This is a genomic window from Pandoraea commovens (genome assembly GCF_024704525.1).
Lineage (GTDB): Bacteria > Pseudomonadota > Gammaproteobacteria > Burkholderiales > Burkholderiaceae > Pandoraea > Pandoraea commovens.
Genome location: NZ_CP102780.1, coordinates 2,125,722 through 2,241,064, shown reverse-complemented (window position 1 = coordinate 2,241,064; position 115,343 = coordinate 2,125,722). Strand labels below are relative to the sequence as shown.

At 62.1% G+C, this 115,343-nt stretch carries 100 protein-coding genes and 1 tRNA gene (2 of these 101 cut by a window edge); 28 read left to right on the top strand and 73 right to left on the bottom strand.

What is annotated here, in order from left to right:
- The 4 genes from NTU39_RS10505 to NTU39_RS10490 form a co-directional block, all read right to left on the bottom strand.
- Positions 1-2,057, bottom strand: the 5' portion of a protein-coding gene (locus NTU39_RS10505) for an SPM autocatalytic domain-containing protein (RefSeq protein WP_257959788.1). Its footprint begins 4,726 nt before the window's first position; 2,057 of the gene's 6,783 nt are visible here — the first part of the coding sequence; it begins with the start codon at positions 2,055-2,057; the stop codon falls past the left edge of the window.
- Positions 2,058-2,295: 238 nt separating this feature from the next.
- Positions 2,296-2,739 carry a hypothetical protein gene (locus tag NTU39_RS10500; RefSeq protein WP_257959787.1) on the bottom strand — a complete coding sequence of 148 codons (444 nt, stop codon included), beginning with the start codon at positions 2,737-2,739 and terminating at the stop codon, positions 2,296-2,298.
- Positions 2,740-2,947: 208 nt separating this feature from the next.
- Complete coding sequence (locus NTU39_RS10495) at positions 2,948-4,378, bottom strand: HlyD family type I secretion periplasmic adaptor subunit (protein ID WP_257959786.1); 1,431 nt, start codon at positions 4,376-4,378, stop codon at positions 2,948-2,950.
- Positions 4,378-6,555: a type I secretion system permease/ATPase gene (locus NTU39_RS10490; RefSeq protein WP_257959785.1), complete on the bottom strand. Its 2,178-nt coding sequence runs from the start codon at positions 6,553-6,555 to the stop codon at positions 4,378-4,380. Before NTU39_RS10490 ends, NTU39_RS10495 begins: the two co-directional genes overlap by 1 nt.
- Positions 6,556-6,808: 253 nt before the next feature.
- Between NTU39_RS10490 and NTU39_RS10485 the strand changes: the two genes are divergently transcribed.
- The 3 genes from NTU39_RS10485 to NTU39_RS10475 all read left to right on the top strand — a co-directional run bounded on the left by NTU39_RS10485 (position 6,809) and on the right by NTU39_RS10475 (position 10,232).
- On the top strand, positions 6,809-8,305 hold the full coding sequence (locus NTU39_RS10485) for a DNA-3-methyladenine glycosylase 2 family protein (RefSeq protein WP_257960068.1): 1,497 nt from the start codon (positions 6,809-6,811) through the stop codon (positions 8,303-8,305).
- Complete coding sequence (locus NTU39_RS10480) at positions 8,302-8,889, top strand: methylated-DNA--[protein]-cysteine S-methyltransferase (protein WP_150664861.1); 588 nt, start codon at positions 8,302-8,304, stop codon at positions 8,887-8,889. The genes NTU39_RS10485 and NTU39_RS10480 overlap by 4 nt, the downstream gene beginning before the upstream one ends.
- Positions 8,890-9,053: 164 nt before the next feature.
- On the top strand, positions 9,054-10,232 hold the full coding sequence (locus NTU39_RS10475; RefSeq protein ID WP_150664860.1) for a DUF2863 family protein: 1,179 nt from the start codon (positions 9,054-9,056) through the stop codon (positions 10,230-10,232).
- Between the two features lie 62 nt (positions 10,233-10,294).
- Here NTU39_RS10475 and trmB read toward each other — a convergent pair whose 3' ends face one another.
- Positions 10,295-10,981, bottom strand: coding sequence for a tRNA (guanine(46)-N(7))-methyltransferase TrmB (trmB, locus tag NTU39_RS10470; RefSeq protein ID WP_257959784.1), 687 nt, complete (start codon positions 10,979-10,981; stop codon positions 10,295-10,297).
- A gap of 501 nt (positions 10,982-11,482) precedes the next feature.
- Here trmB and NTU39_RS10465 point away from each other — a divergent pair.
- Positions 11,483-12,115, top strand: coding sequence for a BspC domain-containing protein (locus NTU39_RS10465; protein WP_150664858.1), 633 nt, complete (start codon positions 11,483-11,485; stop codon positions 12,113-12,115).
- Between the two features lie 133 nt (positions 12,116-12,248).
- On the opposite strand, the gene NTU39_RS10460 is transcribed toward NTU39_RS10465, so the two are convergent.
- The 3 genes from NTU39_RS10460 to yaaA form a co-directional block, all read right to left on the bottom strand.
- A complete protein-coding gene (locus NTU39_RS10460; RefSeq protein ID WP_257959783.1) occupies positions 12,249-14,051 on the bottom strand; it encodes a hypothetical protein in 1,803 nt (600 codons plus the stop codon).
- A 118-nt stretch (positions 14,052-14,169) separates the two neighbouring features.
- Positions 14,170-15,318, bottom strand: coding sequence for a M14 family metallopeptidase (locus NTU39_RS10455; protein ID WP_150664856.1), 1,149 nt, complete (start codon positions 15,316-15,318; stop codon positions 14,170-14,172).
- A 65-nt stretch (positions 15,319-15,383) separates the two neighbouring features.
- Positions 15,384-16,163 carry a peroxide stress protein YaaA gene (yaaA, locus tag NTU39_RS10450; RefSeq protein WP_150664855.1) on the bottom strand — a complete coding sequence of 260 codons (780 nt, stop codon included), beginning with the start codon at positions 16,161-16,163 and terminating at the stop codon, positions 15,384-15,386.
- 58 nt (positions 16,164-16,221) lie between these two features.
- Between yaaA and NTU39_RS10445 the strand changes: the two genes are divergently transcribed.
- Together NTU39_RS10445 and NTU39_RS10440 are read left to right on the top strand one after the other, a co-directional pair.
- Positions 16,222-16,734 carry a putative toxin-antitoxin system toxin component, PIN family gene (locus tag NTU39_RS10445; protein ID WP_150664854.1) on the top strand — a complete coding sequence of 171 codons (513 nt, stop codon included), beginning with the start codon at positions 16,222-16,224 and terminating at the stop codon, positions 16,732-16,734.
- 84 nt (positions 16,735-16,818) lie between these two features.
- Positions 16,819-18,006, top strand: a complete 1,188-nt coding sequence (locus NTU39_RS10440; RefSeq protein WP_150664853.1) for a pyridoxal phosphate-dependent aminotransferase — start codon at positions 16,819-16,821, stop codon at positions 18,004-18,006.
- Positions 18,007-18,101: 95 nt separating this feature from the next.
- Here the strand turns inward: NTU39_RS10440 and NTU39_RS10435 are convergent, their stop codons facing one another.
- A complete protein-coding gene (locus NTU39_RS10435; RefSeq protein WP_039399200.1) occupies positions 18,102-18,749 on the bottom strand; it encodes a glutathione S-transferase family protein in 648 nt (215 codons plus the stop codon).
- 408 nt (positions 18,750-19,157) lie between these two features.
- Here NTU39_RS10435 and NTU39_RS10430 point away from each other — a divergent pair, with 408 nt between their 5' ends.
- From NTU39_RS10430 to NTU39_RS10400, 7 genes are all read left to right on the top strand, one after another.
- Positions 19,158-20,723 carry a 3-hydroxyacyl-CoA dehydrogenase gene (locus NTU39_RS10430; RefSeq protein ID WP_257959782.1) on the top strand — a complete coding sequence of 522 codons (1,566 nt, stop codon included), beginning with the start codon at positions 19,158-19,160 and terminating at the stop codon, positions 20,721-20,723.
- 15 nt (positions 20,724-20,738) lie between these two features.
- Positions 20,739-21,518: an oxepin-CoA hydrolase, alternative type gene (locus NTU39_RS10425; protein WP_150664851.1), complete on the top strand. Its 780-nt coding sequence runs from the start codon at positions 20,739-20,741 to the stop codon at positions 21,516-21,518.
- A 170-nt stretch (positions 21,519-21,688) separates the two neighbouring features.
- Entirely contained in the window at positions 21,689-22,405 is a 717-nt protein-coding gene (locus NTU39_RS10420) for a histidine phosphatase family protein (RefSeq protein WP_373275398.1), read from the top strand.
- 136 nt (positions 22,406-22,541) lie between these two features.
- Positions 22,542-23,660: a phosphotransferase gene (locus NTU39_RS10415; RefSeq protein ID WP_150664849.1), complete on the top strand. Its 1,119-nt coding sequence runs from the start codon at positions 22,542-22,544 to the stop codon at positions 23,658-23,660.
- A 51-nt stretch (positions 23,661-23,711) separates the two neighbouring features.
- The gene (locus NTU39_RS10410; RefSeq protein ID WP_150664848.1) at positions 23,712-24,941 is read left to right on the top strand and encodes an acyl-CoA dehydrogenase family protein; all 1,230 of its coding nucleotides are present in this window, start codon (positions 23,712-23,714) and stop codon (positions 24,939-24,941) included.
- 231 nt (positions 24,942-25,172) lie between these two features.
- Entirely contained in the window at positions 25,173-25,865 is a 693-nt protein-coding gene (locus NTU39_RS10405; protein WP_150664847.1) for a glutathione binding-like protein, read from the top strand.
- Between the two features lie 206 nt (positions 25,866-26,071).
- A complete protein-coding gene (locus NTU39_RS10400) occupies positions 26,072-26,407 on the top strand; it encodes a YegP family protein (protein WP_039399211.1) in 336 nt (111 codons plus the stop codon).
- Positions 26,408-26,573: 166 nt separating this feature from the next.
- On the opposite strand, the gene NTU39_RS10395 is transcribed toward NTU39_RS10400, so the two are convergent.
- From NTU39_RS10395 to NTU39_RS10370, 6 genes are all read right to left on the bottom strand, one after another.
- A complete protein-coding gene (locus NTU39_RS10395) occupies positions 26,574-27,581 on the bottom strand; it encodes a hypothetical protein (protein ID WP_257959781.1) in 1,008 nt (335 codons plus the stop codon).
- Between the two features lie 129 nt (positions 27,582-27,710).
- The gene (locus tag NTU39_RS10390; RefSeq protein ID WP_150664845.1) at positions 27,711-28,703 is read right to left on the bottom strand and encodes a hypothetical protein; all 993 of its coding nucleotides are present in this window, start codon (positions 28,701-28,703) and stop codon (positions 27,711-27,713) included.
- Positions 28,704-28,755: 52 nt separating this feature from the next.
- The gene (locus NTU39_RS10385; RefSeq protein ID WP_150664844.1) at positions 28,756-29,862 is read right to left on the bottom strand and encodes a hypothetical protein; all 1,107 of its coding nucleotides are present in this window, start codon (positions 29,860-29,862) and stop codon (positions 28,756-28,758) included.
- A 94-nt stretch (positions 29,863-29,956) separates the two neighbouring features.
- Positions 29,957-34,963, bottom strand: coding sequence for an RHS repeat domain-containing protein (locus NTU39_RS10380; protein ID WP_257959780.1), 5,007 nt, complete (start codon positions 34,961-34,963; stop codon positions 29,957-29,959).
- Between the two features lie 88 nt (positions 34,964-35,051).
- Entirely contained in the window at positions 35,052-36,029 is a 978-nt protein-coding gene (locus tag NTU39_RS10375; RefSeq protein ID WP_257959779.1) for a hypothetical protein, read from the bottom strand.
- A 144-nt stretch (positions 36,030-36,173) separates the two neighbouring features.
- Positions 36,174-36,629 carry a MaoC family dehydratase gene (locus NTU39_RS10370; RefSeq protein ID WP_150664841.1) on the bottom strand — a complete coding sequence of 152 codons (456 nt, stop codon included), beginning with the start codon at positions 36,627-36,629 and terminating at the stop codon, positions 36,174-36,176.
- A 1,266-nt stretch (positions 36,630-37,895) separates the two neighbouring features.
- Between NTU39_RS10370 and NTU39_RS10365 the strand changes: the two genes are divergently transcribed.
- Positions 37,896-41,621: an Mcf1 protease effector domain-containing protein gene (locus NTU39_RS10365; RefSeq protein ID WP_257959778.1), complete on the top strand. Its 3,726-nt coding sequence runs from the start codon at positions 37,896-37,898 to the stop codon at positions 41,619-41,621.
- 45 nt (positions 41,622-41,666) lie between these two features.
- Here NTU39_RS10365 and NTU39_RS10360 read toward each other — a convergent pair whose 3' ends face one another.
- The 23 genes from NTU39_RS10360 to NTU39_RS10250 all read right to left on the bottom strand — a co-directional run bounded on the left by NTU39_RS10360 (position 41,667) and on the right by NTU39_RS10250 (position 63,966).
- Positions 41,667-42,152, bottom strand: a complete 486-nt coding sequence (locus tag NTU39_RS10360) for a DUF1178 family protein (protein WP_150664839.1) — start codon at positions 42,150-42,152, stop codon at positions 41,667-41,669.
- A gap of 80 nt (positions 42,153-42,232) precedes the next feature.
- Entirely contained in the window at positions 42,233-42,823 is a 591-nt protein-coding gene (locus NTU39_RS10355; RefSeq protein WP_150664838.1) for an NUDIX domain-containing protein, read from the bottom strand.
- Positions 42,824-42,902: 79 nt separating this feature from the next.
- On the bottom strand, positions 42,903-43,214 hold the full coding sequence (locus NTU39_RS10350) for a DUF2818 family protein (protein WP_039403639.1): 312 nt from the start codon (positions 43,212-43,214) through the stop codon (positions 42,903-42,905).
- Between the two features lie 110 nt (positions 43,215-43,324).
- The gene (nuoN, locus tag NTU39_RS10345) at positions 43,325-44,794 is read right to left on the bottom strand and encodes an NADH-quinone oxidoreductase subunit NuoN (RefSeq protein ID WP_150664837.1); all 1,470 of its coding nucleotides are present in this window, start codon (positions 44,792-44,794) and stop codon (positions 43,325-43,327) included.
- A gap of 20 nt (positions 44,795-44,814) precedes the next feature.
- Positions 44,815-46,296: an NADH-quinone oxidoreductase subunit M gene (locus tag NTU39_RS10340; protein WP_150664836.1), complete on the bottom strand. Its 1,482-nt coding sequence runs from the start codon at positions 46,294-46,296 to the stop codon at positions 44,815-44,817.
- Between the two features lie 18 nt (positions 46,297-46,314).
- On the bottom strand, positions 46,315-48,366 hold the full coding sequence (gene nuoL / locus NTU39_RS10335; protein ID WP_150664835.1) for an NADH-quinone oxidoreductase subunit L: 2,052 nt from the start codon (positions 48,364-48,366) through the stop codon (positions 46,315-46,317).
- A gap of 13 nt (positions 48,367-48,379) precedes the next feature.
- On the bottom strand, positions 48,380-48,691 hold the full coding sequence (nuoK, locus tag NTU39_RS10330; RefSeq protein WP_023596640.1) for an NADH-quinone oxidoreductase subunit NuoK: 312 nt from the start codon (positions 48,689-48,691) through the stop codon (positions 48,380-48,382).
- A gap of 9 nt (positions 48,692-48,700) precedes the next feature.
- Complete coding sequence (locus NTU39_RS10325) at positions 48,701-49,336, bottom strand: NADH-quinone oxidoreductase subunit J (RefSeq protein ID WP_039399233.1); 636 nt, start codon at positions 49,334-49,336, stop codon at positions 48,701-48,703.
- Positions 49,337-49,416: 80 nt separating this feature from the next.
- Positions 49,417-49,908 (bottom strand): NADH-quinone oxidoreductase subunit NuoI, encoded by a 492-nt coding sequence (gene nuoI / locus NTU39_RS10320; protein WP_039399235.1) that lies wholly within the window; start codon positions 49,906-49,908, stop codon positions 49,417-49,419.
- A 23-nt stretch (positions 49,909-49,931) separates the two neighbouring features.
- The gene (gene nuoH / locus NTU39_RS10315; RefSeq protein WP_039399237.1) at positions 49,932-50,996 is read right to left on the bottom strand and encodes an NADH-quinone oxidoreductase subunit NuoH; all 1,065 of its coding nucleotides are present in this window, start codon (positions 50,994-50,996) and stop codon (positions 49,932-49,934) included.
- Positions 50,997-53,309 carry an NADH-quinone oxidoreductase subunit NuoG gene (gene nuoG / locus NTU39_RS10310; protein WP_150664834.1) on the bottom strand — a complete coding sequence of 771 codons (2,313 nt, stop codon included), beginning with the start codon at positions 53,307-53,309 and terminating at the stop codon, positions 50,997-50,999.
- 29 nt (positions 53,310-53,338) lie between these two features.
- Positions 53,339-54,631 (bottom strand): NADH-quinone oxidoreductase subunit NuoF, encoded by a 1,293-nt coding sequence (gene nuoF, locus NTU39_RS10305; RefSeq protein ID WP_150664833.1) that lies wholly within the window; start codon positions 54,629-54,631, stop codon positions 53,339-53,341.
- Positions 54,628-55,128: an NADH-quinone oxidoreductase subunit NuoE gene (gene nuoE / locus NTU39_RS10300; protein WP_150664832.1), complete on the bottom strand. Its 501-nt coding sequence runs from the start codon at positions 55,126-55,128 to the stop codon at positions 54,628-54,630. Before nuoE ends, nuoF begins: the two co-directional genes overlap by 4 nt.
- Positions 55,129-55,299: 171 nt before the next feature.
- The gene (locus NTU39_RS10295; protein WP_150664831.1) at positions 55,300-56,553 is read right to left on the bottom strand and encodes an NADH-quinone oxidoreductase subunit D; all 1,254 of its coding nucleotides are present in this window, start codon (positions 56,551-56,553) and stop codon (positions 55,300-55,302) included.
- A gap of 9 nt (positions 56,554-56,562) precedes the next feature.
- On the bottom strand, positions 56,563-57,162 hold the full coding sequence (locus NTU39_RS10290; RefSeq protein ID WP_150576757.1) for an NADH-quinone oxidoreductase subunit C: 600 nt from the start codon (positions 57,160-57,162) through the stop codon (positions 56,563-56,565).
- A gap of 12 nt (positions 57,163-57,174) precedes the next feature.
- Entirely contained in the window at positions 57,175-57,654 is a 480-nt protein-coding gene (locus NTU39_RS10285) for a NuoB/complex I 20 kDa subunit family protein (protein ID WP_010807413.1), read from the bottom strand.
- Between the two features lie 48 nt (positions 57,655-57,702).
- Positions 57,703-58,062: an NADH-quinone oxidoreductase subunit A gene (locus tag NTU39_RS10280; protein WP_150576756.1), complete on the bottom strand. Its 360-nt coding sequence runs from the start codon at positions 58,060-58,062 to the stop codon at positions 57,703-57,705.
- Positions 58,063-58,192: 130 nt separating this feature from the next.
- Positions 58,193-58,277: transfer RNA gene (locus tag NTU39_RS10275), tRNA-Leu, on the bottom strand.
- A 142-nt stretch (positions 58,278-58,419) separates the two neighbouring features.
- Positions 58,420-58,788: a preprotein translocase subunit SecG gene (gene secG, locus NTU39_RS10270; protein WP_150664830.1), complete on the bottom strand. Its 369-nt coding sequence runs from the start codon at positions 58,786-58,788 to the stop codon at positions 58,420-58,422.
- A gap of 100 nt (positions 58,789-58,888) precedes the next feature.
- Positions 58,889-59,656, bottom strand: coding sequence for a triose-phosphate isomerase (tpiA, locus tag NTU39_RS10265; protein WP_150660734.1), 768 nt, complete (start codon positions 59,654-59,656; stop codon positions 58,889-58,891).
- 191 nt (positions 59,657-59,847) lie between these two features.
- Positions 59,848-60,861, bottom strand: a complete 1,014-nt coding sequence (locus tag NTU39_RS10260; RefSeq protein WP_150664829.1) for an NAD(P)H-quinone oxidoreductase — start codon at positions 60,859-60,861, stop codon at positions 59,848-59,850.
- Positions 60,862-61,294: 433 nt separating this feature from the next.
- Positions 61,295-61,693: a LuxR C-terminal-related transcriptional regulator gene (locus NTU39_RS10255; RefSeq protein ID WP_257959777.1), complete on the bottom strand. Its 399-nt coding sequence runs from the start codon at positions 61,691-61,693 to the stop codon at positions 61,295-61,297.
- A 299-nt stretch (positions 61,694-61,992) separates the two neighbouring features.
- On the bottom strand, positions 61,993-63,966 hold the full coding sequence (locus tag NTU39_RS10250) for a sensor domain-containing diguanylate cyclase (protein ID WP_150664827.1): 1,974 nt from the start codon (positions 63,964-63,966) through the stop codon (positions 61,993-61,995).
- A gap of 334 nt (positions 63,967-64,300) precedes the next feature.
- Here NTU39_RS10250 and mutS point away from each other — a divergent pair, with 334 nt between their 5' ends.
- Both mutS and NTU39_RS10240 read left to right on the top strand, forming a co-directional pair.
- Positions 64,301-67,015, top strand: a complete 2,715-nt coding sequence (gene mutS, locus NTU39_RS10245; protein ID WP_246184609.1) for a DNA mismatch repair protein MutS — start codon at positions 64,301-64,303, stop codon at positions 67,013-67,015.
- A gap of 22 nt (positions 67,016-67,037) precedes the next feature.
- Positions 67,038-68,498: a hypothetical protein gene (locus NTU39_RS10240; RefSeq protein WP_257959776.1), complete on the top strand. Its 1,461-nt coding sequence runs from the start codon at positions 67,038-67,040 to the stop codon at positions 68,496-68,498.
- Between the two features lie 194 nt (positions 68,499-68,692).
- Here NTU39_RS10240 and NTU39_RS10235 read toward each other — a convergent pair whose 3' ends face one another.
- Positions 68,693-69,220 (bottom strand): FKBP-type peptidyl-prolyl cis-trans isomerase, encoded by a 528-nt coding sequence (locus tag NTU39_RS10235; RefSeq protein ID WP_150664825.1) that lies wholly within the window; start codon positions 69,218-69,220, stop codon positions 68,693-68,695.
- A gap of 65 nt (positions 69,221-69,285) precedes the next feature.
- Between NTU39_RS10235 and NTU39_RS10230 the strand changes: the two genes are divergently transcribed.
- Both NTU39_RS10230 and NTU39_RS10225 read left to right on the top strand, forming a co-directional pair.
- Positions 69,286-70,506 carry a ribosomal protein uL16 3-hydroxylase gene (locus tag NTU39_RS10230; protein ID WP_246184608.1) on the top strand — a complete coding sequence of 407 codons (1,221 nt, stop codon included), beginning with the start codon at positions 69,286-69,288 and terminating at the stop codon, positions 70,504-70,506.
- A 179-nt stretch (positions 70,507-70,685) separates the two neighbouring features.
- Positions 70,686-70,943: a hypothetical protein gene (locus NTU39_RS10225; protein WP_072617452.1), complete on the top strand. Its 258-nt coding sequence runs from the start codon at positions 70,686-70,688 to the stop codon at positions 70,941-70,943.
- 83 nt (positions 70,944-71,026) lie between these two features.
- Here NTU39_RS10225 and NTU39_RS10220 read toward each other — a convergent pair whose 3' ends face one another.
- From NTU39_RS10220 to NTU39_RS10175, 10 genes are all read right to left on the bottom strand, one after another.
- On the bottom strand, positions 71,027-71,818 hold the full coding sequence (locus NTU39_RS10220) for an MBL fold metallo-hydrolase (RefSeq protein ID WP_257959775.1): 792 nt from the start codon (positions 71,816-71,818) through the stop codon (positions 71,027-71,029).
- An 8-nt stretch (positions 71,819-71,826) separates the two neighbouring features.
- Positions 71,827-72,969, bottom strand: coding sequence for an NlpB/DapX family lipoprotein (gene bamC / locus NTU39_RS10215; protein ID WP_150664822.1), 1,143 nt, complete (start codon positions 72,967-72,969; stop codon positions 71,827-71,829).
- Between the two features lie 51 nt (positions 72,970-73,020).
- Positions 73,021-73,938, bottom strand: coding sequence for a 4-hydroxy-tetrahydrodipicolinate synthase (gene dapA, locus NTU39_RS10210; protein WP_257959774.1), 918 nt, complete (start codon positions 73,936-73,938; stop codon positions 73,021-73,023).
- 42 nt (positions 73,939-73,980) lie between these two features.
- Positions 73,981-74,592 (bottom strand): class I SAM-dependent methyltransferase, encoded by a 612-nt coding sequence (locus tag NTU39_RS10205; RefSeq protein WP_257959773.1) that lies wholly within the window; start codon positions 74,590-74,592, stop codon positions 73,981-73,983.
- Positions 74,589-75,791, bottom strand: a complete 1,203-nt coding sequence (locus tag NTU39_RS10200) for a tryptophan--tRNA ligase (RefSeq protein ID WP_046291512.1) — start codon at positions 75,789-75,791, stop codon at positions 74,589-74,591. Before NTU39_RS10200 ends, NTU39_RS10205 begins: the two co-directional genes overlap by 4 nt.
- A gap of 26 nt (positions 75,792-75,817) precedes the next feature.
- On the bottom strand, positions 75,818-76,483 hold the full coding sequence (locus NTU39_RS10195) for a site-2 protease family protein (RefSeq protein WP_150664820.1): 666 nt from the start codon (positions 76,481-76,483) through the stop codon (positions 75,818-75,820).
- A gap of 96 nt (positions 76,484-76,579) precedes the next feature.
- Positions 76,580-77,206: an L-threonylcarbamoyladenylate synthase gene (locus NTU39_RS10190; protein WP_150660574.1), complete on the bottom strand. Its 627-nt coding sequence runs from the start codon at positions 77,204-77,206 to the stop codon at positions 76,580-76,582.
- Between the two features lie 12 nt (positions 77,207-77,218).
- Positions 77,219-78,052, bottom strand: a complete 834-nt coding sequence (locus NTU39_RS10185; RefSeq protein ID WP_150664819.1) for a 3',5'-nucleoside bisphosphate phosphatase — start codon at positions 78,050-78,052, stop codon at positions 77,219-77,221.
- Positions 78,053-78,252: 200 nt separating this feature from the next.
- Positions 78,253-79,143: an alpha/beta fold hydrolase gene (locus tag NTU39_RS10180; protein ID WP_150664818.1), complete on the bottom strand. Its 891-nt coding sequence runs from the start codon at positions 79,141-79,143 to the stop codon at positions 78,253-78,255.
- Between the two features lie 154 nt (positions 79,144-79,297).
- Positions 79,298-80,230, bottom strand: coding sequence for a ferritin-like domain-containing protein (locus NTU39_RS10175; RefSeq protein WP_150664817.1), 933 nt, complete (start codon positions 80,228-80,230; stop codon positions 79,298-79,300).
- A gap of 49 nt (positions 80,231-80,279) precedes the next feature.
- On the opposite strand from NTU39_RS10175, the gene NTU39_RS10170 reads away from it, so the two are divergent.
- From NTU39_RS10170 to NTU39_RS10160, 3 genes are all read left to right on the top strand, one after another.
- The gene (locus tag NTU39_RS10170; RefSeq protein ID WP_150664816.1) at positions 80,280-80,804 is read left to right on the top strand and encodes a gamma carbonic anhydrase family protein; all 525 of its coding nucleotides are present in this window, start codon (positions 80,280-80,282) and stop codon (positions 80,802-80,804) included.
- A gap of 254 nt (positions 80,805-81,058) precedes the next feature.
- Positions 81,059-81,994 carry an Hsp33 family molecular chaperone HslO gene (gene hslO / locus NTU39_RS10165; protein ID WP_257959772.1) on the top strand — a complete coding sequence of 312 codons (936 nt, stop codon included), beginning with the start codon at positions 81,059-81,061 and terminating at the stop codon, positions 81,992-81,994.
- 146 nt (positions 81,995-82,140) lie between these two features.
- A complete protein-coding gene (locus NTU39_RS10160; RefSeq protein ID WP_174984736.1) occupies positions 82,141-82,578 on the top strand; it encodes a hypothetical protein in 438 nt (145 codons plus the stop codon).
- A 148-nt stretch (positions 82,579-82,726) separates the two neighbouring features.
- Here the strand turns inward: NTU39_RS10160 and ftsB are convergent, their stop codons facing one another.
- The 9 genes from ftsB to NTU39_RS10115 all read right to left on the bottom strand — a co-directional run bounded on the left by ftsB (position 82,727) and on the right by NTU39_RS10115 (position 94,847).
- Complete coding sequence (ftsB, locus tag NTU39_RS10155; RefSeq protein ID WP_150664814.1) at positions 82,727-83,152, bottom strand: cell division protein FtsB; 426 nt, start codon at positions 83,150-83,152, stop codon at positions 82,727-82,729.
- Between the two features lie 73 nt (positions 83,153-83,225).
- Positions 83,226-84,509 carry a phosphopyruvate hydratase gene (gene eno / locus NTU39_RS10150; protein WP_039399287.1) on the bottom strand — a complete coding sequence of 428 codons (1,284 nt, stop codon included), beginning with the start codon at positions 84,507-84,509 and terminating at the stop codon, positions 83,226-83,228.
- Positions 84,510-84,920: 411 nt separating this feature from the next.
- Entirely contained in the window at positions 84,921-85,775 is an 855-nt protein-coding gene (gene kdsA / locus NTU39_RS10145) for a 3-deoxy-8-phosphooctulonate synthase (protein ID WP_039399289.1), read from the bottom strand.
- A gap of 32 nt (positions 85,776-85,807) precedes the next feature.
- Positions 85,808-87,466, bottom strand: coding sequence for a CTP synthase (gene pyrG, locus NTU39_RS10140; RefSeq protein ID WP_039399291.1), 1,659 nt, complete (start codon positions 87,464-87,466; stop codon positions 85,808-85,810).
- 285 nt (positions 87,467-87,751) lie between these two features.
- A complete protein-coding gene (locus NTU39_RS10135; RefSeq protein ID WP_150664812.1) occupies positions 87,752-88,582 on the bottom strand; it encodes an alpha/beta fold hydrolase in 831 nt (276 codons plus the stop codon).
- A 215-nt stretch (positions 88,583-88,797) separates the two neighbouring features.
- Complete coding sequence (locus NTU39_RS10130; RefSeq protein WP_257959770.1) at positions 88,798-91,767, bottom strand: DNA internalization-related competence protein ComEC/Rec2; 2,970 nt, start codon at positions 91,765-91,767, stop codon at positions 88,798-88,800.
- A gap of 44 nt (positions 91,768-91,811) precedes the next feature.
- Positions 91,812-92,669, bottom strand: a complete 858-nt coding sequence (locus NTU39_RS10125; RefSeq protein WP_150664810.1) for a TatD family hydrolase — start codon at positions 92,667-92,669, stop codon at positions 91,812-91,814.
- Positions 92,670-92,875: 206 nt separating this feature from the next.
- The gene (lolD, locus tag NTU39_RS10120; protein ID WP_150664809.1) at positions 92,876-93,601 is read right to left on the bottom strand and encodes a lipoprotein-releasing ABC transporter ATP-binding protein LolD; all 726 of its coding nucleotides are present in this window, start codon (positions 93,599-93,601) and stop codon (positions 92,876-92,878) included.
- Complete coding sequence (locus NTU39_RS10115; protein ID WP_039399297.1) at positions 93,594-94,847, bottom strand: lipoprotein-releasing ABC transporter permease subunit; 1,254 nt, start codon at positions 94,845-94,847, stop codon at positions 93,594-93,596. Before NTU39_RS10115 ends, lolD begins: the two co-directional genes overlap by 8 nt.
- Positions 94,848-95,029: 182 nt before the next feature.
- Between NTU39_RS10115 and NTU39_RS10110 the strand changes: the two genes are divergently transcribed.
- A complete protein-coding gene (locus tag NTU39_RS10110) occupies positions 95,030-96,109 on the top strand; it encodes a regulator (RefSeq protein ID WP_150664808.1) in 1,080 nt (359 codons plus the stop codon).
- The gene (gene recJ, locus NTU39_RS10105) at positions 96,106-97,803 is read left to right on the top strand and encodes a single-stranded-DNA-specific exonuclease RecJ (RefSeq protein WP_257959769.1); all 1,698 of its coding nucleotides are present in this window, start codon (positions 96,106-96,108) and stop codon (positions 97,801-97,803) included. The genes NTU39_RS10110 and recJ overlap by 4 nt, the downstream gene beginning before the upstream one ends.
- Here recJ and NTU39_RS10100 read toward each other — a convergent pair.
- The 4 genes from NTU39_RS10100 to NTU39_RS10085 all read right to left on the bottom strand — a co-directional run bounded on the left by NTU39_RS10100 (position 97,781) and on the right by NTU39_RS10085 (position 102,857).
- On the bottom strand, positions 97,781-98,383 hold the full coding sequence (locus NTU39_RS10100) for a hypothetical protein (RefSeq protein WP_257959767.1): 603 nt from the start codon (positions 98,381-98,383) through the stop codon (positions 97,781-97,783). The two genes, recJ and NTU39_RS10100, sit on opposite strands and share 23 nt — an antisense overlap.
- Positions 98,384-98,393: 10 nt before the next feature.
- Positions 98,394-100,538, bottom strand: coding sequence for a TonB-dependent siderophore receptor (locus tag NTU39_RS10095; protein WP_257959766.1), 2,145 nt, complete (start codon positions 100,536-100,538; stop codon positions 98,394-98,396).
- 211 nt (positions 100,539-100,749) lie between these two features.
- Positions 100,750-101,847: a helix-turn-helix transcriptional regulator gene (locus tag NTU39_RS10090; RefSeq protein WP_257959765.1), complete on the bottom strand. Its 1,098-nt coding sequence runs from the start codon at positions 101,845-101,847 to the stop codon at positions 100,750-100,752.
- 113 nt (positions 101,848-101,960) lie between these two features.
- Positions 101,961-102,857, bottom strand: coding sequence for a LysR family transcriptional regulator (locus tag NTU39_RS10085; protein ID WP_150664803.1), 897 nt, complete (start codon positions 102,855-102,857; stop codon positions 101,961-101,963).
- 233 nt (positions 102,858-103,090) lie between these two features.
- Between NTU39_RS10085 and NTU39_RS10080 the strand changes: the two genes are divergently transcribed.
- From NTU39_RS10080 to lysS, 4 genes are all read left to right on the top strand, one after another.
- Entirely contained in the window at positions 103,091-103,312 is a 222-nt protein-coding gene (locus tag NTU39_RS10080; RefSeq protein ID WP_039399305.1) for a hypothetical protein, read from the top strand.
- Between the two features lie 102 nt (positions 103,313-103,414).
- A protein-coding gene (prfB, locus tag NTU39_RS10075) for a peptide chain release factor 2 (RefSeq protein ID WP_174984733.1) occupies positions 103,415-104,519 on the top strand; the annotation gives its coding sequence in 2 pieces (ribosomal slippage) (positions 103,415-103,486 and positions 103,488-104,519; 1,104 coding nt in all).
- A gap of 3 nt (positions 104,520-104,522) precedes the next feature.
- Complete coding sequence (locus tag NTU39_RS10070) at positions 104,523-105,002, top strand: Ivy family c-type lysozyme inhibitor (RefSeq protein ID WP_052252973.1); 480 nt, start codon at positions 104,523-104,525, stop codon at positions 105,000-105,002.
- 16 nt (positions 105,003-105,018) lie between these two features.
- Positions 105,019-106,563: a lysine--tRNA ligase gene (lysS, locus tag NTU39_RS10065; RefSeq protein WP_257959764.1), complete on the top strand. Its 1,545-nt coding sequence runs from the start codon at positions 105,019-105,021 to the stop codon at positions 106,561-106,563.
- A 93-nt stretch (positions 106,564-106,656) separates the two neighbouring features.
- On the opposite strand, the gene NTU39_RS10060 is transcribed toward lysS, so the two are convergent.
- The 3 genes from NTU39_RS10060 to NTU39_RS10050 form a co-directional block, all read right to left on the bottom strand.
- Positions 106,657-107,790, bottom strand: coding sequence for a hypothetical protein (locus NTU39_RS10060; protein WP_257959763.1), 1,134 nt, complete (start codon positions 107,788-107,790; stop codon positions 106,657-106,659).
- A gap of 128 nt (positions 107,791-107,918) precedes the next feature.
- Positions 107,919-108,521: a hypothetical protein gene (locus NTU39_RS10055; protein ID WP_150664799.1), complete on the bottom strand. Its 603-nt coding sequence runs from the start codon at positions 108,519-108,521 to the stop codon at positions 107,919-107,921.
- A 60-nt stretch (positions 108,522-108,581) separates the two neighbouring features.
- Positions 108,582-109,760 (bottom strand): glycosyltransferase family 87 protein, encoded by a 1,179-nt coding sequence (locus tag NTU39_RS10050; RefSeq protein WP_257959762.1) that lies wholly within the window; start codon positions 109,758-109,760, stop codon positions 108,582-108,584.
- Positions 109,761-110,144: 384 nt separating this feature from the next.
- Here NTU39_RS10050 and NTU39_RS10045 point away from each other — a divergent pair, with 384 nt between their 5' ends.
- Positions 110,145-110,849, top strand: coding sequence for a glycine zipper 2TM domain-containing protein (locus NTU39_RS10045; RefSeq protein ID WP_150664797.1), 705 nt, complete (start codon positions 110,145-110,147; stop codon positions 110,847-110,849).
- Between the two features lie 132 nt (positions 110,850-110,981).
- Here the strand turns inward: NTU39_RS10045 and iscX are convergent, their stop codons facing one another.
- The 8 genes from iscX to NTU39_RS10005 all read right to left on the bottom strand — a co-directional run.
- Positions 110,982-111,176, bottom strand: coding sequence for a Fe-S cluster assembly protein IscX (gene iscX / locus NTU39_RS10040; protein ID WP_039399317.1), 195 nt, complete (start codon positions 111,174-111,176; stop codon positions 110,982-110,984).
- A 50-nt stretch (positions 111,177-111,226) separates the two neighbouring features.
- Positions 111,227-111,568, bottom strand: a complete 342-nt coding sequence (gene fdx, locus NTU39_RS10035) for an ISC system 2Fe-2S type ferredoxin (protein WP_039399319.1) — start codon at positions 111,566-111,568, stop codon at positions 111,227-111,229.
- 22 nt (positions 111,569-111,590) lie between these two features.
- Positions 111,591-113,468 carry a Fe-S protein assembly chaperone HscA gene (hscA, locus tag NTU39_RS10030; RefSeq protein WP_150664796.1) on the bottom strand — a complete coding sequence of 626 codons (1,878 nt, stop codon included), beginning with the start codon at positions 113,466-113,468 and terminating at the stop codon, positions 111,591-111,593.
- Between the two features lie 86 nt (positions 113,469-113,554).
- Entirely contained in the window at positions 113,555-114,085 is a 531-nt protein-coding gene (gene hscB / locus NTU39_RS10025; RefSeq protein ID WP_150664795.1) for a Fe-S protein assembly co-chaperone HscB, read from the bottom strand.
- 95 nt (positions 114,086-114,180) lie between these two features.
- The gene (locus tag NTU39_RS10020) at positions 114,181-114,411 is read right to left on the bottom strand and encodes a DUF3565 domain-containing protein (RefSeq protein WP_373275372.1); all 231 of its coding nucleotides are present in this window, start codon (positions 114,409-114,411) and stop codon (positions 114,181-114,183) included.
- Positions 114,392-114,715 carry an iron-sulfur cluster assembly protein IscA gene (gene iscA, locus NTU39_RS10015; protein WP_150664794.1) on the bottom strand — a complete coding sequence of 108 codons (324 nt, stop codon included), beginning with the start codon at positions 114,713-114,715 and terminating at the stop codon, positions 114,392-114,394. Before iscA ends, NTU39_RS10020 begins: the two co-directional genes overlap by 20 nt.
- Positions 114,716-114,744: 29 nt before the next feature.
- Entirely contained in the window at positions 114,745-115,152 is a 408-nt protein-coding gene (gene iscU, locus NTU39_RS10010; protein ID WP_039399327.1) for a Fe-S cluster assembly scaffold IscU, read from the bottom strand.
- An 18-nt stretch (positions 115,153-115,170) separates the two neighbouring features.
- Positions 115,171-115,343, bottom strand: partial view of an IscS subfamily cysteine desulfurase gene (locus NTU39_RS10005; protein ID WP_039399329.1) — the 3' end only. It continues 1,051 nt past the right edge of the window; the window shows 173 of its 1,224 coding nt (coding positions 1,052-1,224); its start codon lies beyond the right edge, outside the window; the stop codon is at positions 115,171-115,173.

Here is a 115,343-nt window from a genome sequence, read left to right as displayed (position 1 = left end):
CTACCCCCATTGACGAAGACATCGTCGGCGTCGATCAGCAGGACATCGTCGCCGTGGCCGCCTTCGAGACGGTCGGCACCAGCACCTCCGGCCAGCCAGTTGTTGCCCGCATCGCCTTTCAGAACGTCGTTGCCTTTGCCACCAACGCCGTTGCTAACCCCTTTTAGGGCCACGTCGATCGTCTCTCCCGCCTCGTCACCCGCAACGTAGGCACTCCCGGGCCGAGCGCGGACATCTCCACCCGCATCGGTTTGAACGATCGTGCCGCTACCGCTTGGCCTGAAAGTGCTGCCGTTGGGACTGACCAGCAAGTTCGCCGCCACGGCTTCCTTCGTCAGTCCGTGCTGGACGAATGTCCCGCGCGCCAGAATCTCGTTGCCATCGCGAACTTCGCCGCTTTGTTTCTCCGATGTGAGCGCGATACTCGTAATGCCGAGCTCGTCCAAGCCTTTGAGTTCACTTTCCTCACCAGTGTCGAGCTGACCGTTCCCGTTCGTATCAATCCAGCTTTGGCCGTTGTGATCGGCGTCTACCCAGACCTTGACCTGCTGCCAGGCCTCGTCTCGCTGATCGAATACGCCATCGTTGTTGCTATCAAGACTCTTGAGGGCCGCAAATCCATCCGTAAAGCGCTTTTCTCCCGACGCGCCCTCCGTTCCGGCGGCCCCTGCAAAGTATTCCGAGAGGACTTCGGACATATTGTCGATCTTGCCGTTACCGTTTCGATCGAGAACTACGATGCCGTCCTCTGGGGATACCCAGCCGGTTTGCTCAAGGCTTCCGCCATCGTTATCGGCATCAAACCATACGGGTGCGCTCACGTAATCCGTGAGTTTCACACCGTCGCCATTGAGGTCGAGAACCAAAGGGTCGGTGGGAACAGCTTTGCTCGCCCAATCGCCAATGCTGTTGATGATTGCCCCGTTGACGCCATTCAAGACGCTATTGCCTTCTTGCAACGACACGCGGTCAATAACGGGGTCTGCTACGTTTCCGTTACCCGGTCGCCAGCCATCAGCAAGGATGCGTGTCGATGCCGTAGACGCCGTGTTTTCGATGAAGCTTCCAGCAAACTGATCGCGGTTGAGTTTGTCAGCGTCCGAGCGAACGTCCCAGCCGCCGCCGCCGGTGACGAAGCCGTCTTCGACGCGCTGCGCTTGCGCCTCGAAATCACCAGCCCCTTCGTTCGCGGTTTGACGCTCGGGTTTGATTGTGAGGTCGAAATCATTGCGAACCTCGGAGAGAACTGGGCGATTGATGATTTGCCCCTCGTGGATCAGATCGGGGTGCGTGATTTGCGGGTTTGCCTGCAAATACGCCTCGACGGTGACGCCATCACGTGCGGCAAGCTGCCAGAGGTTTTCGCCCTTTTTCACTGTGTAGTTGTGATCTGAGCTAGCCGCGTCGGCATCGCGCGTTAAGCTCCAGCGGTCACCAAGAATCTCGATGCGGCCGTCAGGCGTTTGCCGAGCGACGTCGATAGATGTCGTGTCGTGGGGGCTCGCGATCGGTTTGAAAACTGTGGCCGTCTCGGATATTGGGGTAGTGCCTCCGGGCGTAAGCACACGCGGTGCATCCTTAAGGCTGAATTCGATTTTCGCGACACCCAAATCGAGAACGGCATTTTTGCCAGAGGATTCGACGAGTTCTTTCCAGACGTGTTCGGAAGCCCACTTTTCTCCGTAATATCCACCAAAAGCCGCGCCGACCATCCGACCAGCCCACGTTGTTAATCCCCCAGAACGGATCAACCCGCCAATTACCCCTCCTGCCAGCGCGCCGGTCCCACCTACCAATGTCCCGCCGACAATCTTGAAAATCGCCTCGCCCACAACGTTGGCATCACCCGCCCCGAATCCCATTCCGATCTGGAGTGTATTTCCGAGATTCCCGACCAGCCATATCTTGGCGCCAGGTATTTTTGCTGCAAGCTTTGCCTGAGCATCCCCAGATTTCAATGCGTTCGCCAGAGCATCCTGCATTCCCTGCGTAAATGCCGTCATGCTCGAATCAAAAACCACCTGAACAATTTTCGTTTCCTGCTTTTCCTGACTCATCCTTATCTCCAAAATATTTGATTTACAAAAAACTCTTACTGCCCTCCCAACAAAGGAACTCCTCTAGAAAACGCAACAAGCTCAAACAATTTCATCAAGATTGCCACCAACGCCATCACCAAAACGAGATACGGAATAAATCCAAAAAACAGAAGCGTCTCCCTCGATTATCAAAAATCGGAGAACGTGTACTTACGATCACTTTCAGCCTCCTCAGCCAACCCTTCCTCCTTTCAATTCAAACAACATTTACAATCCCGAATAAAACCATCATCTCGAAAATAACCACCGCAGCTCCATTTAGTGAGAACAACAAACCCAGATGGTAAATAACAGCAGCAAATGCCAAGCTATACCTTGAGTACCAAAGCGCCACTCCTCGACCGTCGCCATATCCCATTCGAAATATTCCAATCGCCATGACAACCATCAATAACGCGCAAGCTGACAATTTCAGCACCTTCCAAGCAGAGATATCTCCTCGTCCTTCCCGATGTTCGGTTACTCGATACTTCAGAGAGAGAAGCACAACTGGGATTAACAGAACAACATCCACCACCAACATCGCCGCGTGATAAAAAACAACAACTTGAGGGTCTCTTGACCCCTCGGGAACATTTAACAATCTCGGAAATAAATGCAGCGACTTCTCGACAGCCCTCTTTATCCAATCGTGATTCATAATATTTCCAGGCGTTACAAACGCTATGACTACCGAAAAAAACACCGGGAGAATCAGCAATAAAAATAGAAAAAAAACATCACCAACATTCAGCTTCTTGATATAGCCCCCCGCTTATTAATAACACCCACAAAAAATTCCATTAATCAAGAAATCAGCCATGCGTCGACAGCACACCAAAATCCAATCCAATTCAAAAAAATATCAACTACCTTTCCCCAAAACTCTCATTCTTGTACTGCATCAACGGACTCAAAAAATACTCAATCAATCTCCTCTTCCCCGTCTTAATCTCCGCCGCCACAGACATCCCGGGCGACAGCTTCACCATCCGGCCGTCAACCTCAATCTCCGACCTCGACAACCTGATCTTCATCGCGTAAATCAAACCGCGCTTCTCATCCGGAATCGCATCATTGGAAATGTTGGTGACCGTCGCGGGAATCGTTCCGTATTTGGTGTACTGAAAAGTCTCCACCTTGATCTCGACGTCTTGACCGACTTTGACGAAGCCAACGTCCTTGTTTTCAAGGAACGCATCAACCTCGACTGGGTTATCTCTGGGAACAATCGCCATTAGCGCCTGCGCCGGGGTGACGACGCCGCCAATCGTGTGGATGGCAAGCTGCTGAACCGTGCCGTCCACTGGAGCCGTCAGGTGCATCAGTTGAACTCTTGTCTCGGACTTAACTCGTTCGCTCTCCAGAGCAGTCACTTTTTGAAGGCCTTCGTTGAGCGCATCGAGATGAAGGCGCCGTGTCTCAGCGGTCAAGGCCGCTCGTTGTCGCTTCACCTCTTGTTTTGCCGCTTCGATCTCCCGCAATCTGCCGCGTTGCGCGGCCAGATCGGCCTCCTGCTCGATTCGAAACTGCTCCTTCTCGAGATAGCTATGTCGAGAGACGAACTTTCTGTCTGCCAACGCCTGCAGATCCCGCGCACGCTGCGCCGCTATCGGGGCCGTCTGCTCCAGTTTCCCGATCAAAGCTCGTGTCGATTGCGCCTCCTGCGTTCGGCGAGCCATTTCGGCATCGATGCGAGACAGTTGTGCCTCGTACTCGGAAAACTGTCCTACCAAGTACGTCTGAGCCTCGAACGTCTGAGTAGCCGAAGCTTCGGGAGGCGCAATCAAGCTCCCGACTCGCCCCTCATCCAACGCCTTCAACATTGCCCGCGCGCGGGCAACCTGTAGTTGCGAGACGATCAGATCGTTGGCAATGCGCTCGTTGTCCGCGTTGGCTTCGGTGGCATCCAGGTCAATGAGAACGTCACCCGCCCGAACCTCGTCGCCGTCACGAACGTGAATCCGGGAGACGATGGCGGCTTCCATCGGCTGGACGATCTTGGTGCGGTCACTCGGGATCAATTTGCCGGGTGCCGTCGCGACGACATCGATTTTTCCTAGCACTGCCCACAACAAGGTCAGCGCCGCTAACGCAAGCAGAAGCCACATCGTGACTCTTGGCAGCGCGGATACCGGTTTTTCCCGTAACGCCAACGCCGCAGGTAGAAAATCGGCTTCATGCGGCAGGAAGCGCGCGGCATCGTTCTCCTTGCGGTGCTTCCAGGCATGCAGAAGGACATCCCGATATCGCTGCAACAGGTCGATAAGTGCGCGGGTTCGTAATCCGTCGATCATCATCAACCCCGCTGCATGCAGTGCAACTTCGTGTAGATGCCTTCCGGATTTCGCAATAGGTCTTCGTGTGCACCAATCTCCACGATCCCTCCTCGCTCCATCACAACGATTCGATTTGCGCCCCACACCGCAGACAATCGATGTGCCACGATGAGAACGGTGCGCCCCTGGCAAATCGCCCGCATATTGTTTTGAATGACGCGCTCCGACTCGTAGTCGAGCGCACTCGTCGCTTCGTCGAAAATCAGAATCCGGGGATCGGCCATCAGGGCACGCGCAATCGCGATGCGCTGCCGTTGCCCGCCGGAGAGCGTCGCACCGTGCTCCCCGACCAGCGTGTCATATCCTTCAGGTAGCTCGGTGATGAACTCATGGGCCCCCGCAAGCGACGCGATGCGCATCACCTTGGATAACGGAGCGCCTGGCGTTACGAGTGCAATGTTTTCACGCACGGTGCCATTAAATAGAACGCTCTCCTGCAGTACGACACCAACCTGTCGGCGTAAAGAGGACGCATCGATCAGGGCCAGATCGACGCCATCGACCATGACTCGGCCGCTCTCCGGAACATGCAAGCGTTGAATGAGTTTTGTGAGCGTGCTTTTGCCTGAACCGGAGCGCCCGACAACACCGATGACCTCTCCTGGTCGGATATCGAGATCAATGGCCTTGATCACCTCAGGAGAGTCGGATCGATAGCGAAAGGTCGTGCGTTCGAAGCGAACAGCCCCACGTATCGCGGGCAGCACGCTCTTGGCACCTGACACCTCAGTTTTGGCATTAAGGATGTCGCCCAATCGCTGCACGGAGATTCCGGTTTGCTGAAAATCCGTCCACATTTGGGCTAAGCGCATTACCGGCGTGGTCACGTGCCCCGCCAGCATGTTGAAAGCGATCAATTGCCCGACTGTCATGTCGGCTTCAATCACCTGCTTCGCACCCACATACATCGTGGCAACCGTTACGACCTTGCTCACGAATGACACGCCACTATTCGCGACGGTACCCACCATCGCGGTTCGGAAACTCGACCTAATGTAAGCGGCAAGCTGCTTGTCCCATTTCCGCACCCATTGCGGTTCTACCGCCAGTGCTTTAACCGTCTGGATCCCACTGATCGTCTCGACCAGAAACGCTTGATTTTCCGCCCCTCGATTGAACTTCTCGTTCAACCGGGAACGCAGTGGCGGGGTGAAAACAAGTGTCAACGCGACATAGCAAGGCAGCGATCCGACGACGATCCATGTCAATGTCACGCTGTAATGGAACATGACTGCGAGAAAGGCCACCGAAAACACTAGATCAAGGACCAACGTGACGGCATTCCCAGTAAGGAATGCCCGGATGTTCTCCAGTTCACGCACACGAGCGACGGAATCACCGACGCGTCTCGCCTGGAAGTAGCCGAGAGGAAGGTTCAGGAGATGCCTGAACAACCGGGCGCCGAGTTCAACGTCAATCCGACTGCTGGTATGGGAAAACACATAGGTGCGAAGCGCGGTCAGTACGACCTCGAAAATCACGACTGTCAGCAGACCTATCGCTATTACGTCAAGCGTACTCAAGCCCCGATGGACGAGTACCTTGTCCATGACGACCTGGAAAAACATTGGCGTCGCCAAGGCAAACAACTGCAAGACGAAGGAAACGAGCATTACCTCGGCAAGCAGCCGCCTGTATTTCACGATGGCGGGGATAAACCACGAAAAGTCGAATTTCGCCATGTCCCCAGCCAACGAGGCGCGCGACGCAAAAACGATTAATTCGCCGGTGGTTTGCTCCGAAAATTCAGCGAGCGTCAACGTTTTAGGACGGTTTTGGCTCGGATCTTGAATCAATACCTTGACGCCGTCACACCGCGCCAAAACGAGAGATGTCCCATCATTCGCAAAAGCTATTGCGGGCAACGAGGTATGCGCGAAGCGGTCTGAAGTCGGTTTGACTGCCTTTGCTTTTAGCCCGAGTTGTGTTGCGGCAAGAAGAATTGCGTCTTTCGTTAGTGGGCGCCCATCCACGGAGTATTGATGGCTTATCTGTGCAGCATCGACAGACAGATCGTGAAATCGAGCAACCAAGACGAGTGAAGCTAAGCCCGAGTCAAAGACGGCATTGGCCTCGGATTCAGACCTGTCGATCTCGCTTTCTGGTGGTAATTCGGACGTTGGACATGGTGTCGGCATGACAGTTGATCGACATCCCGCACCCGGACGCTGCCTCTTATGGTCCGGGGTTCGGAACTTTTCGAAACGCTGTTTGAAAGAGGCGCCGAAGTTACCGAAAACAAAAATGAACCACTTTCGTTTTTGGACCAAAGACTATTGATTGAGGAAATCGACCTAACTCGGCGCCGGAGACCTTGATGTCCGAAAATGACTAGCCGGACGTCCGGCTCGCGCGTAGAGTGACATCATGTTTCCCCCTCCCCCGCACACCATGAAGCTCGATCCGGATGTCTGCTACAAAGCAGTCTCAGCACGCGACCGACGCTTCGACGGCTGGTTCTTCGTCGGCGTCTCCTCGACCGGCATTTACTGCCGTCCCGTCTGTAACGTTCGCACGCCTCGCTTCGAGAACTGCTCGTTCTACGGTAGCGCCGCCGCCGCAGAAAAGGCCGGATACCGCCCCTGCCTCAAGTGTCGCCCCGAACTCGCGCCCGGCGGCGCACGCTTCGACGCCTCCCGCGAACTCGCCGACGCAGCCGCCGCCATGATCGACGAAGGCTTCCTCAATCACGCTCCTCTCCCCGATCTCGCCGCCCGTATCGGTATCACGGAGCGCCACCTGCGTCGCATCTTTGCCGACGAATTCGGTGTCTCCCCCGTCGAATACGCGCAGACGCAGCGACTGCTGCTCGCCAAACGCCTGCTCACCGATACCGCCCTGCCCGTGACGGAGGTGGCGCTCGCCGCTGGCTTCGGTAGCGTCAGACGCTTCAACGGACTCTTCAAGTCACGCTATGGTTTCGCCCCCGGACGCCTGCGCCTAAGCGCGCACAACGCCCGCATGGCCGCCATTCCCGACGGTGATCTGGTCTTTCAACTCGCCTATCGTCCCCCTTTCGCGTGGCACGCCCTCCTCGACTTTCTCGGTGACCGCGCAATCGACGGCGTCGAGTCCCGTGAAGGCGACGTCTATACCCGCACCCTGAGCCTTCAGCGGCAGGACGGGCAGACCGTCGCAGGCTGGTGCCGCATCTCGCCGCTCACGAATCGCCACGCTTTACAGGTGACACTTCCCCCCGCGCTCGCAGGCAGCGTGCCGCAAGTGCTCGGCAAACTCCGTCACCTGTTCGACCTCGGTGCGCGCCCCGATGTCATCGACGCCCACCTCGGACCCCTCGCCCTCGCCACGCCCGGCCTTCGCGTGCCCGGGGCGGTGGACGGCTTCGAGATCGCCGTGCGCGCCATCGTCGGCCAGCAAATCACCGTCAAGGGCGCACGTCGCCTGCTCGGACGACTCGCCGAGCGATTCGGCACGCCGCTGCCGACACCCGTCCACGGTTTGACGCACACCTTTCCGAGCGCGACACAAATGCTCGCCGTGCCCGTCGACGCCCTCGGCGAAGCCGGTATCATTCGGAGTCGTATCGCCGCAATTCACGGTGTCGCTCAAACGATTGTGGACGGCAAGCTGCGGCTCGATCCGCTCGCGCCGCTGGACGCGACGATGGCCTCGCTCCTCGCCATCAAAGGCGTCGGCCCGTGGACAGCGCAGTACATCGCGATGCGTGCTCTCGGCTCGCCCGACGCCATGCCAGTGGACGATCTGGTGCTGCGTCAGGCGCTCGGCATGCCCAACGGCCGCGCCGTCGCGACCCGCGCCGCTCAGTGGGCACCGTGGCGCGCGTACGCCGCATTGCACGTCTGGCGTGCTGCGGCACAAGGACCGGCTGGCCAGCCGGTCACGAATTTGCAGGAGGTGGTTGCATGACCCGCACGACAACACGCACAACAACACATTACGAAGCCTTTTACGACAGCCCACTCGGCGAGATGCTGCTCGTCGCCAATGGCGACGCGCTGACCGGCGTCTATTTCAACCAGCAGAAGTACTTCCCCGGAGACGGCGCGACGCGTCGCGACGGCACAGGTATCAAGGTGCTCGACGCAGCAAAGGAACAGCTCAACGAGTATTTCCACGACGGCCGCCGTCTGTTCGAACTGGATCTCGCACCGGACGGCACGCCGTTCCAGAAAAGCGTCTGGGACGAACTGCGCCGCATCCCGTTCGGCGAAACGCGCAGCTACGGCGATCTCGCCCATTCACTTGGCGATGCGAACAAGTCGCGCGCCGTGGGCGCCGCCAACGGGCGCAATCCGATAACGCTGATCGTGCCCTGCCACCGGGTGATCGGCGCAGACGGCACGCTGACGGGCTACGCAAGCGGCGTAGAGCGCAAGCTCGCCCTGCTCTCCCTCGAAGGCGCCGCACTCGCCCCCGTCATCGGCGCCAGCGCCGCCACGACGCGTCACACGCGCCTGTCCGCCCCGGCGAATCTGGCATTCGACTTCTGATTCGGCGTCAAACGCCGTCGGCACACTGCCCGTCTGGCACCGGATCATCGATGGCGATTCCGCCTATCGCCATCGGAGTCGACGCGTTTGGTGACAGCGTCCCATCTATCGCGTTCACGCATGCCGTACAATCGTGAGTTCATGTGTTTCTGCTTTGCACGACTATGCGCTCACGCACCGCCAAACGACTGACCCCCGACGCCGAGAAGCTGGTCGGCCACGCGCTCGCGCTGGCCGCCTCGGGTAGCCGCATCGAAGACCGTTTCTGGGAAGCCCAGCTCGACACGCTGCTCACGCGCGTGCTGCGCACCGGCAACCAGCCGGCCATCGACGCCGCGCTCGACCATCTCCAGGCCAACCATAGCGAAGCCTATGGCGCGCTCGCCGATCTGATCGAGTCGCAAAGCGAATCCGCCGAACCCGAGGCCGACGGCCAGACGTGGGACGGCCTGCTCGTCGCCATCCCGATCCTCGCCTGGACGCGCTACGCCATTCCGTCCGGCGCAGTGAAGCCGGACGCCCTCATGCCGGTTCGCGCCCATCTGCACGCGCATGTCCTCGCCGAATCGGCACGCGTGGCGATTTCGCCGTACCTCTACAGCATCGACCAGCTCCCGCGTACGCACTGCGAGTCGTGGAAGGTGACGCAGCAACTCGTGCAGGCCGCCGTCAGCAACGCCGAAGTCAAGCAGCCCGGCAACGACCTGCCGGAGACGGCCCCCATCCTCGCCGATCCGCGTTTCCTGCTCGCCGCCGTCGCCGTACCCAAGGGCGCCGCCATGTTCCGCTGGCAGGAAGACGGGCCACGTCACGCAGAGCGCGGCCAATGCCAGGAAGCGTGGTCAGCGCAAGGCGGGCCGAATCTGAATGCACTGCTGCCCGGCTGCGAGATCGAGTGCCTCCTGCCCGACGCGTACTACGCCAGTTGCCGCGAAGCCGACGAACGCATTCGTCCGCATACGATTCGTACGGCGCTGCGCTATCTGGAAGATGTCCTCACGCTCACGCCGCCGGAATTGCGTGCGGTGGTCGCAGGCTTCGGCGAACAGAATATCGACGAGTACCGCATCGGTTTCACGCAACGCGGTAGCAACGACGTGATCTACGGTGTGGTGTGGCCGCTCTACGGTCGCGAGAACGGTGAAGTCGAAGGCGGTGCGCTCGACGAAGTCACGGACCTGCTGAAGGCCTGCGGCGTGACCGAGATTCGCAAGCATCCGGGCCGCTTCGATCCGGAATATTGCGACGACTGCGGCGTGCCGCTCTATCCGGACCCCGTGGGCGAAGTCGTCCATGCGGAAATGCCGGAAGACGCCGAACCGAGCCGTCCGCACTTCCATTGATCGTGCGTCAAAATAAATCGGCCGTGCGTGATGAGCGCACGGCCGATTTGCTTTTGCGACGATCAGCGAGGTGCCAGCGTCACCACGCAACGATGCAACGTATGTCCTGACGCCAGATACTTGCGCTCGAACGGCGTCATGGTCGCGGCGCTGTCCTTCGGCACCCACGCCTCTACCTGAGCAGACACGCCGCTCAGCCATTCGACTGCAAGCGCGAATTCCTCGATGTAGATATCCCAGTTGCTGCGGCATTCGAGCACGCCACCGAGCGCGACGACCGCAGGAAACACGGCGTGCGCGTGCCAGCGACGTGAGAGCTGACCGATCTTCGGCCACGGATTCGGATAGAGGATGTAGTGACGCGCAGGGCGAATGCCCGCGTCGTGCAGTTGCCGCCAGAAGTCCACGAGATCGGCGCGCACCCACACAAAATTCTCGGGCCACTCACCGTCCCACCAGTCCTTACCGCGCACAATACGGCTCTCCGACTGATCGATGCCGATAACAAAGTGATCGGGGAATTGTGAGGCGAGCCGCAGCGTGCTCTCACCCACACCACATCCGGCGTCGATGATCAGCGGTGCTGCGCCCGCGCTGCGCCATGCAGCGATCGCCGCGTCGAAGGCTGCGGCGCTGTAGGCCGCGAGTGGCTTGCGAAAGACGGCGTCGCGATGACGGCTCACCAGTTCCGTCAATTTGTCGTGTGGACCGGTCTGCGCACTGCCGACCGTGCGTGAATTTGCAAACATGCCGAATAGAAAAATCGCGAATGCACCGAGGGCGATGCGCGAATGCATAGCGCATGAACGGCACGATCCGCGTGAAAAGCCCTGAAAAGTGCCGCTGTTCGAGCGATTGCGTCAACGTCTGCGATGACACAATGCGCCCCCTATTGCCGCATAACTGCGGTAGAAGCTGCGAGAAACCTGCAAAAAGAGAAGCGTTTTCCGCGCCGATGTTCGCGTCGAAAAACGTCGCTACGCAGCGTGGATGGCCCGCATTGTAGCGCGCTGTAACTTTCACGCGCGACGCAATCAGGTCTACGGGCTTACCCGGCGGGCGTGAGCGGCTTCTTTTTCGGTTAAGATGGATGCCGCTTCGCCGCTGTCTTTCAAAATGCGGTCAAGCTTCTTCGCGAGCGGCGCATGCCAGCGACTCATAAGATGAGTCATCGCATGCCCGCATTGCTCTGCAATGCTCAGGGCCGGTTCACACACACGGCCCTCACGCCCCCGAGAATACGTCAAGCAATGTCGAATCGATTTTTCCAACGCGCCGCAGGCGTCGTGATGCGAGCCGTGCGCCAGGTCGCAGGCATCGCATCCATCGCTGCGCCGCTTTGCCTGTCGGCCTTCACGGCCCCGGCACAGGCCTTCACCCTCGAACAGCATCGCGCGCTGGTCGAGCAATTCATCAACACGCGTCACGCCGATCCGATGGTGGCCGACTGCGCTGCGCACGCGAGTTTCGTCGTCGCCACGCTCCCCGGCTACGAGAGTGTCGAGTACGGCGAGACAGCACTCGATCCCGAACACGCGAAAATCGAACCCTGGAACGGCCCGTTCGACGATCGCAAGCAACGGGTCGACGTCACGCAAATGGTCGAACTCGATGGCGTCGGCAAGCGCACGAGCGGCCAGACCGACAATATCCACATTCGCTGCGGATACGCCGACGGCCGCATGATGGGCTTCGACTACACGTCGCCGCTCTCTCAGGTCGAACAGCCGACGAAGCGCGCCGCACGTGGCAACACGCGCGGCAAGGCCGCTCACGCGAGCGCGAAGTCGGGCAAGAAGGGCACAACGGCCAAGTCGTCCGCAAAAGCCTCGTCGTCCAAGTCGGGCAGCACGAAGAAGAGCACGACGAAAAAGAAGAACTGATCGCTGCACGTGGATTGATCGGCGCGAAGCGGTCTTAGCGAATGTCGGAACGCGTAGCGCGAGAGATCGCGCTACGCTTCGTCACGCCTGTTCACGTGCATTCGACAGGGCCATCACTGACGCGTCGCGTGCACTATGCGCCGACGTTGTTCGACTCGAATCTCGCCATCATGACGCGTCCCGGATGTTTCAACTTTCCGCCGAACGTGACGTAGTGCCTCAGAATGTGCGGCGCAACGCCTCGTTTGCTCGCCAGGGCATCCAGCCCGCCCTCGGACGCGATGCCCTGCTTGCCTAGCGCCTGGATCTCCCTGAGCAGCGTCGGCGTGACTTTGTTCGTGTGGGACGGATCTATGCCGTAGAGTCTGGCCCGCCCAAGGGGAGTCAACTGGCCACGGCAGTCGATGTAGCCTCTTAACGTGTCAAACGCTACGTGGTTCGCCTTCGCCACGACGGCAAGTCCGCCCGCCGCCTTGATGCCTCGCGGCCCCAACGCCTCGATATCGCGCAACAGCTCATTGGATATCTTGGAAAGGCGCGGGCGCCACCCCACCTTCATCATGCGAATTCCGAGGTGTCCCAACACGCCTTTGCCGTTGACGTGACTTCTCAGGCTGCTCAGGAAGACGTTATGTCGGTCCGCCAGAACACGCAGTCCTCCTGCAGCGCGAATACCGTTCGCGCCAAGCCGCAGAATGATATGCAGCAATTCCGGCGTCACCGGCACCTTTTTGGCACGGCGAGTGGGATCACCGTCGTCAAGCAGTCTTGCGCGCCCCAAAGCTGTTGGCTTGCCGTGCCGGTCGACGTAACCCTTCAGGGTGCGGTACGGAATACCCTCGTCCCGGGCAATGGCGCGAAGGCCGCCCCTCGACTTGATACGATGAGTCCCCATCTTTTCAAGGGCCCGCAACAAGCCGATGGTCACCTTTTCAGTGCGGAACTGGCCGGGTTCAGCCGCCCGGTCGCTCCCCTCCGGGGACAGCTTGCCGCACTTGGAGATGTAGGCTCTCAACGTGCTTTGCGCAATGCCATGTTCGTCCGCTATCCGATCGATTCCGCCCTTGGCCGCTATGCCACTCGCGCCCAGGGCCTCAATGCGGCGCAAGAGCTCGCCTGTCACTTTGGTGCGCCCCCTTCCACGCGAGGCATTTTGCGATGTGCCCCGCGGCACTTCATTCGTCGTCACCCGATCGGACTGCGTCTGCACCAACACCAATGCTGCTGAGAAGGCGGCGGGCCCGGCGTCCGTGCCGGACATCGGCGGTTGCCCCGAAGGTATTATCGTGGCGAGGCCTACGGGGCGACCGCCTGCATAGACCATTCGCTGTTCACGCAAGCGCGCCACGATCCCATGAATGTCAGTGGGCGTCAGATTCCGTTCTGCACACGGGACGTGGGGCGACGTCTTTTGCCACGAAGCGCCGTCGGGACCCAACGCTCTGGCCTCGTGAGCCGCACGGACATTGGTCATGATTTGTGTGAACTCCGCAGGCGTAGCGACCGGCCGCGGCCTCTCATGCGTCGCATAGACTTCGGCCATGATTTGCGTGAACTCCACCGGCGTGGCGACCGGAGGCGGCCTCTCATGTGCCGCACAGACTTCGGCCATGATTCGCGTGAACTCCACCGGCGTGGCGACCGGCGGCGGCCTCTCATGCGCCGCACAGACTTCGGCCATGATTTGCGTGAACTCCACCGGCGTGGCGACCGGAGGCGGCCTCAACGGAAGTTCGTGCGACGGATCGGGAGCGTAAGAGCGCCCGTGATGGGCTTCCCACGCGCCCCCTTCGAGACTCTCGATGTGCGATTCGGCCTGACGCAAACCTTGCCAGGCCGATGAGAACGTGGAGAACAAGGTCGCGGGCGCTTCAGGCACCCATTGAGCGGAGGGGGCGAGGGAATGCCCGTTGCCCGCGTCGAATCCGATACGCATGCTGTCCCCTGACAAAACGAAATGGGGACGCGCTGCGTCCCCGTCACTGTCAGATTCTGTAACGCCAAGGACACGCCCTTGGCGTTACATCATGCGTTTTGGGCGTTTCGACTGCTTTTCACGCCTGGTCGGCTTGCATCTGCGCCCAGATCGCGGCGAGCATCGACGCCCCGAGAGCCGCACTTCGTGCACCGCTCCAACCGACTTGCGAATCAGGCCGGTTGGCGTTGTCCTTGAATGGCATCTCCAGTGTGAGCGATAGGCAACCGAAGCGATGCGCCACCCACTTCGACGCCAGCTTGAGCGACTCCATGCCGTGCTTGCCCGGGGGGTAGCCGAACTTGTCCTGGAAGTCGAGGCTCGCCGCCTTGAAGCGCTCGCTGAACGCCTTCTCGCGCGCCAGCACCGCCTCCGTGCCCCACTCGACACCGTCGTTACCCGCCAGGAAGACGTAGGGCAGCGCTTCGTCGCCGTGGATGTCGAAGAACATATCGCAACCGGTCGCCTCGATGGCGGCGCGCACATGATGCACTTCGGGACTGCGCACGAGGTCCGGCTCAAGCCATTCGCGGTTGAGGTTCGCGCCCGTCGCATTGGTGCGCAGATTACCGCGCGCCGAGCCGTCGGGATTCATGTTCGGCACGACGTGGAACACCGCTTCGTCGAGCAACGCCGTCGCGAGCGGATCGCCGGCCCAGTCGCCCGCACCGAGCAAACGACGCAGCATGCCTTCCACAAACCACTCCGCCATCGTCTCGCCGGGATGCTGACGCGCAATCACCCAGATATTGCGCTTGCCCGCGCGCGGCTCGCCCACCGTGAGCAACGTCATGTCGCGCCCGTCGATGGTCTGCCCCAGTGAGCGCGAACTCACGCGCGACGAATTCTGCGCCGTGCCGAGCAACGCCAGATGACGCTCCTCCGCATACGGCTCGAAATATGCGAGATAGACGCTATCGTGTTCCGGCGTGAAGGCCACCGTCATCACTTGCCCGTCGTAAGACGTCGGCACGCGGAACCACGTCACGCGGTCGTACGACGCCACCGCGCGATAGTTCTCCCAGCCGCGCGGATAGGACGTCTGCCCAGCGTTATCGAAGACGATGCGGCAAGGCACGCCGCCCACCCCTTGCACGCGGAAATGGAACCACTGTGCGAATTCGGCCGCGCCGTCTTGCGCGATGCGCACATGGATATCGTCGGCGCGCTCGGCGCTCACCACATGGATGGCGCCGCTGTCGAATCGGCTGCTGATTTGGACGGTCATGACGGATCTCGCTGGCGAAAATGAAAAGCCCCGGGATCTTGCCCGGGGCGCGGGTCAGGCTGGCGTCAGGCCACGCGGCGGCGGAACACCCAGAGCGAATCGTTCGACACGCTGTCGTCGAACGCGTAGCCCTCGGTGTCGAACGCCTTGAGTTGCTGCACATCGGTCACACCGCGCTCGATAGCGTAACGCGCCATCAGCCCGCGCGCGCGCTTGGCGTAAAAGCTGATGATCTTGTACTTGCCACTCTTCCAGTCTTCGAACACCGGCGTGATGACCGGTGCATTGACCAGACGGCGTTTGACGACCTTGAAGTACTCCTCGGACGCCAGATTCACGAGCACGCGGCGCGTCTCGCTATGCTCGGCGAGCGACGCGTTGATCGTCTGCGTGACACGCTCACCCCAGAAGGCATACAGATCGCGACCACGCTTGTTTGCGAAGCGCGTGCCCATCTCGAGACGGTACGGCTGAAGCAGATCGAGCGGACGCAACACGCCGTACAGGCCCGACAGGATACGCAGATGCTTCTGTGCGAAGTCGAGCTGCGTGGCGTCGAGCGTGCGAGCGGAGAGCCCTTCGTAGACGTCGCCGTTAAAGGCGAGCACGGCTTGCTTGGCGTTGGAGGTATCGAAGCGCGGCGACCATTCGGCGTAGCGCGTCGCGTTGAGCGCGGCAAGCGGGTCGGAAATGCTCATCAGCGAGCCGACCTGTGCCGGGCTCAGTTCGCGCAGGCCTTCGATCAATTCGGCCGCGTCATCGACGAACTGAGGCACGGTGTGCGTGCTCACGTGCGGCGGCGTTTCGTAGTCGAGCGATTTGGCCGGCGAGAGAACAATTATCATATCGGGTGAGGCGTTCCTGCCTGCGCAGGAAATTAACGTAAAACCGTCATTCTATCCAATGCTTCAAAACGCTGTTGCCACGCCCGCCGAGCGGGCCTTCGCCGAGCATCTCGACACCCTCGCCACGCCGCCGCGCGTGGTGCTCGACACCAATGTCTGGATTGATCTGCTCGTGTTCGACGACCCGATTGCCCGCCCCGTGCGCGACGCGCTTGTCGAGCACCGTCTCATGGCCCTCATGGCCCAGCGGTGTCGCGACGAACTGGCTGTCGTGCTGACCTACCCTCAATTTGCCTCGCGTGAGATCGACAACGACGCCGCCCTCGCCTGGGTCGATGCGCACACGCACCGGATCGTCGTCCCGGAAGACGCCGCACCGCCCGCACAACTGCCGCTCTGCCGCGACCGGGACGATCAGAAGTTCCTCGAAGCGGCACGCGACGGACACGCGCACTGGCTCGTCAGCAAGGACAAAGCCGTACTGAAGCTACGTAGCCGGGTGGCGCGTCAGTTCGGCTTTCGCATCGTGACGGCGAGCGCTTTTACGTCATTGCTCGTGGTTGGTGGTTAAGTTGGTGGTTAGGCGCCCCCGCCCGCAGGCCGGGCGCGACGGCGGTAGAATGGCGGCCTGATCACTGCTTCGTCCATCTTTCACATGAACGCGCCTCACACTGGATCCACCACGCCTGCGCTGGTTGCCCCGCCGCTCACGTCGCGTCTGCCGAACGTCGGCACCACCATTTTCACCGTCATGTCGGCACTCGCTGCCGAGAAGCAGGCGGTGAATCTGGGTCAGGGCTTCCCCGATTTCTCGTGCGATCCGAAGATCGTCGACGCCGTGGCGCGTGCCATGCGCGAAGACCATAACCAATACCCGCCGATGGCTGGCGTGCCCGCGCTGCGTCAGGCCATCGCCGACAAGATCGGCAAGCTTTACGGACAGCCGTACGACTGGAACACCGAAATCACGGTGACGGCCGGGGCGACGCAGGCGTTGCTCACTGCGATTCTCGCCACCGTGCACCCGGGCGACGAAGTGATCGTGTTCGAGCCGACGTACGACAGCTATGTGCCGTCGATCGAGCTGGCGGGCGGCAAGCCGGTGTTCATCACACTCGAAGCCCCCGAGTTCCGTATTCCGTTCGACAAGCTGGCCGCGGCCATTACGCCGCGTACGCGTCTGATCCTGTTCAACACGCCGCACAACCCGAGCGGTACGGTGTGGCATGAGCAGGACCTCGTGAAGTTGTCCGAGATCGTGGCAGGCACCGACATTCTGCTGATCTCGGACGAGGTCTACGAACACATGGTGTACGACGGCAAGCGTCACGAGAGCGTGGCACGCCACCCCGAGCTTGCACGTCGCAGTTTCATCGTGTCGAGCTTCGGCAAGACGTATCACGTCACAGGCTGGAAGGTCGGTTTCGTGGCCGCACCGGCCGCCTTGTCCGCAGAATTCCGCAAGGTGCATCAGTTCAACGTGTTCACCGTGAACACGCCGATGCAGGTCGGTCTGGCCGACTACATGCGCGATCCGTCGCCGTATCTCGAACTGGCGGGCTTTTATCAGAAGAAGCGCGATCTGTTCCGCGAAGGTCTGGCCGGTACGCGCTTCAAGCTGCTGCCGTGCGAAGGCACCTACTTCCAGTGCGTGGACTACAGCGCGATCAGCGATATGAGCGAAGCCGACTTCGCGCTGTGGCTGACGGGCGAAATCGGTGTTGCCGCGATTCCGGTCTCGGCGTTCTATCACGAGCCGCACGAGTCGGGCGTGGTGCGTTTCTGCTTCGCGAAGCAGGACGACACGCTGCGTGAAGCACTCACGCGTCTGGCGAAGATCTAAGCACGACGCCGGGCGCCAGGTCGCCCAAACCATCCCAAACGATAACGGCCGCCATCCCTCGGATGGCGGCCGTTTCGTTTTACGGTCCAAACAACTTACCCGGCTTTCTTCGCCTGCTGATAAGCCTTCTGTTCGGCGCGCACACGCTGGAACGATTCACGTTCAGCGAGTCGCTTCGTGTATGCCTTCCAGTCGATATCGGCGGCTTGCAGGAAGTCTTCGCCATAGACGGCTTGCGTGGCCATCCCGAGAATCGGCAGATGGATGCCCGCCGCGATGTCGGCCATCGTGAACGTGTCGCCCGCGACGTACGGTGCGAATTTCGCAAGTCGCTTGAAGGCGACGATGTTCCGGCGCAGCAGCTTCTCCGTGCGGCTGCGCGTGCCTTCCGACGCCGTGCCGCCAAAGAACGCCTGTCCGTACACTTCACGCACCACCAGCTCCAGATGCAGTTCCAGCATCGTGAGCAACTCACGTTCCTTGGCCTGTCGCCACGGATCGCTGGAGAAAAGCGCCGGCGTCGGATGCGTCACCTCAAGGTAATCGCAGATCACCTGCGACTCCGACAGGAAACCTTGTTCCGTTTGCAGATACGGCACCTTGCCGAGTGGCGAGCATTGCAGCAGCGGCTCGTCCTGACACGGAATAGATTCGGACTCTTCGAAGGGCACGCCCTTCTCGTACAGCACAACCTTAACCTTGTTGTAATAGTTGCTTACTGGAAAGCCGTACAGCTTCAACATGATGTCTCCCATGTGAGTGAGCCGGTGGACGCGTCCACCGGGTACCGGAAGTGTACCGGCACGCCCCCGCCATGCGCGAATTGAATTCAACCGCAGGCGTCCCGAATTCCGGCGCTCGGCCAGTGCGCACGCCCCTCCCGCCCGTCAGACAGGCATCCACGTCAACGACCGCCCAGCGGAACAAGCGCTGGCAACGGCGGCGAGATCAGCGACAATAGCCGCAACGCGTTTTGGGCATCGGTTTGCATTGCCTGGCGATTCGGCCGGAAATTCATTTCCCGACCGACCGGTCGGACGATAGAATGGCAAGTCATGCGCACTCAGTGCTTGGTTAGCCGCCTCGCGCAGCCCCTGAGCGCCCACACAATACCGATCGACGACATCGACACCAACTTCGAGACACTCCGAATGACTGCATCCCCCTCGTCTTCTTCGTCTAACGTGGCGGCCGCTGCCAGCAAGGCCATCGACGTTCTGGGCATCGTCGGTGCTGGCGCCATGGGGCGTGGCATCGCTCAGGTCGCCGCGCAAGCCGGTCTGACGGTCAAGCTATACGATACCAACGCCGCCGCCGTACAAGCCGCGCTGAGTGCCCTGCGCGACACGCTGGACAAGCTCGCCTCCAAGGGCAAGATCGACGCGGCGAGCGTCGACGCGACGATGGGACGCCTGCACGCGTGCAACGCGCTGGAGGATCTGGCGGACTGCCATCTCGTCGTCGAGGCGATCATCGAGAAGATCGAGATCAAGCGCGACCTGTTCCGCGCGCTCGAAGGCATCGTTGCCGCCGACGCGATTCTGGCGTCCAACACGTCGTCGTTGTCGATTACGGCGATTGCGGCGGCGTGCGAGCGTCCCGAGCGTGTGGCGGGCTATCACTTCTTCAACCCGGTGCCGCTCATGAAGGTGGTCGAAGTCATCGACGGCCTGCGCACTGCACCGGAAGTCGGCGACGCCCTGCTCGCACTCGGCCAGCGCATGGGCCACACGGCCGTGCGTTGCAAGGACATGCCGGGCTTCATCGTCAACCACGCCGGGCGCGGCATGAACACCGAGGGCCTGCGCGTGGCAAGCGAAGGCGTGGCGAGCTTTGCGGACATCGACCGCATCTTGCGCGAGCAGGCAGGCTTTCGCCTCGGCACGTTCGAACTCCTCGACCTCACGGCGCTCGATGTCTCGCACCCCGTGATGGAGTCGATCTATCACCAGTTCTACGAAGAAGCGCGCTTCCGTCCGTCGCCGATCACCGCGGTGCGCTTCGCAGGCGGACTGCTCGGCCGCAAGGTCGGCGAAGGCTTCTATCGCTATGTCGACGGCAAGCAGCAGGTGCCGCCCGAAGCCCCCGCGCCGGACGCGTTGCCCGCAAGCGTCTGGGTGAGCCGTGCGGACACGCGCGGCTTTGCGGCTGTCGTCGAGCTGTTGGGTGCGACGGGGGTGACCATCGAAAGCGGTGAGAAGCCGTCCGAGACGGCCCTGATCGTCGTCACGCCACTCGGCTTCGACGCCACGACGTGCGCCGTCGAACAGGGTCTGGACGCGACGCGCACCGTCGCCATCGACACGCTGCTGCCGCTGGCGGGCGCCAAGCGTCACACGCTCATGACCACGCCCGTGACGACAGCCGACGCGCGCAACGCCGCCCACGCGCTGTTCGCCCACGGCGGCACGCCGGTGACGGTGATCCGCGATTCGGCGGGATTCGTCGCACAGCGCGTGATCGCTACCATCGTGAACATCGGTGCCGATATCGCGCAGCAACGTATCGCGACGCCGGGCGACATCGACCGCGCCGTCACGCTGGGTCTCGGTTACGCCAAGGGACCGCTTGCACTGGGCGACGCCGTCGGCGCGCGTCAGTTGCTCACGGTGCTGCGTAATCTGCAATCGTTCTACGGCGACCAGCGTTATCGTCCGTCGCCGTGGCTCACGCGTCGCGCGCAACTCGGCGTGTCGCTGCTCACCGAAGAAGCGTAATCCGGAGACCGAATCATGGCTGCTGAACTGCTCGCCGAACGCGTCGACCAGACGCTGGTGCTGACGCTGTCCAATCCCGGCGCGCGTAACGCCCTGCATCCGGACATGTACGCCGCTGGCGTCGAAGCGCTGGCCACGGCCGAGCGCGACGCCTCCGTGCGCGCCGTCGTGATCACCGGGGCCGACAACTTCTTCTGCGCGGGCGGGAATCTGAACCGCCTGCTGGAAAATCGTCAGAAAGATCCGTCGGTGCAGGCCGCCAGCATCGACGCGCTGGCCGAATGGATCGAGGCGCTGCGTGCGTGTCCGAAGCCGATCATCGCCGCCGTCGAAGGCGCGGCCGCCGGGGCGGGCTTCTCGCTCGCGCTTGCCTGCGATCTGCTCGTCGCCGCCGACAATGCCAAGTTCGTGATGGCGTATGTCAAAGTCGGCCTCACGCCCGACGGCGGCGGTTCGTGGTTCCTCTCGCAGGCTCTGCCCCGCCCGCTCGCCACCGAAATCCTCCTCGAAGGTAAGCCAGTGTCGGCCGCGCGACTCGCCACCGCAGGACTCGTCAACCGGGTCGTTGCGCCCGGACAAGCCCGCGCCGAAGCACTGAACTGGGCGACGGATCTGGCGCAACTGTCGCCGAACGCCGTCGGCCGCATCAAATCGCTCATCGACAGCGGCGCCAGCGAAACGCTGACCTCGCAACTCGGTGCCGAGCGCGATAATTTCGTCGCTTCGCTGCACCATGCCGACGGTCTGGAAGGAATCAGTGCCTTCCTTGAAAAACGTCCGGCAAAATACCCCTGAAACGCGTACCCGCAGAGAGCGTACCCGCCCACCGGCGTACGCCCTCTCTCTATGCCCTGCGGCAGCCCCTGGCCTTCAAGGCTCGCTAGCCTGCTAGTCCGCTGCCCGCATTCGTTCAGGAGAACCCTCGCATGAGTTCACTCGGTCAACTCGGTGCCCAGACCGGTCCGCTGACCTTCACGCCCTCGGCACGTCGCCGCATCTATCTGATGCGTCACGGCGACGTCACGTATTTCGACGACAGCGGCCACCCGATCGATGCAGACGCCGTCCCGCTCAATGAGCTGGGACGCTCGCAGGCCAGCGCCGCCGGACGTGCCTTCGCCGCCGAGAACATCCGCTTTGACCGGGTCATCGTGAGCGGCCTGCCGCGCACGCGTGAGACCGCCGAGCGCGTGCTCGCAGAAACCGGACAGGACGTCGAAATCGAGACGTGGCCGTGCTGGCAGGAAATCCGCGCGGGCAAGATCTCCGACCTGCCCCCTGCCGAACTGGCACAGGCGTTTCTCAGCGCGTTCGACGGTCTGGTGCCGGAAGGCACACGCTTCATGAACGGCGAATCGGTGCGCGAACTGCTCGATCGCGTGGTGCCGCCGATCGCGGAGCTGCGCGCCGATAAGTCGTGGGACACCGTGCTGCTGGTGTTGCACGGTGGCGTGAATCGCGCGATTCTGTCGCATGCCCTGCATCCGCTGGGACGCCTCTTCCTCGGCCAGCTCGCCCAGACGCCCGCGTGCATCAACGCGCTCGACGTCGGCGACAAGCCGCAGGACTGGGTGGTGCGCCTCATGAACTTCGCCCCGCCGCAGCCGCTGCATCGCGATAACCGGCTCACGGTCATGGAGAAGATTTTCGCGTCGTTCGTCCGTACGCGCCAACGCGGCTAAACGACGCGCGTCATCGTCATTCCGGGCCGGGACATCTCCGGCCCATCGCGTTTTATCGAACGTCGCCGTACAACAGCAAAAGCCGAACCCACGAATCAGTCTCGATCAACGCAGCACCGGAAATGCAGGAGACAGCATGGCCGAGGAGCTTGTACAGGACTTTTCCGCATTTGCAGGCGAACGGGCGCTGGGCAGTCGTGCGCCGTTCGACACCGCCGCACTTGAGCGCTGGCTGAGCGCCAACGTCGAGGGCTTCTCCGGGCCGCTGACGCTCACGCAGTTTAACGGCGGCCAGTCCAATCCGACCTACCGTCTCACCACGCCCTCGGCCGCGTACGTGCTGCGCACCAAACCGGCCCCGGCGGCGAAGCTTCTCCCCTCAGCGCACGCCATCGAACGCGAATACCGCGTGATGGACGCGCTCGCCAGCACCGACGTACCTGTGGCCCGCATGCGGGGCCTATGCGAGGACGAAAGCGTCATCGGACTGGCGTTCTACGTCATGGACTTCGTGGATGGGCGGGTGCTGTGGGATCCGTCGTTGCCGGGCATGACGGCGACGCAGCGCGGTGAGATTTACGACGAAATGAATCGCGTCATCGCAGCGCTGCATCGTGTCGATTACCGGGCTGCCGGTCTCGAATCGTATGGCAAACCGGGGGACTACATCGCGCGTCAGATCGCGCGCTGGAGCAAACAGTACCGCGCGTCGGAGACGGAACCCATCGACGCGATGGACCGGCTCATCGAGTGGCTGCCCGCCCATCTGCCGGTCAGCACGCCGGACACCCCCGAACGCACCACTATCGTCCACGGCGACTTCCGTCTCGACAACCTGATCTTCCATCCGAGCGAGCCGCGCGTGCTCGCTGTCCTCGACTGGGAACTGTCGACGCTGGGGGACCCGATTGCGGACTTCAGCTATCACTGCATGGCGTGGCATGTCAGCCCCGGGGTGTTCCGCGGCATCGCCGGGCTCGACTGGAAAGCCCTCGGCATTCCGGATGAAGACGTCTACATCCGTCGATACAGCGAGCGCACGGGCATCGTTCCGCCTGCGCAATGGCACTTCTATCTCGCGTACAACATGTTCCGCATCGCAGCGATTCTGCAAGGCATCATGAAGCGCGTGAGCGACGGCACAGCCGCGAGCCAACAGGCGCTGGACGCTGGCAAGCGCGCTCGCCCGATGGCCGAACTCGCCTGGACATATGCGCAGCGTGCAACGAACGCGACGCGCTTGCGCGATGCCTGACCACGCGCCGACGCGTCCCGATTCAGCAGACAGTCACCGCACGGAGATCTCATGAATTTCAGCTACAGCCCGAAAGTCGACGCGTTGCGCTCGCGTCTTTCAGCGTTCTTCGACGAGCACATCTTTCCGAACGAGCAGCGTTATCTCGAAGAGATCGAGATCGCCCGTCATAACGGTGACGCATGGCAGCCCTCGCAAGTCATCGAACGTCTCAAACCACTCGCGCAGCAAGCCGGACTGTGGAACCTGTTTCTGCCCGACTCAGGGCGCGGTGCAGGCCTGACCAACGTCGAGTACGCACCGTTGTGCGAGATCATGGGACAGGTGCCCTGGGCGCCGGAGGTCTTCAACTGCAATGCGCCCGACACCGGCAACATGGAGACGCTCGAGCGTTACGCGACTGACGCCCAAAAGGCGCAATGGCTGGAACCGCTGCTGCGCGGCGAGATCCGTTCGGCATTTCTGATGACGGAGCCGGACGTCGCATCGAGCGATGCCACCAACGTGCAGTGCCGTATCCGTCGCGACGGTGACGATTATGTCGTCAATGGCCGCAAGTGGTGGTCGACGGGGGCTGGCGATCCACGCTGCGCGCTCTACATCGTGATGGGCAAGACCGATCCCGACGCCCCGAAACACGCCCAGCAGTCGATGATCCTGATTCCGGCCGACGCGAAGGGCGTCTCACGCGTACGTCCGCTTACGGTCTTCGGCTACGACGACGCACCGCATGGTCATATGGAGATCGTGCTCGACGACGTGCGCGTGCACGCAAGCAGTCTGCTGCTCGGCGAAGGACGCGGCTTCGAAATCGCACAGGGACGGCTCGGGCCGGGCCGTATCCACCACTGCATGCGGCTTATCGGGCTGGCGGAGCGCGCCCTGTCGCTGATGTGCCAGCGCACGCTTTCGCGCGTGGCGTTCGGCAAACCGATTGCGGCGCAGGGCGTCACACGCGAGCGCATCGGCGAGGCGCGATGCCTGATCGAACAGGCCCGTCTGCTCACGCTCAAGGCGGCCTACATGATGGATACGGTCGGCAACAAGGCCGCGCGCGCGGAAATCGCGATGATCAAGGTCGTCGCACCGAACATGGCGTGTCAGGTCATCGACTGGGCGATTCAGGCGCACGGGGCGGCGGGTCTTTCCGGCGATTTTCCGCTCGCTTATGCATACGCCAGCGCCCGCACCCTGCGTTTCGCGGACGGCCCCGACGAAGTCCATCGCAACGCCATCGCAAAGCTGGAATTGGCGAAGTATCCCAACATCACGGCCGAGTGACGGCGATCACTCGGTTGAGCCGGGCGAGGTCTGCCGGACACCGCCGAACCGGCGCCCGGCAGGGAAAAACGTTCTGTGGTGTAATTTCCCGGCAGTTTTCCCCGGGGGGACGGTGCCGCCCTCCCGGCCCGTTTGCCATTTGCGCCATCACCGTGCCTCCGGAGCCGCCTGAGCGACCCACGCACGACGTGATCCGCCGGCGTCGCTCGACGCCTCCCTGAGGAGCCGCAATTGATTCAGGTCTACTCCTGGGCCACGCCCAACGGCCACAAAGTCCACATCATGCTCGAAGAATGCGGGCTGGCTTATCACGCACACGCCGTCGATATCGGTGCGGGCGACCAGTTCAAGGACGCATTTCTCGCCATCTCGCCGAATAACAAGATCCCGGCCATCGTCGACGAAGACGGCCCGGACGGCAAACCGATCTCCCTGTTCGAATCCGGCGCAATCCTGCTCTACCTCGCAGGCAAGACCGGTCGCTTCCTGCCGGAAGACGTGCGCGGCAAGTACGAGACGCTCGAATGGCTGATGTTCCAGATGGGCGGCGTGGGGCCGATGCTCGGTCAGGCGCACCACTTCCGGATTTATGCGCCCGAGAAGATCGACTATGCGATCAAGCGCTACACCAACGAAGCGCGACGTCTGTACGGCGTGCTCGACAAGCGTCTTGGCGATCATCCGTACGTCGCGGGCGACATGTACACCGTGGCGGACATTGCCATCTGGCCGTGGCTGCGCTCGTGGAAGAATCAGGGTGTGGAGTTGTCGGACTTCCCGAACGTGCAGAAGTGGTTCGAAGCCATTGAAGCGCGCCCGGCGGTGCAACGCGGCATCAAGGTGCTCGCCGACGCCCGCAAGCCGCTTCAGGACGACAAAGCCCGCGAAATGCTCTTCGGCGCGACGCAATACGCTCGCCGCTGAACGCCGCAAAACCGTCGAACGGCGGCGTCCCGGGCCGTTCGGCGGACTGTCACTCAAAGTGGTTTACACTTCGAAACAAAGTGCGGTTTCGCCAAAGCGCTGGCGGTGCTAATCTAGGCGCATTCTTCGACGCGGCGCTCAGCCAGCGTCACTTGCAGTTCGCAGTCCCTCGCCGCTGGCCATTGGAAGATCCGGGAGATCCACAAATGTCAGGCAAGTTCGAACTCAAGCGCAGCCCCAATGGTGAATTCCACTTTCACCTGCTGGGCGACAGCGGGCATACCATCCTTTCCTCCGAGACGTACAAGGCGCGCGCGTCAGCGCAGAACGGCATCGAGTCCGTTCGCAAGAATTCCGCTGAAGATCACCGGTTCGAGCGCAAGACGTCGACTTCCGGGCGCCCCTACTTCGTCCTCAAGGCGCGCAACGGCGAGATCATCGGCCAGAGCCAGATGTTCTCGACCGCCGAGCAGATGGAGGACGGCATTACCCAGGTCAAGCGAGATGCACCAGCGGCTTCGGTGAGCGACCTGTCGCATTGACGACTTGTGCGGCTAACCTGCGTGACGCGCCAATGCGAGGGCGCATCACATTGTCACGTCGTCACGCCACGTTAGTCCCATCATGATGCCCCTGGTCCCCGTCACTCCTTGGTGAATATCGCCTCGTCATGCGCACTGACAGATGCATCGAAGATCGGATGCCTTGTCATTGGGTGCCACGCAAGGGCACCACCCGCTCGCGGATAAACACTTCGTCGTCTGGAACTGAACCTGAACAATCTCGCGTGAAAAGCGAAGCCGGGGGGTGGGCAAATACGCAGTTGATTTGGTATCGGAAGCGCCCATCACTGCCGAATTCAAGCGGCCTGACCTGCCTGTCCGGCGTGACTCGCACACGCAACACACCACTAAACTGCGCATCCAGACCAAGTGCCGGAGTGAACGTCTTGGTACGCGGAATCCACGCCGCATAGATTATCGGTGTGCCTGAGGAAAGCGTGCTGTAGAAGGCTGCTGTCGGGTCATCGCAATTGCCCAGCCTCACCGTCAAAAAGTTGGTGAGGGATCCGTTGAGCACACATTTGTCCGGAATCGTCTTCGAGCGATACCGGAACGGCCCGTCGGGCAGCAACTGCCCCACCCTCACGCATGACACCGCTCCCGGCAATGGACTACTGCCGCGCCATCCATCGGCTAGCAGGTAGGGCTTGCCGTTGCCGTCGAGCAACCGCGTGCCCACATCCTTTTGCTGCGAGAGCTGAACTACGGTCTTGCCGATCTCGCCGGTCTGCTGGTCCTGAAACGACACCTTGTAGAACGCGTACGACTCGTTGTTGCCGCAATCCGGGTTGTTCTGAATCTCCAGCCACATCCCTTCATGCGCCCCCTGGATGCTGAAGAAGTAGTGCTCGTCGTTCGGACACGACGAGTTCTGCTTGAAATTGATCTTCTCTCCGTCGTATAAGCTGAACGAGCACGGCTTTTCGCCGTTCGCTTCCCACATCGTGATCGTGGGTAAGGCGTGATCGTGCTGCGGCACCGCCTCCAGCTTCGACGTCGCAGCCGCGCCGGTGATTGCTCCGGTCGCGGCACCCGACGCCGAGTCGGCCGCACCCGCCACGCCCTGATACGCCGTCAACAGCCACGCGCCCACCACAAACATCGAAACGGCCCGCAAAATCCGAGACCAACACTTTTCCTGGATTTTTCGCATCACGCACCTCCCTCTCTAATTCGACGCTGCGCGATCAGGTTGTGAGAGACGCTGGCGTGTCGCGTTCGTGCAGACGAGATGCCAGCGTCGCGTGTCATTTGTTCCTCTGCGGACAAAGGCTCCGGCTCATCATTTCGGCACGCCTTTGGTGTACCTTACCTTGTCGAATACCTCATCGATCGTCCCCTGGCATTTGCGAAATGCCGTGTAGCCCAAGGTGATGACATAGAGGCATTCATCGCCGACACGGAACCGTCCGTCCTCACCGTAACGGGGCATCTGATTACTCACGCCACTGTAGAGAATCGATGCCGACCCCGCGCTGTCCTTGTAAATAGCGGGGATGAAGTCTTTGGTCCGAGTTCTCCAGGTCGCGTAGGGAATCCCACCACCGCTCGATAGAGACAAGAAGTACAGCATATGCTGGATGTCACTGTCATCGCAGTTGCGAGTCCCAACACGTACCGTGTCAAAACCTCGAAACCCGAGACATTCATTCGGGAATTTCTTTGAGCGGAACTGTAATGGCCCGTCGGGCAACAATTGCCCCACCTTCACGCACGACACCGCTCCTGGCAATGGATTACTGCCGCGCCATCCATCGGCTAGCAGGTAGGGCTTGCCGTTGCCGTCGAGCAACCGCGTGCCCACATCCTTTTGCTGCGAGAGCTGAACGACGGTCTGCCCGATATCGCCGACCTGCTGGTCCTGAAACGACACCTTGTAGAACGCGTACGACTCATTGTTGCCGCAATCCGGGTTGTTCTGAATCTCCAGCCACATCCCCTCATGCGCGCCCGAAATGCTGAAGTAGTAGTGTTCGTCGTTCGGACACGCCGAATTGTCCTTGAAATTGATTTGCTGTCCGTCATACAAACTGAACGAGCACGGCTTGTCAGCGTTCTTCTGCCACATCGTGATCGTGGGTAAAGCATGGTCGTGCTGCGGCACCCCCTGCATCATCGAGATCGCAGCCGCGCCGGTGATTTGGACGGGCCCGTCCGGCGCCAAGTCGACCGCACTCGCCACGCCCTGGTACGCCGTCAACAGCCACGCGCCCACCACAAACATCGAAACGGCCCGCAAAATCCGAGACCAACACTTGTTTTGGATTGCTCGCATCACACACCTCCGTCTTTGACCCAGTCCCTTCGCGATCTCCGTGCCCGCAACGTCACAACGTCTTGCGTGCCGGGTTGATCACCTCGAACGACACACGCCATCCGTCCTGTCGTCCCTGATCGTGGAATCCGACCTGATAGTTGACGCTCAGGCGCGAGCCGTGGGCCAGTGGTGCAAGCCACGATGCAGGAATCCGTTCATCGAAGCCCTCCCGCGCCTCCGTCGCCGTGACCCGATGTCCGTCCTTGAGAAATAACTGATATGTCTCACCAGGCCGGTCCTCGTGTTCGCCCTCGCACCAAAGCCATAACTGCTGGCGCTCGAAGGCGAGGTGCCAGGGCTGAAGCAGCACCTGGGCACCGTTCGGCAACTTGTCGGGCTCGATGCGATCGCTGCCCGCAAGATCCGGCAATTGCGGCACCCGCATGTCGGTCGGCCTGAACGGCAACACGCCCAGCGACAGCACCGGACTCGTCTGATCTCCACCGGCGCGCGACACCACATAGCTCACGTCTGACGACAAGCCGACATTGGCCGCAATGACCGCCGGGGCAATGTCGAAAGAGAGGAATTCGGGCACAGGCTCGGGGACCGTCTCGAAAGCCGTCTCGATCGTGCCGTCGCCAACCGTGCCATGCCAGTGAACTTGTACCCGGTGGCCCGCTTGCATGCCCTGATAGCGCACCCGGACGCGGGCGCCTTGCAGCGCGAGCATTGGGTTCAGAAAGCCGTCGTCCCCGTTTTCCACTTGCGGGGCTAATAGCGTGAGCGTCGGCGTCAGATCGACGAGGATCGACTTGTCCGCCGACACACCGATGACCTCGCCGTTCGGACGCTCGCATCGATACGTGAACACATACTCGCCCGGTGCCAGCGCTCGCAGAACCTCGCCAGGGAAGTTCACGACGATCGCTTTCCCGACATCGTCGGCGCTCAGGGGGCGTGTCATCGCCACGATGTCCACGCCATTGATCGTGCAGAACAACATGTCACCTGGTGCGGAAAACGGCGGGAACATCTGCGTGTCCGCAGGCAACATGTCACCGTGATCTGCCAGATATTCGTCGGTGACACCGTTCGCGTCGACCTCCACATCGACGCGAAATGCAAAGTACGGTATCGCGGCATCGGGCGCCGTCCGGCGATGGTCGATAGTCATTTCAACACCTCCCCATCCTGATTTGCGCGAATGGCAATGGCACGACGTACGTGTGGCGCACGAACCGGACTGTGCGCTGGCGGCACGCTTGAGTTCAGTTCCGGTCCCGCTTGTAATGCACTTGAATCACACGCGGGAGGTCGGACGCGCGGGAACGCACCGAGCTCGTGGGCGAACCTCCGTTGCTCGTCGGAGAAGTCGCACGGGATCCCGACTGGGAGCGTGCGACGACTGCCGCTGTGTGGCCGGCCATTTGGGTCAACATGAAGGCGTTGACGTTTGGTACTGGAGGGGGCGAAGGCGAGCGTGGCCCGCTTGACAAAGAGCTGATCGACCACTCAGATTCCTCGCTGATCCTACTCAACCTAGATAACGAGCGAATCGGAGGCGGAGAACCGCTTGTGCTGCGAGAACCGCTGGCCCCGCTGCCGCCGGCATTGCCTGTCGGCGTACTGGACCTGGACCTGCTCGCCGGTCGACTCAGCACCGAATCGTTTCCCGTCAGAGTGCCTCGTGTGCCGTCCTCGGCAAGATTCGCTGCACGCGCTGCCACGCGTGCGTTGGCGAAGGCAAATCCGAAACCCGCGATAATGTCGAAAGCGCCTAGTACGGTCGCCGCAAGGCCCAATTGGGCCGAAAGATCGTCACTCCCGTCAGCCGCCGCGGCAGCGCTCCCCGTGCCGAGTCCAAAGATCGCCGCATTGACGCTCGTGGTGCTGATAAGCGACATCTGCGACACCGTGCCCAGCGCGGCGAAGTTCGCGGATATGGTGGTGGCGAGCGAAGCGCTCGATGTCGCGGCAGTTGCGGCTGGCACGCCGACCCCTACAGCCGCCGATGTTCCCGTCGCCACGGCGCCTGCGCCTGCCGTCGCCCCCGCCGTCGTTGTCACCATTGCACTGGTTAACGGCGTCAGCAGCCCCGCCGAATAGATAGTGGCCACGATGCCTATCACGGCGGTCAACGCCGTGATAATCCCACCCAGCCACGACGGGATGTGTCCGGACGGGTCGATCGAGTTGAGCGGATCAAGGCGCGCGTAGGCGTTGACGCCGCCGCCGTCGAACGGGACATCGGTATCGGGCACCAGAAAGCGACACAGCACCGGGGAATACAATCGTGCATTGCCCAGCCAGAGACCCTGTGTCGCCGGATCGACAATCTCTCCATCCTGACCGGGAACGCCGTCCGGGACATCGGCGCGACGATACCCGCTTGGGGAGTACACGATACCCCGCGTCGCGTCGCTGCCCGAGTGCACTTCCATCACGCTCGACTTGGTATCGGTGGCGTACGCCAGCAACTGTCCTGCGGAGTCCAGCGTGCCCCCGGTGCCGTCGAGATAACTACGCGTGAGCGTGCCCTGCACTTCCACGGCCAACCGGTTGCGGCGGAATATCCGTCGACGCGTCGGCTGGCCCGCCTGCGCGACGACCGACTGTTCGTCGAGCGGGTTGTAGCCATACTCGGTCGGTGCCTGTCCGCTACGCTGGGCGGACATCATCTGATCCTGCTCGTTGTACGTGTAGGTGTTGCCCAGGCCGTCGTCGGTCACGCGACCTGCCGCGTCGTAGCCAAGCGTGAAACGCCCATCCGCAGCACCGTAACCACGCCGCTCGAACGCCGTGAGCAGAGTAGGATCGTCGTCGCTTTCGAAGTGAAACGTCACCGCGGCGGGCGTGCTCACCCCGTAGTGCCACGTCAGGATTTCGGCCACATTGTCGAAAGCGTCGTGCTTCCACTGCTGCACCGAAATCCGTTGTGAAGGATCGTGTGGATCGGGAGCACTTTCGGGCCCTTCGGTGTAGTAGGCCTCGAGCCGGTCGCGCCGGTCGTAGGCCATCCCCTCCCTCAATCGCAGCGTGCCGCCCTCTGTACGCGTGCGGTTGACCAGCAAATCGAGATCGTTGTACCCCTGAGTCAGCACGAGCGCGGTGCGCCCCGGCGCAATCGTCTCACGCGACGTCTCGCGACCGAAGTCGTCGTATCCGAGCGTTGTCGTCAGACGCAACGTACCGGCCTGCCGCACGGTCTGTTTGCACAATCGGCCAAGCGGGTTCCATAAATACTCCACGACAACATCGCCACAGGTGTACTCCATCAACTGCCCGGTGGACGCGTTGTAGCGATAGCAATGGATGTTGCCCGCAGCATCCTCACACGAGGCAGGCAGACCGAGCGAAGTCCATTCGTAAGTCGACTGACGTTCGCCCGCCTCGTCTGTCCACGTTTCGATATGAGGAAAACCGGTTGCGTAGCGCTCGCAACCATAGGTGGCTCCTGCAAGCGATGCCCCCACGAGCAATCCAGTGTTCGGATCATGCCCGTAATCGGTTTGCACAGCTCCCGCCACACGCTGTCGAGGCACCTCGGTCAGCGAGGGATTGAGCGTGAAAGTCAGCTTCTGTCCCGCGGCGTTGGTCTGTTCTGTCGGATGCCTGCGATCGAGCTGGAACGACCAGCTCGTAGTGCGCCCTCCTACCGTCTGGTCGGTAACGCGCATCTGACCATCGAACGTGCGAGCCCCGACCTCGGTGCCGTTCACACACACTTGTGTCGCGCTGTTGTCGAGCGAATGCGGTGCGTAGGCGTAGTCGAACGTATCACCATCGCCGAGATCGACGTGGCTCGTACGATCCGCAAAGTCGTAGGTGTACGTCGTCTCTCTGCGTGACGAGTCGAGCGCGCTGACGCGACGGCCCAATCCGTCGTAGGCGAAGGTCCATTGACTCACCAGACTCCGCGACGTATCGGTGCGTGTCTCCTTTTCGATCTCGGCAAATCTGTTGTACGTACGCGCTGTGACCCCGGAACGTTCCTCGCCGCCCTCGAGCCAACTTGTCTCCGTTTGCGTCACGGCATTCCACTCGTCGTGTTCGATCACGCCGTCCGGTCGCGTGACGGCACAGCAACGTCCCCATCCGTCGTAGGCGAAGTGCATGGTGGTAACCAGCGGCTCACCCTCAATGCGATCGGTCGTCGTGCTTTGAATCTTGCGGCCACGCGTGTCGAACTCGTATCGCATCACCTCCAGCACATCACCTCCGGCGATGTCTGGGTCGCTTCGTGTGGTACGCACGGTCAATCCGGTGCCATCGAAGTAGGCGGTATCGACGATGCCCGAATCGCGGGTTGTCTGCTGCGACACCACACCACCGGTTTCGCCCATGAGCGTATATACATGCCGCAACGTGGCGGTGTAGGTGGTATCTCCCGATGTCGGCGTCGTCGATTCCTCGACCACCCGGCCAAGCACGTCATATTGCGTCACGACGATTGCATCGTTGCCCTGCACAAGGGTGTCCAGTCCGGTGTGAATCGACGTATGCGTGATGGTCGTACTATCGGTGTCGTCGAAATCGGTATGCTGCCTGCGCGTCGTCACCAGTTCGTCGTTCGCCTTCGCATAGGTGTAGTCGGTCGTAGTCGTGTGCCCGATGAGGGTCTGCGCACGCTGACGTGCGCGCCCATGCAACAGCGCCGACGTCGGATTATTGAAGTACGCGAACGACACCTCGTCGAAAACATCTCCATCCGCCAGTTGCCGTTGCTCACTCACGGCCAGAAAATCGGCCGCACCGGATACGAGCGACGGATAGCTCGCGTACCGAAATTGCTGAACCCGCGTCGGCGCCAGTGCTGTCGGCTTCATGCCGGGGGCGCGAGGCGTCGGTTCACCCGGCACCATCGTGCGCGACTTCACAGAGCGCGGGGTCTTCCACACGGGGTCGGGCGGGCATCCGTCCTCGCCAGCAGGATCGTAGTACTCGGTCAGCTCAGTGACACGGTCCGGCATAACGACCTCGATGGGGTTACCCCACGTGTCATACCGGTGGGTCGTGATCTCGTCGCGCGCCACCCCGTCGCGACGCCAGCGCACGATCTCCACTTTTGGCAATTGCACAATGGCAGGCTGTTCGTCATAGGGCGCGCCCGTCACGTCGTGATAGGTATTCAACGTGGTTTGTTCGCAACCGTCCTCTTCGCGCCGTTCCTCCATGAGCAGGTGAAAGCGATTGAACTCGCGGTACACCGTGCCCAGCACCCGCGGTGGCTCGACGGATTCGTCGATCTGCGATTCGGTCGACCAATAGCGATAATCTGTCCTGACCTTGTAAAGCCCGTCGGAGGCATCTTCCCAGTCGACACCCGCGCCATAGCCTAGGAAATTGTTCGTCGAGAAGGTGTACGTCGTCACGCGCGAAGGCTGATCGGCACCCGGGTCGATCACATGGCGCACCACGTAAGGAAGATGGGACGGTGGCGTGCCCGGTGCTTCGTTCGAGCGCGACGGAAAGCGATGGCCGTCCGTTCTGTAAGCCATCCTCTCTACACTTCCGGTCGGCGACCTCACCTCGGTGAGGAACGCGAGATCGGCATCGGTCAGACGTTCGTAGTTGAACACCCATCTGGGCTGACCGGGGAGCGGGAGGCGGATCGAAGACACGAGGTCGCCGCTGAGCGTCATCTCATAGACGACCGGTATCGGCCCGGCGACCGTGATGGAAACGGCCAGCCCCGTGCGTGTCACGCGCAGCAACTCCCCACGGTCCTGATCGCGCATCGTAGCCAGTGCCGGCTCACCCTCGAACGCCTGCCACGTCAGGTACACCGATCGCCCGTGCGGCGACACGATCTCCACCGGCACCCACGGGGTGAGCGGATCCGACGGCCGGAAGGGTTCCAGAATCTCGCGTTGCCCCGAACGATAGGTCACCACCACGCGCGTAGCGTGCTTCTCTATGATGGCGGTGGGCAGCTTCTGGTCGGGGAGCGTAATGCTCGCATCCGTCATGATCGCGAGGTGCGTCTCACCGTCCGACAGTCGCAAACGCTTGGCGGCGGGTTGCAGTTGCGAGAAGCCCCAGCTCCAGCCCCGACCGAGTCCGACGTCGACGTTCTGCAACGGATCAAAGCCGAGCGAGAGTTTCAGCTCCGGTCCTGCCAACGCATTCATGGATATAGGGGGCAACGCAACGCGAACGGTGTAGACGCCGGTTCGCGGGTCCACACCCTTTTCGAGGAAGCTCAGAAAACTTTGTGCCCCGGAATACAGCGCGTTGTGGTCCGCCTGAGAACGTTCACGAACTGGCTCGTCCATATCGGACTCCTTGCGATGGCAAGTGCGCGGTGAGGATCGCAATGTAGGACCCGGCGCTGACACCTGAATACCGGACATCGCCGCGGCATCAGGCTTGCGTCAGATCCATCTGGTCGAGCGACGTCGAAATGTTGACGCGCAAACGATGGGTCGTTCCGTATTTGTCGCGCACGATGTAAATGGAGCCCAGATTGTTGACCGCCCCCGCCCACGGAAGCCCACCCACGCGCGAGACGAACGCCACCGACGCGCAGTCGGCGCGGGCGTAATTGTTGGTGTCGGGCCGGTAATCTCCCATGTGCTGTGTATGGGAGTAGATGAAACGCTGCTGCTGCGTTTTCTCGTCGGGTGGCGGCGCGTAACCGCAGAATGCCCCCGTCGTTGAGTTGGGCGACAACCATCGGAACGTGCTTGCCCAGCTATCCGGCGCGACATCAATGCTGTGGATGGCATAGCGCCGACCGTTATCGACCATGCCGAGATGGTAGATTTTCACCTTGATATTGGGACCCACTTCAAAACTGTTCGGGTTGTCCCACTCCACTTTCCAGGCAGCCAAACCCGGCCGCTCGAACTGCACCGGCACGACGTCGACTTCCCCTTTGTCACCCGTCCGGTCCATCGAGTACACATCGATTTTGGACACCGTAATGCGTGCCCCGATGCTCTTGCGGGCATTGGCAAAGTCGGCCGTCTGCACGTACCGATGGAGCGTCTCGGACGCCACCGGCTCTGACCCTGCCGCCCCTGGTGGGCAAAAGTCGTAGTCGTTTTTCTGCGTGGATGCCCCCCAGCCGCTGGTAACCGGCACGTTCGAATCAATGACCACAGGAATCAACTGACGTGTGCCAGCATCGACCAATCGCAGACTGTCTCGTTCCTCTGGCGTCAGCGCGACATCCGACTCGATCGTGATCTCGATCCGTACCTGACTCAACCCATTGTTGTAGAGACGCTCCGTGCCGGACGTGATTTTCAGCTCGAAGGTCTCGATGGCGGACGCTCGGGTGCTTGCATTCATCTCAACCTCCGACACAAGAAGTGTGAAATGAATGTTAGGCGCCATTCTCGTCAGCTACACCTGTCAACCTTGACAGTCGACGGCCGCGCTGCAGCACCGTCGACAATGGCGAAGCGCCGGAAAGTCGAAGAGACAAAAAAAAACGGCGACATCGGGTCGCCGCCTGTCTACACCGATTGAGTACGTCGCTCAGGCCGGACGTTTGAGATACAGCCCAGTCCCGCGAAAACGGCACACTTCTTCGCCATGCTGATTCGTTGCGGTCCACAGCTGACGCACGATGCCGCGATCAGGGCGGCTCTTCGACGCACGCACTTCGAGCGTGCTGCTCGTGACCGTCACCGTGTCGCCGGGGCGCACCGGCTTGAGCCATTCAATCTGCTCCACGCCTGGCGAACCCATGCTCGATGAGCGCGACAGCAACTTATCGACATTCATCCGCATCATGATGCTACACGTATGCCAACCGCTGGCGACCAACCCACCGAAGTGCGATTCGCGTCCTGCGGCTTCGTCGACGTGAAACGGCTGAGGATCGAACTGACGCGCGAATTGGACGATCTCGTCAGCCGTGAACGTGTATTCGCCGAGGTCGAAGGTGTCACCGACTGCGAAGTCCTCAAGGTAGTACTCAAGCGTTGCCATGCCAACCTCCCGCTGTGCGAATAGTCCGAGTGGATTCGAGCAATTCCGGCCATTCCTGAGATGCGATAGGCACTGAAAATCGCCGCGCGTGAGGGACATTATGCATGACTGCACGCGCCTCTCCCGCGCACACGTTGTACGCCGCACCGCCCCCCATGTCTCCCCGTAATCGACAAGCGATACCTGAAAGTGCGTGCGCTGTTGGCGCACTCACCATGAACGCCATTGCCTTCAGCCCTCGCAGCCCTGCTCCAGCGCAGGCATCTCCCTCTCACAGGCAGGAGCCGTCGAAAAATGATCCGCTCGACTCAGTTTCCGTTAGCGCCGATCTCACTCCCCACCGTAACGGGGCATCCACATCCTGCCTGCACCTCGACGGCGTCCCCCCCTGATCGGCCACCCTCGCTGCAAACACTGCTCACTGCGTCGCTGCCTTCCGACGCGCCGTACTGGGCCGACAGAATGACGCAAATCTGCGAGGACCATCCGGCACTGAGCACGAGCCTTCGATGGATTCTCGGTAACGTCCCGCTCGCCGAAGTCGCGCAGTTTCTGGACAGCGGGATCGAGGTGCTGGCCGACGCGCTCGATGCCTCACCCGATCTGGCGCACGGCATTCTGCTCTCATGGGAAAGCGCCTTGGCGCGACGACATCCCGCCGACACTCTGGAGACCATCTGCCTGCGTGTGACGTCGCCGTCGAATCTGCGGGACATCCGGCGGTCGATGACACGGGCCGCCTCGCGCGATGGCGAGTCCGAGAATCGCCATGTAGCGGTCTGCGGTAAAAGCTGGGCGCAGAGTGTCTCGGACACGTTCCAATGGTTACGAATGGCTGGCAGCGGATTCGATCCGAACATCAGTGAGTCCGATTACGAACAGCGTGCACGCGAACTGGCGCACGAGGTGAGTTACACGATGCCGACCTTCCGCTTCGACAGATGCGGTGCCATCGGCACGTTGACCGGTTTGCTTTACGCCTACGCGAGTGCCTCGTGCATCGCGCGCGACATCGGCATCGCGAGCCCGTTGACCGCACCTCACCGCGTACCGCCCGACGACAGCGGGAGCCTCTCATTTCGGGAAGTCATCGGCGATGTCGTCGATGCCTGTCTGCATGCGATCTCCGAGGGCACCGACCGACTGACGAACGCCGTGCCGATTTACGATCCGCTTCGCTTTCCGGCAACGGCGAGCGCAGCGGTGTCGCCCTCGCCCCCGGATACCGCGAATCCAGCGCCGGAGGGTGCGCCTCCCCCTCATCCGGTGCGCCATGCGGCGCATCGGGCGTCACGTCATCCGAGTGAGAGACAGCCGCAGAAACTGTCCCCGTTGGACAATTCGCCCGCGATGCGACGGGTCGTCTCACTCGCGAACGCTCAGGAAAATCGTGCCCTGACCCGGGAAGCCACGATCAACGCGATTTCCCCGGTTTTGGATTTACGGCAATTCATCGATCATGAACTGATCTCGGCCCTCGCCGACGTCGGCATCACGCGAAACCCCGATCTCCTTTACCTGAATCGATTCAAATACTTCGGCCGCCCCTCCAAAATGGGGCTACCGCCGGGCACCTTGGCGCGTAGCGGCCTAATCGAATCGCTGACGCTGAGCGAGGCTGCACGACAGTTTGCGACAAAGCAAAACCACATCAAGGAGACCCCGCTCGCCTACGGCATCTACAGGCATGACCGCACGCGGAGAAACCACTTTGTCCCCGAGGACGAGGTCAGGGAGATGACGGTCCCGGCGTTCGAGAAGGTCATCGACACGTGCAGGCAGCGCTGGCTTAGCCATCTGAATCAGCTGGAAGGCCCTCGCGCCGAGGCCGATTACGTTGAGGCGCTTTACGAGCGTGCGCGAACGGCACTCGAGCAGCAGGCCGCCATCGAGTACAACGCCGGACGAATCTCCGGGGACGGTCTCGTTCTGGCCCAGATCGTGACGTATGCGTCCGATGCCACGCACCGTCGATTGAACCTCGACATGTACATCGGCAACATCAAAGGACACGAGATCATCCTCGACGTACCCGGCGTAGGCCACGTCCGACCTGCGGGTGCGTTTGCCATTTCGGAGTATCCCGCCCGGATGACACATCATCCGGGGAGAATACTTGTCGCGGTGCTGGGAAGTGGTTTTCCGCTAAGGGAATACGAATCGGAACTAAGTCTCGAACGGGATCTGGCCAGAGGGGAAGGCTCCGTCATCTATCGGGAACTGGTCGGTCGGCTTCCCCTCGATATGCAGCCCAGGTGCTTCGTCGACGACCCGTGCCGGGTCATGCTCCCGGCCACGCAGGACGATGTGATCCGTCTCGCACTGAGAGCGAGCTTCAGTGTCATTCGCCACGACTTCGACTACGGTGGCAGCGCGCTGTTCGACGGGCAGCGAAGCGCCGTCTGGACAACATGGCTGGCCGGCGCAAACGCCACCGACTTCGACACTGGAATGCAGGAAGCCGCGCCCGGCGACACAGGCTTTCCCGCTGGGTTTCCTCCCGATACGCTCCCCCGCGAACGCCGTCTGCATATCGACCACCGCGCTATCGAAGCGGTTCACCAGGTCGGCCGACTGCGCGTCCATGTCTCCGAGGCGTTGCCCGATTTATCACGCGCGACCGAGGATTACATGACTGCGCTGATCATGACCTTGACCGGTCAAGTAGTGACGACGTCGCAGATTTACCTTCACGTCTACCGGCAGCGTGTGAGCACAGCGCTCGATTTTCCGACCTACGACTGGAGTGGTCCGGAGACGCCGATCGAAACGTCGTCGCTGACGCAATACCTCGCGAACCGAGTCAGCGGCGCACAGACCGAAGCGCTATCACCCGGCACTCGGACCATCTTCTCGAACGATGCCGACCCCGTCGATGCGCGTGAACTGAATATTCCGAACCTGACACCGGAGGCTTTGCTTAACGCCATCGACACCGAATCCTTCATCGATCAGCAAACCGACGTTTTCGATACCTTCTGGCAAGACCACTCGCAGAACATGTACGTGTCGCTCAAGGGCGCCTTCATCATCGAGGCCTTCGTACAACTGCAGGAAGGTCGCCTGCCGCCCGCAGCGGCGGACATCGCGCGGCGCGTCGCCGGATGCGCCAGCATCTATTCGCTGAATCTGGAACCGATGCACACACCTTCGATTCCGGATCCCGACATTCGCATGTCATGGCTACATGTCGGTGGTGCGAAATCGGACATTCAACTCTTCGAGGATCTCGGCACCGGTTGGGTGCTCATGTATGCGCCTCGCGTGCTGTCGGATCATCTGATCGCGTTTCATCGACATTCGGCGTTGCACAGTTGGCTCACCGAGCAGCTCGGAGATACGAGTGCCCGCGAACGGCTGGTGAGCGCGTTCTCCAAAGCCGATCGTGAAAACGCGATGCGCACCGGTCTCATCGGCATGCCTGCCCCGCGCAGAGGCATCATCCCCGCTTTGGCATTCTCGACGTCACTCATTTCCGGCGACCCCTTCACCGCATACCTTGATCTGTTCAAGGCGCGCGTACAGGAAGAAACGCATAGCCGGACGTCGAGCTTGACCGGTAGCCTCGTCGCGCCGCTGCTCGACACGCTTGCCGCCACCAACTTTGTATTCGGCCTTACTGCGGTCGCCGGGGCCGCGTTGCCGGGCATCGGTGCGACTTCCAGCACGCTCTCCGCGATTACCTTCGCGATGGGCGCCACCGCCGTTGCCTTCGGCGACCGACCGGTTCGACGTGCGGGCTGGAATGCCATGCTTTCCGGAGCGACCGGGCTGCCCATCGGCTGGTATACGAATGCAGCCGCTACGGTAAGCGCGCAATTGCGGCCCTTTCTGGCGTCCGCCTCCGCGCAGCGGCTGCATCCACTGATGCCCAACCTCTATCGCGGCGAACAAGGCATGGTGGTGCGCTCCGGGGAGCTTTACTTCAATGTCGATTATTTTCCCAACCGCGGAACCTGGAACGTGATCGATCATGCCAGGCCCGGCTCGCCCGGTCCCGCGATCTCGCAAACCGCGAATTACGATTGGATTCTCGAAGACATCAGCGCGCACTCCACGCTCGACGGACCAGTCGGAGCAACGGTGTTCCATGACGATGTGAGCCTGAATTTCATCGACGTCGAATACCGCTCGAAGCTTTCGGCGCAGCGTCATGCGGCGTCGGCCGGGCGTCGGGAAGCCTTCCAGGCGGGCCGAAGCGAAGCGGAGAAAAGCCCGTTGAACCTGCCACCGGAAGCGCGGCCATCGGCGCTGCTCAAGCTGGATTTCATCGATCCGGCGACGAGCGATCCCCGCCTGCTCGGCATCCTCTCGCGCCGCGTCGAAGAAGTCATGCGCGTCGAAGCCACGGCGCGCGCCGCAGCCAACGCCCGGCTCGTTGCGGGCGACATTCACGCCGCATCCGGAGAATTCCGACCGCTGCCGCAAATGGCCTATACGGCAAGCAACGCCGATGGGCGAACCGGATTCTGCTTGCCGCTGGTGCGCATGATGGCGGTCGCCCAACATCGCGGGGAAATCACGTCATTCATCCGGACGATAGAAGGTGCCGTTCAATGGCCTCAATCCCCTCAGGCGCTTTCGCTTCGGGAGCAGCTCGTACGATTGCACTCCAGCGTGGAAGCCAGCGCGACGGAAACGCATCTCGGGCTGTTCGACCTCGACCGGCTTGAACAAGCGATCGCGGCCGGTCCCCCCAGAGCGACGTATCTCGTCACCACGCGGAGTCATTCCATGTCCATATTGGTCGAGCGTGCCGGCACCGTTGTCTACGATCCGAATTTCGGCGTTGCCGAATTTCGCTCGACCGGCGACGCGCTCAAGGCGTTCGGGGCGTTGATGCGTCGAGGCGATCTGGCGCGTCTCTACGGGGCGTTCGACGGCTTGGGCGAGATGCAGTTCATCCTCAAGCGAGTGGACGTGGAACGACTCGCCCGGGTCGACGTAGGGGGAACGGCGGTTTCCGAGATGGCGATTTCGACGTGGGGGTGAAATCAGAGCAAAGCGATGGCGGCCGGAACGGCACCCGACGAACCGCTATTGGAGGGTTTCCTTGACACCGTCAGGCAGCGGCAGCGACATGATGTCGATGCCTTCGTCGGCCAGCGCCTCGGCTTCCTCTCGCGACGTCGTGCCGCGAATATTGCGCTCCGGGGCTTCCTGATAGTGAATCTTGCGCGCTTCCTCGGCGAATTGATTACCGACGTCTTCCGTATTCGCAATGACGTGGCGCACAGCTTTCATCCACAACGTCTGCAATTGACGCTGCGCTTGCGCAACCTCTGGAGGCAGCGCATCGGCACGCACGGGCGAGCCGCTCGCCTGCGTCGCCGAGGTCTCGGCGCGCGACGTCGTCCCCGACAGATTCAGACGCGGTGCGGACGGCATGCGCACGACAGCCGTGTCGCCACAGACCGGGCAACTGACCAGCCCGCGAGACTGTTGCGACAGGTAATCGTCCTCCGAGCCGAACCAGCCCTCGAAGGTGTGCTCATGGGCACAACGCAGATCAAAAACCTTCATGATGCAACGGATGTGTCCCCGCCCCGCCGTTGGAATACGTCAGCGAGGCCGGGATCGAAAAATGACCGTAAGACGGCGAATCAGCGCAACGGCGTACGTTCACCGGGCTGCCAGACTCCCGATAATATCTTTTCCAGCCAAAACGCGCCGATAACCGATTTCACGTCCGTGACGCGTCCTTCACGCACCCACTGAAGCAGCTCCGTCGCGGGCATCTTGAAGACGTCCAGAAACTCGCCTTCATCCAGCTTCTGCTCGCCCTTTGTCAGATCGCGTGCCAGCCAGATGTCGATGAACTCCGTCGAGTACGAAATCACCGGGTGAATGCGGGTCAGGTAATCCCAGCGCTCGGCCCGATAGCCCGTCTCTTCCAGCAACTCGCGCTGACCGCACACGAGGCCACCCTCGGCCTCGTCGAGCTTACCGGCGGGCAACTCCGTCATCACCCGCTTCAACGGATAGCGATACTGGCGCTCCATGAGCACCTGACCGTCTTCGAACAGCGGGATCACCATCACCGCCCCCGGATGGGTCGTGTACTCGCGAATCGCCGTCTTGCCGTCGGGCAGACGCACACGATCGCGCTTGATGGTGAGGAACGCGCCTTCGTAGACGGTATCGCTCTCGATGCCGGTCTCAATCAGGTGCTGGTCGTCTTGCTGTTGGGTCATAAGCCCTCCACGGCTGAAAATTGGCGAACCCGGAATACAAAACGCCGCCTCGGGGGCGGCGTCTTGCGAAGCATCCATCTCACGCGGCAGCCGCCGGTCGATGGCGCCACAAATACCGGTAGACGAAGCCCGGAAACGCGAACACGACAAACAGGCTCGCCGTCACGGCGTAGAACTCCCAGCCCTGTGCGAACACATTGCCGATGCCCGACTCGATCAGGTAACCGAGCGCACCTACGACGAAGTACGCCACCACCATCTCGATCAGACGAAGCCACAGCGGTTTGACCGCCGACTTGCGCCCGAGAATACCGAACAACCTCTGGTTCACGAACGGCAGGTTCGCGCCCAGCACAGCCAGCAAAATGACTAGCGTACCGCCTGCGGACATCCCCATCGTTCGTCTCCCCTGCTTGCCCTGCTATCTCTGTCAAACGGCAGGGCAGATCGTTCCGATCTGCCCTGTCCGCATCGCATCACTGCGTGAAGTCATCCGGCGAGTTAGCTCGCCAGCGTCAGCTTGATCGTGCGCAGGCACCAGTCCATCAGCGACCCCGGCATCAGGCCGAGATACAGCATGGCCAGACCGTTGATCGACAGCACGAAGCGCATCGTACCGCTGCCTTCCAGCGCATTGGTGTCGTCGGCTTTGTCGAAGTACATCAGCTTCACGACGCGCAGATAGTAGAACGCACCGATCAGCGACGCGATCACCGCGACCACTGCCAGCCACACCATACCGGCGTTCACCACGGCTTGCAGCACAGCCAGCTTGGCGTAGAAGCCTGCCAGCGGCGGAATACCGGCCAGCGAGAACATCAACATCAGCATGACGAAGGCAAACCACGGACTGCGTTGGTTCAAGCCCTTCAGATCCGAGAGGTTCTCGGCTTCGAAGCCCTTACGCGAAAGCAACAGCACGATACCGAACGTACCCAGCGTCGTCAGCAGATAGATCACGCTGTAGAACAGCGACGAACCGTACGCGTCGGCGATGCCGTCGATCTTGCCGCCCACCACGCCCGAGAGCATGCCCAGCAGCACGAAACCCATGTGCGAGATCGTCGAGTACGCCAGCAGACGCTTGACGTTGGTCTGCACGATAGCCGTCAGGTTACCGATCACCAGCGAGAGCACCGCCAGAATGATCAGCATCTGCTGCCAGTCGATCGCCAGCGGGAGCATGCCTTCCACCAGCAAGCGCAGCAGCAGCGCGAAGGCACCCAGCTTCGGTGCGCCGCCGATGAGCAGCGTGACCGGGGTCGGTGCGCCCTGATAGACGTCCGGCACCCACATGTGGAACGGTGCAGCGCCCAGCTTGAACGCCAGACCGGCCACCACGAAGACCACGCCGAACACCAGCACGATCTTGTTCACGGCGCCGGAAGCGATCACTTCGAAGACCTTGGCGAGTTCGAGCGAGCCCGTCGCGCCGTACATCATCGACATACCGTACAGCAGGAAGCCCGAAGCCAGCGCACCCAGCACGTAGTACTTCATGGCCGACTCGGTCGCGTTCGTCGAATCGCGCCACACGGCGGCGAGCGCATACAGCGACAGCGACATCAGTTCCAGACCCAGATACAGCGTCAGGAAGCTGTTGCCCGAGATCATCACCGACAGGCCCAGCAGCGAGAACAGGCTGAGGACGTAGAAGTCGCCACGGGCAAGACCGCGTGCTTCCAGATACTTCTGGCCGTAGATGAACGTGACGAACGTTGCCAGACCACCGAAGGCCTTGAGCAGGTTCGACATCGGGTCGGCGACGAACACATTGCCGAACAGGTAATGCGACGCCGGGTCGGCGGCATTGCAAGCCCACAGCACCGACACGACAGCCGACGTGATGAGCGCCAGCACGTAGTTAAGCTTGCGCGTCTGGCCGAGGAACGCGTCGCACATCATGATCACGAGGATCATGAGCAGCAGGATGGCCTCCGGCAACGCAGGCAGCAGATTAATGTTTTGCATGATCTAGATGTCCTCCCCGATTACGGCAGCTTGGTCTGCGCCACGTGGGCGAGGAGGTTAACCACGGAGGTATGCATCAGGTCCGTAAAAGGCTTCGGATAGATACCCATGAACAACGTGAGAGCCGCCAGCACTGCGAGCATGAAGAACTCGCGCTTGTTGATGTCGATCAGCTCGCGTACATGATCGTTGGCGATCGCGCCGAAAATCACGCGCTTGTACATCCACAGCGAGTAGGCCGCACCGGTGATCAGCGAGGTGGCAGCCAGCAGGCCCACCCAGAAGTTCAGCTTCACAGCGCCCAGAATCACCAGGAACTCACCCACGAAGCCCGACGTTGCCGGCAGACCGCTGTTAGCCATGGCGAACAGCATCAGGAATGCGGCGAACTTCGGCATCGTGTTCACGACACCGCCGTAGTCGGCGATGTTGCGCGAGTGCATACGGTCGTACAGCACACCGATACACAGGAACATGGCGCCCGACACGAAACCGTGCGAGATCATCTGCACCATCGCGCCCTGCATGCCGATTTCGCTGAACATGAAGAAGCCGAGGATCGCGAAGCCCATGTGAGCGATCGACGAGTAAGCCACCAGTTTCTTCATATCCGTCTGCACCAGAGCCACGAGGCCGATGTAGACGATGGCGATCAGCGCAAGCGCGACCATGAAGCCCGACAGGTAGTGACTGGCGTCCGGTGCGATCGGCAGCGAGAAGCGCAGGAAACCGTACGCGCCGAGCTTCAGCATGATGGCGGCCAGCACGACCGAGCCACCCGTCGGCGCTTCCACGTGGGCGTCCGGCAGCCAGGTGTGCACCGGCCACATCGGCACCTTCACCGCGAAGGCCATGAAGAAGGCCACGAACAGCAGTATCTGCACGTTCATCGGCAGCTTCGCGGCGTACCAGTCGGTCAGCGTGAACGAACCCGTCGCGTTGTACAGATAGATCAGCGCAACCAGCATCAGCAGCGAGCCGAGCAGCGTGTACAGGAAGAACTTGAACGCAGCGTACACGCGGTTCGGACCACCCCAGATACCGATGATCAGATACATCGGGATCAGCGTGGCTTCGAAGAACACGTAGAACAGCAAGCCGTCTTGTGCCGAGAACACGCCGATCATCAGACCGGAGAGGATCAGGAACGCGGCCATGTACTGCGCCACGCGTTCGGTGATCACTTCCCAGCCTGCGATCACCACGATCACCGTGATGAGGGCGGTCAGCACGACAAGCCACAGCGAAATGCCGTCGATGCCGAGGAAGTAGTTGATGTGGAAGCGTTCGATCCAGCTCGATTTCTCGACGAACTGGAACGAAGAGGCCTTGGCGTCGAAGTTCGAGATCAGCGGCAGCGTGACCAGGAAGCTCAGCAGCGAGCCGATCAGCGACAGCGCGCGTGCGACACCCGGATTGCGGTCGTTACCCACCGCGAGGATAACGATCCCCGAGATGATGGGCAGCCAGATGGCCAGACTCAGAAGCGGTAGCGATTGCATTGTTATTGGCTCCCCCTATTACTTGCCGTTCAACGTCACAAACAGCGTCAGGAGCCCGAGCATGCCGATGATCATGGCGAACGCGTAGTGGTAGATGTAACCGGATTGTGCGAAGCGAATGACGCCGGCGAACCAGCCCACCAGACGCGCGCTGCCATTCACGACGGCGCCGTCGATGAGACCCTGATCGCCCGCCTTCCACAGGCCGCGACCAATCTTGAGCGCGCCCTTGGCGAAGACCACTTCGTTGATCTTGTCCATGTAGTACTTGTTATCGAGCAGGTTGTAGACGCCCGAGAACCGGTTCTTCAGCGCTTCCGGAATGTCCGGACGCTTGAGGTAGAAGAACGCCGCCAGAATGATGCCCAGCGCCGACAGTGCGATCGGCAGCGTGCCGAACGAGTGCAGTGCCATCGCCACCCAGCCGTGGAACTCGTGGCCGAGTTCTTCCATCGCCGGGTGATTCTCGCCGACGAAGATCACGTCCTTGAACGCCACGCCTTGCTTGAAGAACTCGCCGAAGAGCATCGGAGCGATCGCAATGGCACCGATGATGACCGACGGGATCGCCAGCAGGATCAGCGGAATCGTGACGACAGCCGGAGACTCGTGCGGCTTCTGACCCGGGGCCAGACCGTGGTGCTCGTCGTGCGAATCCTCTTCTTCCTCGTGGTGCGCGTCGTGATGATCATGCGCATGCGCCTGACCGAAACGCTCCTTGCCGTGGAAGACCAGGAAGTACATACGGAACGAGTAGAACGCCGTGACGAACACGCTCGCGACTACTGCGAAGTAGGCGAAGCCCGAACCCGGCAGATGCGAGGCGGCGACCGCTTCGATGATCGAGTCCTTCGAGTAGAAGCCTGCGAAGAACGGCGTGCCGATCAGCGCGAGCGAACCCAGCAGCGACGTGATCCACGTGATCGGCATGTACTTCCACAGGCCGCCCATGTTGCGCATGTCCTGATCGTGGTGCATGCCCATGATCACCGAACCGGCACCGAGGAACAGCAGCGCCTTGAAGAACGCGTGCGTCATCAGGTGGAAGATGGCGACCGGGTAGGCCGACACGCCAAGCGCGACCGTCATGTAACCGAGCTGCGAGAGCGTCGAGTAGGCCACGACACGCTTGATGTCGTTCTGGATCATGCCCAGGAAGCCCATGAACAACGCCGTGATCGCACCGATGATCGTGATGAACGACAGCGCGGTGTCCGACAGTTCGAACAGCGGCGACATACGGCTCACCATGAAGATACCCGCCGTCACCATCGTGGCCGCGTGAATCAGTGCCGAGATCGGGGTCGGGCCTTCCATCGAGTCCGGCAGCCAGACGTGCAGCGGGAACTGCGCCGACTTACCCATCGCGCCGATGAACAGGCAGATACAAGCCACCGTAATCAGACGCCAGTCGGTGCCCGGGAACGAAAGGGCTGCAACGTCGTTAGCCTTGGCGAACACTTCGCTGTAGTTCAGCGTGCCGGTGAACGCCAGAATCAGGCCGATACCGAGCAGGAAGCCGAAGTCACCGACGCGGTTGACCAGGAACGCCTTCATATTGGCGTAGATCGCGGTCGGACGCGTGTACCAGAAACCGATCAGCAGGTACGAGACCAGCCCCACCGCTTCCCAGCCGAAGAACAGTTGCAGGAAGTTGTTGCTCATCACGAGCATCAACATCGAGAACGTGAACAGCGAGATGTACGAGAAGAAGCGTTGGTAGCCCGGATCTTCCGCCATATAGCCGATGGTGTAGATGTGCACCATGAGCGAGACGGAGGTGACCACGCACATCATCGTGACGGTGAGCGTGTCGACGAGGAAACCGATCTCGAGCTTGAGTTCGCCGATGCGAGCCCATTCGTAGACCGTGGCGTTGAAGCTCGCCCCGTTCAACACGTCGATAAAGGTCATGACCGACAGGACAAACGCGACCAGCACGCCGAGGATCGTGACCGTGTGGGCGCCCGCGCGTCCGACTTGCTTGCCGAACAGGCCGGCAATCATGGAGCCGACGAGCGGCGCCAGCGGAATCGCGAGCAGCAGGTTGGGATTCAATGTGGATGCCATAACAGCGTTCGCTTTAACCCTTGAGGCGGTCGAGATCTTCGACGTTGACCGTTTCGAGCTTACGGAACAGCGTGACCAGAATAGCCAGACCGATCGCAGCTTCTGCGGCGGCCACCGTAAGAATGAAGAACACGAATACCTGGCCGGCAATGTCGCCCAGGTAATGCGAGAACGCGACGAAGTTCAGATTGACCGCGAGCAACATCAGCTCGATGGCCATGAGCAGCACAATCACATTTCTGCGGTTGAGGAAGATACCGGTAATGCTGATCGCGAACAGAATCGCGCCCAACACCAGGTAATGCGCTAGCGACAACGACATCATGCTGTCTCCTTATTCCGCCGCCGGCTTGTCAGTGCCGGTGGATTGCTGCCGGGCTTCGGCGGGCATCGACACCAGACGCACGCGGTCGCGTTTCTTCACGCGCACCTGCTTGCTCGGGTCGGTCTGTTTGTGGTCCTTACGGGTACGCATCGTGAGCGCAACGGCTGCCACGACGGCCACCAGCAGGATCAGACCTGCCACTTCGAAGGCGAAGATGTAGTCGGTGTAGAGCGCAACGCCGAGCGCCTTGGTGTTCGACACGTCCGGTGCCGACACGGCCTTGACCGGGGCACGCGTGGCGCCGTAGCCGCGCATCAGCACGAGTGCTGCTTCGACGATCATGATCGCGCCGACGGCACTCGCCAGCGGAATGAACTTACCGAAGCCGCGACGCAGTTCGTCGAGATTGATGTCGATCATCATCACCACGAACAGGAACAGCACCATCACCGCGCCGACGTAGACGAGCACCAGCATGATTGCCAGAAACTCGGCTTCGAGCAGCATCCAGATCGCCGCAGCATTGAAGAACGCCAGCACCAGGAACAGTGCGGACTGTACGGGGTTGCGCGAGGTCACGACCTTCAGGCCGGAGATCACGAGGATCAGCGCAAACACGTAAAAAAGAAAAGTTGTGAATTCCATAATCACCGGGTGTGCCGAGAATTAGCCAACGTCTGTTGCCGTACCGGGCGCGCTACCCAAGCACCGCGCCCTGCCCTGCTTTAACGGTACGGCGCATCGGCCGCCTTGGCCGCCGCGATTTCGTTTTCGTAACGATCGCCCACCGCGAGCAGCATCTCCTTGGTGAAGTACAGATCGCCACGCTTCTCGCCGTGATACTCGAGAATGTGCGTTTCGACGATCGAGTCCACCGGGCAGCTTTCTTCGCAGAAGCCGCAGAAGATGCACTTGGTCAGATCGATGTCGTAGCGCGTGGTGCGACGGGTATTGTCTTCACGCACATCCGATTCGATCGTGATTGCCATTGCCGGGCACACGGCTTCGCACAACTTGCAAGCGATGCAACGTTCTTCACCGTTCGGATAACGGCGCAGTGCGTGCAGACCGCGAAAACGCGGCGACAGCGGCGTCTTCTCTTCCGGAAACTGCACCGTCACCTTGCGTGCGAACGTGTAGCGCCCTGTGAGCGCCATGCCCTTGAGCAGTTCCAACAACAGGAAACTGCCGAAAAAGTCTTTGATTGCCCTTACCATGGGATTCCTCTACTCCGTTCGCCTCAGCCCCAGATGTTCCAGGGAGACATGATCCAGCCCCCAACCACGATCACCCAGAGGATCGTCAACGGCAGGAACACCTTCCAGCCCAGACGCATGATCTGGTCGTAGCGGTAGCGCGGGAACGTCGCACGCACCCAGATGAACACCGACAGCAGCAGGAACACCTTGAAAGCCAGCCAGAACACACCCGGGATGAACGACAGGAAGCCGAACGGCGCACTCCAGCCACCCAGGAACAGCACCGAGGCCAGCGCCGAGATGATGATCATGTTGATGTACTCGGCCAGGAAGAACAGGGCGAAGCCCATGCCCGAGTATTCGATCATGTGACCGGCCACGATTTCCGACTCGCCTTCCACCACGTCGAACGGGTGGCGGTTCGTTTCCGCAATGCCCGAGATGAAGTAGACGACGAACATCGGCAGCAGCGGAATCCAGTTCCACGACAGCAGGTTCAGCCCCATGCCCGCGAACATGCCGTGTTCTTGCGAGCGCACGATGTCCGACAGATTGAGCGAGCCGGCCGTCATCAGCACCGTAACCAGCGCGAAGCCCATGGCGATTTCATACGAAATCATCTGAGCCGATGCACGCATGGCACCGAGGAAGGCGTACTTCGAGTTCGAGGCCCAGCCGGCGAGAATCACGCCGTAGACACCGATCGACGAAATGGCCATCGCGTAAAGCAGACCGGCGTTCACGTCGGCCAGCACCGCGCCCGGCTGGAACGGGATCACCGCCCAGATCGCAAACGCCGGCAACACGGCCATCACCGGAGCGATGGCGTAAATGCCCTTGCTGACTTGCGACGGCGTGATCACTTCCTTGAGCAACAGCTTCAACACATCGGCGATCGGCTGGAGCAAACCTGCCGGACCCACGCGGTTCGGACCGAGACGCACGTGCATCCAGCCGATGAGCTTACGCTCCCACAGAATCAGATACGCCACGCACAGCAGCAGAATCACGGCGACGACGAGAATGCGGACCAGCGCCCACACCGTCGGCCAGGCAACGCCCAGCAGCTGCGTGCCGTATTGATTGATGACTTCGTTCAGGCTCATTTACGCCTTCTCCACCGAGATTTCACCGAACATCGCGCCAAGCGCGGCGGACGCCGGCGTGGCTGCCGGTACACGCACCACATTGGCGGGCAGCGTTTCCGAGCGAGCGGCCGGCAGCGTGACCACGGCGTCGCCCTGACGCACGCGAACCGCGTCGCCCTTGGCGAGACCCAGGCTGTCGAACAGCGCAGCCGGCAGCGTTGCGCGCAGCGCAGCCTTGGCATCGTTGGTCAGTTGCAGCGACGGTGCGCGGCGCACGAGCGCGTCGGCAGCGTAGATCGGCACATCGGCCAGACGCTCCAGACCCTGACCTGCAGCCTTCGGTGCCACCAGTGCCGCGCGGGCGCGGTTGTCGAGCGACGCAGCCGAGAAACCGGCCAGCGCTTCGTCACGCACCTGTTCTGCAGTGTCTTGCTCGAAACCTTGCAGCTTGAGCAGGTTGCCCAGCACGCGCAGCACCTTCCAGCCCGGACGCGTGTCGCCCAGCGCACGCACCACACCGTTGAAGTGTTGCGGCAGACCTTCGGCGTTGACGAACGTACCGGCCGTTTCCGTGAACGGAGCGATCGGCAGCAGCACGTCGGCGTATTCGAGGCCGTGCTTGAACGGCGAGAGCGAGACGACCATCTTCGCGGCGGTCAATGCCGTGAGTGCTTGCTTCGCGTCGGCCGAGTCGAACTCCGGCTCGGCGTTGAGCAGCAGGTAAGCCTGACGCGGCTGTGCGAACAGTGCCGCAGCGCCCTTCGCGCTCAAGGCCTTCACCGCATAACCGCCCACCGTGTTCGCGCCTTCCGTCAGGAAGCCCAGCTTCGCACCGGTGATGTCGGCGATGACTTGCGCGATGGCGTGCAGTTGAGCGAATTGCGGATGCTGGACAACGGCGTTACCCAGCAGAATCGCACGACGCTCGCCGTTGATCAGCGAAGCGGCGATCGCCTTGGCGGCGTCGCTGGCGTTCACACCGGCCAGTTCTGCCGGAGCGGCAACGCCCTTGGCAGCCGCAGCGGCGACGGCGATACCTGCCAGTTCGCTCACCCAGGCGCTCGGCGCTGCGATGATCTTGTTGGCGAGCTTCACCAGCAGATCGTCGTCCGAGGCATGCAGCAGATTCAGTTGACCACCGGCCTTCACAGCCGAGCGCAGACGCGAGGCGAACAGCGGATGATCCTTACGCAGGAACGAGCCGATGACCAGCGCGCTTTGCAGCGTATCGAGTTCGGCGATCGGCAGGCCGAGCCACGGGGCACCCTGAGTGCCGCCCGACACATCCGTCTGACGCAGACGGAAGTCGACGTTGTCGCTACCCAGTGCGCGCACGAACTTCTGCAACAGGTGCAGTTCTTCGATCGTGGCGTGCGGCGAAGCCAGCGCGGCAACCGCGTCGGCCCCGAAGTCGCGGATGATGTCCGTCAGACCGTGACCGACGTACTCAAGCGCCGTCTGCCAGTCGACTTCGTGCCACTCGCCGCCCTGCTTGAGCATCGGCTTGGTGAGACGGTCGTCGCTGTTCAGGCCTTCGTACGAGAAGCGATCCTTGTCCGAAATCCAGCACTCGTTGACCGCTTCGTTTTCGAGCGGCACAACGCGCATGACCTTGTTGTTCTTCACTTGCACCACGAGGTTCGCACCCACGCCATCGTGAGGGCTCACCGACTTGCGGCGCGACAGTTCCCACGTACGGGCGCTGTAGCGGAACGGCTTCGAGGTGAGTGCTCCGACCGGGCACAGGTCGATCATGTTGCCCGAGAGTTCGGAGTCGACCGTCTTGCCGACGAACGACGTGATTTCCGAGTGCTCACCGCGACCCAGCATGCCGAATTCCATGACGCCGGCCACTTCCTGGCCGAAACGCACGCAGCGGGTGCAGTGAATGCAGCGCGACATCTCTTCCATCGAGATGAGCGGGCCCACGTTCTTGTGGAACACCACGCGCTTCTCTTCCTGATAGCGCGAAGCCGACTTACCGTAGCCCACTGCCAGATCTTGCAGTTGGCACTCACCGCCCTGATCGCAGATCGGGCAGTCGAGCGGGTGGTTGATCAGCAGGAACTCCATCACCGATTGCTGTGCTTTCACAGCCTTCTCGGAGTTCGTGCGCACGATCATGCCGTTGGCCACCGGCGTAGCGCATGCCGGCACAGCCTTCGGGGCCTTCTCGACCTCGACCAGGCACATGCGGCAGTTCGCAGCGATGGACAGCTTCTTGTGGTAACAGAAGTGGGGAATATAGGTGCCGTTCTTTTTGGCAGCCTGGATCACCATGCTGCCTTCGGGCACCTCGACCTTTTGGCCGTCAATTTCGATTTCAACCATAGCGGTTCAATGCCAAGCGTCAAAAGGGATTAGTGAGCGCCGACCAAGCAATGCTTGTGCTCGACGTGGTAGGCGAACTCGTCCCAGAAGTGTTTGAGCATGCCGCGCACCGGCATCGCTGCGGCATCGCCCAGCGCGCAAATGGTACGGCCCATGATGTTCTCGGCCACCGAGTTGAGCAGGTCCAGATCTTCCTTGCGGCCTTCACCATGCTCGATACGATTGACCACGCGCCACAGCCAGCCAGTACCTTCACGGCACGGCGTGCACTGACCGCACGATTCTTCGTAGTAGAAGTACGACAGACGCAGCAGCGACTTCACCATGCAGCGCGTTTCGTCCATGACGATCACCGCGCCCGAACCCAGCATCGAGCCAGCCTTGGCGATGCTGTCGTAGTCCATCGTGGTTTCCATCATCAGCCCGGCCGGCACGACAGGTGCCGACGAACCGCCAGGAATCACTGCCTTCAACTTCTTGCCACCGCGCATACCACCGGCCAGTTCGAGCAGTTCGCCGAACGGCGTGCCCAGCGGCACTTCGTAGTTACCCGGCAGCTCGACGTCGCCCGACACCGAGAAGATCTTGGTGCCGCCGTTGTTCGGCTTGCCCATTTCCAGATACTGCTGCGGGCCCGTGGCCAGCAAGAACGGAACGGCTGCGAACGTTTCGGTGTTGTTGATGGTCGTAGGCTTACCGTACAGACCGAAGCTTGCCGGGAAAGGCGGCTTGAAACGCGGTTGACCCTTCTTGCCTTCGAGCGATTCGAGCAACGCCGTCTCTTCGCCGCAGATGTACGCACCGTAACCGTGGTGAGCATGCAACTCGAACGAGAAGTCAGTACCCAGAATGTTCTTGCCCAGATAACCGGCTGCGCGCGCTTCGTCCAGGGCTTCCTCGAAGCGTTCGTACACTTCGTAGATTTCACCGTGGATGTAGTTATAGCCGACCGAAATGCCCATGGCGTAAGCACCGATGGCCATCCCTTCGATCAGCGAATGCGGGTTGTAGCGCATGATGTCGCGGTCTTTGAACGTACCCGGCTCGCCTTCGTCCGAATTGCAGACGAGGTACTTCTGACCCGGGAACGCGCGCGGCATGAAGCTCCACTTCAGACCAGTCGGGAAGCCTGCGCCTCCACGACCACGCAGGCCCGACGCCTTGACGTCGGCAATCACCTGCTCCGGCGTGATGCCTTCTTTCAGAATACGTGCGAGCTGCTGGTAACCACCGCGCTTGACGTAATCTTCGAGGTGCCAGTTCTCGCCGTTCAGATCGGCAAGAATCAGCGGCTTGATGTGACGGTTGTGCAGCGACGTCATGCTTTCTCTCCTGCAGCGCCCTTGGCCGTCAGCTCGTTGATGAGCGCGTCGACCTTTTCTTCGTTCATGAAGCCGCACATGCGATGGTTATTCACCAGCATGACGGGAGCGTCGCCACAAGCGCCCATGCACTCGCCTTCCTTGACCGTGAAGAGGCCGTCGGGCGTGATGTCGCCATACTCGACGCCCAACTTCTCCTTCAGGTACTTGGCCATTTCTTCGCCACGCGTGAGCTGGCAAGGCAGGTTCGTGCACACGGTCAACTTGAACTTGCCCGTCGGGCTCGTGTTGAACATGGTGTAGAAGGTTGCAACCTCTTGCACCGCGACTGCGGGCATGTCGAGGTATTCCGCCACGAATTGCATCACTTCGGGCGACAACCAGCCTTTTTCGACCTGCGCTACGGCAAGGGCGTGCATCACTGCCGACTGCTTCTGCTCGGCAGGGTATTTGGCAACGGCACGGTCGATTTTCTTCAGGGCTTCGGGAGAAAGCATTTCCGATCCGACTGTTCTCTAAAACGTTATCCCCGCTCGTGCCAGCGCGGGCGCGCCGATTTTGTCGACTGCCCACGCACTACTGGCACGGCTACTGGAACGGCAACGGTATCGACCTGCGAAACCCCGCCGAAAAAAACTCGCGAAACGCACAAGGCGCCCGCTGCGCACTTAGCGATCGATCTCGCCGAACACGATATCCTGGGTACCGATGATCGCCACAGCATCGGCAATCATGTGACCCTTCGCCATCTCGTTGAGCGCCGAAAGGTGGGCAAAGCCCGGCGCACGAATCTTCAGGCGATACGGCTTATTGGCACCGTCCGACACCAGATAGATACCGAACTCGCCCTTCGGGTGCTCGACAGCGGCATACGTCTCGCCAGCGGGCACGTGGAAGCCTTCCGTGAAGAGCTTGAAGTGGTGAATCAGCTCTTCCATGTTCGACTTCATTTCGACGCGCGACGGCGGAGCCACCTTGTGGTTGTCGGTGATCACCGGACCCGGATTTTCACGCAGCCACTTCACGCACTGGCGAATCAGGCTGGCCGACTGGCGCATTTCTTCCACGCGCACCAGATAACGGTCGTAGCAATCGCCTTCCTTACCCACCGGAATTTCGAAATCGAGGCGGTCGTACACTTCGTACGGCTGCTTCTTGCGCAAGTCCCAGGCAATGCCCGAACCGCGCAGCATCGCGCCGGAGAAGCCCAGCTGCATCGCGCGCTCAGGCGACACCACGCCGATACCCACCAGACGCTGCTTCCAGATACGGTTGTCGGTGAGCAGCGTTTCGTACTCGTCGACACACTTCGGGAAACGGATGGCGAAATCTTCGATGAAGTCGAGCAGCGAGCCTTCGCGTGCTTCGTTCATCTTCTTGATCGCGCGCTCGTTGTGCATCTTCGACGCACGATATTTCGGCATCGTGTCCGGCAGGTCGCGATACACGCCGCCCGGACGGTAGTAGGCCGCGTGCATACGTGCACCCGAGACGGCTTCGTACACGTCGAACAGATCTTCGCGTTCACGGAAGGCGTACAGGAACACGGCCATCGCGCCCACGTCGAGGGCGTGCGAGCCGATCCACATCAGGTGGTTCAGCACGCGCGTGATCTCGTCGAACATCACACGGATGTATTGTGCGCGAATCGGCACGTCGACGCCGAGCAGCTTTTCGATCGCCATGACGTATGCGTGCTCATTGCACATCATCGACACATAATCGAGACGATCCATGTACGGCACGGATTGCAGGAACGTCTTCGATTCGGCGAGTTTTTCGGTCGCGCGGTGCAACAGGCCGATGTGCGGATCGGCACGCTGGATGACTTCGCCGTCCAGCTCGAGCACCAGGCGCAGCACGCCGTGCGCTGCCGGGTGCTGCGGACCGAAGTTCAGGGTGTAGTTCTTGATGTCTGCCACAAGGCCACCTTAATGTTTCAGACCGGCGTAATGCTCTTCGCGGATGATGCGCGGCGTAATTTCGCGCGGCTCGATCGTCACCGGCTGATAGATCACTCGCTTCTGCTCCGGGTCGTAACGCATCTCGACATAACCCGACGTCGGGAAGTCCTTGCGGAACGGGTGACCGATGAAACCGTAATCCGTGAGAATACGGCGCAGGTCCGGGTGACCTTCGAACACGATACCGACCAGATCGAATGCTTCGCGCTCGAACCAGTCGGCCGAGCTCCACAGATCGATCAGCGATGCCACGACCGGCAGATCGTCTTCCGGTGCGAACACGCGCACACGCAGACGCCAGTTGTGGGTGAGCGAGAGCAGATGCGACACGGCGGCGTAACGCGGACCGTCATAAGCGCCATCGCCGTAAGCCGAATAGTCGAGACCGGCAACGTCCATCAGTTGCTCGAACTTCAGCTCGGGATGATCGCGCAGCGTACGCGCCACTTCGAGATAGTCGCTAGCCTTGACGGTGAGCGTGAGCTCGTCGAGGGCTTCCACCAACTGCTCGGCCCGGGGGCCAAGCACGTTTTGCAGGGTGGTCTTGAGTTTTTCTAGTGTAGACATGGGCGGTAGCGGTTATTTACGCGCGATCGTCGCAGTCCGCTTGATCTTCGACTGCAACTGGATGATGCCGTAGACCAGCGCCTCGGCCGTCGGCGGACAGCCCGGCACGTAGACGTCGACCGGCACGATGCGATCGCAACCGCGCACCACCGAGTAGGAATAGTGATAGTAGCCGCCGCCGTTGGCGCACGACCCCATCGAGATCACCCAACGCGGCTCGGCCATCTGGTCGTAGACCTTGCGCAGCGCAGGCGCCATCTTGTTGCACAGCGTACCGGCCACGATCATCACGTCCGACTGACGCGGGCTGGGGCGGAACACCACGCCAAACCGGTCCAGATCGTAACGCGCCGCGCCGGCGTGCATCATTTCAACGGCACAGCACGCGAGGCCGAACGTCATCGGCCAAAGCGAACCTGTACGCGTCCAGTTGATGAGTTTGTCAGCCGTGGTGGTGACGAACCCTTCGCGCAAAACCCCTTCGATGCTCATATGCTTACCCTGAATCCTTCTGCAATGCTGCCAGTTACGTTGACGGTCTTATTCCCAGTCGAGCGCACCGCGCTTCCACAGGAAAACGAAACCGACCAGCAGTTCAAGCAGGAAACCCATCATGGAGATAAAGCCCACCCAGCCGATATCGCGCAGGGCGACGCCCCACGGAAACAGAAATGCCGTTTCGAGATCGAACAGGATGAAAAGGATGGCGACGAGATAGTAGCGCACATCGAACTTCATGCGCGCGTCTTCGAATGCCTCGAAGCCGCACTCGTACGGAGAGAGTTTTTCGCTGTCGGGATTGTTGGGGCCGAGGAATTTACCGACGCCAATCAGTACCGCCCCAAGACCGCCACCTACCAGAATAAACAGCAGGACGGGATAATAGGTTCCGAGGTTCAACTCTACCCTCTTTCGGTTAGTTCAAAGAACCGCTCTCGTCGATGGTGTGGGGACCGGAAAGCGGATGAACGGTGAGCACAAAATAAAATGCCAGCCAAAGCATAAACGCAAGGCTGGCATCGTAGAACTGTGGTGCCGACGGCGAGACTCGAACTCGCACAGCTTTCGCCACTACCCCCTCAAGATAGCGTGTCTACCAATTTCACCACGTCGGCATTCATAGTCTGCAATCCGCTGTCACTTACGAATCGCTTCAAGACCGCTATATTAGCGCCCTTCGGCATTTTGTTCAATGCACAAATCGATTTTTTTTCAACTTTCTTTACAACGTATTACTTGTCACAAACGCAATGCGAATTACTTCGGCACGTCTTGCGGATTCGCAGCCGAAGCGGGTGCCGGAGCACTTGCTGCAGCGGGTGCGGAAGCCGTTGTCGGCGCAGTCGCCGCAGGCAAATTACCAAGGACACCGATGTTTGATGCCGGCTTGTACGAACCCATATAAGTCAGGCCCAGCGTGGTCACGAAGAACACGGCAGCCAGTGCAGCCGTGGTGCGCGACAGGAAGTTGGCCGAGCCCGATGCGCCGAAAAGACTACCCGACGAACCGCTGCCGAATGCCGCGCCCATGTCGGCGCCCTTGCCATGCTGCAACAACACCAGACCGATGATGCCCAGCGCGGAAAGCACCTGCACCACGATCAACAACGTTTTCAACAACCCCATCTCAACACCCGTATAGAAGAATCCAATTCATCCGATTCGCAGCGAAATTGGTGCACTGCGTCATGACTATTTCATACCGTTACAACAAACGGTATTGGCATCAGCGCGACAGACCTGCCTCGCAAATCGCCAGAAAATCTGCTGCCTTCAATGCCGCGCCGCCGATCAGACCGCCATCGACGTCCGCCATCGAGAACAGTTCGGCCGCGTTGTCCGGCTTCACACTGCCGCCATACAACACCGCCACATCCACAACCGCCTCACCCTTCGCACGCAACAGCGAACGCAGATGCGCATGCACTTCCTGCGCTTGCGCCGACGTCGCTGTCTTGCCCGTGCCGATCGCCCAGACCGGTTCGTAGGCAACGACGATCTGCGTAGCTTGCTCGACCGTCAGTGCCGCGAGCACCGTTTCGAGCTGACGCGTAACGACTGCCGTCGTCTCACCGGCTTCGCGCTCGGCCAGCGTTTCGCCAATGCACACGATCGGCGTCATACCGGCATCGAGCACGCGCAGCGTCTTGGCCGCCACGCTCGCATCCGTCTCGCCGTGATACGCACGACGCTCCGAGTGACCGACGATCACGAACTTCGCGCCGAATTCGGCGATCATCTGCGCGGCGACTTCGCCGGTGAACGCGCCGTTCACTTGCGCCGATACGTCCTGCGCGCCGAAGCCCAGCACCTGCCCCGAGAGACGGGTCTGGCATTGTGCGAGATAGGGGAACGGCACACAAACCGCCGCGGTCACGCCCGGTGCGCTCAGCACAGGCGAAGCCAGCAGGTCGCCCAACAGCGCCTCATTGCCGGCCAGACTGCCGTGCAGTTTCCAATTGCCCACGACGAGCTTGCCAGCCTTACGGCTGATGGTGCGAGCCGAAGCTGCGGTACCAGTTGTCACGCCTTATCCCCCAATGCGTATAGACGAAAAACCTCTCATTCTAGTGCGTCCGGGGCATAGGGGTCAATTTCGCCGGTTTTCCAACGTGTGAAACCGCATGAAATGGGACATTCACGCGGATTCACAGCATTGGACCTGGCGAATCGGGCAGAACGCGCTTACCAGGTCAGCACGATCTTGCCGACGTGCGTGCTCGTTTCCATCAAAGCATGGGCCTTGTCCGCCTGATCGGCCGGAAACGTCTGATAAATCACGGGACGAATCTTGCCTGCAGCGAGCAGCGGCCAGACCTTGTCGTGCAGGTTCTTCGCAATGGCCGCCTTGAAGGCCACCGAGCGCGGACGCAGCGTCGAGCCCGTCACGGTGAGACGGCGACGCAGCAGCGCACCCATATCCAGCGTCGCCTTGCTGCCGCCCAGCAGCGCGATGATGGCGATACGTCCGTCAAAGGCCAGCGCCTGCACTTCGCGCGGCAGATAATCGCCGCCCACCATATCGAGGACGACGTCCACGCCGCGGTCCTTGGTGAGCTCCTTCGTCACGGCGACAAAGTCTTCCGTCTTGTAATTGATGCCGCGCTCGGCACCCAATGTCTCGCAGGCTCGCGCCTTGTCTTCGGAGCCTGCGGTGGCGAACACGCGATGGCCGAGAGCGACGGCCAGTTGAATCGCCGTCACGCCGATCCCGCTCGTCCCACCCTGCACCAGCAGCGTTTCCTTCTCACCGGCTTCGGTCTCGCCAAGACGCGCACGATCGAACACATTGCTCCAGACCGTGAAGAACGTCTCGGGCAACGACGCCGCCTCGACATCCGACAACCCATCGGGCACCGGCAGCACCTGCGCCAGCGGCGCGGTGCAGTACTCGGCGTAACCACCGCCCTGCACCAGCGCACACACCCGCGAACCGATCTTCAGGCCCCAGCGGTTGTCCGCGCCATCCAGCACACCTTGCGCGCCTTCTACGATTTCGCCCGCCACTTCCAGCCCCGGCAGGTCGGATGCGCCCGGCGGCACCGGGTACTGACCGATGCGCTGAAGCACGTCCGGGCGGTTCACGCCCGAGGCGCTCACCTTGATGAGCACCTCACCCGGCTTGAGTTCGGGGCGAGCACGCTCGGTGAGCTTGAGCACTTCCGGTGCGCCGTACTGGGTGATCTCGATGGCCTTCATCGTGTCTGTCCTCGATTTCTGGAGCGGTCTCGCCACGCAAGCAAAGCGCCGCCCCTTCTTGTTGGGATGTCGACGGTGACGCGCAGACATTCGGACCGACGCTTCGCGCGCGGCTCGTCCGTCATGACACGCACCCTCCGTGAAAATTTTGTTGAGCCTGCACCATATCACCGACTGCACAATCGCGTCGGCCGCGAATGCACGCGCAGCGTATCGGCAAAGGGATTCCGAATTAATCGGGACGTGGGAGGTAATGTCCAACGAACGGAAGGCGGTGCGAGCCCAACGTAAGCGGAACGAAAGCGTAAGGAAGGTCTAAGGGAAGTACTTCGCAGACATCGATTTGACGGGCGCGCCGCAACGCTCATGACGACCGTTCGCGACGCGCCGGGTTGACTTGCCGTGTGAGGACCTGCTTCGCACCGAATACGCCTCAGGCGACGCCCTCGCTCCCCTCATCGATCAGACCGTGCCGGATGGCGTAGCCGATCAATTCCGCGCTGTCGCCGAGCGCGAGCTTATCCAGAATATGGGCGACGTGTGATGCGACCGTCCGCTCGCTCAGATGCAGCGCGTGGGCGACCTCGTTGACGGCCAGGCCGTCGACCAGCATATGAAACACTTCGTTTTCACGAACCGACAGACTGCAATGTCTCGCATCGTTGTCCCGCGCGTCGGACTCCGAACGCGCTCGTGGTCTACGATGCAAGGCCCGCGGCGGATCATGGCGCGCACCCTCACCAGTCGCCTTGCCTGTCCGGCCGGCGTCGCGCCACCCTGCGTCGGAAGCCGCCCGCGTGACTGCACGGCCTCGTCCGCTTTCCAATTTCATGCTCGCCTCCTTTGACGAAGATTTTCGAAGACTTTCGAAACCTCCTGAAGACATCCTCACACCCGACCGACAGCGGCGGCGCGAACAACCACCGAGCACATCGCCGACGACGGGCGTCGCTCATTGTGCGTCAGACAATCGACGCTCGTAACTTCAGGGAAGATGATCGCTGACGCTGTTTCGATTGCCTGCGCCTAACGCAAGGAAACGGTCGACGCAACGACGCGCCACCCCCAGTGAGCGCCCGCTTACAGCCCCCACTCAGGCGCCGACCTATGGCACCGGCCTATGGCACTGGCTTATGGCGCGCGTTCGGCGTTGCCGTGGCTGAGGACGAACCGCCCCCGACCGCCGTGCTTCGCTTCGTAGAGGGCCCGATCGGCCGCTTCGAACAGCATGACGGGTGTCTTGTCCTCGTTGCGCGCGACCATCGCCACGCCGACGCAAGCGCCCACTGACACCTCGCCGACCGAGAGCATCATCGGACGCGACGCTGCGTCGAGAATGGCCATCGCCGCGCGCTCGACGTCGAGCAAGTCCTGCACGTCGCGCATGATCACGGCGAATTCGTCGCCCCCGAAGCGGGCAATCACATCCCCCTCGCGCACGCTCGCGAGCAATCGCTTGGCGAGACGCCGAAGCAACTCGTCGCCCAGCGAATGACCCCAGGTATCGTTGACCAGCTTGAAGCGATCCAGATCGACGAATAGCAGCGCCTGTGCGCCCGCCCCTTCGCGTGCGCGACGCACCGCCCCCGACAACGCCTGATCGAAGCCCTTGCGATTGAGCAGGCCCGTCAGATGGTCCGTATGCGACTCGCGACGCCAACGCCGCTCGTTCGAGCGCTCGACGGTGATATCACGCACGAACACATGAACACCGGCAAGCACGTTATGCGTCGCCCACTCCGGCTGATAGCTCACTTCGAAGCATCGATAGGCCGAGTCCTCACCGAAGTCCCAGACAAACGTGGCCACCTCGCCAGCGAAGGCGCGCGCGAGATGTGGCGCGAACTCGCGATACAGCGACGGCCCGAGCAACTCGCGCGCCGTCACGCCAAGAATGCGGTCTCGCGAACGCCGCAGCCGCACCTCGCATGCGCGGTTCACGAAGGCAAACCGTTCGTCGCCATCCAGAAACGCGACGAGATACGGCACGCGGTCCGCCACCTCCTGCATCCGGCGCACGTTCGCGCGCGCCGCCTCACGCGAGATCTCAAGCGCTTCCGTGCGTTCGCTCAGTTGCTCCATCATGGTGCGGAACGTGTTCGCGAGCGCGCCGATTTCGTCGGCACGCTGCACAGGCAGCGATTGCACCGCGCGCATGTCGCCGGCGCTACGCTCGACCAGCTCGCGCAACGTATCGAGGGGACGCAGCAAGCGCCGCGCCACCCACCACATCACGAGCGCCGCGAGGCCGATCGCGGCGATGGCCAGCAACACCACCTGACGCCGAACGCGAGAAATCGGATCGAATGCCTCCGCACCGGGCAGCACCGCCACCACGTTCCAGCCGGTTGTCGTCATCGGGGCACGCGCCACCAGCGGATGCATGTGGACGATGTCGTTCGAGCCGGGGTCGCGCACGCCGCACATCGTCTGCACCGGGCCGACGGGCGTAAGAATCTTCGTGACGTCCGCCTGAATGACGTAGCGTGGCGGATTCTCGTTCGTGATCAGGCAATAGCGCCCTGTCTCGCCGACACGGTTGCTGGCGAGATCGACGATGAAGTTCTGGCGCAACAGATTGACTGCGCCGCCGACGACGGCGATCACCTTGCCCTGTGCGTTCGTCACCGGCACCGCGAGAACAATACCCGGTGAGGCGGTGATCTTGCCCGCAATCACGCTGGACGCCGATTGCGGCGCGCCCGCCAGCAGCTGCCGGAAATAGTCGCGGTCGGCGATATTGATGGGGGTCGCGGCGAAGGTGGAGTCGTAGAACAGATGACCGTCGGGCGCGGCAACGAAGATCGTATTGAACGTCTCAGGCATCGACACCGAGAGACCCACGAAGGTCTCGAACTGCGCGGGCGTCATGGTGGCGGGGTCGCCGATATTGCGCGCCATGCGGTGCAGTTCGATGAACTTGGCGCGCAGCTTGTCGTCGAGCTGATCGGCCGCGAGCTTGACGTGCGTGTCGAGCTGCGCCTGCATCGAGCTTCGTAACTCTCCATAGACGAAAAACTCGATCCCGACGGCCAATCCGACGATCAATATCATCGAGACGAGTGCTGTCGCCGCTGCGACCCGTCCCTTCAACGACTTCACCATGCTGGCCCGTACGAGAGTAGCTTTTGTCTTGCTTTCGCTTATTTTTGCGAGAGATTACCACCCGAAACGGCACATTTTCGGGAAACTTGAGAAATATTCGACGCCGGATTGACGCCTACGCGCGACATCCTCATCGGCGCCGATGCGTGACATCGATAGAGGATGGATAACGGCGCAACCCGAACCCGTCGTAAAATTGCGCATCCAACGCGCCACGATGGTGCAAATCGGCAGGACAAACGAAATTTGTCCTGCCGACTCACCGAGAGATGCGCCGGGCGGAAATCCCCGCCGGCGCGCGTCGTGACCCGACTTGCCCGACCCGAATTCATTCATGACGAGCACCCAAGCGACTCCCGCGGCACCGGCCGCAGCCACTGCAACACCCGCCATGACGCCGATGATGCAGCAGTACACGCGCATCAAGGCCGAGCATCCGAACATGCTGGTGTTCTACCGCATGGGCGATTTCTACGAACTCTTCCACGACGACGCCGCCAAGGCCGCGCGTCTGCTCGACCTCACGCTCACCGCCCGTGGGCAATCCGGCGGTCAGCCGATCCGCATGGCTGGCGTGCCGCACCACGCCGTCGAGCAATACCTCGGCAAGCTGGTCAAGCTCGGCGAATCCGTCGCCATCTGCGAACAGATCGGCGATCCGGCCACCTCCAAGGGGCCGGTCGAGCGCAAGGTCGTACGCATCGTCACCCCCGGCACGCTCACGGATGCCGCCCTGCTCAGCGACAAGGTCGATCAATACCTGCTCGCCGTGCAGATGCCGCCCGCGAGACGCGCCAGCGAACGCATGGCCGGTCTGGCATGGCTGTCGCTGGCCAGCGGCGAATTGCGCCTGATGGAAGTGGCCGCCGACAAACTGCCGCGCGAACTCGAACGCATCCGTCCGGCGGAAACGCTGGTGCCCGACAGCGCCGTCGAAGCCTTCGGCAGCTTCTCGCTCGGCACCACGACGCGCGTGCCCGACTGGCATTTCGACACCGCAGCAGGCACGCAACGACTGCGTGACCAACTGGGTGTTGCGAGCCTGACGGCGTTCGGTTGCGACGGTCTCGATCCCGCGCTGGGCGCAGCAGGTGCGTTGTTGCAGTACGCAGCCGCAACACAAGGTCAATCGCTGCGACATGTGCAAAGTCTGAACGTGGAGCGAGAAGCGGCCTATATTGGCCTCGACGCCGCCACACGCCGTAATCTGGAGCTCACGGAGACGCTGCGCGGCACCGAATCGCCCACCCTGCTCTCGCTGCTCGACACCTGCGGCACAACGATGGGCAGCCGCCTGATGCGCCACTGGCTGCACCACCCGATGCGCGATCAGCAGGTGCCGCAGTCGCGTCAACTGGCGATTGCAACGCTGCTCGAAGGCCCCGGCACCTGGCGCGCCCTCAACAGCGAACTGCGTCACGTCGCTGACGTCGAGCGAATTACCGCGCGTCTGGCGTTGCTGACGGCGCGTCCGCGCGATCTGTCGAGCCTGCGCGATGCACTGCGCAGGTTGCCCGAGTTGCACACCACCTTGCGCGCGGTCGAAGCGCGCTCGCCGCTGCTGGCGATCCTTCACGAAGACCTCGCGATTCCGGACGATGCGCTCGCGCTGCTGACGAGCGCCGTCGCCGAAGAGCCTGCGGCCATGCTGCGCGACGGCGGTGTCATCGCGCGCGGTCACGACGCCGATCTCGATGAGCTGCGCGACATTTCCGAGAACTGCGGCCAGTTCCTCGTCGATCTGGAAACGCGCGAACGCGCGCGCACCGGCATCAACAATCTGCGCGTCGAGTTCAACAAGGTGCACGGCTTCTATATCGAAGTCACGCGCGGTCAGACCGACAAGGTGCCGGACGACTATCGCCGTCGCCAGACGCTCAAGAACGCCGAGCGCTACATCACGCCGGAATTGAAGACGTTCGAGGACAAGGCGCTGTCGGCACAGGAGCGCTCGCTCGCGCGCGAGAAGATGCTCTACGACGCGCTGCTGCAATCGCTGCTGCCGCATATCACTGAGTTCAAGCGCATTGCGCAGGCGCTCGCGCAGCTCGACGTGCTGGCGTCGCTTGCCGAGCGCGCCGAAACGCTCGGCTGGGTGAAGCCTGAACTGGTACAGGACCGTGTGGTCGACATTCGTCAGGGCCGTCATCCTGTCGTCGAGCAGCAAGTCGAGCGTTTCATCGCGAACGATTGCTCGCTGGGCGATCCGCGTCGGTTGCTGCTGATCACCGGCCCGAACATGGGCGGTAAGTCGACGTTCATGCGCCAGACCGCATTGATCGCGCTGCTGGCGTACGTCGGCTGCTACGTGCCTGCCGAAGCCGTACGACTCGGGCCGCTCGACGCGATCTTCACGCGTATCGGCGCGTCGGACGATCTTGCGGGCGGCCGCTCGACGTTCATGGTCGAGATGACCGAATCGGCGGCGATCTTGCATACGGCGACGGATCAAAGCCTGGTGCTGATGGATGAAATCGGACGCGGCACGTCGACCTTCGACGGTCTCGCGCTCGCATGGGCCATCGCCCGTCACCTGCTCGGCCACAACCGTTGCTACACCCTCTTCGCCACGCACTATTTCGAACTGACGCAATTGCCCGACGAGTTCCCGCAATGCGCGAACGTACACCTGTCGGCGGTAGAACACGGCGAAGGGATCGTATTCCTGCACGCCGTGCAGGACGGCCCCGCAAGCCAGAGCTACGGCTTGCAGGTGGCGCAACTCGCGGGCGTACCGATGCCGGTCATTCGCGCGGCGCGCAAGCATCTCACGCTGCTCGAGCAGCAGGCACTCGACCCCGCCGCGCCGCAACTCGATCTGTTTGCGCCGCGCGCGGCCGTCGAGCCTATCGGAGAGGATGCGGACGACGATGCCATCGCACCGGGCGCAAACGGCGCAGGAGCGCACAGCGCCCCTGCCCTCGACCCTGCATCGGAAGCGGCTCTGGCACGTCTGGCGGAAATCGATCCGGACGATCTGCGTCCGCGCGAAGCGCTCGATCTGTTGTATGAACTGCGAGGCCTGATGCGCGGCCGCACGCACGACTGACGCCGCCCCCGCCCCCGCCCATATGTCGAGCCTTCGTCGCCCACATGTCACGCATGACACCTGCACCGGCCTGCTGGCCGCGTGTCTTGTGACGTTGGCGCTGGCGCTTGGCCCGATATCGACGACGGCGGCGACAGCGACGTCCGGCAGTGCGAAGGCGTCGCCCCGTACCGCGGCGAAGACACAACCTAAAGCACCGGCCAAGCCGCCTCCGTTCGAGTTCGCGGTGCTCGGCAATACGCCATTTAATAACACCGAGGTGCCCGTCACGCGCAGTGTGCTGGCGAGCATCGGCGACACCCCGGCCGCGTTCGTCGTACACGCAGGCAATCTCAAAAGCGTTTCGGAGTCGTGCCGCGACGACCTCGTCACGCAGCGTCTGAGCCTGCTGGCCAGTTCTCCCAAGCCAATGATCTACGTGCCCGGCGCGAACGACTGGGCCGACTGCGAACGTGCAACGGACGGCAGCTACAACCCGGTGGAGCGGCTCGACTTCCTGCGCGATCACGCCTTCGACGACGACGCGCTACTGGGTCCCGGCCCTGTCGGCTACGCACAATTCGACCTCACACGTCAGAGCGACATGGCGCGCTTTCGGCAGTATCACGAGAACGTGCGGTGGTTTTATCGCGGTGTGGTTTTTGTCGGCGTGAATCTTCCGGGCAACAACAATAACTATCGCTCAGCAGGCGGACGGAATGGCGAGTATGAGGATCGGGTGATCGCGACGCGCGTCTGGCTGCAACACGCGCTCGTCTACGCGCAGCAGAAGGACGCGCTCGGCATGGTCGTCATCGCGCAGGCCGACCCCGAGTTCGAGCCCACGCGTCGCGGCGGGCTGGGTGGCATCTTCTCGGATCGTGCGGGACGTCGCGGCGTCGACGGCTACAAGGATTTCCGCACGCAGTTGCAACGCCTGGCAGCGCGCTTCAAAGGGCCGATTCTGCTGATCGATAGCGGCAAAACCATGCATCACTCGCAACCCTTGCACGACGCTCATGGTGCACCGGTGAAGACGTTCACGCAGATCAGCACCTTCGGGTCCCCCACGAGCAATCGATGGGTGCGCGTACACGTCGATCCCCGGACGTCTCAGCTATTCCGCTTCGAGAGCGCACTCCTGCCGCCGAACAGCACGGCCGCACCAACGGCCAGCAGTCAGCGCAGTAGCGGCGCGACAGCAGCACAAGGTGTCGCCTCGGGGACGGACACGGCAAGGGCGACGACAGGCAATGGTGTGTTTGCACCGGCTGCGGTGCCCGGGCCTGCGCCCGCAGGCCATGTGACGCCGTCGGCTACACCTGCATCAACGTCCACCGCGCCCACCGCAACACCCGCCTCCGTGCCTTATGCGGTGCTCTACCCGGCCTCGGGACTGACGAACAATACCGTCATCAGCCTGGATCCGAACCAAGGCGTCATGCCGATCGGCCCCGCGATGCTCCCGAAAGCCACGTCTCGCAGCACGACGCATGGCAATTGAGGCAGTTTGCGCCGCCGATTCGGATCAGGCCCACGCTTCCGCTCGCCTTACCCGACCACGCATAACGCAAATACGCGTGCGGAAAATGCAAACGCCGGACAGGCGCATCGCATTTCACGATGCACCTGTCCGGCGCTTTTGCTCATACTGCTCGCGGGCTTCGCGTCACGGGTGACGCTCAGCTTGTGCCGCGATTAATGCAGCGTGGGCGCGTCGTCTTCGTCCTCGTCGACGATCTCGAGACCCGATGCGCCGTGCGCGTGCTGGTGCTCGATTTCCTCTTCGGTGGCCTGACGCACGTCAGTCACCTTCAGTTCGAAGCGCAGTGCCATGCCCGCGAGCGGGTGGTTGCCGTCGAGTACGACCTTGTCGTCGGCCACGTCGGTCACCGTGTAGATCAGCGTGTCGGCCTCTTCGTCACCATCTTCCGGCGTGCCTTCGAACTGCATGCCGACTTCGAGCGGTTCCGGGAAACGGCCGCGCTCTTCGATCTTGATCAGCTCGGAATCGTAGTCGCCGAAGGCGTCCGCCGGTTCCAGTTGCAGTTGGGTTTCAAAGCCGACGTCCTGACCATCGAGCGCTTCCTCGATCTTGGGGAACGTGCCATCATAGCCGCCGTGCAGATAGACCATCGGCTCGGCGCCGCTTTCTTCGATCAGGTTGCCCTGAGCGTCCGACAACTTGTAAGTCACCGAGACGACGGTATTCTTTTCGATCTTCATCAAACTCTCCGAAAAACAGCCCGCATTATACGCGCAGCCGTATGACAGCGCCCCGGCTCCTACGAATGACGACCTCTCGCTCTCCATTGCCGTTGCTCGGCGGCCTCGCTCCCGATGCTTTCATGAAGCGCTACTGGCACAAGCGCCCGTTGCTCATCCGTCAGGCGATCCCGGGCTTTTCCGCACCGCTTTCGCGCGAGGCGCTATTCGCCCTTGCTGCGCAGGACGATGTCGAATCCCGCCTCATCACCCATGCGCGCAAACGCTGGCAACTCGATCACGGCCCGTTCGACATCGACGATCTGCCGCCGCTCACGCGCAAGCAATGGACGCTTCTCGTGCAGGGCGTGAATCTTCACGCGCCCGCCATCGACGCCCTCATGCAACAGTTTCGCTTCATTCCCGACGCGCGTCTCGACGACGTGATGATCAGTTACGCGACCGATGGCGGCGGGGTCGGCCCGCACCTCGATTCGTACGACGTGTTTCTGCTGCAAGCGCACGGCAAGCGACGCTGGCGCATCGGACCGCAACGCGACACGACATGGCTGGAAGACGTACCGCTGCGCATTCTGAAAAACTTCGAAGCGGAAGAAGAATGGGTACTGGAGCCGGGCGACATGCTGTATTTGCCGCCGGGCTACGCACACGATGGCATAGCCGAGGGCGAGTGCATGACGTACTCCATCGGATTCCGAGCGCCACTCGAACAGGAGATGCTTCAGAACTTCCTGTATTACCTCGCGGAAAACGCAGCCGACCTGCCGTTTGCGCGTCATTTCGCTGGTCGATACGCGGATCCGAAGCAACCCGCAGTCAAACATCCGGCCGCACTGCCCGATGCGATGATCGATACACTCATCTCGCAGCTCGAACGCGTGCGCTGGGGACAAAAGGAAGTCGAAGATTTCCTGGGACGCTGGCTCAGCGAACCGAAGTCGCACGTATTCTTCGATCCGCCCGAGAAGCCGCTTTCGACGTCACGCTTCGTGCACGAAGTATCTGCACGAGGTCTGACGCTCTCGCCGAAGACGCAATTGTTGTATCGACGCAACCGGTACTTCGTCAACGGCGAACCAGTTGAAGTGCCTGTCGCTGCGCGCTCTACGTTACGAACCCTTGCAGACCAGCGCGAGCTGAATGCCGCAGAATGTGCGAATTTCGAGCAAAAAGACCAAGAAATCGTTGAAATTCTGTACGATTGGTATGCTTCGGGATGGCTGCTACTTGGACCCGACGCGAAAGGCGTGCGAAAGTTGCGCGCCGTAAGGAAAAAAGCGGGGTAAATCCGCGAGATTGACGTGACGCCTTGGGGAAAACCCAATATAATTTCTCGCCAAGCAGCTTGCATGACCAAGGGTAATCCTCAATTGCCAATGTCTCGCAATCGGCTTTGCGCTGGCAAGAGCGTATTACCGTAACTAATATTCAATTCGCTTGTCTTCTACCATAAAAGGACGTGATCATGAAGAAGTCTCTCCTCGTCGCTTCGTTGTTGGCTATCGCCCTGACCGCCTGCGGCAAGAAGGAAGAAGCCGCTGCTCCGGCTGCTGACGCTGCCGCTTCGGCTGCTACGGCTGCTTCGGACGCCGCTTCGGCTGCTGGCGCTGCTGCTGATTCGGCTGCTTCGGCTGCTGGTGCTGCTGCTGACACGGCCGCTTCGGCTGCTGGTGCTGCTGCTGACGCCGTTGCTTCGGCTGCTGACGCTGCTGCCAGCAAGTAAGCTCTCGCTGCCGCAAGGCAGTTGAGCAAAAAAAGCCGGTCTTCTGACCGGCTTTTTTACGTCTGTACACTTCGTACGCTTCGCTAGCACGTCAGCCAGTCGAATCCGCCCGCCTGCGTCGCCACCAGGATCTCTGTCGCCTCCGCGCCGATGACACCCGTCATCGCGGCCATCGCCAGCTCAGGCGTATTGTTCTGCTCGCTCAAATGCGCACAGACCACACGCTGAAGTTTTGCCCGGTCGATTGCCCCGAGAATCTCCGCAGCAGCGTCGTTCGCCAGATGGCCATAGGTGCCGCCAATGCGCGCCTTGAGCGACGGGGGATACTTGCTGTTGGCCAGCATCTCGCGATCGTGATTGCATTCGAGCACCAACGCGTCGCAACCACCCAGCGTAGCGATGACGTGCGCCGTCGGACACCCGGCATCGGTCAGCACACCCAAGCGGCGAGCACCATCGGAAAACACGAATTGCAGAGGCTCACGCGCGTCGTGGGGCACGGTGTAGGGATGCAGCTCCAGGCCACCCACCGTCAGCCGCTCGTCGGAACGACACCACCGCACGAGCGCATGGCTGTCCTCGACAGAGAGTGTCGTGGCGACCTTGACGGCCTGCCCCGTTCCCCAGCTCATGATGAGCGGGATTCGATACTTGCGAGTGAGGGAAAGTGCACTGCCGATGTGGTCGGCGTGTTCATGCGTGATGACGATGGCGTCGAGCGACGCCACGTCTATCGAGCGTGCCGTGAGGCGACGCTCGACCTCTCGCATCGAGAAACCGCAATCGAGGAGAATGCGTGTCGTGGAGGCGCCTTCCGACGCCTCCACCAGCAGGGCATTGCCTTCGCTGCCACTGCCTAGACTGGCGAACCGCACACCCCGCCTTAACGGAGCTGGTTGCCGATCACGCTGATGATCGTCTGAGCGATCTGCGAGTTGTCGACGTTACCCTTGTCGTCGAGCACCTGCACGCGAGTCTGGCTATCGCCGCGACCCTGCACGTTCACGCTGTACTTCTTGGCCTTCTTCTGATCCTGCACTTCCTTCGCATGGAACAGGCTGTAGAAGAAACCGTTGTCCTTCGCCAGCGATGCCGGATCGACATAGCTCACAAAGTACAGACCCTTCGCGCGGTCACGGTCGTCCACGGTGAAGTTACCGCGGTCGAGCGCCACGCCCACACGACGCCATGCACGGTCGAACGGCTCGTTGATGTCGAGGTACGAAGCATCAGCCGTCTTCACGACCTGGCTGGTCGGTCCGCCCGCCTTCGCGCTTTCGACTTGCGCCTTGGCCTGATCGGCCTGCGCGCCGAAGCGCTGCATCAGCTTCGTGAGCATGATGGCTTCGAGACCCGGATCGTTCGGCGCCGGCTCCCACTTGGTCGTGTCCTTCTGCGAGTTCGTGAACACTTCCACCATGCGACGATGCGTGATGTAGATGTCCGTGCCGCCGTTCGGATCACGTTCGACGCGGGTACGGAAACGATCGCGTTCGCCGGTCGAATACAGACCGTCGAGCACCTTGCCCAGCAGATCGCGGATGATGTCCTGATTCAGCTTGGCGCGGTTCTCGGCCCAGTCGGTTTCCATCACACCGGTGTCGGACGAGTCGATCGTCAACACGAAGCCGTTTTCCTGCCAGAACTCGCGCAGCGTCGGCCACAGTTCACCGGCCGGCTTCTGAATCACGAGCCAACGCTCGTTGCCGTCGCGAACGACCTTCATGCCCGGCACCTCCGGCAGCACCGTATCCGTCGGATTGGCGGCAACGACCTTCTGCTGCGTCTCGTAGGTCGACAGCGTGGCGGTGCCGCCCGGCGACACGTACTTGCGGTCAGCGGCCTGAACGTTCGTCAGATCCGGCGGGACGTCGAGCGAGGGGCCGGTCTTCGAGCTCTTGTAGTCGACCTTGTCGGAAGACAAGGCGCTCGACAGCGAGCTGCATCCGGCGACGAGGGCCAACGAGGCAATAGCGGCCCATGCCAGCACGGGACGAGCTACGGAATTACTGACGATTCGTTTCATGAGTCGCAAAAAAATGGGTGGGCAATCGAACCCGGGTGCCTGAACGACAGCTTAGACAACGGCGATGTTGGCCGACTTGAGGGCTTCGAGCACCGTGTCCTGATACGGCTGCGCAAGCGGCGTGAGCGGCAGGCGGATGCCCGACGCGATCATGCCCATCTTTTGCAGCGCCCACTTCACGGGGATCGGATTGGCTTCGACGAACATGGCACGATGCAGTTCGAACAGCTTGAATTGCAATTTACGTGCCTTGGTCACGTCGCCAGCCAGCGCAGCCACGCACAGATCGTGCATCGCACGCGGTGCCACGTTGGCGGTGACCGAGATATTACCCTGACCGCCCATGAGCATGAGCGCAACAGCCGTCAGGTCGTCGCCGCTGTACACGGCGAAGCTCTTCGGAGCGCGCCGGATCAGGTCGATGCCGCGATCCAGGTTGCCCGTGGCGTCTTTCACGCCAACGATGCCAGGCACTTGCGCCAGACGCAGCAGCGTATCGTTGCTGGCGTCTGCCACGGTACGGCCGGGCACATTATAGAGGATGACCGGAAGCTCAACGGCTTCGGCAATGGCGCGGAAGTGCTGGTACTGGCCTTCCTGCGTGGGCTTGTTGTAGTACGGCACGACTTGCAGCGACGCATCCGCACCGACCTTCTTGGCATGCCGGGTCAGCTCGATAGCTTCGGCCGTCGAATTGCCGCCGGTGCCGGCGATCACGGGCACCTTGCGCCCACGCGACTGGCCAGCTTCCGCGGTTTGCTGGACGGCGATCTCGATAAGCTCGCAGTGCTCTTCCACGTTCACCGTCGGGGACTCGCCCGACGTGCCGACGATCACGATACCGTCCGTGCCTTCGTCGACGTGCCAGTTGATCAGGTTACGCAGTGCTTCACGGTCAAGGCTGCCGTCCTCTGCCATCGGGGTGACAATCGCGACGATACTGCCTTGAATCGGAGTTTGGGTAGTCATGGTTGATCGAACAATTCAGCGATAAGGGTGGATTGTAGCGGATTACGCTGTCGCCTCGTACAGGGCGGCGATGCCGGGGTTTTCCCCGGGGACGGCACGTGTTGCGCACAGACGCTGCACACACGCCGCACGCGGTGCAGGCAGCGTGACATCCTCGTAAGCCGCGACACGCAGGCCCGCCGCATGCGCAACGTCGAGCAACTCGCCCGGCGCCAGCAGAAACAGCGGATTGGACGGTTTCCCGTACCTTTCGTTTCCTTGGGCAAAGGTTTCGTAAATCAGCACGCCGCCCGGCGCTACGCTCGCGGCGATCTGCGCAAGCAACGGACGATGCAGATAGTTTGTGACGATGACGGCGTCGAACGGCGCGTGCGCAGCCAGCGGCCACGGCGCACCTTCCAAATCGGCGCTGAGCGTCGTCACGTTCGCGAGCGTTGCCATCGTGGCAAGCGCCGCTTCGTCGCGATCGACGGCCGTCACATGCACACCCCGCCCAGCAAGCCAGCGGGTGTGACGTCCGTGCCCGCAAGCGAGATCGAGCACATGTGCGCCCGGCGCGATGAGATGCGCCCAGCGCACCAGCCACGCAGACGGTGCGCCGACACCGTGCGCGGCACCGGTTGAGACGGCAGCAGTCACGACGTCAGCCGTCATGAATACTGAAGCCCCATGGCTTCACGCACGTCACGCATGATTTCCTGCGCCGACTTGCGGGCTTTCTCGCAGCCATCGGCCACGATGGCGCGCAGCAGCGACGGATCGTCCATGTACTTCTGCGCGCGTTCAAGCATCGGCTGCTGTTCACGCAGGATGCCTTCGATGACCGGCTGCTTGCATTCGATGCAACCGATGCCCGCACTGCGGCAGCCCTTCTGAACCCACTCGCGCGTGTCGTCGTCGCTATAGACCTGATGCAACTGCCACACCGGGCACTTATCGGGATCGCCCGGATCGGTGCGGCGCACGCGCGCAGGGTCCGTCGGCATCGTGCGCACTTTCTTGGTGATCGATTCCGCGTCCTCGCGCAAGCCGATGGTGTTGTTATAGGACTTCGACATCTTCTGACCGTCGAGCCCCGGCATGCGCGACGCCGGCGTCAACAATGCTTGCGGCTCCACCAGGATCAGCTTGCGTGCGCCTTCGAGGTAACCGAAAAGACGCTCACGATCGCCCATCGACAACGACTGCGATTCGGACAGCATGGCGCGCGCCTGTTCGAGCGCCTCGTCGTCGCCCTTCTCCTGATAGGCATTGCGCAATTCGAGATAGAGCTTCGAGCGCTTGCCGCCAAGCTTGCGGGCGGCCGCCAGCGCCTTCTCTTCGAAACCTGCTTCACGACCGTACAGATAGTTAAAGCGCCGCGCGATCTCGCGGGTCATTTCCACGTGCGGCACCTGATCTTCGCCCACCGGCACATGCAGCGCGCGATACAGGAGAATGTCCGCCGCCATGAGCACCGGATAGCCGAGGAAGCCGTATGTCGACAGGTCCTTTTCCTTGAGCTTCTCGATCTGCTCCTTGTACGTCGGCACGCGTTCGAGCCAGCCCAGCGGCGTGCTCATGCCGATGAGCAGCGCCAGTTCGGCGTGCTCGGGCACCTTGCTCTGGATGAAGAGCGTGGCCTGATTCGGATCGATCCCTGCCGCCAGCCAGTCGATCAGTACGTCCCATACGTTCTGTTCGATGACGTCGGGCGTCTCATAGTGCGTGGTGAGCGCATGCCAGTCGACGACGCAGAAGTAGCACGGATACTCCGACTGGAGCTGAATCCAGTTCTTGAGCACGCCGTGATAGTGGCCGAGGTGCAGACGACCGGTCGGTCGCATGCCGGAGAAAACGCGTTCGGGGTACATGGTCTAGTTATAGGTCTGCAAAAACTTCAGGAAGCCAGCGACAGCAGCGGCGTGAGCATCCACACGATCACGTCACGCCCCCACTGAATCAGCGGCCACAGCCAGACACGGCCGAGCACACCACTGACAACCAGCGCCATCACAATGAAAAAGCCGTAAGGCTCGATACGTGAGAGCGTATAGGCCGCACGCGCAGGCAGCAGCGATACCAGCACGCGTCCGCCGTCGAGCGGCGGCACCGGAAACAGGTTGAACATGCACATCACGAGGTTCACCACGAGACCGGCCTGCGCCATCATCAGGAAGAACGGTTCGCGAACCTCCGCGATCTGAAGCCCGACGGTGACCAGGGCCCAGAGAATCGCCTGGGCAAAGTTGCACAGCGGACCGGCCAGCGCCACCCAGATCGTATCGATGCGCGGATTGCGCAAGCTGCCGAACGCGACCGGCACCGGCTTGGCGTAACCGAACAGGAACGCCCCGCTCGTCATGAAATAAAGCGCCAGCGGCACGAGGATCGTGCCGATCGGGTCGATGTGCTTGAGGGGATTGAGTGTGACGCGCCCCATCAGAAATGCTGTGGGGTCGCCGAAATGCTTGGCGACATAGCCGTGCGCAGCCTCATGCAACGTAATCGCGAAGAGGACGGGGAGCGCGTAGACCGCAATGGTCTGGATCAGGTCTGCATTCATAGCCGACTATTGTAACAAGCAGACCTGCACGCCAGTATTACCTACCCTTACAAAGATTTTGGGGCCACAGCGGGCAGGCACGGCACATCCAGGTCATCACGACAGGCCGAACGGTGTCAGCGATCCGCGTCCGCGGCGCAACACTTCCGGCGGCGTCACCGTCAGATCGACCACCGTCGACGGCTCCTTGGGGCACGCCCCGCCATCGATCACGAGGTCCAGTTGCTTCTCGAGCCGCTCCCGGATTTCCTCCGGGTCGTTCAGCGGCTCGGTTTCATCGGGCAGAATCAGCGTCGTGGCCAACAGCGGCTGGCCCAGTTCTTCGAGCAGCGCCAGCGTGATGGCATGTTCCGGCACACGCAGGCCGATCGTCTTTCGCGACGGGTGCGAGAGGCGTCGCGGCACCTCTTTCGTCGCTTCCAGAATGAAGACGTACGGCCCCGGCGTCGTCGCCTTGATCAGCCGGTACTGCCGGTTATCGACGATGGCAAATTCGGCCAGTTCGGACAAATCGCGCACGAGCAGCGAGAGCATCTGCTTCTCGTCAAGCCCGCGAATACGCCGTAGTCGGTCGACGGCCTGCTTGTCGTCGATATGACAGGCAATCGCGTAGCTAGAATCGGTCGGCAACGCGACGATGCCGCCTTTGTCGATGATCTGCGCCGCTTGCTTGATGAGACGTGGCTGAGGATTTTCCGGGTGAATCTGGAAGAATTGCGACATGTTGGCGGTAAGTTACTGCCAGCGGCTCCAGACCGGGGTGAGATCGTCGGGCAACGGTGGCAGCTTGCCGAGCAGCGCACGGCTCTCGGTCGGTCCATGGAAATCCGAGCCGCGCGACGCCAGAAAACCGTACTGACGCGCGACATCGGCATACTCGCGGTACTGATCCGGCGTATGACTGCCGGTCACCACTTCAATCGCTTCGCCGCCCAGTTCGCGGAACTGATCGAACAGCGCGCCGAATTCCAGCTGCGTGAATTTATAGCGCCCGGGGTGGGCAACGACGGCAATGCCGCCCGCACCACGAATCCACCTGACGGACTCCTCCAGCGTCGCCCATCGATGCGGCACGTAGCCCGGACGTCCCTCCGAAAGATACTTCGCAAAAACGTCGGAGACCGACGCGCATTTGCCAATTTCCACCAAAAAGCGTGCGAAGTGCGTGCGGGAGATCAGATCCGGGTTGCCGACGAAGCGCAGCGCGCCTTCGTAAGCGTCGGGAATGCCAGCGGCCGCCAGTTGCTCGCTCATCAGTTGCGCCCGGGCGGCACGACCGCCGCGCGTCGCCGCGAGGCCGTCGATCAGCACTGGATTGTCGGGGTCGATGTTCAGTCCGACGATATGCACCGTGCGGTTCGCCCACGTAATCGAGATTTCAACGCCGCTCACGTAACGCATGCCCAGCGCTTCGGCCGCCGCCCGCGCTTCGCGCTGGCCGCCGATTTCATCGTGATCCGTCAGCGCCCACAGGTCGACGCCGGCCTCGAAAGCGACCTGCGCCACTTCGGACGGCGTTAGCGTGCCGTCCGACACCTTGGAATGACAGTGAAGATCCGCGTTGAGCATGATGAGCCGCCAGGCGATGGCGCGATACGGGATTTCGGGGACGCCGGCAGCCCTGCTGCCCCTTCAGCCCCCTCGCCCCGTGATTGCCCTTCTGACACCGGCGTATGACGTGGTAATGACGTCCTCATTCTACCGCTCAAGTGCACGCGACGCGAGTTGCCGCGCGCTGCCCGAACTTGTCCCGCTGCGCTGGCTCCTCCCTAGTGGCGGCAGAAATCCTCGATCAGACGCGCGACGACTTCCGGCTGGTCGTGATGCAGCATATGCCCCGCATCGTCGACGAACGCCTCCGTCAAATTCGGAAAGACCTCGAATCGCTCGCGAAAAACCTCCTTACCTTGCGCCCCGGAGAAATGTTGCAGCACGTCCGAATCCGTCGCCTCGACATGCAGGACGGGCGCGCTCACGTTGCTCCACACCGCCATGGCTTCATCCAGGCGGTACGGATACGGGTTGGCCATCTTGTGGGCTGCATCGGCAAGCAAATGCCACTGACCGTCGCTCGCCTGACGTGCCCAGCGCGGCGCAAGCCACGCCGCCCGTTCGGGCGTGAGGCGCGGGTTCGTCTTGCGCAGGCGCGCCGCCACGTCGTCGAGCGACGCATACGGACGCAGCGTCGGCTGCGTCTGCACATCGTCCAGCCAGCGACTCAGTTGGCGGATTGCGGCAGCTGGTGGCGACGGCGGCAGGCCGAAGCCTTCGAGATTCACGAGGCGCCGCACCCGCGCCGGACGCACGCCCGCGTACAGACAGGCCACGTTACCGCCCATGCTGTGGCCGATCAGATTGATGGCTTCGCCGGGCTCCGTGTAGACATCGACGAGCGCGTCGAGATCGGCGATGTAGTCCGGGAACCAATAACTGCCAGCGCGTCCGTCGGCGACGGGCCAGTCGGTAAGGCCAAAGCCGCGCCAGTCGGGCGCGAGCACGTGCCAGCGCTGCGCGAGCGTCTGCGCAACGAACTGGAACGACGCCGACACGTCCATCCAGCCATGCAGCGCAAACAGTTTCGGCGCGCCGGGCGTGCCCCACTGGCGAACGTGGTGGCGCAGGCCGCGCACCGTCAGAAACTCAGATCGGGAATCGGTCATATCGGTCGCATCAGTCATGACACCGTCAGAAAGTGAATATCTGAACGAATGAGGAGCGTCGAGTATATCGACGGACGTCGCCACCTCGGAAGCAGCGTCAAAAAGCGAAACCCGCTTTCACGCGCTTTCATGCGCTTTAACGAATACGCCGCCCTTACTCACCGGCCTGAAGCGCCGCGAGTTCGGCGTCGTCGAATCCGGCCGCCCTGCGCGCTTCGAGATTGAACGGTCCCCGCAGGCGAGGCGCGCCGTACTGCGCGGCCAACCGCGCGTACGTCTCGACCGGCTCACAGCCTGCGCGCTCGCAGCCCCAGCGATACCAGCGGTTGCCGATGGCGACGTGTCCGATCTCATCACGCAGGATGATGTCGAGAATCGCCGCACCGGCCTTGTCACCTGCGCTGGAGAGTTTGGCCTTGATGGGTGGACTGGCGTCCAGGCCGCGTGCTTCGAGCGTTCGCGGCACGAGCGCCAGACGTGCCAGCCAGTCGCCGGACGTGCGTCGCGCCATGTCCCACAGCCCGTCGTGCGCCGGGAAGCAGCCGTAGTCGTACTGATCGCCCAACGTTCGCAGATGCGAGACGAGCAGCGAGAAGTGATACGCCTCCTCCGCTGCGACCTGAAGCCAGTCGTCGTAATAGGCGCTCGGCAGGCCGTCGAAGCGCCACAAGGCGTCGAGTGCGAGATTGATGGCGTTGAATTCGATGTGAGCAAGCGCATGCAACAACGCGGCGCGCCCGTCCACAGAGGTCACTGCCCGCTGCTTCAACTCTCTGGGCGAAACCAGTTGCGGTGTCGCCGGACGGCCCGGAATCCCGGCCTCATGCTCACCGTCTGCAGACAGGAATTGACGCGCCGGATGCCAATGCGCCGCCCCGTCGCGTGCGGCATCGCGCAGCGCTGTGACGCCCACGGCCTTCTCGAACGGATCGCAGATGCGCAGCAGTTCGAGGGCGCGTTCGCGCGCGCAGCCGGACACATCGGTCGACGACGACACGGCAACGGCGGCAGAGGAAATTTCGACGGATTTGCCGGAGACGGCGTGGCGCGCGGCATCGGCGCCGGGTGCAGGAGTGAAATCGGCCATGACGTTACAATAGCGGTTTCGTCGATTTTAACCGCGAACCGAAGCCGCCATGCCGATCTATAAACTTGGAGACAAGACCCCGCAGATCCACGAGAGTGCTTTCGTGGCCGACACCGCTACCATCATCGGTGAGGTGGTTCTAGCGGAGAACAGCAGCGTGTGGCCGGGCGTGGCGATTCGCGGCGATAACGAGCCGATCAAGGTCGGCATCGGCACCAACGTGCAGGAAGGCGCTGTGCTGCATGCCGATCCGGGCTATCCGCTCACGCTGGCCGATGGCGTCAGTGTCGGCCATCAGGCCATGCTGCACGGCTGCACCGTCGGCGAGAATTCGCTGATCGGCATTCAGGCCGTGTTGCTTAACGGCGCCGTTATCGGCCGCGACAGCCTCGTGGGCGCAGGCGCGCTGGTCACCGAGCGCAAGACATTTCCGGACCGTTCGCTGATTCTCGGCGTGCCCGCCAAGGTCGTGCGCGAACTGACCGATGAAGAAGTCGCCAATCTCAAGCGCAATGCCGACGTCTATGCCACGCGCCGGCAGGTTTTCAAGGAACAGCTGGTGCGCATCGGCTGAACGCGCGTCCGGCAGTGGCGCGCGCGGCCCGTCGGGAGCGCGAGCGTTCGCTGCCGATGTGTTGAAAATGCGGCGCGCGCCCCCAAATATCGCAACATTGACGCGCCAATCGTCGGCGATTGCGCGCTGATGGGCCCTTGAGTACGAGCGAATGCAGGAACACTTGTGCGATTCATGCACTAGATGACTCCGCCTATCGCGCCTTTTGGCCCACAGCACCTATCGCCGTTGCCGCATTTTTCAGGAATTCGACCGTGTCCGACCAACTTCAGAAATTCATGTTCGACGCCGCCCCCGTGCGCGGCGAATACGTCAGCCTCGACGCCACCTGGCGCGCTGTGCTGGAGCGTCACGACTACCCCACCCCCGTACGCAACCTGCTCGGCGAAATGATGGCCGCGGCTGCGCTGCTGACAGCGAACGTCAAATTCGACGGCGCGCTGATCCTGCAACTGCACGGTGATGGCCCGGTCAGCATGGTGGTCGTGGAATGCAATGCCGATCTCACGATGCGCGCCACCGCGAAGTACAGCGGCGAGATCCCGGATGACGCGACGCTCAAGTCAATGCTCAACGTGAACGGCCGCGCCAGCTTCGCCATCACGCTCGATCCGCGTGTGAAGCAACCCGGCCAGCAGCCGTATCAGGGCGTGGTGCCGCTGTCGGACGAACACGGTCCGCTGCCCGACATGGCGTCGGTGCTTGAGCATTACATGCACCATTCGGAGCAGCTCGACACGCGCATTTGGCTGGCCGCAGACGAAAACCACGCGGTCGGCATGCTGCTGCAAAAGCTACCGGGCCATGGCGGCACGGCTGGCGCCGGCGCCGAACGTGCGCCCGAGGAAGACGAGGACACATGGAATCGCGTCTGCCACCTCGGCAACACGCTCAAGCGCGATGAAATGCTGAGCACGGATCGCGAGACGATGTTGCATCGCCTGTTCTGGGAAGAAACGGTTCGTGTGTTCGACCCGCTGCCCACGGCGTTTCGCTGCACGTGCTCGCGTGAGCGCGTTTCGAACATGCTTCGCACGCTGGGTGAAACCGAAGTCATGAGCGTGTTCGACGAACGCCCCAGCCTCGAAGTCGCTTGCGAGTTCTGCCGTCAGACCTATCATTACGACAAGATCGACGCGGCCCAACTCTTCACCCAGCAGTCGCACGCCGCCCCGGCCGGGCAGCACTGAAGCACAGATTTTCTGCGGCGCGCGGAACGCCCCGCGCGCCGGGGAATCTGAGTTCACATCCGGCGAGATGCGGGGTCGCCCCGTATCAGATGCCATTGCCCTCCGTCCACGGATAGGACGGAACCACACCGGGTTATTGCGCCACCATGCCCCGAGCCACCTCCGAAACTTCCCCCGATTTCGCCGCACTTGCCGCTCCCCCATGGCGAGCCGCAGCTTGCGCAATGGCGCTGCTCGCGCTGACGCTTGCCACCGGCTGTGCACAGTTGCAGTTGCCGCCGCCCGACGCCCCTTCGGCACGGCTGCCGCAATCGCAGGAAGAGGTACCAGCCATGACGGATGCGCAAAAGCAGGACCTGACGCGGCTGAACAAGCACATCTACGACGAGCAGGAATCCACGATCGAGCGTGAGCGTGCCCAACGCGCGCTGAACGACGCTATTCGCAGCTACAACAGCAACGCTTATTTCTATGGCGGCTGGGGCAGCCCGGGTTGGTACGGGCCGGGTTGGTACGGCCCCGGTTGGTATGGTCCGGGCGGGTATGGCCCGCGATCCTCGGTCGGTATAGGCATCGGCTTCTGAAGGCCGGTTTCCGAAGGTCGGTTTCCGAAGGTCGGTTTCCGAAGGTCGGTTTCCGAAGGCCATAAAAAAGGCACTCCCGAGGGAGTGCCATTTTTTTGTACTACATCTGCGCAAGACTGCCGGGAACGGCAGCAGCGGCCAGTGAGGATCAGTGATGCTGCGCCTTGTGCGCCGACTGCGTCTTGCCCTTCGTCTGCGACGGTGGGGGCGGCGGCGCAGCGGCGACCGTCTTGTGAGCCGGTTCGGTCGACGAGACGAGCGGCGCGTCGGCACCGGAGGCACCTTGCGGCGCGCCAGCCCCATCCGCACCGACGAATTGCACGAACAATTCGCCGTCCTTGACCATCCCCAACTCGAAACGAGCGCGTTCTTCGATCGCCGACGTGCCGTCCTGCAGATCCTGCACTTCGCCTGCAAGGCGATCGTTACGTTCTTTCAACTGCTCGTTCTTCTGCTGTTCGGCGCTCAGCTCGTCGCGCAGTTCGTGCACGTACAACCAACCACCGTGGCCGAACCAGAGCGGATACTGGATGACAACCAACAACGCCACCAGTACCAAGGTCACCATTCGCATGCTTTCGCCTGGCAAGAATTCCGGGAAGGCGGGCCTGACGACCGTCAGGCCTTAACTGCCCGGGGAAACGGAATTAGCGCAGATTGTAAAACGTTTCCTTGCCCGGGTACGAAGCGATATCGCCGAGGTCTTCTTCAATGCGCAGAAGCTGGTTGTACTTGGCGATACGATCGCTACGCGACAGCGAGCCGGTCTTGATCTGACCTGCGTTGGTGCCCACGGCGATATCGGCAATCGTCGAGTCTTCGGTTTCACCCGAACGGTGCGACACAACCGCCGTGTAACCGGCGCGCTTGGCCATTTCGATGGCGGCGAACGTCTCGGTCAGCGTACCGATCTGGTTGATCTTGATGAGGATCGAGTTGGCCACGCCCTGATCGATGCCTTGCTTCAGGATCTTCGTGTTGGTCACGAACAGGTCGTCGCCGACCAGCTGCACCTTCTTGCCCAGCTTGTCCGTCAGGATCTTCCAACCGGCCCAGTCGTCTTCCGACATGCCGTCTTCGATCGAGACAATCGGGAACTTGTCGCACAGGTTGGCGAGGTAGTCGGCGAACTCTTCCGAGGTCAGCGACAGGCCTTCACCGGCCAGTTCGTACTTGCCGTTCTTGTAGAACTCGGTCGACGCGCAGTCCAGCGCGAGCAGCACGTCGTCGCCCAGGCGATAGCCGGCCTTTTCGACGGCTTCCTGAATGGTCGCGAGGCACTGTTCGTTCGATTCGAAGTTCGGTGCGAAGCCGCCTTCGTCGCCCACAGCCGTGCTCCAGCCCTTCTCGGCGATCAGCGACTTGAGTGCGTGGAAGATTTCCGTGCCGCAGCGCAGAGCTTCGCGGAAGCTCGACTGACCGACCGGCATCACCATGAATTCCTGGATGTCCAGGCTGTTGTTGGCGTGTGCGCCGCCGTTCACAATGTTCATCATCGGCACCGGCATTTGCATCGCGCCCGAACCGCCGAAATAGCGATACAGCGGCAGACCGGCTTCTTCAGCGGCCGCCTTCGCGACGGCCATCGACACGGCCAGCATGGCGTTCGCACCGAGGCGCGACTTGTTGTCTGTGCCGTCGAGTTCGATCAGGGTCTTGTCCAGGAAGGCCTGTTCGGCAGCGTCCAGGCCCATGATGGCTTCCGAAATCTCGGTGTTGATGTGCTCCACAGCCTTCTGCACACCCTTGCCGAGATAGCGCGACTTGTCGCCATCACGGAGTTCGATCGCTTCGCGCGAGCCGGTCGATGCACCCGACGGCACTGCCGCACGGCCCATCACGCCCGACTCCAGCAGCACGTCGCACTCGACCGTCGGATTACCGCGCGAGTCCAGCACTTCGCGCCCGATGATATCTACGATTGCACTCATGTATTCCTCGGTATCTATAAGACAAAAACGCTAAAGGGAACCAGCTTCGCGCCGCAATCCCGCCTGCCACTTGCCGCTTCCACGCCGGGCGCTGATCGTGAACCGGCAGCGCGCCGAATCCTGACGTGGAGGCCGATGCCGCGCTTGTGCGCGCACCGGTGGGCAATACGTAGACGGGGGAACAACGGCGCCTCGAAATGAGGCACGGCGGCCTGTGGGGTGACTTCGATGTCGACGGTGCACTCGGCGTGCTGCACGCGGACCTCTCCTCCGGGGACTCGCCTTCGCGGCGGCCATTGACGACCGCTGCGCGACAAGCTTAACGACTCGGCGCCATGCTGCCAAGGCGTCCGGCCGCTATACCCGTCCTGTGGGCGTGCTGATAGTGGCCCCAGGACGGTGTGTCTCATTTCAGTTGAAATTGTTTTCCAGGAACTCGCCCTGCTTCACCGCCGCGTCAATCGTTTTGAGCGTGGTGAGCAGTTCGCGCATGCGTCCCAGCGGCACGGCATTCGGACCATCCGAGAGTGCGCACGCCGGATCCGGGTGCGTCTCCATGAAGAGGCCCGAGACACCGACGGCCACGGCGGCACGCGAGAGCACCGGCACGAATTCGCGCTGACCGCCCGAACTGGTGCCTTGCCCGCCCGGCAGCTGCACCGAGTGCGTGGCGTCGAACACCACCGGCGCGCCGGTCTCGCGCATGATCGCCAGCGAGCGCATGTCCGACACCAGGTTGTTGTAGCCGAACGAAACGCCCCGCTCGCAGGCCATGAAGACGTCATCGGGAAGACCGGCTTCGCGCGCGGCGTCGCGGGCCTTGTCGATGACGTTGATCATGTCGTGCGGCGCGAGAAACTGCCCCTTCTTGATGTTCACCGGCTTGCCCGACTGGGCGCAGGCGCGGATGAAATCGGTCTGGCGGCAGAGGAAAGCCGGCGTTTGCAGTACATCGACGATCGGCGCGGCAACCGCCACATCCTCTTCGGTGTGCACGTCGGTGAGCACCGGCACGCCGAGCTGGCGGCGCACTTCTTCGAGGATCTTCAGGCCTTGCTCGCGGCCCGGGCCGCGATACGACTTGCCCGAGCTACGGTTCGCCTTGTCGAACGACGACTTGTAGATGAACGGAATGCCGAGCGCGCTCGTGATTTCCTTGAGCTGCCCCGCGACGTCGATCGTCATTTGCTCCGACTCGACGACGCAGGTACCTGCGATCAGGAAAAACGGCTTGTCCAGGCCAACATCGAAACCGCACAGTTTCATGGGAACTCCTTGTTTCTCGCTCGCTGCGCGTCTTAGGCGGCCTTCTTGCGCGCTTGCTGACCAGCCAGCGCTGCTTCAACGTAAGCCTTGAAGAGCGGGTGACCATCGCGCGGCGTCGAGGTGAACTCGGGGTGGAACTGAACGCCCACGAACCACGGGTGCACCTGTTGCGGCAGCTCCATCATTTCCGGCAGATTCTCGGTCGGCGTGCGTGCCGAGATCACCAGACCGGCGGCTTCGAGCTGCGGGACGTAATGGTTGTTGACTTCGTAGCGGTGGCGGTGACGCTCGTTGACCGTCTCGCCATAAATGCGCGACGCAAGCGTCTCGGCCTTGACCGGCACACGTTGCGAGCCCAGGCGCATCGTGCCGCCCAGATCCGAATCTTCGGTACGCTGCTCGACCTTGCCATCGCGATCCTGCCACTCGGTAATGAGTGCAACGACCGGATGCGGCGTCGCCGGCTCGAATTCCGTGCTGTTTGCGTCGGCCAGATTGGCGACGTCACGCGCGAATTCGATCACGGCCAGCTGCATACCGAGGCAGATGCCCAGATACGGCACGCGGTTTTCGCGAGCGTAACGGATTGCCTTGATCTTGCCTTCCGTACCCCGACGGCCGAAACCGCCCGGCACGAGAATCGCGTCCAGATGCTTGAGCGCATCCGTGCCATCCTTCTCGATCTGCTCGGAATCGATGTACTCGATGTTCACGCGCGTTTCCGTGTGGATGGCGGCGTGACGCAGCGCTTCGATCAGCGACTTGTACGACTCGGTCAGATCGACGTACTTGCCGACCATGCCGATCGTGACATCGTGCTTGGGATTCTCGACGGCATGCACCAGACGCGTCCACATGGACAGGTCAGCCGGCTTGGCTTCGATCTTCAGCTCGTCGCAGATGATCTTGTCCATGCCCTGGTCGTGCAGCATTTGCGGAATCTTGTAAATCGTGTCGACGTCCCACACCGAAATCACGGCGTCTTGCGGGATGTTCGCGAACAGCGAAATCTTGGCGCACTCGTCTTCCGGAATCTGACGGTCCGCGCGGCACAGCAGCACGTCCGGCGAAATACCGATTTCGCGCAGCTTCTGCACACTGTGTTGCGTCGGCTTGGTCTTGAGTTCACCGGCCGTCGCGATGTACGGCACGAGCGTCAGGTGCACGAAGGCCACGCTGTTGCGGCCCAGGCGCAGGTTCATCTGACGTGCGGCTTCGAGGAACGGCAGCGACTCGATGTCACCGACCGTGCCGCCGATTTCGACGATGGCGACGTCGGGATGGCCGTCCCACGTCGAACGCGCACCGCGCTCGACGAAGGCCTGAATTTCATTGGTGATGTGCGGAATGACCTGAACGGTCTTGCCGAGGTACTCGCCACGGCGTTCCTTACGGATCACCGACTCGTAGATCTGGCCCGTCGTGAAGTTGTTCGCACGACGCATCTTCGCGCTGATGAAGCGCTCATAGTGCCCCAGATCGAGGTCGGTTTCTGCACCGTCCTCGGTCACAAACACCTCGCCGTGCTGGAACGGGCTCATCGTGCCCGGGTCGACGTTGATGTAGGGGTCAAGCTTGAGGAGGGTGACTTTGAGGCCACGCGATTCGAGAATCGCGGCCAGAGATGCGGCAGCAATTCCCTTACCAAGAGAGGAAACCACGCCGCCCGTGACAAAAACGAATTTGGTCATCGCAGTAATTGCTCGCGGGAAAGCCGGATTATACCCGAAACCCGCCCCGTCCTCGATGGCCTGCGCGGCAAATTTTGGCCTTGACAGGCACCCGGCGCGGCGTCCCGTCACGACCGGCGCGCTCCGGCACGAATCTCTGCGATCTCAGACCCCGCTCAGCACAAACGACTGCGGGTACCGACGGACAAGCGCATCGCCCCTTCGGTCTTCATCTGACTGAATCGCAAGACGCACCACCACCTGGCGGACGGCATGTAACGTCGAGATGCCGGGTACGCCCGGCCTTCAGGCGGCCAGCGGACGGCGATGCTCGCCGCGCAATTCCGCGAGCATGTCGCTGATGGCAGCCGCTGTGTCCAGCGGACGCTCCATCGGGAAAAGATGGGTGCCGGGGACATAACGCAGATGCGTGCCGACAATCCTGCGCGTGGCCCCGATCCCGGCCTGACGCAATTCGCGAGACTCGGTCCCCGCGAGGAAGCCGACCGGCACCGGCACGCCTCGCATGGCGCGCACGGCGAGCAACGGCGGCAGCGTCAGATAGATCCGGTACTCGATCTCGCGCGCAAAGGCGAGACGCCGTGCCTCGCCCTCGCCCGTGGGCAACGTCCCGCAATCGATGTAATCGCGCAGCACGTCCGGATCCCAACTGGCGAACGCCGGTTTGCTCGCAAAATGCTGCCAGGCACTTTCCCAGTCCGGCCATTGGTCCCGACGCTTCTTGGTCACCCCTGCGGGCGACATTCGTTCGTAAAGTCCAGTCAGCATGCCAAGACGGAGCATCTGCGTGCGCCAGCCCGGCGTCACGATCGGCGAGTCCACCATCACGACACCACGCACGCACTGCGGGGCCTTGAGCGCCGCCATCAGACTCAGGAAACCACCAAGAGAATGCCCCACGAGCCAGACCGGCTCTCCCCGATACTGACGCACCAGCGTGTCGACCAGTTCGTTGCGAAGATACCGCCAGCCCGGCGTCACCGGATAACGCGGGTCATGCCCGATGCGATCGATCGCGCGCACGTCGTACTCGTCGGCCAGCGCACCGAGCATCTTGCGATAGACCCCGGCGGGAAAGCCGTTGCCGTGCGAAAAATGAATGATGTCTCTTGTCATGGAATTCGTTGTCTTGGCGAGCGTGCGTCATGCGCCATAGGACGGCGGCGCACGGTATCGCACGCTTGTGCATTCGGCACGAGGATCAGGCCGCATGACATTCGCCGGTCCATTTTAGCTAACCGCTGCTTGAGTACCCGTAGAGGTTTCCGTCGAATTGCCACGCGGCGTCATTCGCGCAAGCGCGCGCACAAAGTACAAGCCGCCAACGCTTTTCAGGACGAATCGGGCGACAACGCGTGCCAGTAACGCCGGAAACTCGCACGGTAAGCCTGGGCCGTCATGCCGTCCGGCGTACTTGAAAACCGAATCCCGCCGTGCGTCACGCTCTGCCAGATCGTCGCGCCCGCTGATCGATAGCGGGCGACCACGGCCGGTTTCGGATGCCCGAAGCGGTTGCGATACCCCGCTTGAAACACCACGTGGGCTGGCGATACCGCAGCCACGAACGCCGAGGTCGACGACGTCAGACTGCCGTGATGCGGGGCAAGCAGCACGTCCGAGCGCAGCGCCCGCCCATAGCGGGCCACCATCATGCGTTCCTGCAAGCTTTCCGCGTCGGCCGCGAGCAATGCGCTGTGCCGTCCGTTCGCAATTCGCAGCACACAGCTCACACTGTTCGGCCCCGCCCTCCCGCGCTGGCCATCACGCAACGCTGCCTTGTCCGGGTGCAGAAACCGGAATGTGACGCCCTCCCACTGCCACTGCTGCCCGGCAAGACAGGTGCGATGCGCGGCCGATGCGCGCCGAACCCGATGTTCATCGGGCAAGGACGACAGAACTTGCGCCTCTGGGTACGCTCGCAACACACTCAACGCCCCGCCAAAATGATCGTCATGTGCGTGGCTGACTACCATCCGATCGAGCCGCGCGATCCCCATCGAGCGTAAATATGGAACGATGACACGCCGCCCCGCATCGCTGCGCCGCCCCAACGGCGGGCCGCTGTCGAACAGCAGCGTTCGCGTCGCGGTTTCGACCAGCACGGCGTTGCCCTGACCGACATCGAGCATCGTCACACGAAACTCACCCACCGTCGGCCGTTGCGGGGATACCAGCGCCGCCGGTCCCATCAGCGCCACCCCGGCGAACCGTATGCCGAACATCCATCTCCTCGTCGCGGGAACCCACTGCGGCAACGGCACGAGACAAACCACTACACCGACAACGGATGCCATCTGCGCCCAAACCGGTGCGACCGGCGCTCGCCAGACCGCCCAGGGCATCGCCGCAAGCGTGCCCAGCCAGTCCGCCAGCCAGACGACCACCGTATGCGCAACAACGAGCGCCCAGTGCGCAAGACCGGAAGGCAACAACAGGCTTGCGAGCGCGAGCGGCGTCACGATCAGCGTCATCACCGGAATGGCGACGGCGTTCGCTAATGGCCCGAGCAATGGCACTGTGCCGAACCACGCGAGCGTCAACGGGATCAGACCGATGGTGACCGCATACTGTGCGCGAGCAGCAGGTGCCAATCTGCGGCCTAAAGCGACGCCCCACCGCCCTATCCTTTCGACCGCTCGCCAACCGGCCGGAGCGCCGCCCGTTTCATCGTGCTTCAACGCACCCGCAGCAGGCAGCTCGCACGCCAGCCCCGCGACGACTGGCTCCAACCGTGTGGCGGCTCCGCGCGTTGCGTGGATGACGGCATCCTCCCCCCCCTGAGCATCCTCTCGGCGTCCCCTCGACGGCGAGTCCGTCCTGTCGCCCCGCCTCGCGGCTAACACGAGCGCCGCCACCGCACCGAACGACAGCCACAAACCGGGCGTGACAACGGCCCACGGATCCAGCGTAACGACAACCGCCAGTGCCCACGCCAACGCATAAGACGGCGCGGCGAACCGCCCCGTTAGCAACGCCAGCACAACGATGGCGACCATGCCGACGGCTCGCTGCACAGGCACACCCCAGCCCGCAATCGCGCCGTAAGCCACCGCTGCCAGCAACCCAGCGACAGCGGCCGCCTTCGGCGCTGGCCACCACAATGGCAAGCGTAATCGCGCAAATCCCGCCCGACGCCACAGCCCACCAACCATCGCAGCCATCGCCCCGGCGACCAGCGAGACGTGCAACCCCGAGATCGCCAGCAAATGGCTCACGCCGGTGTCGGCAAATATTTGCCAGTCGTCATCCGCGATATCGCCGCGCTCTCCCAGCGCCAGCGCCATCAGCACGCCGCCATATCTCGCCGACGGGTCGAGGGCGGCCCGAAAATCGTCTCGTAACCGCTCACGCCATGCCGCGAATCCATACCCCGGCGACGGCCCCACATGCAGGCGACGCGGGCGAACTGCGATCGCTCGCGCACCTTTACCAATCGACGTCCGCACGTATCCTGATGCCCGAATGCCCCGAGTCAGCGCCAACAATTCGGCATCGAAGCCGTGCCAGTTTGCGAAGCCACGCGGCGCCTTGAGACGAACCGGCATTTGCCATCGCTCACCTGCGCGGGGCAACCGCCGCCGGGCCGCCGCCATCGCGCCCTGCGATGCCTCACCCGAGCCGACGCCGACGGCGCTGCGCGCCTCGCGTTTCCCACTGAAGGGCGGACGCATTGGCCAAACCAACTCGATGCGCTTCGGCACATGCACCGCACCGCATGCCGAGCCATCGCCGCCTATGTATCGCGTCGGCGAAAGCGATGCCCCTTCGCCATTGCCACACCCCGACGACACACCACAAGCATCGCACTCGCCGACGCGCACATCGCCCGCAGCAATGGCGTGCGCGCTTTCGACATCGAACACGAACCGCACACCGTCGCCCGTAGTTATGGGCAACCCCGCCACCACGCCGGTCACCAGCACGTCCTGCCCCTCAAGCGCAGCGGGCAAGCTGTCCCCGAGCCGCAAGTCCGCCCGGTAGGCCGCCCAGGCGTATCCTCCAACGCCTGCACTCAATGCGAACACCGTCACCGCGAGCCATCGCGACCAGCCCTGGTTCGCAGACGCTCCGCCACAGAGCCGTCGATCATCGCCCCCGGGACGGCAACGCTCGCTCGTCGCGCCCCACGGCTGTCCGTATGACCGTGCGCTCCCTGCCACCCAAATCACACGCAGCGCCCCCACAACGAATACACACGCGGCAACGCCGAGCGCCACCGCAAATCCTTGCCCAGTAGGCAGCACCGAGACTTGTTGCAGCCACCAGACACCCGCCACCCAGGCGAGCAGCACCATTCTCATGACGTCACCGCGTCATGTGTCGACAGTCGCGCGACGCCTCGGCGTCAGCGCGATTGCCCGGAAGTGTTGGGGGAAATCAGAGAGAAGTTCGCGGCAGGACCGTCACCCGGCGCCATCGCCATGGCACCGGACAAGCGCGGCAGCACGCGCCAGGCATTGGCGCACGTCGCCTGAGACAACATCTCAGGTGCGACGCCGCGTAGCTCCGCCAGCACCTGCGCGATGCGCGGCAATTCCACGGGGCTATTACGCTGCTTGTAGCGCCACTCCGGCGCAATATCGGGCGCATCTGTCTCCAGCACGATGGCGTCCAGCGGCATATCCACGGCCAGACGACGAATCTGCAAAGCGCGATCAAACGTCATCTGCCCGCCGAACCCAAGGCAAAAGCCGCGCTCGACGAACATGTCCGCCTGCTGCCGACTGCCATTGAATGCGTGCGCGATGCCGCCACGGGGCGTGAAGATCCGAAGCTGTTTGAGCAGGGCGTCCTGGGAGCGACGCACATGAAGAATGACCGGCAGATCGAAATCGCGCGCGATCTTTAATTGCTCAACGTAGAAGAACTGCTGACGCTCGGGGTCGAGCGTCCTGACGAAGAAATCCAGCCCGATCTCGCCAATGCCGACGAAGCGCGGATCCCCCATGGCGAGCTCAACCGCGCGGCGCAGCGTCGCGATGTCCTCGTCGCGTGCACGCGGCGTGTAGAGCGGATGAATGCCCAACGCATACGCGCCGCCCGGGATAGCGCGGGCGGCAGCACGCGCCGCGTCGAACGTCACGCATTCGACCGCAGGCACGACAAGCCCGACCACCCCCGCAGCGACGGCGTCGGTAATCACGGTGGTGCGGTCGGCATCAAACTCGGCCGCATCGAGATGGCAATGGGTATCGATCCACATGGTCAGGTGTCCTTAAGCGTCAATTCTACGGGTCGATGACAAGGCTCGCACGTCATCGTTGTCGTGACCATCGGACAACACCGCATCATGGTCTAGGACGTTGCCGAAAAACGCGTTCGCGCGACGTCCCGAAAATGCAAAACGCCGGGGAAATCCCCGGCGCTTTTCTGTCTGCTATCACGAGCAACAGCCAGCCTTGCACGACCTTACGCGGACTCCAGAATCCCTTCGCGAAGGCGCAATGCACGGTCGCAACGACGTGCCAGATCGATATCGTGCGTGACGATCACGAAGCTGGTCCTGAGCGTCTCCGACAACTCCAGCATGAGCTCGAACACGGTCTCGGCCGTGTGCCCGTCGAGGTTACCGGTCGGCTCGTCAGCCAGCACGCATGCGGGTTGCGTGACCAGCGCCCGCGCCATCGCCACTCGCTGACGCTCCCCCCCCGACAGCTCAGACGGACGATGCTTCATCCGCGAACCCAGACCGACGCGCTCGAGCATCGCCTGCGCTGCGGCCCGTGCCTGCTCGGTCGGCAGACGGCGGATGCGCAGCGGCATGGCCACGTTATCCAGCGCGGAGAACTCGGCCAGCAAATGGTGAAACTGATAGACGAAGCCGAGCGACTGATTGCGCTGCGCCGTCTTGTCGCGCTCACGCAGCGACGAAAACGGCTTGCCGAGCAACGACACCTCGCCGCGCGAAGGATCGTCGAGTCCGCCCAGCACATGAAGCAAAGTACTCTTGCCTGAGCCCGACGCCCCAACGATCGCCACCTTCTCACCCGGCGCAACGTCAAGACTCGCCCCGTTGAGCACCGTCACGTTCAACTGCCCCTGCTTGAACGTCTTGTGCAGATCGCGAGCCCGCAACACAGGGCCGTCGTAGGCCAGATTCGGCACCGGGGCCATCGATTGATTTGCGTTACTCATAGCGCAGGGCCTCCGCCGGTTTGACGCGCGAGGCACGCCAGCTCGGATAGATCGTCGCAAGCGCCGAGAGGATGAAGGAGATCACCCCGATACGGATCACGTCGGACGATTGCAGATCCGAGGGCAATTCGGAAATGAAGTAAATGTCTTGCGGCAGGAAGTGAATCCCCAGCAAACGCTCGATGAACGGCACGATCGTCCCGATATTCACCGAAATCAGACAACCGAGGCCGACACCGAGCAACGCCCCGGCAAAGCCGATCGTCACGCCCTGCACGATGAAGATCTTCATGATCGAGCCGGGCTGCGCACCCAGCGTTCGCAGAATGGCGATGTCCGCATACTTGTCGGTCACCGTCATTACCAGCGAGGACACCAGGTTGAACGCAGCGACCGCGATGATGAGCGTCAGGATGATGAACATCATGCGCTTTTCGGTCTGCACCGCCACGAACCAGTTCTTGTTCTGCTGGGTCCAGTCGCGCACCCACATGTTGCCGGAGAGGGTCTTGGCCAGTTCGCGCGCCACGAGCGGCGCCTGTTCCATATCTTGAATTTTCAGACGCACACCCGTCGGGCCGTCGAGTCTGAATAGCGTTTCCGCGTCATGCAGGTCGATCAGCGCCAGCGAACTGTCATATTCGTAATGCCCGGCCGTGAAGATCGCGACCACGGTGAACTGCTTCACGCGCGGTAACACGCCTGCGGGCGTGATCGTTCCCTGAGGGGCTACCAGCGTGATCTTGTCGCCGATACTCACGCCCAGCGCCCGCGCCAGCTCTCGTCCGAGTACGATGCCGAAGCTGCCCGGCGTCAGGTTATTCAGGGTGCCGTCCGTAATCTGCTTACCGAGGTCGGAGACCTTCGCTTCCTCACTCGGGACGATGCCGCGCAGCACCACGCCGCGCACGTTGTCGTCGCGTGTCAGCATGGCCTGCTCGCCCACATAAGGCGCAGCCGCAATAACGTTCTTGTTTTGCAGCGCCTCGGCGGCCGTACGCTGCCAGTCCGGCAGGTTGCCGTCGACCGCGAAGACCTCGATGTGCGCCAGCACGGAGAGCATGCGGTCCCGAACTTCCTTCTGAAAGCCGTTCATCACCGAGAGCACCACAATGAGCGCTGCCACGCCCAGCGCAATGCCGGCCATGGAGATGAAAGAGATGAAGGAAATGAAACCGTTGCCGGATGATCGCTTGCCGGTGCGCGTATAGCGCCAGCCGATCTGCCATTCGTATGGGAATTTCAAACGGATTCCTGATTCTTGATAAGGATCGATCGGAGCGTACCGGCGCCGGTTTGCACCCGCGCGGGCCCAGTACCCAAACTCCGCCCCCGGCCCCTGCCCGGCGCGGTGAATGGTACGTTCCGTACCTGACGTCAGGGTCACCCAACTGCCAGCGCGAAGTTTGCCATACAATTCGCCTCGACATGGATACACCTGCCCTGCACTTTCTCTTGCCGTTCGCGCTCCCCGCGTCGGCCCATTTGCCCGCACTGCTGGCCGAATTGGAGTTGCCCGCGCTCGAAAAGTTGCTCGCGCGCGGCGTTCAGTCGGCGCAGGACGTGCCGGAAGACCCGTTTGTCCCCACGCTGCCGCACGAACGCTGGCTCGCCGATGCTTTCGGGCTGCCCGGCGGCCCTGCGCGCGCGCCGCTCGCGCCGTTCATGCTGTTTGACGACAGCGGCGCACTCGACACCCGGTTCTGGTACTGCGCGCAACCCGCCCATATCCACATCGCCACCGACCATCTCGTGCTGACGGACCCGGCCGAACTGGAATTGAGCGCGGAGGAATCTGCCGCCCTTTTCGCGACCGCACACGCGCTGTTCGCCGAAGAAGGCGGCGAGTTGATCGCACCGCGCCCCGACCGGTGGTATCTGAGTGCCCCCGCGCTGGGCGACCTTCTCACGGCGTCGCCTGCGCGCGCCGCCGGGCGTAACGTCGACATCTGGCTGCCTCAGGGCAAGGCCGAACTGACGTGGCGCAAGTGGCAAAACGAAGTGCAGATGGCCTGGTACGACCATCCGGCCAATCAGGCCCGCGAAGCGCGTGGCTTGCCGCCTGTGAACGCGATCTGGCTGTTCGGCGGCGGTCAGCGCATTGCCGCGCCCCGCATGAATCGTCCGTGTGTCACGGTCTTGGCCGACGCCCCCGCCACGCGCGGACTGGCGAACCATATGCAGATCGCGCTGCACCCCACGTCAGCAGGTATCGACGCCGCCGACGGCCGCACACTGGTGCAGATCGACACTCTGACATCGTATTTCCTGGTGGAAGACTGGGCACGCTGGCGCGACGCCCTCGTGGACCTCGACCGTCGCTGGCTGGCGCCGGCGTTGGAGCGCCTGCAAAAAGGGCAAGCGCGTGAAGTCGCGCTCACGCTGTGTGGTGACAGCCACTCCGTGACCCTTCGCGCTCGTAGCGGTGACCTGCGCAAGTTCTGGCGTCGCCAGGGCCTCACCGCACGCATGGTGCCGCTGGCCCGGCTGGGTGAGGAAGTGGCATGACCGACATCGTCACCCGTCTCGTCGACGAGACAACCGCCGACACTCTCTCGCGTGACGGCGTCCACCCCGTGCTGGCGCGCCTGTTCGCCTCGCGTGGCGTAGTCGAAAGCTCGGAGACCGAGACCGCCCTCGCACGCCTGATTCCGCCCACGCAGCTCAAGGGGGCGCAAGAGGCGGCCGCATTCCTCGCAGACGCCATCGCCGCTGGCAAGCGCATGCTCGTTGTGGCCGATTATGACTGCGATGGGGCGACGGCTTGCGCCGTAGCCGTACGCGGGCTGCGCATGTTTGACGCGAACGTCGAGTATCTGGTGCCGAACCGCTTCGAATACGGTTACGGACTCACACCGGAAATCGTGACGCTCGCCGCACGCGGCAAACAAGGTCCGCCGGATGTTCTGATTACCGTCGACAATGGCATCGCCAGCCTCGACGGGGTGGCCGCCGCACAACTGCTTGGCATCGAAGTCGTGGTCACCGACCACCACTTGCCCGGCAGCGAACTGCCCAACGCACGCTGCATCGTCAACCCGAATCAGCCGGGCTGCGAGTTCCCCAGCAAGAATCTGGCGGGCGTCGGCGTGATGTTTTACGTACTGCTGGCGTTGCGCGCCGAGTTACGGGGACGCGGCGCTTTCGACACGCGCGAACAACCGCGGCTGGATACGTTACTGGACCTCGTCGCGCTGGGCACCGTCGCCGACGTGGTCAAGCTCGACACCAATAACCGCATTCTGGTGGCACAGGGCCTGTCGCGTATGCGCGCCGGGCGGATGCACCCCGGCATCAACGCCCTCTTTCGCGCGGCCGCCCGCAATGCACGGCAGGCCGGGAGTTTCGATCTAGGCTTCGGTCTGGGCCCTCGTCTGAACGCCGCCGGACGCCTCGCGGATATGTCGCTCGGTATCGAATGTCTGCTGACGGACGACGACGCCCGCGCCTGGACCCTCGCGCAAGAACTCGACGCGATGAATCGCGAGCGTCGCGAAATCGAAGCGGGCATGCAACAAGAAGCGCTGGCCGATCTGGCGCGTTTCGATCCACGCGCCGCGACTACGCTCTGCGCGTTTAACGAGACGTGGCATCAGGGCGTGATCGGCATCGTGGCAGCCCGCCTCAAAGAGAAGTTCTACCGTCCGACCATCGTATTTGCGCCGGGGGATGACGGCCAGATCAAAGGGTCCGGACGCTCGATCCCCGGCTTCCACTTGCGTGACGCGCTCGACCTCGTCACCAAACGCGAGCCTGGTCTGATCGGCAAGTTCGGCGGTCACGCGATGGCCGCCGGTCTTACGATCGCAGCCGACGCGCTGCCGCGCTTTCAGGCCGCGTTCGAAGCTGTCGGACAGGAATGGCTCGACGAGAAGACACTCTCCCGCGTCATCGAAACCGACGGCGACATCGGTGACGATTGCTTCGTCCCCCCCTTCGTCGCCATGCTCGACGCGCAAGTCTGGGGACAGGGCTTTCCGCCGCCCGTATTCTCCGGCGAGTTCGACGTACTCTCGCAGGCCATCCTGAAAGACAAGCACCTGAAGCTGCAACTCGGACGGGGCCGCATGCGCTTCAACGCAATCTGGTTCAATCACGCCGACACGCTGCCAAGCCGCGCGCAATTCGCGTATCGCTTAGCTGCGGACACCTTTAATGGCGTATCGCGTGTGCAGATGATCATCGAGCACGCTCAGGGCTGAACACCAGCTTCGCCGAGACGTGTTTCGGCCCCATCACACGCTGGCCTGTCAGCACGATCGTGCGCATGGCCTCAGCCCAACCCTGCATCGACGCAAGCGCCACCTCGGCATGAACGACACTCGTTCCCGCCGAGCTGGCGCGCTGCGGGGCCTTGCCCGCTGGCCATGCGCGACGCAACTCGTCATCGACCGTCGTGTCGTGGAATCCGCCACTCATCGTCACGTCGAACGCCAGCGTGTCGTTCGCCTTGCCTGTGCAATAGGCCATCCCCGTCACCCCGAATCGACGCTCGCCCTCGGCGATCAGACCGGTGACCTGAAACAGCCGCGACGGCGCGCCCTCGCGTGACGTCAGCACCAGCTCGATAGGCAACGCCCCCTCCCCCTCCAGTTGGTACGTCCCCCGCAACACGGTGTTTGCGGATGTCTGATGGCACACGTTCTGTACCGCAACCTGCGCTGCCGGTGTGGGCACCTGTGCCGACGCCGTCGGCAAGCCGATCAGCCCCGCACCCGCAGCGAGCGTAGCCGCCCAGGTCAAATTGCGGAGAGTGCGCATCGGGGTTGTCGAGTGACTCATGAAATGCTCCTTAGTAGTCGGCGCGCACGGTCAACATGACGCTGCGCGGGGTGCCGTAATGGTTGTTCCAGCTCGTGTTCGAGAGGCTCTGGTAGTAGCGGCGATCAAATACGTTGCTCACGTTCAGTGCCGCCGAAAGATGTTTGTTGTATCGGTAGCCTGCGCGCAGATTCACGGTGGCATAGCCGCCCTGACGCAGACGAATGCCGTTGGACGTGGCCGACGTCTCGCTCTGCACATCGACGCCGCCCCCCACGCTCCATCGACGGCCGTCGAACGGCAGGTCGTAGTTCGTCCACAAACGGAACAGGTGACGCGGTGCGAAGTCGGCGAACGACTGGCCTTGCGAGGTGGCGTCGGTCAGATATTTCGTCGTGTTGAAGGTGTAGCCTGCGAATACGTTCCATGCGTCCGTGATCTGGCCGTTCGCCTGCATCTCGACACCCTGACTCTGCACCTCGCCGGACGCGATGTAGCGACACGTCGTGCCTACGCAAGGAACGCTGGGGTCCGTCTGTGCACGGTTCTTCTGACGAATGCGGAAAACGGCGAGCGAGACGTCCATCGCGCCATCGAACAGTTGGCCCTTGACCCCCGCCTCGTAGCTCGCGCCGGTGATTGGCTTGAGCAGGTTGTTGCCTGCATCGAGCACGGTCTGTGGCTGGAAGATATCGGCGTAGCTTGCGTAGAGAGACCACGTGTCGTTCAGGTCGAACACCACGCCACCGTACGGTGTCGCCTTCGCGCCTGTGCGGTAACTGCTTGCTGGCGCGTGCTGATCCCACCACGAAACGCGTGCGCCCAGCACAAGCGTGAGCGGCTGTGCAAGACGGATGCGCCCCATCGCATAGGCACCGTTTTGAACGGTGCGCGTGGGCGTCACGTTGGAGAACGGCCCCGTGGCGGGTTCGGCAACGCTGTTGGGGTCCCATCGGAAGATGTTGACGGGCCTGCCGTTGATCGACGGGACCAATGCCGCGCTACGTTGCTGCGTTGTCGCCTCCAACCGTTGCAAGCCGAACAACAGATGATGCTCGCGTCCCAGCAGCCGGACGGGTCCGTCGACCTGGAGATCCACGCCCGTCTGCGTGTTGTCGAACCGGTAGGCCGCCCCGGTCATTTGACTACCCGCCCCGGACGCCGGGTTGATCGCCCCGAACGCCACGCCGTACTTCAGGTCACCACCGGCATCGAGATAGTTCGCGGAAAGCTTCGCTGCCCACCCGCTCCCGAGTTGTTGCTCCAAGGTGCCGAATACGCGCGTCTCGGACCAGTCGAAGGTGTCCCACGACGAGCCAAGAAACGTGGCGCGCGGCAGTTGGAGATCGCCGCCAGAGGTCGAGAACGGCACCCCCGCAAGGTTCGGTGTCGACGTCGTACGTTGATACTGAACCCCGACACGCAGCAACGTAGTCGACGACAGATCGGCTTCCGTTACGCCATAAACGGTCGTCGCATGCTGACGGCCAACGTCGTAGTACATGCGTTGCCGGTCATCGGACACCGCAACGCGCACGCGAAGCGATCCGCTCGCATTCAACGGCCCGCCGATGTCCGCTTCCTCGCGATAGCGATCCCAACTGCCGAGCGTCACGGCGGCCGAGGCCGCGAATGTCTTGCCGGGCCGCTTGTGCACAAGGTTGACCAACCCGCCCGGGTTGCCCGTGCCATGAAACAGGCCGGTGGAACCGCGAATGATCTCCACGCGCTCGTAGGGGGTCATGTCCTGTGGACCTGCCGCCGTGTTGGCCATGAGTACGGGGACACTGTCCTGCTCGAACGCGTCGAGTTTGAAGCCGCGCGAATAGTAGGCGGTCGTCAGCAGGACATAAGGCTGAACGGTAATGCCGGGCACCTTTTGCAGTACGTCCTCAACAGTGTGGGCCCCCTGCTGCGAAATGAGCTTTTCGTCGACGACGGTCACTGTCTGCGGAATGTCGCGCACCGACGGCGCAACACGCCCTAGCAACGAGCCTTGCGTAGCCGCAGCGCGCCCATCTCGCTCGGCGGTGTCAGTGACTTGCGTCACCGGCAGCACAGCGGCGTCGCGCGCCCCTTGATCGGACGTTTGCGCCACGGGTGGCGACGCAGCAGACGCCACTTGCGCATACGCAGGTGCCGCCCCTGCCGCCACGACAAACGCCGCGACCGCCACGGCGCGCCTTACCCCGGGCGCCACCGTTAAAAACGTAGTTGACGGGTATTGCGCCTCATCGGCGCTGAAACGATTTGTTTTTTTGGAAGACATCGGCTACACACCAACGAGACTGAAATTCAATCTCGTTATCGTGCCGACGACCGCATTACGTCACTCGCGTTTGCATCACCAACGGTGCCGATGGCATCACAAAGTGACGCGAGCGTCCTTAGTCGCGCAGCATTGCGGTTTCGCGCGTCAGGGTGTTGGGCAACATGCCGAAACGCGCACGAAAGACCTTGGCGAAGTGCGAGTCCGTGTAGCCGCATTGCCACGCGGCTTCGCTCACACTGATGCGCCGCGCGCTGAGCAATTCAAACGCTGTCGCAAGCCGACGCTCACGTACGTAGCCATGCACCGTCGTGCCGAACTGCTGACGAAAACCCGCACACAACTTATTGACGTTGATCCCCACTTCGCGAGCTAGCAAGGGCAGCGATGGTGGCGCTTGGAGGCGATCGTTGAGGACGTCGCGGGCCGCGAACACGGCACGACGCGTGACCCGATCACGAGGGGATTCAATGTCCTGCGACATGGGCTGCGACGCGAAACGCGTGACGCAAGGTGCGGTGGAAGGGATCGGTACGCTCAATGCGTTGAACGCATTCGGCGTATTCGAAATACCTGGCATTCGCGGGGTATCGGGCGCGCCCGACGCACCCGACGCACCCGACGCACCCGACGTATAGGCAGCACATCGCGCCAACGCCTCAAACGTCTGTCCGACCAGCGCAAGACGTTGCCAGCACGTGTCGTTATCGCTGCCGTCTGCTTGCAGCGACGTCATCGTGCTGGCCCAACGCCATTCCTCTGCACTCATCGCACGCGTTAACACGGCGCTCGTCCCACACCAGTCGCCGTGCACGCTGCCGATGTCCGACGCGTTAGCGGAAAGCCCCGCGCCGCTCGCGGCGCTCTCGCGCCAGCCTCGCGTAAGCGCATGTGCATCCAGTCCACAGGCCGCGATGAGATAGCGCTCGGAGAGCCGCAGGCTGAAGTACCGCAATGCGCTCGATTCGCCGTAGACGTTATCGATGTCGAGCGGCGAGTCGCCAAAGCAAACATTGACGCTCCCCGCCCCCGCAGCGAGTAACGGCGTGCCACCGGCGGCCCACTGCAATGCGCCGTCGAGCAAGAACACGATCTTGATATCTCCGCCCGCCAGCGACTCTCGCACCGAAGCACCTGCCTGCGCGTGCTGTATGCCACGCACCAGCGACAACCCGTCGAGATCGACGGCATGCCGCCACGGCTGAGAAGTGACCATCTGCGAAATGCCCAAATCAAACGTTAATGAGACACATTATCATTTGAGCATTCACTTTGCGCAATTGGGGTGACCGCGCTTCCCGTATCGCGAGAAGTCGCAAGGTGATGTATTTACGCGGGCTGCGCCTCAGCGACGTACTCACGCATCACACGCAGGAACGCTTCGCGTGCCGGATGCACCTCGACGCCTCGATGGCGAACGAAGAAGTTCGGCACCGCCGCGAGATCTTCCATCGCATGACCGACGATGTTCGCCTCCTGACGATAACGCAGGTAAATCCCGCGAGGCACCAGCGAATAGCCGACACCCGCGCCGACACAAGCCACGATGGTTGCGTAGCTGCCATAGCTCAGGATGCGTCCCGGCGTGACCGCATTCGCGGCGAGCCACTGCTCCATCGTGCCGCGATACGGGCACCCCTGCGGCCACATGAGCAACGTAGCGCCCGAGAGATCGGCCGCTTCGTGAACCTGCCCTGCGCGCGCGGGCGCGACCAGCACGATCGGCTCCCGGTAGATCTCGTCGGCCACAACCGACATCTGCGCCTGCGCTTCCAGACACGCAGTGCCCGCGATCAGCGCAGCGTCGACGCGGCCGTGCTGAATTTCGTCAAGCAGATTCAGCGACGTGTCCGTCACGAGATTCAGGCGCACTTTCGGATACGCCGCATGGAAGCGCGCGAGCACGGCTGGCAGTCGCGAAGTGGCGGACGATTCGATCGCACCCAGCGAGAAGTCGCCGGACGGCTCGTTTGCCGGATTGAGCGCAGCGCTCGCCTCGCGCGATAACGCCAGAATCCGGTCGGCGTAACCAAGCAGCGTACGTCCGCTTGGCGTCAGTTGCAGGCGGCGTCCCTGACGATGGAAGAGCTTCACGCCCACCGTGTGTTCGAGCGAGCGGATGCGGGCCGTCACGTTCGACTGCACACAGTGCAACGCTTCGGCGGCCCCCAGCACGCTACCTTCGTCGACGATGGCCTTGAAGGTCTGAAGTTGCAGAAAGTCCATGAGGAAGCTCCGGGAGCAGGAAGCAGGTGGAAATCAGGCAGACAGGCATTCACACGATGTCGAATGTTAAGCGAGTCGCGATGCCACTTCAATAATAGTGAACAAAATCAGCTAAACAATTCACTTTTTTAGCGCATGGGAAAGGAATAAGCTTCGGGTTATCCCTAATGCGACGTCTGCCATGACATCCCGTCTCCGGCCAGCACACCGCGCCCTGTGAAGGAAATCACATCATGTACCGCCCTCTGTCCGCCGCAGCCAATCTGAACGCCACCGCACCGGTCGTTGCTGCGCCGGTCACGCCACTCGGCCTGTTCTTCCGCGCCGTCGATCAATGGCGTCTGCACTACGAGCAGAAACTCCAGGTCGAAGCGCTCGCCACGTTCGACGATACGTCGCTCGCGGATGTCGGTTACGCCCGCGATGCGTTCGGTCTGCGTCAGACGTCGCGCTGAAGCACTGTCCGAAAGTCGTTAAAAGCCCCCGAAAAATGGGGGAAACGAGGGCTTCGCTGCGTTATAATTCCGGCTTTCCCGAATTTGCAAACGCCCTAGCTCATGGAAGCCGAACGCCTCAACGCCCTCGAATCCCTGCTCGCCGACCTGCGCACCCGCGTTGGCGAGCTCAGGGGGTATCTTTGACTTCGATGTCAAGCAAGCTCGCCTGACGGAAGTCAACAAGGAACTCGAAGATCCCAACATCTGGAACGATTCCAAGCGCGCCCAGGCACTGGGCAAGGAAAAGAAGGCGCTCGACAGCGTGGTCACCAACCTGACCGAGCTCGACACCGGCCTTTCCGACACGCAGGAATTGTTCGACATGGCCCGCGACGAGGGCGACGAAGACTCGCTCCTGGCGCTCGAAAGCGACACGCAGGGTCTCGCCGCACGCGTGGGTGACATGGAGTTCCGCCGGATGTTCAACAACCCGGCCGACCCGAACAACTGCTTCATCGACATCCAGGCCGGCGCTGGCGGCACCGAAGCCAACGACTGGGCCGGCATGCTGCTGCGCCAATACCTCCGCTACTGCGAACGCAAGGGCTTCAAGGCCGAAGTGCTCGAAGTGTCGGACGGTGACGTCGCTGGCATCAAAAGCGCCTCCATCAAGGTCACAGGCGACTACGCCTACGGCTATCTGCGTACCGAGACCGGCGTCCACCGTCTGGTGCGCAAATCGCCGTTCGATTCGTCGGGCGGCCGTCACACCTCGTTTGCCAGCCTGTTCGTCTATCCGGAAGTAGATGACTCGATCGAAATCGACATCAATCCGGCCGACGTGCGTACCGACACGTATCGTGCTTCGGGCGCGGGTGGTCAGCACATCAACAAGACCGACTCCGCCGTGCGTCTGACGCACACGCCGACGGGCATCGTCGTTGCCTGCCAGAACGACCGTTCGCAGCACCGCAACCGCGCCGAAGCGTGGGACATGCTCCGCTCGCGTCTGTTCGAACACGAAATGCGCAAGCGCCGTGCCGAGCAGGACAAGCTCGAATCGAGCAAGACCGATGTGGGTTGGGGTCACCAGATTCGCTCGTACGTGCTCGACCAGTCGCGTGTGAAGGACTTGCGTACCAGCGTGGAAACCGGCAACACCGGCAAGGTGCTCGACGGCGACCTGGACGACTTCATCTCGGCGAGCCTCAAGCAGGGAGTGTAAGGAATGGCGTTTGTCCGCACGCTAGCCGTGTGGGTGGTGAGTGCGCTGTGTCTGCAGCGCGCCGCCGTGGCTGCCCCGGCGAGTACGCCGGGTGCACCGGGTGCGAGTCCCGAGACGGGACCGTATCTGCACGAACTGCTCAAGCGCCCGGATTTCTCGGGCGCTTATGCACGCATCGTTGCACCGCGCAATGTGCCCGCGTGGGTGCGTCAGGGGGGAACCTCGACGCCGTCGCAACGGGTGAGCGTCGCCGGCAAGCCCTGGTTGCTGGTGCAGAGCTGCAAGCCGCACGACTGCCCTAGCGAGTACGTCCACATTTTGTATGAGCCGCGTTCGCAATCGATCGCGGCGCTGTTTGTGCGGGACCCGAGTGCTGCGGCCAATGCCAGCCCGCATCAGGATCGCACCGAACTGATCTGGCTGGGCGCGCCCGATGGCTCGCTCAAGAATGCGCTGCTCCACACGCTGCGTTTTACCGAATAACTTCATCGTTCGCATCATGACCGATCAAAACACTCCGGCCGACTCGGCCAATCAGGTCAACGACCTGCCGCAGGACGACAACAAGCTCATCGCCGAGCGTCGCGAGAAGCTGACGGCGATCCGCGCGGGCGGCATCGCGTTCCCGAACGACTTCCGTCCCGAACAGCACGCTGGCGATCTGCAAGCCCGCTATCAGGGCGTGGAGAACGAAGCGCTTGAAGCCGAGCCCGTCGCCGTGTCGGTGGCCGGTCGCATGATGCTCAAACGCGTGATGGGCAAGGCCGCTTTCGCCACCGTGCAGGATGGCAGCGGTCAGATCCAGTTCTTCATCGGACGCGACGACGTCGGTGCCGATTCGATGACCTCCTTCAAGGGCTGGGACATCGGTGACATCATCGCAGCAACCGGTACGCTGTTCCGCACCCGCACCGGCGAACTGTCGGTCAAGGTCAAGGAACTGCGGCTGCTCGCCAAGGCGCTGCGCCCCCTGCCGGACAAGTTCCACGGTCTGGCCGATCAGGAAACGAAGTACCGTCAACGCTACGTCGATCTGATCACGTCGCCGGAAACGCGCAACACCTTCCGCGCTCGCGCGAAGGCCATCGCATCGATGCGTCAGTACATGACGAACGCCGACTTCATGGAAGTCGAAACGCCGATGCTGCACCCGATCCCGGGCGGCGCGGCGGCCAAGCCGTTCATCACGCATCACAATGCGCTCGACATGCAGATGTATCTGCGTATCGCGCCTGAGCTGTATTTGAAGCGCCTGATCGTTGGCGGCTTCGAGCGTGTGTTCGAAATCAACCGTAACTTCCGTAATGAAGGCGTGTCGCCGCGTCACAATCCGGAATTCACGATGATGGAGTTCTACGCAGCCTATACGGATTACCGCTGGCTGATGGACTTCACCGAAGCGCTGATCCGCCAGGCGGCGACCGACGCGCGCGGCACCGCGACCATCGAATATCAGGGCCGCGAACTCGACCTGTCCAAGCCGTTCCATCGCCTGACGATCGTCGAAGCGATCCGCAAGCACGCGCCGGAGTACACCGACGCGCAACTCGCCGATATCGATTTCGTGCGCGGCGCGCTGGGCAAGTACGGCGTGAAGGTCGATGCCCCGCAGTTCAAGAACGCAGGCCTCGGCGCGCTGCAACTGGCGCTGTTCGAAGAGACCGCTGAAAGCCAACTGTGGGAACCGACGTTCATCGTCGATTACCCGGTGGAAGTTTCGCCACTGGCGCGCGCCTCGGACACGCTGCCGGGTATCACCGAGCGCTTCGAACTGTTCATCACGGGCCGTGAAATCGCGAACGGTTTCTCGGAGCTGAACGATCCGGAAGATCAGGCCGCGCGCTTCCGTGCGCAGGTCGAGCAGAAGGACGCAGGCGACGAAGAAGCCATGTACTACGATGCCGACTACATTCGCGCACTCGAGTACGGCATGCCCCCGACGGGCGGCTGCGGCATCGGCATCGATCGTCTGATCATGCTGCTCACCGACAGCCCGAACATTCGCGACGTGCTGCTGTTCCCGCACCTGCGCCGCGAAGACTGATCGGGACGGACAGTCGGCGCAGGATCTCGCGCCAACCGTCCGCTCAGGCCGTACAGCAAAAAAGCCGCAACCGTTTCAGGGTTGCGGCTTTTTTCATCGCCATGCGTAATTCAAGCGTTGCGAAATCCACGATCGATCGTCGGTTGTAGATGACGAGCCATCGGATTCGCTCGTGGTCGTATGCTCATCCACGGGCACTTCTGTCGTGGACGTGTTCGTCGCCGCTTCCATGCAGGCTGCGCGACGACGCGTCAGTGCATCCTCCCCTTCCCGGCCAATCACCGACTTCCGCCAGTCGATCCCCGCACACTCGACGAGAAAGTCGTTGATCTCGATGGCCGCCACCGAGACAGCCTCACCTTCCTTTCCGGTGCGCTCAACCGATCGGGTGACATTCGCAAGGCAATCGACAAGCCCGCCTGCGTGCATGTGAAACGCCACGATGCGCGCGCAGATGGTGTCCGCAACGTTCCCCGCCTCGCGGGTGGCAAGATGCGGCAAAACTGCCCGACCCACCGCACAAAATAGCTCTGTGTTCGGGTCTGAGGCCCACACGGATTCATCGATTATCGGCATGACCGCGCGCCACGACGGGGCCAGCGCACGCCACCCCAGGTCGTACTCGAGCGCCGCCATTGTTCCCGGGGCGAACCCCGGCTCCCGGATGTACACCGACGGCAGCGATAACGCCTCGACGGTTGCAAATTCACTGACGTCCACGTTTGGACTCGAGGCCCGAGGCAAGTCCGAGACCATTGCGAAATTAGCCTCCAAAGGCGAATGGACGTCGGTGCGCCGCCGCTCCCCCGAGCCAACGCCCAGGCACGCCATGCGTGCTGAGATATCCGACGGCACATCGCCCGCGCGAACGCTGGTCGGACATCCATCCGCAGCACGCGTCGCGTCGAGCAATTCCATCCAGAGCGCGCCGACCCGGTTCTCGTCCAGAAACGCCACGCGATCCGGCTCGGAATGCAAATGCATGATGGTGCGCCCGTCGACCTGCACCTCCACGGGCGCTTCACGCGGCAGGAGCGTCTGACACGGCGCGCGAGAAACAGGCTCGACGACGGCACGCAGGACCCGAGCGCTGTCGAAATCGGTCGCCAGGGCAATGTTCGACGGGCGCTCGGAGGCGATCGGCGAAAGTGCAGGAAGCCCGCCTCCGAGCGAATTGAGAGAGGGGGCGGCATAGGCGCTTGCGGCGTAGCTCGATACCGATGGCAAGGCTGGCATACGTAGTCTCCGGTGACGGCAGCGAAATGTGCCGTCAATGAGTCTATGTGGCCGTCGATGTCACGTTTTAGAGTCAAGAACCGTGGCTATGTGAAACGAGTCAATAAGAAAGCCCCGTTTCAGAAAGCCGGACTTCCGCGATAAGCGGACGGCCAGTCGCCATCGAGACGCAACCAGCTACGCGAGATGGGGAGCACCGCACCGTTCGATGCGCCCTCGATCAATTGACGCAGCGCCAGCGACGAGAGCGTCTTCGTGTCGGTGGGAAACGCCACCACGAAAGTCCGGTTCACGGCGATGGCCACAAATTCGGTCGTCTCAAAATGTTCCACCATCGACCGGTAGAGATTGCCCAGCACGAGCGCACCGGCAGGTGCCATCCAGTTGCCGCGCGAGCCGCCGACCATCGTGCCGTCGTCCAGGCGCGCAATACCGAATTCGAAGTGACGCGCCGTCCATGCCCGAGAGAGATTGGAGGCCGCCTGCGCGAATACCGCTTCGAAGGTCAGGTCAGCCGCCTTCAGATCGTCACCGTGCAGGCGTCGAAGTCCCGTCGGGCTATCGAGCACAAGCGTGACGAACACGTCGTCGGAAAATGGTTCGGTGACATCACCCTCAGGATCATGCGCGTCAACCCACGCACGTTGCACGACGTACGGATAGATATGCGGGTGGCTAGCCGCATCGAGCGGCGTTTCAAGAGCAGGTAGCGTATCGATCATGACAGTGGGACAGGTCGACGGGAATGACGTTCACAGACAATGCGTGCCATTATGCGCGCGTCACATCGGACGCAGATGCATCCATCGACGTGCGCGCATCACGATCAGTAGCATGAACGCAGGCAGTATCCACACGCCCCACTGCCCCATCGGCGTCCATAGCACCGCGAGATACGCTTGTAGCGGCAGCACCCAGGCGACGGCCAGAAGCCAGTCCTCCAGCCCTTTCCACGGCCCGCGCGGCACATCGGCATGACGCGAACCTGACGGAGCCGCATCTATCGGCACGGCAACGCAAAGCAACGGCACGATCAACCAGACCAGCTCGTAATACAGCAAATACGGCTGGACGAGTAACGTGGCGATCATGGCGGCAGCCACGCGCAGCGCAAGCGGTGCCTGTCTCACCCACAACCACGCCGTGAAGAGTACGGACGGTGCCGCCACTAGCCCGTATGCCAGGTACGCCGCAGGCAGCGTCGCGCCCTGCAATCGCGTCATCGCAAACACCGTGGGCATCGCATGCCAGATGTCTCCCGCACCTTGCTGAACGATTTCTGCGTTGAACGCCGCCACGGCCGCGAAAAACGCCTCCCACAATGTCCATCCGCCCCATAGCAGCGTGAGACCGCAACACGCGCCCCCGGTAAGCACCATCGTGCCTAGCGCTCGCCACTGCTTGCCGCATAGCCACCACAACGGCAACAGCAGCGCAAATTGCGGCTTGATGACGAGCAAACCAGCACATACGCCCGCCAGCAGGGGGCGCACACTCGACTGAGTGAGTGCGACGCTCATCAGCAACAACGTAATGATGGAGTTCTGACCGACAAGCACGGCCACCCAAAGGCCGGGAAAAGCCATCGCCACGAGCCACGGCCAACCGGCCCATCGTCGCCATTGCGTCACTGCCAACGCAAACACCGCGATGCTCACGACGACGTATATCGCGTACGTCCACGGATAAGGCAACCACGAGAGCGGCTGGATCAGCCATTGGAATGTCGGTGGATAGAGCCAGTGCCCGAGTTCTGTGTATGCAGGAAAGAACTGGAGTTGTGCGGCGTCGAGCATGTCCGGCTGAAATGCCGCCATCGCGCCGAGATGCGTCGTCATCCAGGACACTGTCCAGTAGATACGCAGATCGTGTCCAAGCGGAGGCATGCTGTTCTCGCCACTGCCGTCGCTCGTCAACCAACTGACGGCCCACGCACCCAGCGCAAGCCATTGCACCAGCATAACGACGACGGCTGCGATAACGACCCCGCGTGACAACGTGGTAGCTCCCGAAGCCTTGCTTCGTTGCCGGAGTACTCCACTTGACGTCACCGTCTGTCGATTCACGTCCCGCCTCCCCCACGACTTGTTTCTTTTGTTAAGTCCGCCCCGTCAGACTTGTGGGACGCGCGCTATCGCCAGCAGAAAATATTCATATATTTCATTAACTTAGAACAACCCCAAGGGTCCATCGATACGCATCACTGCGATGCACATCTTACATCGCGTTACAAAATGAAACGGATGCCGCGCTTGCCGTGACGGAAACTTTTCTCATGCGAAATCGCCCGTGCACGCCGGCACGCAGAAGGAGATTCGCACTTACCGCACGATGGAGAAAACAACATGGATAACGATCTGCAACCGCGCCGCATGCATCCTTTGGTCGCTGCCGCTGCCGGCAGTATCGTCGTAGTCAGCCTGCTGGGTGTTGCCGCCATTACCGGCGTGCTGCCCGTGGCCAAGAGTACGGACGGCCCCGCGTCGTCGGGCAACAGTTCGCAATATGCGCTGACGTCGCCGCAACCGCCATCGCTCTCGGCACAATCGCAATCACAACCGTCCACGACGGCCGCGCAGCAGCAAGCGCAACAATCGCAATACGCGGCGCAGCAACAAGCGGCAGAGCGCGCTCCGGCTCCGCAGCCGACGTATGCGCAACAAACGGCGGCACCGGCACAACCGACTCAATCGACACAACAACAAGCCGCGGCTTGCTCTACGTGCGGTACGGTGCAATCGGTACAGCCAATCCGTACGGAAGGCCACGCCTCGGGTCTGGGTGCCGTGGGGGGTGCCGTGGCCGGCGGTCTGCTCGGCAATCAGTTCGGCGCAGGTAACGGCCGTACGGCTATGACGGTGGTCGGCGCGCTCGGCGGGGGTCTGGCAGGTAACGAAGTCGAAAAGCGTGTGCGTTCCGACACCGTGTATCGCGTCTACGTCCGCATGGATACCGGCAAGACGCGCTACTGGACCTATCAGTCCGCACCGGGCGTACAACCGGGTGACCGTGTGCGTCTGGAAAACAACGGACTCGTACGCGCAAGTTGAAGCTTCGGCGGCATGTCGTCGCCCGCACGTGAATTCGTCTCGCAGAAACACAAAAGCCGCTCCCCTGAGCGGCTTTTGTTTTGGGATGCGATCACTTGCTGCGCATCCTTTCGTCTCTCACGACATCCCGAATCAGTCGGCTTCGTCGATCCATGCCAGTTGAATGGCTTCCAGGATCTTCTCGCCGGAACGGTCCGGCGCATCGTCGAATCCATCGAGCGCGACCACCCACTTATGCAGGTCGGTGAACCGCACATATTGCGGGTCGACATCGGGATGCGCTTCAGTCAGCGCAATGGCGATTTCCAGGCTGTCGGTCCATTTCATGGGGAAGCTCCTTTGTTATCTCATCACTGCGCGAGGCCTGATGGCGTCGATCAGTGATTTTCCTTGGCGTGATTGATCGTGTACTTCGGAATCTCGACGACCAGATCGGTGTCGTCGGGCATCAACGTCTGGCACGACAGGCGCGACGTCGGCTCCAGGCCCCAGGCCTTGTCGAGCAGATCTTCCTCTTCGTCTTCTGCGGCTTCCAGCGATTCGAAACCTTCGCGCACGATCACGTGGCACGTCGTACAGGCGCACGACAGCTCGCAGGCATGCTCGATCTCGATGTGGTTATCGAGCAGCGCACGACACACCGACGTGCCCGGCGCGACCTCCAGCACAGCGCCCTCCGGGCACAACTCGACGTGAGGCAATACAACGATTTGCGGCATGGCTTTGAATTCCGTGTGTGTCTTACAGTTTGTCGATATCCGCAACGCGTCGGCCGGCCAGCGCGGCACGGATACTCTTGTCCATGCGGCGTGCAGCGAACTCGTCGGTGGCGTGCGAAAGCGTTTCGGTGGCCGTCTTGATGGCGACCTGATCGTCGCCGCCAGCCTTCTGACGCAGGTCGGCGAGCAGCGCGTCGATCTGCGTACGCTCCTCGGCATTGAGCAGTTCCGGATCGGCTTGCAGCGCGCTGTCGATGGCGACCAGAAGACGTTCGGCCTCTACCTGCTGCTCACGCAGCGCACGGGCCCGCATGTCCTGCTCGGCCGAGCCGAAGCTGTCCTGCAACATGCGCGAGATGTCCTCGTCGGCCAGCCCGTAGGACGGCTTGACCTCGATGGACGCCGCCACGCCGGAATGCATTTCCTGCGCGAAGACGGACAGCAACCCGTCGGCGTCAACCTGATACGTCACACGGATGCGCGCCGCGCCAGCCGTCATCGGCGGAATGCCGCGCAGCTCGAAGCGCGCCAGCGAACGGCAGTCCGACACCAGTTCACGCTCGCCTTGCAGCACGTGAATGGCCATGGCCGTCTGACCGTCCTTGAACGTCGTGAATTCTTGCGCACGCGCCACCGGAATCGTGGCGTTACGCGGAATGATCTTCTCGACCAGGCCGCCCATCGTCTCGACGCCCAGCGAGAGCGGAATCACGTCGAGCAGCAGCCAGTCGTCGCCTTCGGCCTGATTACCGGCGAGCAGATTCGCCTGCACGGCGGCACCCAGTGCAACGACCTGATCCGGGTCGAGGTCGACCAGCGGTTCACGACCGAAGAAGCTCTCCACGGCCGCCCGCACTTGCGGCATGCGCGTTGCGCCGCCCACGAGCACAACGCCCTTGACGTCTTCCGGTCCCATCCCCGCGTCACGCAGCGCCTTGCGCATCGGGCCGATCGTGCGTTGCACGAGCGGTGCGCCCAGCGCCGTGAACTGTTCACGCGTGAGTGCCAACGACAGGTTGCGGTCCCCGGACAACGTCACGGTGAGGGTCGCTTGCTCGGCATCGGTGAGCGCTTCCTTAACGGTACGTGCGTGGTCCAGCAAACTGCGCACGTCTTCGGGCGTCAGCGACGCCGTTTCGATACCGGCGCTCTGCACTGCCCAGCGGTAGATAGCCTGGTCGAAGTCGTCGCCACCCAGCGCCGAATCGCCACCCGCCGCGAGCACTTCGAACACGCCCTTCGTCAGACGAAGGATCGAGATGTCGAACGTACCGCCGCCAAGGTCGTAGACCGCGTAGAGTCCTTCCGCTGCGTTGTCCAGACCGTACGCGATCGCAGCAGCCGTCGGCTCGTTGAGCAGGCGCAGGACATTGAGACCGGCCAGGCGCGCGGCGTCTTTGGTGGCTTGCCGTTGCGCGTCGTCAAAGTACGCGGGCACCGTGATCACAGCGCCGACGAGATCGTCGCCAAGGGTATCTTCGGCACGCTGACGCAGCGTCGCGAGAATCTCAGCGGACACTTCCACCGGGCTCTTCACGCCACCCGCAGTGTTCATCTGCACCATGCCCGGCGCGTCGACGAAATCGTACGGGGCGTTGTCTGCGTGGGCGACGTCCGCGAGACCACGGCCCATGAATCGCTTGACGGAGACAATGGTGTTGCGCGGATCGGTGGCGGCAGCCGTCTTGGCGTCATACCCGATCTGCGTGCGGTGACCGCCCAGATAACGGACGACGGACGGCAGCAACACGCGGCCCTGATCGTCGGGGAGGACTTCGGCCACACCGCTGCGCACGGAGGCCACGAGCGAATGCGTCGTGCCCAGGTCGATGCCCACGGCGAGTCGCCGCTGGTGCGGCGCGGGGGACATGCCGGGTTCGGAAATTTGCAGAAGGGCCATGACTTTGCAATGCGGGCGACGCGTGAGCGCGTCCACCCTGTTCTCAAGCAGTTCTCAATGACATGTGACGGCGCCGCACCGGGCCGTCACGCGTTTTCCAGCATTTCGATGCGCTGCGCGATATCTTCCTCAGCGCGCGCAATGAACATCAGTTGCCGCACGGCTTCCGCCGCGGGCTGCCAGGCCGCGCTGGCGAGCCAGTCGCCCAGCTTCGTCAGCCGCACACGACGATCATCGCGCAAGGACTTGGCGAGCGCGTCGAGCGCGCCAATATTGCGAGCAGCGACGGCGTCGTCGATCGCTTCGCGCCACTCCATCTGCTGCATCAGAAAATCGGGGGCCATCGCGGTATTGTTCTCCGCGCCCACGTCGATGCCCTGCAACGTCAGCAAATAAGTCGCGCGCTGCAACGGATCACGCAGCGTGCGGTACGCCGCATTCGCCTGCGCGGCCCATTGCATGGCCACGCGACGCTCTGCATCACTCGCACTTGCGAACCGGTCCGGATGCACGCGCGATTGCACCGCACGATAGGCTGCCTCCAGCGCCTCGGCATCGAGCGCGAAGCCCTGCGGCAGATCGAACAGCGTGAAATAGTTGTCAGTCAATGCACTCATCGCGCTCTGGGCTCACATTCGACCCGTAAAAAAAGCGGCTCGCGCCGCCTTGTTGCCTACGCTACTACGCCCCGCTCGCCAGACCGACCCTTGCTTCATTCGTCGACTGGCTCGCCGCGCTCGCATTTGCGACACGGCAACTCGCTGCCCAGCATCGCGTCGCGGCCTTCCGGGCTTTGCGTCCATGTCCGGATCTGCCACGGAGGGAGATGCCGGACATGTTGCCCATGCCCACATGCGAGTCGCGCGACCCACTGGCCTTCGTCGTCTTGCCGAAAACCGATGATCTCGCGCAGCGGTGCAACGTCAGACGCGGAACGACTCACCGCAGCCGCATTCGTCCTTGACGTTCGGATTGTGGAAGCGGAATCCTTCGTTCAGGCCTTCGCGCGCGAAGTCCAGCTCGGTGCCGTCGATGTACGGCAGACTCTTCGGATCGACGATCACCTTCACGCCGTGGCTTTCGAAGACCGTGTCTTCGCCCGCCACGTCGTCGGCGTACTCCAGCTTGTAGGCCAGGCCCGAGCAGCCGGTCGTCTTCACGCCCAGCCGCAGGCCCACGCCCTTGCCGCGCCGCGTCAGATAACGCGTAACGTGCTGCGCGGCCTTCTCGGTCAATGTAACGGCCATCTTGCCTGATTCCTTATTCGTCGCGCTGCTTACGCAGCCTGAGCCGCATCGGCCGACTGGCCGTGCTTCTGCTTGTAGTCGGCCACGGCCGCCTTGATGGCGTCTTCGGCCAGAATCGAGCAGTGAATCTTCACCGGCGGCAGGGCCAGTTCTTGCGCGATTTCGGTGTTCTTGATTTCGAGCGCCTGATCCAGCGTCTTGCCCTTGACCCACTCGGTCACCAGCGACGACGACGCAATCGCCGAGCCGCAACCGTAGGTCTTGAACTTGGCGTCTTCGATCACGCCGGCTTCGTTCACGCGGATCTGCAGCTTCATCACGTCGCCACAGGCCGGTGCGCCGACCATGCCCGTACCAACGGCGTCGTCGCCCTTCTCGAACGAACCGACGTTACGCGGGTTTTCGTAGTGATCCAGAACTTCCTTGCTGTACGACATGGCTAACTCCTTGAATACTCAGTGTGCGGCCCATTGGATCGAATTAAGATCGACCCCGTCCTTGTACATTTCCCACAGCGGCGACAGATCGCGCAGCTTGCCGATCTTGCTCTTGAGCAGTTCGACCACGTAGTCGACTTCCTGCTCGGTCGTGAAACGACCCACCGTGAAGCGAATCGAGCTGTGCGCCA

Coding starts and splice junctions, on each gene's coding strand:
- NTU39_RS10500 (WP_257959787.1), bottom strand. CDS start 2,739: ATGAATCACGATTGGATAAAGAGGGCTGTCGAGAAGTCGCTGCATTTA.
- NTU39_RS10495 (WP_257959786.1), bottom strand. CDS start 4,378: ATGATGATCGACGGATTACGAACCCGCGCACTTATCGACCTGTTGCAG.
- NTU39_RS10490 (WP_257959785.1), bottom strand. CDS start 6,555: ATGCCGACACCATGTCCAACGTCCGAATTACCACCAGAAAGCGAGATC.
- NTU39_RS10485 (WP_257960068.1), top strand. CDS start 6,809: ATGAAGCTCGATCCGGATGTCTGCTACAAAGCAGTCTCAGCACGCGAC.
- NTU39_RS10480 (WP_150664861.1), top strand. CDS start 8,302: ATGACCCGCACGACAACACGCACAACAACACATTACGAAGCCTTTTAC.
- NTU39_RS10475 (WP_150664860.1), top strand. CDS start 9,054: ATGCGCTCACGCACCGCCAAACGACTGACCCCCGACGCCGAGAAGCTG.
- trmB (WP_257959784.1), bottom strand. CDS start 10,981: ATGTTTGCAAATTCACGCACGGTCGGCAGTGCGCAGACCGGTCCACAC.
- NTU39_RS10465 (WP_150664858.1), top strand. CDS start 11,483: ATGTCGAATCGATTTTTCCAACGCGCCGCAGGCGTCGTGATGCGAGCC.
- NTU39_RS10460 (WP_257959783.1), bottom strand. CDS start 14,051: ATGCGTATCGGATTCGACGCGGGCAACGGGCATTCCCTCGCCCCCTCC.
- NTU39_RS10455 (WP_150664856.1), bottom strand. CDS start 15,318: ATGACCGTCCAAATCAGCAGCCGATTCGACAGCGGCGCCATCCATGTG.
- yaaA (WP_150664855.1), bottom strand. CDS start 16,163: ATGATAATTGTTCTCTCGCCGGCCAAATCGCTCGACTACGAAACGCCG.
- NTU39_RS10445 (WP_150664854.1), top strand. CDS start 16,222: ATGCTTCAAAACGCTGTTGCCACGCCCGCCGAGCGGGCCTTCGCCGAG.
- NTU39_RS10440 (WP_150664853.1), top strand. CDS start 16,819: ATGAACGCGCCTCACACTGGATCCACCACGCCTGCGCTGGTTGCCCCG.
- NTU39_RS10435 (WP_039399200.1), bottom strand. CDS start 18,749: ATGTTGAAGCTGTACGGCTTTCCAGTAAGCAACTATTACAACAAGGTT.
- NTU39_RS10430 (WP_257959782.1), top strand. CDS start 19,158: ATGACTGCATCCCCCTCGTCTTCTTCGTCTAACGTGGCGGCCGCTGCC.
- NTU39_RS10425 (WP_150664851.1), top strand. CDS start 20,739: ATGGCTGCTGAACTGCTCGCCGAACGCGTCGACCAGACGCTGGTGCTG.
- NTU39_RS10415 (WP_150664849.1), top strand. CDS start 22,542: ATGGCCGAGGAGCTTGTACAGGACTTTTCCGCATTTGCAGGCGAACGG.
- NTU39_RS10410 (WP_150664848.1), top strand. CDS start 23,712: ATGAATTTCAGCTACAGCCCGAAAGTCGACGCGTTGCGCTCGCGTCTT.
- NTU39_RS10400 (WP_039399211.1), top strand. CDS start 26,072: ATGTCAGGCAAGTTCGAACTCAAGCGCAGCCCCAATGGTGAATTCCAC.
- NTU39_RS10395 (WP_257959781.1), bottom strand. CDS start 27,581: ATGCGAAAAATCCAGGAAAAGTGTTGGTCTCGGATTTTGCGGGCCGTT.
- NTU39_RS10390 (WP_150664845.1), bottom strand. CDS start 28,703: ATGCGAGCAATCCAAAACAAGTGTTGGTCTCGGATTTTGCGGGCCGTT.
- NTU39_RS10385 (WP_150664844.1), bottom strand. CDS start 29,862: ATGACTATCGACCATCGCCGGACGGCGCCCGATGCCGCGATACCGTAC.
- NTU39_RS10380 (WP_257959780.1), bottom strand. CDS start 34,963: ATGGACGAGCCAGTTCGTGAACGTTCTCAGGCGGACCACAACGCGCTG.
- NTU39_RS10375 (WP_257959779.1), bottom strand. CDS start 36,029: ATGGCGCCTAACATTCATTTCACACTTCTTGTGTCGGAGGTTGAGATG.
- NTU39_RS10370 (WP_150664841.1), bottom strand. CDS start 36,629: ATGGCAACGCTTGAGTACTACCTTGAGGACTTCGCAGTCGGTGACACC.
- NTU39_RS10360 (WP_150664839.1), bottom strand. CDS start 42,152: ATGAAGGTTTTTGATCTGCGTTGTGCCCATGAGCACACCTTCGAGGGC.
- NTU39_RS10355 (WP_150664838.1), bottom strand. CDS start 42,823: ATGACCCAACAGCAAGACGACCAGCACCTGATTGAGACCGGCATCGAG.
- NTU39_RS10350 (WP_039403639.1), bottom strand. CDS start 43,214: ATGTCCGCAGGCGGTACGCTAGTCATTTTGCTGGCTGTGCTGGGCGCG.
- nuoN (WP_150664837.1), bottom strand. CDS start 44,794: ATGCAAAACATTAATCTGCTGCCTGCGTTGCCGGAGGCCATCCTGCTG.
- NTU39_RS10340 (WP_150664836.1), bottom strand. CDS start 46,296: ATGCAATCGCTACCGCTTCTGAGTCTGGCCATCTGGCTGCCCATCATC.
- nuoL (WP_150664835.1), bottom strand. CDS start 48,366: ATGGCATCCACATTGAATCCCAACCTGCTGCTCGCGATTCCGCTGGCG.
- nuoK (WP_023596640.1), bottom strand. CDS start 48,691: ATGATGTCGTTGTCGCTAGCGCATTACCTGGTGTTGGGCGCGATTCTG.
- NTU39_RS10325 (WP_039399233.1), bottom strand. CDS start 49,336: ATGGAATTCACAACTTTTCTTTTTTACGTGTTTGCGCTGATCCTCGTG.
- nuoI (WP_039399235.1), bottom strand. CDS start 49,908: ATGGTAAGGGCAATCAAAGACTTTTTCGGCAGTTTCCTGTTGTTGGAA.
- nuoH (WP_039399237.1), bottom strand. CDS start 50,996: ATGAGCCTGAACGAAGTCATCAATCAATACGGCACGCAGCTGCTGGGC.
- nuoG (WP_150664834.1), bottom strand. CDS start 53,309: ATGGTTGAAATCGAAATTGACGGCCAAAAGGTCGAGGTGCCCGAAGGC.
- nuoF (WP_150664833.1), bottom strand. CDS start 54,631: ATGACGTCGCTGCACAACCGTCACATCAAGCCGCTGATTCTTGCCGAT.
- nuoE (WP_150664832.1), bottom strand. CDS start 55,128: ATGCTTTCTCCCGAAGCCCTGAAGAAAATCGACCGTGCCGTTGCCAAA.
- NTU39_RS10290 (WP_150576757.1), bottom strand. CDS start 57,162: ATGTCTACACTAGAAAAACTCAAGACCACCCTGCAAAACGTGCTTGGC.
- NTU39_RS10285 (WP_010807413.1), bottom strand. CDS start 57,654: ATGAGCATCGAAGGGGTTTTGCGCGAAGGGTTCGTCACCACCACGGCT.
- secG (WP_150664830.1), bottom strand. CDS start 58,788: ATGGGGTTGTTGAAAACGTTGTTGATCGTGGTGCAGGTGCTTTCCGCG.
- NTU39_RS10260 (WP_150664829.1), bottom strand. CDS start 60,861: ATGAAGGCCATCGAGATCACCCAGTACGGCGCACCGGAAGTGCTCAAG.
- NTU39_RS10255 (WP_257959777.1), bottom strand. CDS start 61,693: ATGAAATTGGAAAGCGGACGAGGCCGTGCAGTCACGCGGGCGGCTTCC.
- NTU39_RS10250 (WP_150664827.1), bottom strand. CDS start 63,966: ATGGTGAAGTCGTTGAAGGGACGGGTCGCAGCGGCGACAGCACTCGTC.
- mutS (WP_246184609.1), top strand. CDS start 64,301: ATGACGAGCACCCAAGCGACTCCCGCGGCACCGGCCGCAGCCACTGCA.
- NTU39_RS10240 (WP_257959776.1), top strand. CDS start 67,038: ATGTCGAGCCTTCGTCGCCCACATGTCACGCATGACACCTGCACCGGC.
- NTU39_RS10235 (WP_150664825.1), bottom strand. CDS start 69,220: ATGAAGATCGAAAAGAATACCGTCGTCTCGGTGACTTACAAGTTGTCG.
- NTU39_RS10230 (WP_246184608.1), top strand. CDS start 69,286: ATGACGACCTCTCGCTCTCCATTGCCGTTGCTCGGCGGCCTCGCTCCC.
- NTU39_RS10225 (WP_072617452.1), top strand. CDS start 70,686: ATGAAGAAGTCTCTCCTCGTCGCTTCGTTGTTGGCTATCGCCCTGACC.
- bamC (WP_150664822.1), bottom strand. CDS start 72,969: ATGAAACGAATCGTCAGTAATTCCGTAGCTCGTCCCGTGCTGGCATGG.
- dapA (WP_257959774.1), bottom strand. CDS start 73,938: ATGACTACCCAAACTCCGATTCAAGGCAGTATCGTCGCGATTGTCACC.
- NTU39_RS10205 (WP_257959773.1), bottom strand. CDS start 74,592: ATGACGGCTGACGTCGTGACTGCTGCCGTCTCAACCGGTGCCGCGCAC.
- NTU39_RS10200 (WP_046291512.1), bottom strand. CDS start 75,791: ATGTACCCCGAACGCGTTTTCTCCGGCATGCGACCGACCGGTCGTCTG.
- NTU39_RS10195 (WP_150664820.1), bottom strand. CDS start 76,483: ATGAATGCAGACCTGATCCAGACCATTGCGGTCTACGCGCTCCCCGTC.
- NTU39_RS10190 (WP_150660574.1), bottom strand. CDS start 77,206: ATGTCGCAATTCTTCCAGATTCACCCGGAAAATCCTCAGCCACGTCTC.
- NTU39_RS10185 (WP_150664819.1), bottom strand. CDS start 78,052: ATGCTCAACGCGGATCTTCACTGTCATTCCAAGGTGTCGGACGGCACG.
- NTU39_RS10180 (WP_150664818.1), bottom strand. CDS start 79,143: ATGACCGATTCCCGATCTGAGTTTCTGACGGTGCGCGGCCTGCGCCAC.
- NTU39_RS10175 (WP_150664817.1), bottom strand. CDS start 80,230: ATGGCCGATTTCACTCCTGCACCCGGCGCCGATGCCGCGCGCCACGCC.
- NTU39_RS10170 (WP_150664816.1), top strand. CDS start 80,280: ATGCCGATCTATAAACTTGGAGACAAGACCCCGCAGATCCACGAGAGT.
- NTU39_RS10160 (WP_174984736.1), top strand. CDS start 82,141: ATGCCCCGAGCCACCTCCGAAACTTCCCCCGATTTCGCCGCACTTGCC.
- ftsB (WP_150664814.1), bottom strand. CDS start 83,152: ATGCGAATGGTGACCTTGGTACTGGTGGCGTTGTTGGTTGTCATCCAG.
- eno (WP_039399287.1), bottom strand. CDS start 84,509: ATGAGTGCAATCGTAGATATCATCGGGCGCGAAGTGCTGGACTCGCGC.
- kdsA (WP_039399289.1), bottom strand. CDS start 85,775: ATGAAACTGTGCGGTTTCGATGTTGGCCTGGACAAGCCGTTTTTCCTG.
- pyrG (WP_039399291.1), bottom strand. CDS start 87,466: ATGACCAAATTCGTTTTTGTCACGGGCGGCGTGGTTTCCTCTCTTGGT.
- NTU39_RS10135 (WP_150664812.1), bottom strand. CDS start 88,582: ATGACAAGAGACATCATTCATTTTTCGCACGGCAACGGCTTTCCCGCC.
- NTU39_RS10130 (WP_257959770.1), bottom strand. CDS start 91,767: ATGAGAATGGTGCTGCTCGCCTGGGTGGCGGGTGTCTGGTGGCTGCAA.
- NTU39_RS10125 (WP_150664810.1), bottom strand. CDS start 92,669: ATGTGGATCGATACCCATTGCCATCTCGATGCGGCCGAGTTTGATGCC.
- lolD (WP_150664809.1), bottom strand. CDS start 93,601: ATGAGTAACGCAAATCAATCGATGGCCCCGGTGCCGAATCTGGCCTAC.
- NTU39_RS10110 (WP_150664808.1), top strand. CDS start 95,030: ATGGATACACCTGCCCTGCACTTTCTCTTGCCGTTCGCGCTCCCCGCG.
- recJ (WP_257959769.1), top strand. CDS start 96,106: ATGACCGACATCGTCACCCGTCTCGTCGACGAGACAACCGCCGACACT.
- NTU39_RS10100 (WP_257959767.1), bottom strand. CDS start 98,383: ATGAGTCACTCGACAACCCCGATGCGCACTCTCCGCAATTTGACCTGG.
- NTU39_RS10090 (WP_257959765.1), bottom strand. CDS start 101,847: ATGGTCACTTCTCAGCCGTGGCGGCATGCCGTCGATCTCGACGGGTTG.
- NTU39_RS10085 (WP_150664803.1), bottom strand. CDS start 102,857: ATGGACTTTCTGCAACTTCAGACCTTCAAGGCCATCGTCGACGAAGGT.
- NTU39_RS10080 (WP_039399305.1), top strand. CDS start 103,091: ATGTACCGCCCTCTGTCCGCCGCAGCCAATCTGAACGCCACCGCACCG.
- NTU39_RS10070 (WP_052252973.1), top strand. CDS start 104,523: ATGGCGTTTGTCCGCACGCTAGCCGTGTGGGTGGTGAGTGCGCTGTGT.
- lysS (WP_257959764.1), top strand. CDS start 105,019: ATGACCGATCAAAACACTCCGGCCGACTCGGCCAATCAGGTCAACGAC.
- NTU39_RS10055 (WP_150664799.1), bottom strand. CDS start 108,521: ATGATCGATACGCTACCTGCTCTTGAAACGCCGCTCGATGCGGCTAGC.
- NTU39_RS10050 (WP_257959762.1), bottom strand. CDS start 109,760: ATGCTGGTGCAATGGCTTGCGCTGGGTGCGTGGGCCGTCAGTTGGTTG.
- NTU39_RS10045 (WP_150664797.1), top strand. CDS start 110,145: ATGGATAACGATCTGCAACCGCGCCGCATGCATCCTTTGGTCGCTGCC.
- iscX (WP_039399317.1), bottom strand. CDS start 111,176: ATGAAATGGACCGACAGCCTGGAAATCGCCATTGCGCTGACTGAAGCG.
- fdx (WP_039399319.1), bottom strand. CDS start 111,568: ATGCCGCAAATCGTTGTATTGCCTCACGTCGAGTTGTGCCCGGAGGGC.
- hscA (WP_150664796.1), bottom strand. CDS start 113,468: ATGGCCCTTCTGCAAATTTCCGAACCCGGCATGTCCCCCGCGCCGCAC.
- hscB (WP_150664795.1), bottom strand. CDS start 114,085: ATGAGTGCATTGACTGACAACTATTTCACGCTGTTCGATCTGCCGCAG.
- iscA (WP_150664794.1), bottom strand. CDS start 114,715: ATGGCCGTTACATTGACCGAGAAGGCCGCGCAGCACGTTACGCGTTAT.
- iscU (WP_039399327.1), bottom strand. CDS start 115,152: ATGTCGTACAGCAAGGAAGTTCTGGATCACTACGAAAACCCGCGTAAC.